The organism is Ruegeria sp. YTSC004 (genome assembly GCF_059609805.1).
In genome coordinates, this window is the sequence record NZ_JBXWMJ010000011.1 from 1 (window position 1) to 110,149 (window position 110,149).

124 protein-coding genes (1 of these 124 cut by a window edge) are annotated in these 110,149 nt (G+C 55.6%); 70 read left to right on the forward strand and 54 right to left on the reverse strand.

The annotated features are described in order from the left end of the window. Nucleotides 1–241: 241 nt before the first annotated feature. From AC2FFP_RS17830 to AC2FFP_RS17850, 5 genes are all read right to left on the reverse strand, one after another. Nucleotides 242–499, reverse strand: a complete 258-nt coding sequence (locus AC2FFP_RS17830) for a hypothetical protein (protein WP_496770925.1) — start codon at nt 497–499, stop codon at nt 242–244. A gap of 543 nt (nt 500–1,042) precedes the next feature. Then, a complete protein-coding gene (locus AC2FFP_RS17835) occupies nt 1,043–1,933 on the reverse strand; it encodes a DUF2950 family protein (protein WP_496881308.1) in 891 nt (296 codons plus the stop codon). A gap of 1 nt (nt 1,934) precedes the next feature. Then, nucleotides 1,935–3,236: a DUF3300 domain-containing protein gene (locus AC2FFP_RS17840; RefSeq protein ID WP_496881309.1), complete on the reverse strand. Its 1,302-nt coding sequence runs from the start codon at nt 3,234–3,236 to the stop codon at nt 1,935–1,937. A 199-nt stretch (nt 3,237–3,435) separates the two neighbouring features. After that, nucleotides 3,436–5,619, reverse strand: coding sequence for an esterase-like activity of phytase family protein (locus tag AC2FFP_RS17845; RefSeq protein WP_496881310.1), 2,184 nt, complete (start codon nt 5,617–5,619; stop codon nt 3,436–3,438). A gap of 128 nt (nt 5,620–5,747) precedes the next feature. Beyond that, the gene (locus tag AC2FFP_RS17850; RefSeq protein WP_496845085.1) at nt 5,748–7,223 is read right to left on the reverse strand and encodes an NAD-dependent succinate-semialdehyde dehydrogenase; all 1,476 of its coding nucleotides are present in this window, start codon (nt 7,221–7,223) and stop codon (nt 5,748–5,750) included. A 283-nt stretch (nt 7,224–7,506) separates the two neighbouring features. Between AC2FFP_RS17850 and AC2FFP_RS17855 the strand changes: the two genes are divergently transcribed. The 7 genes from AC2FFP_RS17855 to AC2FFP_RS17885 all read left to right on the forward strand — a co-directional run bounded on the left by AC2FFP_RS17855 (nt 7,507) and on the right by AC2FFP_RS17885 (nt 15,230). Then, nucleotides 7,507–8,586 carry a hypothetical protein gene (locus AC2FFP_RS17855; RefSeq protein WP_496881311.1) on the forward strand — a complete coding sequence of 360 codons (1,080 nt, stop codon included), beginning with the start codon at nt 7,507–7,509 and terminating at the stop codon, nt 8,584–8,586. A 409-nt stretch (nt 8,587–8,995) separates the two neighbouring features. Further along, nucleotides 8,996–10,114, forward strand: coding sequence for a hypothetical protein (locus AC2FFP_RS17860; RefSeq protein WP_496845084.1), 1,119 nt, complete (start codon nt 8,996–8,998; stop codon nt 10,112–10,114). 53 nt (nt 10,115–10,167) lie between these two features. Further along, entirely contained in the window at nt 10,168–12,102 is a 1,935-nt protein-coding gene (locus tag AC2FFP_RS17865; protein ID WP_496845083.1) for an AAA family ATPase, read from the forward strand. After that, nucleotides 12,095–12,967 (forward strand): hypothetical protein, encoded by an 873-nt coding sequence (locus AC2FFP_RS17870; protein WP_496769594.1) that lies wholly within the window; start codon nt 12,095–12,097, stop codon nt 12,965–12,967. The genes AC2FFP_RS17865 and AC2FFP_RS17870 overlap by 8 nt, the downstream gene beginning before the upstream one ends. Nucleotides 12,968–12,969: 2 nt before the next feature. Beyond that, a complete protein-coding gene (locus AC2FFP_RS17875) occupies nt 12,970–14,307 on the forward strand; it encodes a DUF6638 family protein (RefSeq protein WP_496881312.1) in 1,338 nt (445 codons plus the stop codon). Then, on the forward strand, nt 14,308–14,574 hold the full coding sequence (locus AC2FFP_RS17880) for a hypothetical protein (RefSeq protein ID WP_496845081.1): 267 nt from the start codon (nt 14,308–14,310) through the stop codon (nt 14,572–14,574). Between the two features lie 11 nt (nt 14,575–14,585). Next, the gene (locus tag AC2FFP_RS17885) at nt 14,586–15,230 is read left to right on the forward strand and encodes a DUF1523 family protein (RefSeq protein ID WP_496845080.1); all 645 of its coding nucleotides are present in this window, start codon (nt 14,586–14,588) and stop codon (nt 15,228–15,230) included. Between the two features lie 62 nt (nt 15,231–15,292). On the opposite strand, the gene AC2FFP_RS17890 is transcribed toward AC2FFP_RS17885, so the two are convergent. The 6 genes from AC2FFP_RS17890 to AC2FFP_RS17915 form a co-directional block, all read right to left on the reverse strand. Further along, the gene (locus AC2FFP_RS17890; RefSeq protein WP_496779905.1) at nt 15,293–16,387 is read right to left on the reverse strand and encodes a flagellar basal body P-ring protein FlgI; all 1,095 of its coding nucleotides are present in this window, start codon (nt 16,385–16,387) and stop codon (nt 15,293–15,295) included. Then, nucleotides 16,384–17,391, reverse strand: a complete 1,008-nt coding sequence (locus AC2FFP_RS17895; RefSeq protein WP_496881313.1) for a flagellin — start codon at nt 17,389–17,391, stop codon at nt 16,384–16,386. Before AC2FFP_RS17895 ends, AC2FFP_RS17890 begins: the two co-directional genes overlap by 4 nt. A gap of 2 nt (nt 17,392–17,393) precedes the next feature. Then, on the reverse strand, nt 17,394–18,845 hold the full coding sequence (gene flgK / locus AC2FFP_RS17900; RefSeq protein WP_496881314.1) for a flagellar hook-associated protein FlgK: 1,452 nt from the start codon (nt 18,843–18,845) through the stop codon (nt 17,394–17,396). 34 nt (nt 18,846–18,879) lie between these two features. Continuing rightward, nucleotides 18,880–20,175: a flagellar hook protein FlgE gene (locus AC2FFP_RS17905; protein ID WP_496769609.1), complete on the reverse strand. Its 1,296-nt coding sequence runs from the start codon at nt 20,173–20,175 to the stop codon at nt 18,880–18,882. A 98-nt stretch (nt 20,176–20,273) separates the two neighbouring features. Then, nucleotides 20,274–21,110: a flagellar motor protein MotB gene (locus AC2FFP_RS17910; protein WP_496881315.1), complete on the reverse strand. Its 837-nt coding sequence runs from the start codon at nt 21,108–21,110 to the stop codon at nt 20,274–20,276. A gap of 84 nt (nt 21,111–21,194) precedes the next feature. Beyond that, nucleotides 21,195–22,514 carry a FliI/YscN family ATPase gene (locus AC2FFP_RS17915; RefSeq protein WP_496881341.1) on the reverse strand — a complete coding sequence of 440 codons (1,320 nt, stop codon included), beginning with the start codon at nt 22,512–22,514 and terminating at the stop codon, nt 21,195–21,197. A 104-nt stretch (nt 22,515–22,618) separates the two neighbouring features. Between AC2FFP_RS17915 and AC2FFP_RS17920 the strand changes: the two genes are divergently transcribed. The 9 genes from AC2FFP_RS17920 to AC2FFP_RS17960 are packed head-to-tail and all read left to right on the forward strand — an operon-like array spanning nt 22,619 to nt 27,187. Further along, on the forward strand, nt 22,619–23,005 hold the full coding sequence (locus tag AC2FFP_RS17920) for a FlgB family protein (protein ID WP_496881342.1): 387 nt from the start codon (nt 22,619–22,621) through the stop codon (nt 23,003–23,005). Nucleotides 23,006–23,017: 12 nt separating this feature from the next. After that, a complete protein-coding gene (gene flgC / locus AC2FFP_RS17925; protein ID WP_496769614.1) occupies nt 23,018–23,404 on the forward strand; it encodes a flagellar basal body rod protein FlgC in 387 nt (128 codons plus the stop codon). A gap of 11 nt (nt 23,405–23,415) precedes the next feature. Further along, the gene (gene fliE, locus AC2FFP_RS17930; protein WP_113789169.1) at nt 23,416–23,706 is read left to right on the forward strand and encodes a flagellar hook-basal body complex protein FliE; all 291 of its coding nucleotides are present in this window, start codon (nt 23,416–23,418) and stop codon (nt 23,704–23,706) included. 4 nt (nt 23,707–23,710) lie between these two features. Beyond that, the gene (locus AC2FFP_RS17935; protein WP_496769616.1) at nt 23,711–23,983 is read left to right on the forward strand and encodes a flagellar biosynthetic protein FliQ; all 273 of its coding nucleotides are present in this window, start codon (nt 23,711–23,713) and stop codon (nt 23,981–23,983) included. Then, complete coding sequence (locus AC2FFP_RS17940) at nt 23,983–24,693, forward strand: flagellar hook-basal body complex protein (RefSeq protein WP_496881316.1); 711 nt, start codon at nt 23,983–23,985, stop codon at nt 24,691–24,693. Before AC2FFP_RS17935 ends, AC2FFP_RS17940 begins: the two co-directional genes overlap by 1 nt. A 21-nt stretch (nt 24,694–24,714) precedes the next feature. Further along, complete coding sequence (gene flgG, locus AC2FFP_RS17945) at nt 24,715–25,500, forward strand: flagellar basal-body rod protein FlgG (protein WP_496769620.1); 786 nt, start codon at nt 24,715–24,717, stop codon at nt 25,498–25,500. Continuing rightward, the gene (flgA, locus tag AC2FFP_RS17950; protein ID WP_496769622.1) at nt 25,500–25,916 is read left to right on the forward strand and encodes a flagellar basal body P-ring formation chaperone FlgA; all 417 of its coding nucleotides are present in this window, start codon (nt 25,500–25,502) and stop codon (nt 25,914–25,916) included. The genes flgG and flgA overlap by 1 nt, the downstream gene beginning before the upstream one ends. Further along, nucleotides 25,916–26,647 carry a flagellar basal body L-ring protein FlgH gene (gene flgH, locus AC2FFP_RS17955; RefSeq protein ID WP_496769625.1) on the forward strand — a complete coding sequence of 244 codons (732 nt, stop codon included), beginning with the start codon at nt 25,916–25,918 and terminating at the stop codon, nt 26,645–26,647. The genes flgA and flgH overlap by 1 nt, the downstream gene beginning before the upstream one ends. A gap of 12 nt (nt 26,648–26,659) precedes the next feature. Continuing rightward, nucleotides 26,660–27,187, forward strand: coding sequence for a flagellar basal body-associated protein FliL (locus AC2FFP_RS17960; RefSeq protein ID WP_496845073.1), 528 nt, complete (start codon nt 26,660–26,662; stop codon nt 27,185–27,187). 18 nt (nt 27,188–27,205) lie between these two features. Here AC2FFP_RS17960 and AC2FFP_RS17965 read toward each other — a convergent pair whose 3' ends face one another. The 8 genes from AC2FFP_RS17965 to AC2FFP_RS18000 all read right to left on the reverse strand — a co-directional run bounded on the left by AC2FFP_RS17965 (nt 27,206) and on the right by AC2FFP_RS18000 (nt 34,242). Further along, nucleotides 27,206–27,568 (reverse strand): hypothetical protein, encoded by a 363-nt coding sequence (locus AC2FFP_RS17965; RefSeq protein WP_496779921.1) that lies wholly within the window; start codon nt 27,566–27,568, stop codon nt 27,206–27,208. After that, nucleotides 27,568–28,653 carry a flagellar type III secretion system protein FlhB gene (flhB, locus tag AC2FFP_RS17970; protein ID WP_496779923.1) on the reverse strand — a complete coding sequence of 362 codons (1,086 nt, stop codon included), beginning with the start codon at nt 28,651–28,653 and terminating at the stop codon, nt 27,568–27,570. Before flhB ends, AC2FFP_RS17965 begins: the two co-directional genes overlap by 1 nt. Further along, entirely contained in the window at nt 28,650–29,423 is a 774-nt protein-coding gene (locus AC2FFP_RS17975) for a flagellar biosynthetic protein FliR (RefSeq protein WP_496779925.1), read from the reverse strand. The genes flhB and AC2FFP_RS17975 overlap by 4 nt, the downstream gene beginning before the upstream one ends. After that, nucleotides 29,420–31,507, reverse strand: a complete 2,088-nt coding sequence (gene flhA, locus AC2FFP_RS17980; protein ID WP_496726689.1) for a flagellar biosynthesis protein FlhA — start codon at nt 31,505–31,507, stop codon at nt 29,420–29,422. Before flhA ends, AC2FFP_RS17975 begins: the two co-directional genes overlap by 4 nt. 9 nt (nt 31,508–31,516) lie before the next feature. Continuing rightward, nucleotides 31,517–32,206, reverse strand: coding sequence for a lytic transglycosylase domain-containing protein (locus AC2FFP_RS17985; protein ID WP_496769637.1), 690 nt, complete (start codon nt 32,204–32,206; stop codon nt 31,517–31,519). Between the two features lie 73 nt (nt 32,207–32,279). Further along, nucleotides 32,280–32,708: an Lrp/AsnC family transcriptional regulator gene (locus AC2FFP_RS17990; protein WP_109311283.1), complete on the reverse strand. Its 429-nt coding sequence runs from the start codon at nt 32,706–32,708 to the stop codon at nt 32,280–32,282. Nucleotides 32,709–32,742: 34 nt separating this feature from the next. Further along, a complete protein-coding gene (locus AC2FFP_RS17995; protein WP_496881317.1) occupies nt 32,743–33,975 on the reverse strand; it encodes an MFS transporter in 1,233 nt (410 codons plus the stop codon). A gap of 3 nt (nt 33,976–33,978) precedes the next feature. Beyond that, nucleotides 33,979–34,242 carry a metal-sensing transcriptional repressor gene (locus AC2FFP_RS18000; RefSeq protein ID WP_496881318.1) on the reverse strand — a complete coding sequence of 88 codons (264 nt, stop codon included), beginning with the start codon at nt 34,240–34,242 and terminating at the stop codon, nt 33,979–33,981. Nucleotides 34,243–34,376: 134 nt separating this feature from the next. Between AC2FFP_RS18000 and AC2FFP_RS18005 the strand changes: the two genes are divergently transcribed. The 7 genes from AC2FFP_RS18005 (at nt 34,377) to AC2FFP_RS18035 (ending at nt 39,160) form a co-directional block, all read left to right on the forward strand. Beyond that, nucleotides 34,377–34,991 (forward strand): ribonuclease D, encoded by a 615-nt coding sequence (locus AC2FFP_RS18005; RefSeq protein WP_496881319.1) that lies wholly within the window; start codon nt 34,377–34,379, stop codon nt 34,989–34,991. After that, a complete protein-coding gene (locus AC2FFP_RS18010) occupies nt 34,988–35,950 on the forward strand; it encodes a KpsF/GutQ family sugar-phosphate isomerase (RefSeq protein ID WP_109311279.1) in 963 nt (320 codons plus the stop codon). The genes AC2FFP_RS18005 and AC2FFP_RS18010 overlap by 4 nt, the downstream gene beginning before the upstream one ends. 15 nt (nt 35,951–35,965) lie before the next feature. Beyond that, nucleotides 35,966–36,565, forward strand: coding sequence for an LPS export ABC transporter periplasmic protein LptC (gene lptC / locus AC2FFP_RS18015; RefSeq protein ID WP_058272998.1), 600 nt, complete (start codon nt 35,966–35,968; stop codon nt 36,563–36,565). 3 nt (nt 36,566–36,568) lie between these two features. Beyond that, nucleotides 36,569–37,060, forward strand: a complete 492-nt coding sequence (locus tag AC2FFP_RS18020) for an LptA/OstA family protein (protein WP_058272997.1) — start codon at nt 36,569–36,571, stop codon at nt 37,058–37,060. After that, complete coding sequence (gene lptB, locus AC2FFP_RS18025; RefSeq protein WP_058272996.1) at nt 37,060–37,818, forward strand: LPS export ABC transporter ATP-binding protein; 759 nt, start codon at nt 37,060–37,062, stop codon at nt 37,816–37,818. Before AC2FFP_RS18020 ends, lptB begins: the two co-directional genes overlap by 1 nt. Before the next feature lie 253 nt (nt 37,819–38,071). Continuing rightward, nucleotides 38,072–38,635 carry a ribosome hibernation-promoting factor, HPF/YfiA family gene (hpf, locus tag AC2FFP_RS18030; RefSeq protein ID WP_058273067.1) on the forward strand — a complete coding sequence of 188 codons (564 nt, stop codon included), beginning with the start codon at nt 38,072–38,074 and terminating at the stop codon, nt 38,633–38,635. Nucleotides 38,636–38,695: 60 nt separating this feature from the next. Then, nucleotides 38,696–39,160: a PTS sugar transporter subunit IIA gene (locus AC2FFP_RS18035; protein WP_058273066.1), complete on the forward strand. Its 465-nt coding sequence runs from the start codon at nt 38,696–38,698 to the stop codon at nt 39,158–39,160. Between the two features lie 61 nt (nt 39,161–39,221). On the opposite strand, the gene dalA is transcribed toward AC2FFP_RS18035, so the two are convergent. Next, complete coding sequence (gene dalA / locus AC2FFP_RS18040) at nt 39,222–39,737, reverse strand: divisome-associated lipoprotein DalA (RefSeq protein WP_058276578.1); 516 nt, start codon at nt 39,735–39,737, stop codon at nt 39,222–39,224. A 169-nt stretch (nt 39,738–39,906) separates the two neighbouring features. On the opposite strand from dalA, the gene AC2FFP_RS18045 reads away from it, so the two are divergent. Then, nucleotides 39,907–40,506 (forward strand): L,D-transpeptidase, encoded by a 600-nt coding sequence (locus tag AC2FFP_RS18045; RefSeq protein ID WP_496736884.1) that lies wholly within the window; start codon nt 39,907–39,909, stop codon nt 40,504–40,506. 140 nt (nt 40,507–40,646) lie between these two features. Then, nucleotides 40,647–40,829 carry a hypothetical protein gene (locus AC2FFP_RS18050; protein WP_496726682.1) on the forward strand — a complete coding sequence of 61 codons (183 nt, stop codon included), beginning with the start codon at nt 40,647–40,649 and terminating at the stop codon, nt 40,827–40,829. Between the two features lie 76 nt (nt 40,830–40,905). Here AC2FFP_RS18050 and hemH read toward each other — a convergent pair whose 3' ends face one another. Together hemH and AC2FFP_RS18060 are read right to left on the reverse strand one after the other, a co-directional pair. Next, entirely contained in the window at nt 40,906–41,955 is a 1,050-nt protein-coding gene (hemH, locus tag AC2FFP_RS18055) for a ferrochelatase (RefSeq protein ID WP_496769646.1), read from the reverse strand. A gap of 57 nt (nt 41,956–42,012) precedes the next feature. Beyond that, entirely contained in the window at nt 42,013–42,843 is an 831-nt protein-coding gene (locus AC2FFP_RS18060) for a methyltransferase domain-containing protein (protein WP_496769648.1), read from the reverse strand. Between the two features lie 16 nt (nt 42,844–42,859). On the opposite strand from AC2FFP_RS18060, the gene AC2FFP_RS18065 reads away from it, so the two are divergent. The 5 genes from AC2FFP_RS18065 (at nt 42,860) to AC2FFP_RS18085 (ending at nt 46,000) form a co-directional block, all read left to right on the forward strand. Continuing rightward, entirely contained in the window at nt 42,860–43,588 is a 729-nt protein-coding gene (locus AC2FFP_RS18065; RefSeq protein WP_496769650.1) for a ComF family protein, read from the forward strand. A 37-nt stretch (nt 43,589–43,625) separates the two neighbouring features. Then, nucleotides 43,626–43,883 (forward strand): glutaredoxin 3, encoded by a 258-nt coding sequence (gene grxC / locus AC2FFP_RS18070; RefSeq protein WP_108861637.1) that lies wholly within the window; start codon nt 43,626–43,628, stop codon nt 43,881–43,883. Beyond that, nucleotides 43,883–44,713 carry a carbon-nitrogen hydrolase family protein gene (locus AC2FFP_RS18075; protein WP_496881320.1) on the forward strand — a complete coding sequence of 277 codons (831 nt, stop codon included), beginning with the start codon at nt 43,883–43,885 and terminating at the stop codon, nt 44,711–44,713. The genes grxC and AC2FFP_RS18075 overlap by 1 nt, the downstream gene beginning before the upstream one ends. 14 nt (nt 44,714–44,727) lie before the next feature. After that, on the forward strand, nt 44,728–45,168 hold the full coding sequence (locus AC2FFP_RS18080) for a MarR family winged helix-turn-helix transcriptional regulator (RefSeq protein ID WP_496726678.1): 441 nt from the start codon (nt 44,728–44,730) through the stop codon (nt 45,166–45,168). Between the two features lie 382 nt (nt 45,169–45,550). Next, nucleotides 45,551–46,000, forward strand: coding sequence for a hypothetical protein (locus AC2FFP_RS18085; RefSeq protein WP_496881321.1), 450 nt, complete (start codon nt 45,551–45,553; stop codon nt 45,998–46,000). 72 nt (nt 46,001–46,072) lie between these two features. On the opposite strand, the gene ubiG is transcribed toward AC2FFP_RS18085, so the two are convergent. Continuing rightward, nucleotides 46,073–46,819 carry a bifunctional 2-polyprenyl-6-hydroxyphenol methylase/3-demethylubiquinol 3-O-methyltransferase UbiG gene (ubiG, locus tag AC2FFP_RS18090; protein WP_496769658.1) on the reverse strand — a complete coding sequence of 249 codons (747 nt, stop codon included), beginning with the start codon at nt 46,817–46,819 and terminating at the stop codon, nt 46,073–46,075. A 48-nt stretch (nt 46,820–46,867) separates the two neighbouring features. Between ubiG and pip the strand changes: the two genes are divergently transcribed. The 8 genes from pip to infB all read left to right on the forward strand — a co-directional run bounded on the left by pip (nt 46,868) and on the right by infB (nt 55,354). Further along, a complete protein-coding gene (gene pip, locus AC2FFP_RS18095; RefSeq protein WP_496769661.1) occupies nt 46,868–47,845 on the forward strand; it encodes a prolyl aminopeptidase in 978 nt (325 codons plus the stop codon). Beyond that, nucleotides 47,842–48,663: an ABC transporter substrate-binding protein gene (locus tag AC2FFP_RS18100; protein WP_472722370.1), complete on the forward strand. Its 822-nt coding sequence runs from the start codon at nt 47,842–47,844 to the stop codon at nt 48,661–48,663. Before pip ends, AC2FFP_RS18100 begins: the two co-directional genes overlap by 4 nt. Nucleotides 48,664–48,795: 132 nt before the next feature. Further along, a complete protein-coding gene (locus AC2FFP_RS18105) occupies nt 48,796–49,674 on the forward strand; it encodes a hypothetical protein (protein WP_496845068.1) in 879 nt (292 codons plus the stop codon). Nucleotides 49,675–49,683: 9 nt separating this feature from the next. After that, entirely contained in the window at nt 49,684–49,854 is a 171-nt protein-coding gene (locus AC2FFP_RS18110) for a hypothetical protein (RefSeq protein WP_496726673.1), read from the forward strand. A 164-nt stretch (nt 49,855–50,018) separates the two neighbouring features. Continuing rightward, nucleotides 50,019–50,609, forward strand: coding sequence for a ribosome maturation factor RimP (gene rimP / locus AC2FFP_RS18115; protein WP_058276577.1), 591 nt, complete (start codon nt 50,019–50,021; stop codon nt 50,607–50,609). After that, entirely contained in the window at nt 50,609–52,216 is a 1,608-nt protein-coding gene (nusA, locus tag AC2FFP_RS18120) for a transcription termination factor NusA (protein ID WP_496881322.1), read from the forward strand. The genes rimP and nusA overlap by 1 nt, the downstream gene beginning before the upstream one ends. 22 nt (nt 52,217–52,238) lie before the next feature. After that, nucleotides 52,239–52,862, forward strand: a complete 624-nt coding sequence (locus AC2FFP_RS18125) for an RNA-binding protein (RefSeq protein ID WP_496769665.1) — start codon at nt 52,239–52,241, stop codon at nt 52,860–52,862. Nucleotides 52,863–52,870: 8 nt separating this feature from the next. After that, complete coding sequence (infB, locus tag AC2FFP_RS18130) at nt 52,871–55,354, forward strand: translation initiation factor IF-2 (RefSeq protein WP_058272980.1); 2,484 nt, start codon at nt 52,871–52,873, stop codon at nt 55,352–55,354. A 221-nt stretch (nt 55,355–55,575) separates the two neighbouring features. Here infB and AC2FFP_RS18135 read toward each other — a convergent pair whose 3' ends face one another. The 6 genes from AC2FFP_RS18135 to AC2FFP_RS18160 all read right to left on the reverse strand — a co-directional run bounded on the left by AC2FFP_RS18135 (nt 55,576) and on the right by AC2FFP_RS18160 (nt 61,790). Further along, nucleotides 55,576–56,910 carry a tetratricopeptide repeat protein gene (locus AC2FFP_RS18135; RefSeq protein ID WP_496881323.1) on the reverse strand — a complete coding sequence of 445 codons (1,335 nt, stop codon included), beginning with the start codon at nt 56,908–56,910 and terminating at the stop codon, nt 55,576–55,578. 206 nt (nt 56,911–57,116) lie between these two features. Then, entirely contained in the window at nt 57,117–57,944 is an 828-nt protein-coding gene (locus AC2FFP_RS18140; protein ID WP_496769669.1) for an alpha/beta hydrolase, read from the reverse strand. A 3-nt stretch (nt 57,945–57,947) separates the two neighbouring features. Continuing rightward, nucleotides 57,948–58,844, reverse strand: coding sequence for a tryptophan 2,3-dioxygenase (locus tag AC2FFP_RS18145; protein WP_496769672.1), 897 nt, complete (start codon nt 58,842–58,844; stop codon nt 57,948–57,950). A gap of 45 nt (nt 58,845–58,889) precedes the next feature. After that, nucleotides 58,890–59,918, reverse strand: coding sequence for an L-threonine 3-dehydrogenase (tdh, locus tag AC2FFP_RS18150; RefSeq protein WP_496769693.1), 1,029 nt, complete (start codon nt 59,916–59,918; stop codon nt 58,890–58,892). A 14-nt stretch (nt 59,919–59,932) separates the two neighbouring features. Then, nucleotides 59,933–61,117 carry a glycine C-acetyltransferase gene (locus tag AC2FFP_RS18155; RefSeq protein WP_496881324.1) on the reverse strand — a complete coding sequence of 395 codons (1,185 nt, stop codon included), beginning with the start codon at nt 61,115–61,117 and terminating at the stop codon, nt 59,933–59,935. Nucleotides 61,118–61,226: 109 nt separating this feature from the next. Continuing rightward, complete coding sequence (locus AC2FFP_RS18160; protein ID WP_496769675.1) at nt 61,227–61,790, reverse strand: helix-turn-helix domain-containing protein; 564 nt, start codon at nt 61,788–61,790, stop codon at nt 61,227–61,229. Between the two features lie 118 nt (nt 61,791–61,908). On the opposite strand from AC2FFP_RS18160, the gene AC2FFP_RS18165 reads away from it, so the two are divergent. Further along, a complete protein-coding gene (locus AC2FFP_RS18165) occupies nt 61,909–63,084 on the forward strand; it encodes an acetyl-CoA C-acyltransferase family protein (protein WP_496769677.1) in 1,176 nt (391 codons plus the stop codon). A 96-nt stretch (nt 63,085–63,180) separates the two neighbouring features. Here the strand turns inward: AC2FFP_RS18165 and ubiB are convergent, their stop codons facing one another. Together ubiB and ubiE are read right to left on the reverse strand one after the other, a co-directional pair. Further along, a complete protein-coding gene (gene ubiB / locus AC2FFP_RS18170) occupies nt 63,181–64,710 on the reverse strand; it encodes a 2-polyprenylphenol 6-hydroxylase (protein ID WP_496769679.1) in 1,530 nt (509 codons plus the stop codon). Then, on the reverse strand, nt 64,710–65,462 hold the full coding sequence (gene ubiE, locus AC2FFP_RS18175) for a bifunctional demethylmenaquinone methyltransferase/2-methoxy-6-polyprenyl-1,4-benzoquinol methylase UbiE (RefSeq protein WP_058272973.1): 753 nt from the start codon (nt 65,460–65,462) through the stop codon (nt 64,710–64,712). The genes ubiB and ubiE overlap by 1 nt, the downstream gene beginning before the upstream one ends. 86 nt (nt 65,463–65,548) lie before the next feature. Between ubiE and mutM the strand changes: the two genes are divergently transcribed. The 6 genes from mutM to recF all read left to right on the forward strand — a co-directional run bounded on the left by mutM (nt 65,549) and on the right by recF (nt 72,172). Beyond that, entirely contained in the window at nt 65,549–66,400 is an 852-nt protein-coding gene (gene mutM, locus AC2FFP_RS18180) for a bifunctional DNA-formamidopyrimidine glycosylase/DNA-(apurinic or apyrimidinic site) lyase (RefSeq protein ID WP_496769682.1), read from the forward strand. Nucleotides 66,401–66,466: 66 nt separating this feature from the next. Next, on the forward strand, nt 66,467–67,243 hold the full coding sequence (acuK, locus tag AC2FFP_RS18185; protein ID WP_496726661.1) for an acryloyl-CoA hydratase: 777 nt from the start codon (nt 66,467–66,469) through the stop codon (nt 67,241–67,243). Nucleotides 67,244–67,475: 232 nt separating this feature from the next. Then, a complete protein-coding gene (gene rpsT, locus AC2FFP_RS18190; protein ID WP_496726660.1) occupies nt 67,476–67,739 on the forward strand; it encodes a 30S ribosomal protein S20 in 264 nt (87 codons plus the stop codon). A gap of 540 nt (nt 67,740–68,279) precedes the next feature. Continuing rightward, nucleotides 68,280–69,665: a chromosomal replication initiator protein DnaA gene (dnaA, locus tag AC2FFP_RS18195; RefSeq protein WP_496881325.1), complete on the forward strand. Its 1,386-nt coding sequence runs from the start codon at nt 68,280–68,282 to the stop codon at nt 69,663–69,665. Between the two features lie 228 nt (nt 69,666–69,893). Continuing rightward, a complete protein-coding gene (gene dnaN, locus AC2FFP_RS18200; RefSeq protein WP_496769684.1) occupies nt 69,894–71,015 on the forward strand; it encodes a DNA polymerase III subunit beta in 1,122 nt (373 codons plus the stop codon). A 59-nt stretch (nt 71,016–71,074) separates the two neighbouring features. Beyond that, the gene (gene recF / locus AC2FFP_RS18205; protein WP_496881326.1) at nt 71,075–72,172 is read left to right on the forward strand and encodes a DNA replication/repair protein RecF; all 1,098 of its coding nucleotides are present in this window, start codon (nt 71,075–71,077) and stop codon (nt 72,170–72,172) included. Here recF and AC2FFP_RS18210 read toward each other — a convergent pair. Beyond that, nucleotides 72,169–72,735: a carboxymuconolactone decarboxylase family protein gene (locus tag AC2FFP_RS18210; protein WP_108861618.1), complete on the reverse strand. Its 567-nt coding sequence runs from the start codon at nt 72,733–72,735 to the stop codon at nt 72,169–72,171. The two genes, recF and AC2FFP_RS18210, sit on opposite strands and share 4 nt — an antisense overlap. 99 nt (nt 72,736–72,834) lie before the next feature. On the opposite strand from AC2FFP_RS18210, the gene AC2FFP_RS18215 reads away from it, so the two are divergent. Next, nucleotides 72,835–73,407 carry a TetR/AcrR family transcriptional regulator gene (locus tag AC2FFP_RS18215; RefSeq protein ID WP_496769686.1) on the forward strand — a complete coding sequence of 191 codons (573 nt, stop codon included), beginning with the start codon at nt 72,835–72,837 and terminating at the stop codon, nt 73,405–73,407. 125 nt (nt 73,408–73,532) lie between these two features. Then, the gene (gene gyrB / locus AC2FFP_RS18220) at nt 73,533–75,950 is read left to right on the forward strand and encodes a DNA topoisomerase (ATP-hydrolyzing) subunit B (protein ID WP_496724219.1); all 2,418 of its coding nucleotides are present in this window, start codon (nt 73,533–73,535) and stop codon (nt 75,948–75,950) included. 484 nt (nt 75,951–76,434) lie between these two features. Here gyrB and AC2FFP_RS18225 read toward each other — a convergent pair whose 3' ends face one another. The 3 genes from AC2FFP_RS18225 to AC2FFP_RS18235 are packed head-to-tail and all read right to left on the reverse strand — an operon-like array spanning nt 76,435 to nt 78,438. Next, nucleotides 76,435–77,487 carry an adenylate/guanylate cyclase domain-containing protein gene (locus AC2FFP_RS18225; RefSeq protein WP_496724173.1) on the reverse strand — a complete coding sequence of 351 codons (1,053 nt, stop codon included), beginning with the start codon at nt 77,485–77,487 and terminating at the stop codon, nt 76,435–76,437. Then, on the reverse strand, nt 77,484–77,873 hold the full coding sequence (locus tag AC2FFP_RS18230; RefSeq protein ID WP_496768961.1) for a DUF1987 domain-containing protein: 390 nt from the start codon (nt 77,871–77,873) through the stop codon (nt 77,484–77,486). The genes AC2FFP_RS18225 and AC2FFP_RS18230 overlap by 4 nt, the downstream gene beginning before the upstream one ends. A gap of 10 nt (nt 77,874–77,883) precedes the next feature. Beyond that, nucleotides 77,884–78,438 (reverse strand): SiaB family protein kinase, encoded by a 555-nt coding sequence (locus AC2FFP_RS18235; RefSeq protein WP_496768963.1) that lies wholly within the window; start codon nt 78,436–78,438, stop codon nt 77,884–77,886. A gap of 120 nt (nt 78,439–78,558) precedes the next feature. Between AC2FFP_RS18235 and AC2FFP_RS18240 the strand changes: the two genes are divergently transcribed. Further along, nucleotides 78,559–78,936, forward strand: a complete 378-nt coding sequence (locus AC2FFP_RS18240; protein ID WP_496768965.1) for a hypothetical protein — start codon at nt 78,559–78,561, stop codon at nt 78,934–78,936. Between the two features lie 25 nt (nt 78,937–78,961). Further along, nucleotides 78,962–80,428 carry a SpoIIE family protein phosphatase gene (locus AC2FFP_RS18245; RefSeq protein WP_496768967.1) on the forward strand — a complete coding sequence of 489 codons (1,467 nt, stop codon included), beginning with the start codon at nt 78,962–78,964 and terminating at the stop codon, nt 80,426–80,428. Nucleotides 80,429–80,927: 499 nt separating this feature from the next. Here AC2FFP_RS18245 and AC2FFP_RS18250 read toward each other — a convergent pair whose 3' ends face one another. Then, complete coding sequence (locus tag AC2FFP_RS18250; RefSeq protein WP_496845061.1) at nt 80,928–81,077, reverse strand: hypothetical protein; 150 nt, start codon at nt 81,075–81,077, stop codon at nt 80,928–80,930. Between the two features lie 144 nt (nt 81,078–81,221). Further along, a complete protein-coding gene (locus AC2FFP_RS18255) occupies nt 81,222–81,524 on the reverse strand; it encodes a hypothetical protein (RefSeq protein WP_496769848.1) in 303 nt (100 codons plus the stop codon). A 40-nt stretch (nt 81,525–81,564) separates the two neighbouring features. Between AC2FFP_RS18255 and AC2FFP_RS18260 the strand changes: the two genes are divergently transcribed. Next, nucleotides 81,565–81,690, forward strand: coding sequence for a hypothetical protein (locus tag AC2FFP_RS18260; protein ID WP_496845059.1), 126 nt, complete (start codon nt 81,565–81,567; stop codon nt 81,688–81,690). A 29-nt stretch (nt 81,691–81,719) separates the two neighbouring features. On the opposite strand, the gene AC2FFP_RS18265 is transcribed toward AC2FFP_RS18260, so the two are convergent. The 6 genes from AC2FFP_RS18265 to AC2FFP_RS18290 form a co-directional block, all read right to left on the reverse strand. Further along, nucleotides 81,720–82,031: a hypothetical protein gene (locus tag AC2FFP_RS18265; protein WP_496769850.1), complete on the reverse strand. Its 312-nt coding sequence runs from the start codon at nt 82,029–82,031 to the stop codon at nt 81,720–81,722. Continuing rightward, nucleotides 82,028–82,183 carry a hypothetical protein gene (locus tag AC2FFP_RS18270; RefSeq protein WP_496769854.1) on the reverse strand — a complete coding sequence of 52 codons (156 nt, stop codon included), beginning with the start codon at nt 82,181–82,183 and terminating at the stop codon, nt 82,028–82,030. The genes AC2FFP_RS18265 and AC2FFP_RS18270 overlap by 4 nt, the downstream gene beginning before the upstream one ends. Then, complete coding sequence (locus AC2FFP_RS18275) at nt 82,176–82,340, reverse strand: hypothetical protein (RefSeq protein ID WP_170334772.1); 165 nt, start codon at nt 82,338–82,340, stop codon at nt 82,176–82,178. Before AC2FFP_RS18275 ends, AC2FFP_RS18270 begins: the two co-directional genes overlap by 8 nt. A 416-nt stretch (nt 82,341–82,756) precedes the next feature. Next, nucleotides 82,757–83,392: a hypothetical protein gene (locus AC2FFP_RS18280; RefSeq protein ID WP_496769855.1), complete on the reverse strand. Its 636-nt coding sequence runs from the start codon at nt 83,390–83,392 to the stop codon at nt 82,757–82,759. Between the two features lie 3 nt (nt 83,393–83,395). Then, on the reverse strand, nt 83,396–83,596 hold the full coding sequence (locus tag AC2FFP_RS18285; RefSeq protein WP_496769857.1) for a hypothetical protein: 201 nt from the start codon (nt 83,594–83,596) through the stop codon (nt 83,396–83,398). Then, the gene (locus tag AC2FFP_RS18290) at nt 83,575–84,081 is read right to left on the reverse strand and encodes a hypothetical protein (protein WP_496769859.1); all 507 of its coding nucleotides are present in this window, start codon (nt 84,079–84,081) and stop codon (nt 83,575–83,577) included. Before AC2FFP_RS18290 ends, AC2FFP_RS18285 begins: the two co-directional genes overlap by 22 nt. Nucleotides 84,082–84,658: 577 nt before the next feature. Here AC2FFP_RS18290 and AC2FFP_RS18295 point away from each other — a divergent pair. The 3 genes from AC2FFP_RS18295 (at nt 84,659) to AC2FFP_RS18305 (ending at nt 87,133) form a co-directional block, all read left to right on the forward strand. After that, the gene (locus tag AC2FFP_RS18295; protein ID WP_496881327.1) at nt 84,659–85,633 is read left to right on the forward strand and encodes an adenylate/guanylate cyclase domain-containing protein; all 975 of its coding nucleotides are present in this window, start codon (nt 84,659–84,661) and stop codon (nt 85,631–85,633) included. A 264-nt stretch (nt 85,634–85,897) separates the two neighbouring features. Then, a complete protein-coding gene (locus AC2FFP_RS18300; protein ID WP_496769862.1) occupies nt 85,898–86,215 on the forward strand; it encodes a hypothetical protein in 318 nt (105 codons plus the stop codon). A 276-nt stretch (nt 86,216–86,491) separates the two neighbouring features. After that, entirely contained in the window at nt 86,492–87,133 is a 642-nt protein-coding gene (locus AC2FFP_RS18305) for an adenylate/guanylate cyclase domain-containing protein (protein WP_496780721.1), read from the forward strand. A gap of 204 nt (nt 87,134–87,337) precedes the next feature. Here AC2FFP_RS18305 and AC2FFP_RS18310 read toward each other — a convergent pair whose 3' ends face one another. The 4 genes from AC2FFP_RS18310 to AC2FFP_RS18325 all read right to left on the reverse strand — a co-directional run bounded on the left by AC2FFP_RS18310 (nt 87,338) and on the right by AC2FFP_RS18325 (nt 89,968). Continuing rightward, nucleotides 87,338–87,979, reverse strand: a complete 642-nt coding sequence (locus AC2FFP_RS18310) for a cysteine hydrolase family protein (RefSeq protein ID WP_496881343.1) — start codon at nt 87,977–87,979, stop codon at nt 87,338–87,340. Between the two features lie 255 nt (nt 87,980–88,234). Next, nucleotides 88,235–89,092, reverse strand: a complete 858-nt coding sequence (locus AC2FFP_RS18315; protein WP_496780720.1) for a DUF302 domain-containing protein — start codon at nt 89,090–89,092, stop codon at nt 88,235–88,237. A gap of 16 nt (nt 89,093–89,108) precedes the next feature. Beyond that, nucleotides 89,109–89,483: a DUF4345 domain-containing protein gene (locus AC2FFP_RS18320; RefSeq protein WP_496769868.1), complete on the reverse strand. Its 375-nt coding sequence runs from the start codon at nt 89,481–89,483 to the stop codon at nt 89,109–89,111. Nucleotides 89,484–89,668: 185 nt separating this feature from the next. Further along, entirely contained in the window at nt 89,669–89,968 is a 300-nt protein-coding gene (locus AC2FFP_RS18325) for a hypothetical protein (protein WP_117870867.1), read from the reverse strand. A gap of 572 nt (nt 89,969–90,540) precedes the next feature. On the opposite strand from AC2FFP_RS18325, the gene AC2FFP_RS18330 reads away from it, so the two are divergent. The 4 genes from AC2FFP_RS18330 (at nt 90,541) to AC2FFP_RS18345 (ending at nt 93,201) form a co-directional block, all read left to right on the forward strand. After that, nucleotides 90,541–91,056 carry a DUF805 domain-containing protein gene (locus AC2FFP_RS18330; protein ID WP_496769870.1) on the forward strand — a complete coding sequence of 172 codons (516 nt, stop codon included), beginning with the start codon at nt 90,541–90,543 and terminating at the stop codon, nt 91,054–91,056. Between the two features lie 74 nt (nt 91,057–91,130). After that, nucleotides 91,131–91,901, forward strand: coding sequence for a hypothetical protein (locus AC2FFP_RS18335; protein ID WP_496769872.1), 771 nt, complete (start codon nt 91,131–91,133; stop codon nt 91,899–91,901). Nucleotides 91,902–91,988: 87 nt separating this feature from the next. Beyond that, the gene (locus AC2FFP_RS18340; protein WP_496881328.1) at nt 91,989–92,180 is read left to right on the forward strand and encodes a hypothetical protein; all 192 of its coding nucleotides are present in this window, start codon (nt 91,989–91,991) and stop codon (nt 92,178–92,180) included. A gap of 250 nt (nt 92,181–92,430) precedes the next feature. Beyond that, nucleotides 92,431–93,201: a lysophospholipid acyltransferase family protein gene (locus AC2FFP_RS18345; protein WP_058282256.1), complete on the forward strand. Its 771-nt coding sequence runs from the start codon at nt 92,431–92,433 to the stop codon at nt 93,199–93,201. A 329-nt stretch (nt 93,202–93,530) separates the two neighbouring features. Here the strand turns inward: AC2FFP_RS18345 and AC2FFP_RS18350 are convergent, their stop codons facing one another. Next, entirely contained in the window at nt 93,531–93,899 is a 369-nt protein-coding gene (locus AC2FFP_RS18350) for a hypothetical protein (protein WP_298855186.1), read from the reverse strand. Between the two features lie 452 nt (nt 93,900–94,351). On the opposite strand from AC2FFP_RS18350, the gene AC2FFP_RS18355 reads away from it, so the two are divergent. From AC2FFP_RS18355 to AC2FFP_RS18375, 5 genes are all read left to right on the forward strand, one after another. Beyond that, entirely contained in the window at nt 94,352–95,116 is a 765-nt protein-coding gene (locus AC2FFP_RS18355; RefSeq protein ID WP_496881329.1) for a TetR/AcrR family transcriptional regulator, read from the forward strand. A 122-nt stretch (nt 95,117–95,238) separates the two neighbouring features. Next, nucleotides 95,239–96,345: an alkene reductase gene (locus AC2FFP_RS18360; RefSeq protein ID WP_496780717.1), complete on the forward strand. Its 1,107-nt coding sequence runs from the start codon at nt 95,239–95,241 to the stop codon at nt 96,343–96,345. A 340-nt stretch (nt 96,346–96,685) separates the two neighbouring features. Continuing rightward, entirely contained in the window at nt 96,686–98,575 is a 1,890-nt protein-coding gene (locus AC2FFP_RS18365; protein ID WP_496881330.1) for an SLC13 family permease, read from the forward strand. 254 nt (nt 98,576–98,829) lie between these two features. After that, complete coding sequence (locus AC2FFP_RS18370; RefSeq protein ID WP_496769877.1) at nt 98,830–99,195, forward strand: alpha/beta fold hydrolase; 366 nt, start codon at nt 98,830–98,832, stop codon at nt 99,193–99,195. 39 nt (nt 99,196–99,234) lie between these two features. After that, nucleotides 99,235–99,558 (forward strand): alpha/beta hydrolase family protein, encoded by a 324-nt coding sequence (locus AC2FFP_RS18375; RefSeq protein WP_496881331.1) that lies wholly within the window; start codon nt 99,235–99,237, stop codon nt 99,556–99,558. Between the two features lie 386 nt (nt 99,559–99,944). On the opposite strand, the gene AC2FFP_RS18380 is transcribed toward AC2FFP_RS18375, so the two are convergent. Then, nucleotides 99,945–100,832, reverse strand: a complete 888-nt coding sequence (locus AC2FFP_RS18380) for a LysR family transcriptional regulator (protein WP_496769880.1) — start codon at nt 100,830–100,832, stop codon at nt 99,945–99,947. 104 nt (nt 100,833–100,936) lie between these two features. Between AC2FFP_RS18380 and AC2FFP_RS18385 the strand changes: the two genes are divergently transcribed. The 8 genes from AC2FFP_RS18385 to AC2FFP_RS18420 all read left to right on the forward strand — a co-directional run bounded on the left by AC2FFP_RS18385 (nt 100,937) and on the right by AC2FFP_RS18420 (nt 106,139). Continuing rightward, nucleotides 100,937–101,227, forward strand: coding sequence for a putative quinol monooxygenase (locus AC2FFP_RS18385; RefSeq protein WP_496769882.1), 291 nt, complete (start codon nt 100,937–100,939; stop codon nt 101,225–101,227). 26 nt (nt 101,228–101,253) lie between these two features. Continuing rightward, complete coding sequence (locus AC2FFP_RS18390) at nt 101,254–102,267, forward strand: zinc-binding alcohol dehydrogenase family protein (protein ID WP_496881332.1); 1,014 nt, start codon at nt 101,254–101,256, stop codon at nt 102,265–102,267. Further along, nucleotides 102,268–102,648: a VOC family protein gene (locus tag AC2FFP_RS18395; RefSeq protein ID WP_496727397.1), complete on the forward strand. Its 381-nt coding sequence runs from the start codon at nt 102,268–102,270 to the stop codon at nt 102,646–102,648. A gap of 136 nt (nt 102,649–102,784) precedes the next feature. Then, on the forward strand, nt 102,785–103,168 hold the full coding sequence (locus AC2FFP_RS18400; protein WP_496845052.1) for a nuclear transport factor 2 family protein: 384 nt from the start codon (nt 102,785–102,787) through the stop codon (nt 103,166–103,168). 136 nt (nt 103,169–103,304) lie between these two features. Further along, nucleotides 103,305–103,808 carry an aggregation factor core gene (locus AC2FFP_RS18405; RefSeq protein WP_496769889.1) on the forward strand — a complete coding sequence of 168 codons (504 nt, stop codon included), beginning with the start codon at nt 103,305–103,307 and terminating at the stop codon, nt 103,806–103,808. Nucleotides 103,809–103,821: 13 nt separating this feature from the next. Further along, nucleotides 103,822–104,274, forward strand: coding sequence for a TspO/MBR family protein (locus tag AC2FFP_RS18410; protein WP_496769891.1), 453 nt, complete (start codon nt 103,822–103,824; stop codon nt 104,272–104,274). Between the two features lie 11 nt (nt 104,275–104,285). Continuing rightward, complete coding sequence (locus AC2FFP_RS18415; protein WP_496769893.1) at nt 104,286–104,840, forward strand: CIA30 family protein; 555 nt, start codon at nt 104,286–104,288, stop codon at nt 104,838–104,840. Nucleotides 104,841–104,966: 126 nt separating this feature from the next. Further along, the gene (locus tag AC2FFP_RS18420; protein ID WP_496769895.1) at nt 104,967–106,139 is read left to right on the forward strand and encodes an adenylate/guanylate cyclase domain-containing protein; all 1,173 of its coding nucleotides are present in this window, start codon (nt 104,967–104,969) and stop codon (nt 106,137–106,139) included. A gap of 216 nt (nt 106,140–106,355) precedes the next feature. Here the strand turns inward: AC2FFP_RS18420 and AC2FFP_RS18425 are convergent, their stop codons facing one another. The 5 genes from AC2FFP_RS18425 to AC2FFP_RS18445 form a co-directional block, all read right to left on the reverse strand. Further along, nucleotides 106,356–106,805, reverse strand: coding sequence for a MarR family winged helix-turn-helix transcriptional regulator (locus tag AC2FFP_RS18425; protein WP_496769897.1), 450 nt, complete (start codon nt 106,803–106,805; stop codon nt 106,356–106,358). Continuing rightward, the gene (locus tag AC2FFP_RS18430; RefSeq protein WP_496845051.1) at nt 106,795–107,895 is read right to left on the reverse strand and encodes an Acg family FMN-binding oxidoreductase; all 1,101 of its coding nucleotides are present in this window, start codon (nt 107,893–107,895) and stop codon (nt 106,795–106,797) included. The genes AC2FFP_RS18425 and AC2FFP_RS18430 overlap by 11 nt, the downstream gene beginning before the upstream one ends. A 215-nt stretch (nt 107,896–108,110) precedes the next feature. Further along, a complete protein-coding gene (locus AC2FFP_RS18435) occupies nt 108,111–108,788 on the reverse strand; it encodes a GntR family transcriptional regulator (protein ID WP_496845050.1) in 678 nt (225 codons plus the stop codon). Further along, complete coding sequence (locus AC2FFP_RS18440; protein ID WP_496845049.1) at nt 108,785–109,816, reverse strand: Gfo/Idh/MocA family protein; 1,032 nt, start codon at nt 109,814–109,816, stop codon at nt 108,785–108,787. The genes AC2FFP_RS18435 and AC2FFP_RS18440 overlap by 4 nt, the downstream gene beginning before the upstream one ends. Then, nucleotides 109,813–110,149, reverse strand: partial view of an isocitrate/isopropylmalate dehydrogenase family protein gene (locus tag AC2FFP_RS18445; protein WP_496845048.1) — the 3' end only. It continues 752 nt past the right edge of the window; only the last 337 of its 1,089 coding nucleotides appear in the window; the start codon falls outside the window, past its right edge; it ends in the stop codon at nt 109,813–109,815. The genes AC2FFP_RS18440 and AC2FFP_RS18445 overlap by 4 nt, the downstream gene beginning before the upstream one ends.

Consider the following 110,149-nt stretch of genomic DNA (forward strand, 5'->3'; position numbering starts at 1 on the left):
GCGGTCATTGATGAATTCATACACGATCAAATAGCGTGGGCAACTGTGATGAAAAAGAACGAAGATCGCCTCGACCTTAGGGCCGAGGGCAATGACTTGCTGCGGCACATAGTGAGAAAAGACGCGGGACTCGGTTCGTGATCTAACGATGGCCGCAACGGGCCAAACTGCTTCGGTCGTCTCAACGGCCACCTGAGCCAAAGTGCGCGGCGGAGTTATGGAATGCTTCCGCCGCACATACTCACCAATAATAGTGGTGGGGCTTGCGCCCATCGGGCCAGACTAGGTCGTCAGGATCAGCGCCTTTCAGGATGCCGAACGCAAGAGCCTTGGTTTTGCGTCTCGTTGGACGCGTGTGACAGGTGATGTCGTGATAGCGTGGCCAATTGCCAAGCCACCGGACATCATCAAGGTCTTTTCCGAGACGACGGCTCAGACCTAGGCGTGAGTACCCGTTCCCAAGCACGGTACGGGGACGTTTGCGTTTGTAATGGGCCATGTCATTGGCCTTTCATGCAGTTTCTGAACTACATGGCACCCTCCATCGGTTGGCTCGTTGGTTTTGGGCTGGGCTCGGATAGACGGCCGAAAACGCAGCCGGTCTGAATATCGGACTGGGCGAACAAGATCAATGGGGCGGAAAAAAGCCGCTCAATGTGGTGTTAGGTGATTGGGCCGGTAGGCTGTGGACGGACGGACCACTCAACCAGAGATCGCTTCACATAACACCCGTACTGCGACGTTCGTGGATTGTTACGTCGCTGCAATTCATGCGGTGGTCGCGAAACCTGCCATTCGATATCCGATCGAAGAAGACCGCTCTGCGGACTTTTCAGTCTTTGACTCGAAACGTGTTAAGGCAGAAGAATGGATCAAACCGTAAGATGGGCAATTTGCTGGCCGTTACAATGTGTGTTGCAAGAGCGATCCAGGCTGAACTTGTTCGGGTACACGTAACCATCGAACTGAAGCTTGTTACACGATCCGCAAATAGTGGCCTCAGCAAAGCATCAGAGCTTAATCGCCACTATCAATCCAAACATTACTCGACCGGTGACCAATTAGTGTCTGGATCATAGGCAGTAATTTCAGCAGCAATACTGAGTGTTTCCGGGCCAAAATCTGCCTCGTAGACTATGCCGTTTTCGCCAACCAGAAAGGAATGGACACCAGTTTCTCCGTAGTCTGCCGGTATTGCCAGCAAGGCATGTCCTGCAACGAAGTGATCCCCGGCGAAATAAGGGTAGGCACCCCCGGGAGCGTTAGGGCCCTGCTCTTGCAGGATTGTGTAATAATAGCCAAGAAACGGCTCGGCTTCATAGTCAGCCTGACCGTCACTCCACCCCGAAGCTGCGGCGCGGGCAAGCGCCGCACCGACAAAGCTGTCTTTTCCAGGCCAGAAGAGACCGATTTGCTCTTCGGGATCAGAAATGATCGTCTGAGCGAATTCCATAACGCCATTCCCATTATGGTCCACAAGCCGGAAAGCTGCCTGCAGATCAACATAGGCCTCAAGCAATTCGATCACTTCCAACTCATTCAAGCCTATTTCACGAGCTGAAAGTTCCTCGATCCCAGCTTCCAGGTCAAAGCGCCAACCATCATCTTTTCGCAAAATTGGGATAGGAAAAGGCCAACCGTCTTCACCCAGAAGAAGTACAACGCCATCGTCCTCAGGCCGGAAACGATACCCCTCGGCATACATGCCAAGCATTTCCTGCCTTCTTTCTTGATCTTCCGCCGGATCACCCGTTCCAACCAGATCCTCGGCTTCAGGCCCGAAAATTTCGATCAGCTTGCTCTGATCATTAGCCTTCAACGCATCAACAAAAGCATCCAGTGCGGTTTGCGGCGTATCAAATCTGGCTCCTTCAGAGAGAGCCGGGCTTGTGGTCGCGGCAAGCAACAAAATTGAAAATACTGATCTACGCATCTTACCGTCTCCGCTTGCCTTTAGCGGCGTGTCCACGATTGGACGCGCTTTGAGTTCTGCTGCCGGACGCCTTTTTCTTCATCGCTTGCCCTTTGGATGCCGCGGGCTTGCGCTGCGTCGATGCGGCTTTCTTCGCCTGCGGCTTTTTGGCGGTCTGCGGTCTTTGCGCGACTGGCTTTTTCGCCGCATCTGGACGTTTGGTACGATCAATGGCCTGTTGCTTTGCAGCGGCCTTATCCCGATTTGCGTTGCTCCGGTTCGCTAATGCCCCGCCTGCTACAGCCCCCGCACCGGCACCGACCGCAGCTGCTGCCGCCCCGCGGTCCCGGCTAATATCTGCAGCACCAGATTCTCGGCTCAACTTTGCACGCAGCTCATCCGTGCGACCGTCAGGACGGCTAACCGGCAAGTCGCCGCGGCCACCTTCAGGTCTTTTATGGTCCGCTATTTTGTTCCGGGCCTCCTGTTGCCGGTCAGGATCGGGGTTCCATCCGATATCCGTTCGGTCACCTAAATCTATATCATTGCCGATATTGACGTTGCCATCGACGTCTATGTCGATGTTTGGATTTCTGTAAATCGGACCACCGCCCCAGCCACCGCAATTTCGGCACCCCCAATAGTCATACCAATCATCGTCGTCGTCAAAAATTTCGTCGATCAGGGCAACGGCGCCAAACGTTAGTAGTGCTGCGCCCACAACATCCCCGGTTGACGGGCCAGAATAAACCGTCTCGGGATTGTATTGTGGGACGTATACCGTTTCGGGTTCTGTCGGTGTAATTACTACTGTGTCGTCGTCAGACACTTCGACAGTTTGCTCGGGACCTGAAACAAGAGCGCCGCTGTCAATTGCCTGATCCCGCATGACCTGCACCGCATCCATCACATCATCGGACTGGGCCAACATGGCTGTGCCGACTGTCTCGGTCCAGTCGATATGGGTGGCCATCTGACCAACAACTTCGGGAAACGCCGTCGCCAATACGCTGACAGAAGGATCCCATCCCATTGCTTCGATTTCCGGCTCAAGTTCAACGGGGTCGCGGTCGGCGTTATCCAGCAAATACCGCTCAGCCTTAACAATTTCCAATGGCTGGGTGGCCGCGACAAATATCTGTATGAGTAACGTGTCGGGATAAAGAGCAACCGGGGCGACCAATGTCTGCAACTCAGCATCAGTTAGCAGGCTGGACGAGGTTGCCGAGGTATCATCTTTTCCCGCCACATCTTCGGACGACTCTTGCGCTAACGCGAAAGTAGATACGCAAATACCGAATGCAATTAATAGAAACCTAAACATATTGCGATCCTTCGATTTCTTGAAGGATCACCTAAGACTGCGATTCTGGCAACCGGTCAGTCAAATAGACGGTTTTGGAATAATAATGTCCCCCAAACCAAGTTTGAGCGAGCGTTCGCTTTGGGCTCATAGCTGACGTCTGAAAACAAATGACCCCGCACAATTTCGTGCGGGGCTTCTCTGCATTTTCCTGTTGAGTTTAGTTCCCGCCAGTCACCGACCCAATCGACCAGAACATCGTCTCGCCCGAGGCATCGTCGACGCCGTCATTGTCGGTCATCACAAACGCCTCGCCCGAGGGCAGGATGGCCAGGCCTTCGATCTTGTCCAGAACGTAACCACCGGTCGAGGTCAGATCAGGCAGCAGGTCGCGGACCTCTTGCTTGCTGACCACGGGCAGGGGACCGCCTAACGGGGCCGGGGTCATCTCTAACAGCGGGATACGGTAGACCTTTTTGGTCACGGCGCGGTGGTCATGCTGATTGTCGCGTTCGATGACGTAGACGTGGTCGCCAAAGGCCACGATTTCCGACAGACCGACCCAGCCCTCTTCCGGGTCCGCCTTGAGATAGTGCACCGCGCCCCATTCCTTGGTCTCAAGGTTGTAGGCCACCAGTTTCACGTGGTTTTCAGGGTCGTCCTTCCATTCGCGCTGAACGGCCATCCACAGGGTGTTGCCAACGCGGGTGATGCCTTCAAACCCAAAGCGCTTTTCGACGGCCATGAGCTCAGGTGGCAGGCCGATCTCGCCTTTGCGATCCTTGATCAGGCCATCAGCGGACACGTGGTAAATCGCATGCGGGATAACACGGTCGGTACGCCCTTCGGAGGCGACGTAGAACCCGCCTTTACCGTCCAGCGTGATGCCCTCCAGATCCAGCTTCTGTGCCGGGTTGCCGTCCTGACGGTGGATGCGGATCACGTCCACGATGCGGGCGGGCTGCTGGCTGGGGTCGATCTTAAAGATCGAAGGCTGGAAGCCATAAAAGCTGTCGTTGACCGCGTAGATTATGCCGTCCTCATCAGCTACCAGACCGGACAGCGCGCCCCAGCCGATCAGCTCATCCGTGCCTGCGGACGTCAGATGCGGATAGGTGGCCGGGGCGTCCTGATATTCGTAGATCATCACGTGTGCACGCGGGCCACCGTCTTCGATCAGGTCCTTTTCATTAGCCGAGATCAGCAGGTTACGTTTCGGGATCGCAACATAGCCTTCGGGACCAACGCCTGAAGGCAGCAGCTGTTTCAGAACCGGGTTGGCCGGATCGGTGGCGTCATAGGCACCCACGACCGAGGCGCGCTCGGCTCCTACAAAGATCATTGGTGTGTCACCGAAGGTCGCTGCGGTCACACTTTCAGGCTCAACACCTTTGGCGTCCGAGCGTTTGTCAGGGTAGTGGCCGATCTGGATGATGGCTTTCTCGAAATCGGTGCCGTTTTCATATACGACTGTGCCGTCCTTGTGGAAGATCGTCCAGCCCCGCGAGCCGCCTTTGTAGTCACCTTCGTTGGCGGTTGCGAAATGGTTGTCGTCGATCCATTTCACCGCATCCGGCTCGCGCAGGCGATCCTTTTGGCTTTCGGTGAAGATCAGCGCGCCGCGCTCATCCGTGGCGTCGATACCATCCAGATCCACGCTGCCTGCCGAGAAATGGCTGATCACGTTGCCATCCTTGTCGACAACCGCGATGTGGTTGTTTTCCTGCAGGGTGATGACGGTTTCACCCAGGGTGTTGATGTCGACAAACTCAGGCTCGGGATCAGTGGGGGCAACCTCGGCCAGACCTGCCAGCGAAGCCATCTTCATGCCCGCGCATTCCAGTGCGCCGTCTTTCAGCGGCACCAGCGCCAGTGTCCCGGCGGGCAGCTGCGGGATGACCCCGTCGTTCAAGTCTTCGTCACGCTCATTCTCGATGGCTACGGAAACAAAGCTGCCATCCGGGGCAATCGCGACACTGTCGGGCTGACCACCCAAATCACAGGCGCCGGTTTCGGTCTTGCCCGCAATATCGACCGAGATCAGTTTGCCCGACGGGGCGGTGTAGCTTACCGATGTGTTCACGCCCACAAAAGCCGTCGTGCCAACGACCCCAACCGAGGTCGGTTCACCGCCCACCTCCATTGCGCCCAGAGGCGCCGGGTTCGAAGGGTCGGTGATGTCGACCATGCCAATCATGCCCAGCGGGCTGTCCGTATAGACCAGCGTCATGCCATCAGCAGTCGCTGCGATGATCTCGGGCGAGGTTTCGCGGGTGGTATCCGCGCCCTCGGCCATGTTCTTGACGACGGGGAAAGATGCAATTCGGTTGAAATTCATTTCTGCCACAGCCTGACCGGCGGTCAGGGCAAGGGCAGATGTCAGGCAGACACAGCGCAACGACATCGGGTGGTATCCTCTCTCACTTGGATGAGAGGGGGATGAACGGAAGGCATTGCAGGGATGTGACGGTTTGTTTGCACTTTTGTGACAAACGTAGTGGCCCCGGCGCTGTGCTCCGGGGCCTTTTCAGATCAGACCGACAGGCAGACGTACTTCATTTCAAGATAATCTTCCATGCCGTGATGGCTGCCTTCGCGGCCCAGGCCGGATTGTTTGACACCTCCAAACGGGCCAAGCTCGGTCGAGATGATACCGGTGTTCACGCCGACGATGCCGTATTCCAGCGCCTCGGCCACTTTGTATACGCGGCTCAGGTCCTTGGCATAGAAGTAGGACGCCAGACCAAAGATGGTGTCATTGGCCATCGCGATCACATCGTCTTCGTCCTCGAACTTGAACAGCGGTGCCAGCGGGCCAAAGGTCTCGTCCTGCGCGACCATCATGTCCTGAGTCACGCCAGTCACAATCGTCGGCTGGAAGAAGGTGCCACCCAGATCATGCGGTAGACCGCCGGTCAGAACCGCGCCGCCCTTGTCGGTGACGTCCTTGATGTGCTCTTCAACCTTGACCACTGCTTCGGCGTTGATCAGCGGGCCGGTGGTTGTGCCTTCGGCCAGGCCGTCGCCGATCTTCAGTGCTTCGACCGCCGCTTTCAGCTTGGCCGCGAATTCGTCGTAAACACCGGCCTGCACATAGATGCGGTTAGCGCAGACGCAGGTCTGGCCGTTGTTGCGGAATTTGCACATCATCGCGCCTTCGACGGCCGCATCCAGATCGGCATCGTCAAACACGATGAACGGCGCGTTGCCGCCTAGTTCCATCGAGCATTTCATCACCTGATCAGCGGCCTGTTTCAGCAGGATACGACCCACTTCGGTCGAGCCGGTGAAGGTCAGCTTGCGCACGCCGGGATTTTCGCAGAATTCCTTCCCAATCTCGCTGGCGCTGGAGGACGGCAGAACGTTGAACACGCCTGCCGGGATACCAGCCTGTTCGGCCAGAACGCCCATGACCAATGCAGACAGCGGTGTTTCCTTGGCCGGGCGCGCAACAAATGCGCAACCTGCTGCCAGCGCCGGAGCTGCCTTGCGGGTGATCATCGCATTGGGGAAGTTCCAGGGCGTGATCGAGGCCGCAACACCGATCGGCTGTTTCAGCACCATGATCCGCTTGTCGCGCTGGTGACCGGGGATCGTCTCGCCATAAACGCGCTTTGCCTCTTCGCCGAAGAACTCGATGAAGGACGCGCCATAGCCTATCTCGCCAACGGCCTCGGCCAGCGGCTTGCCTTGCTCGGCGGTCAGGATCTTGCCCAGATCTTCGGCGTTTTCCATCATCAGGTCGTACCAACGACGCAGAATCACGGCGCGTTCCTTGCCGGTCAGCTTGGCCCATTCCTTTTGCGCGGCCTCAGCTTGTGCGATCGCGCCGGCGACCTGCGCGCGGCTCAGGTCTGCGACTTCGGCTAAGACGTCGCCGCGCGCCGGGTTGGTCACGGCAAAGGTGCCATTGTCCCCGTCGACCCACTGACCGCCGATATAGGCTTTGGTTACAAGCAGATCGGGGTTTTTCAGGATTGATTTCAGGTCGGTTGTCGCGTCCAGCATGGGTCAGCCTCCGGCAATAAAAATTTGTTAGCACTCAAACATGTGCCTCCCGGATTGTCTATGGCCACCCGTGGGGTCAGATCAATCCAGTTTTCGTTTGGTAAACGTGACGTTTTTTGCCTACCGGGGCGCATTCATGCGATCTGAGGCCAAAGTGTCAACCCGCCTATCTTTTTTTGGCGGAGTTTGCCAAAGTTCCACAGGATTGGATGCCCAAGGGGATGTAAATGATCGTAACATCTCCTATCTTGTTGGGTGCATAATTTAAAAAGGAATAGGACAGATGTCGAACCAGCAGTTTGATGCGTTGATTGAGGAAACGCAGCAAAAAGTGCGCGAAAGCCAGTCTCAGATCGAAGGGCTGACATCCCGGATTGAAGCCGCGCGCTCTAAGATCGGCTCTGCCGAGGCCGACATCGACATCGAAAACGCCACGCTTGAGGATGTGCACGCCCATACCGAGGTGATGAACGCCAATATCGCTGAGCTGATCATGGGTCTGGACGACGTCACCAGCGCCTTTTCCAAGGATTTCGACGAGATGCGCTCGAAATCCGGGTGGGAGACGTTTGTCGGCATCTTCTCGAAAGGAAAATCCGAGTCGATGCGGCAGGAACGCATGCGCACGGCCAATATCGACGACAAGTTGCAGGACCTGATCGCCAAATCCGACGTAATCGTTCAATTGCTGCAAGGGCAGCTATCCTTGTTGGAAGAACAGCGGGTGAAGGTCGAGGAAAACCTGACCGGTACGCTGGACGACCGCGAGGCTACTGTTGCTGAACTAGAGGCGCTGCGGGCTGAGATTCAGGATATGGATCCGACGATCATCACTCTGGAAAACAAGATCAGTGTCGAACAGGACGCGGCCGCGCGGACCCAATTGGAAACCGAACTGGCCGAGCTGAACAAGCAATACAATGCCAAGGTTCAGGAAGAGCAGGTCAAGCTGGCCAAGTCACAAACGCTGGAGCGCTACATCGAAAAGGGCAAGACCTGGGTCGACTCCCTACAGAACCAGGCGGCGACGCAGATGGTGCTGATCAACAAACTGCAGACAGACACGCAACAACGCGTTGTGCTGTATGACGCCCTGACCAAATCGCTGAAAACCGCGCAACAGCAGGACGTGGCCCACCGCATCAACGAGATCGGCGTGCAGACCGACCAAGAGGCGCAAACCGCCATGGCCGCCATCGGCACCGCGACCAACCAGAAAATGGCCGATATGCTTGAGGCGCATGAGGACCATATGGTCTTTGCCCGTGATGTGCTGGAGAAAAAGGCTAAGGCAGATGAACGCTTTGCCCGCCGGTTCGCCTCGATTGCGGAGAAGCACGATAAGAATCTGTATGGGGGCTGAGGTAGTTGTTTACCAAAACCGTTCGCAACAAGATCGCCCGCATAGTTGGGTACTCATCGCTTTTTCTGTGCCTGTTAGGGATTTTCTTGGGGACCAACGCGGTTCTTGTCATTGGAATTTGGGGTTGCGCGTTCGCGTTTTGCATCGTGTCGCCAATACCGAGTGGCTCAGATGCAAGAGAGATTGGCGAAGAGCACAAAATTAGTTTCGCCAATGCAATTGCGGTCAAAGCCGTTTGGGGTTCAATGTTGAGGAAATATGGCTTTTCCATTGTTTGTTTGGCCATCGGCACCTTTGCGCTGCTCCGTTGGGGCGTACCGTGGATTGGAATTCTGGGAATCTATGCGACTGCATTTCTGAGCTTTTTCAAATCAGCCATAGTCGAAGTTGAGCAATCGCAAGTCAGCACATGACAGACCCCACCCAAGACCATGTCGGCCTGACCGACACCTTCGCCTCGCGCCGCTATTTCCGCAAATTTGAGGTGATCACCGTGCACCTCCTGCGCGTGGCCGCGACGATGGAGGCTGAGGGCGCGATCAGCAAGCAAGAGGTGCGGATCGTATCGCGCTACCTCTCGGGGCTGCTCTACACTTTTCGCGCGCTCAGCATGAAATACCTGCTGGTCGGGCGCGATACGGGCCGGTTCTTTGGCAGCCTGGCTATGGACAAGCGCGACAGCGGCTTTCCGGTGGCGGCCGAGCTGCTGACCATGGCCAATGACGCGCAGCAGGCGCAGGTGCATCTGGCGAATATGCCCTCGGAAGACGACCTGAAAACCGACATGGTGCGGACGATCATTGGCAATCAAGAAATCCCCACCAAACTGCAATTCGCCCTGTCGCAAAGGCTCTATTACGAGGAATTGCTGAAGGGTCAGCTGTTCTGGGCCCGCAACGATCCCGAATGCCACTGGATCGGGAATGAGGGCGAACGGCGCAAGTTCATGATCCACTGGGCGGTCTATGACAGCCAAATCAACCTTCCGGTCATCTACCTGATGCAACTTGAGGACAGCGGCAAAACCGCCCTGCCTAAAGACCAGCGCCGCTGGCCTGTAGTGCAGGCGCATCTGATGGCGCAAAGCTTAGGCGGTCTGAAACTGGTGACCATTGCCAAAGGCTTCGATCAGGATTTCGACGACCTGCACCCCAAACATCTGCGCCGCATCCACGTGGGTCCGATGTATTCCTCAGCCTATACCGAGCAAACCGGCCCGTTGCGGCAAGTGCTTGAGGACGCACAGGCACCGCAAGGTCAGGACTGGGCACTGGCCTGGACCACCGAAGAGCTGCAAAGCGAAGAGGTGATCGAAGAACGTGCCGGGTGGTTTTCCACCGTCGAGCGCGAGGTCTTCGCGCTGGACCCGTTCGGCGGGCAGGGGGCCGAAACCGGGGCCACACGCACACAGCGATCAATCATCCTGCCCCAACGCCCGTTTCAGGTGCTGGCCGAGCGCAACCCGCCGGGATTTGGTGATGTGCGCAAATTCGTGGTCAGCAAGAGCGGGCAGGTGCTGCGCTATTAGTTTGGCCTCCGGCGGGAGTATTTTTGAAAAGATGAAGCAAGGGCGGTTTTGAAATGAGTTTGACGTCAGATCAGATGGAATTGCGCGAGGACGATATTCGCAAGCATTATCCGGCAGCGACCGCCTTGCTGAATGGGTTCGAACACGCGCCTCGGATAGCCAAAGCGGTTGAGGTGGCGACCGAACGGTCTCCGGGCGTTTCCACTGGAGGGCGGTTCCGCTCCACAACGCCGGGGCTGGTGACACGCCGAACCGTGCGCGCAGCCGGGGTGCATCTGGTCGAACGGATCGAGGCCTCGGATGATGGCGATGCGCTAGTTTCACCACCGCAGGCGACCACGCAGCAGGCCATCCGCCGCGCCATTGCCATCGCCTTGGCTGTGGCTGAGACCTATGCGGAACAGACGTCGCTGGCTGATCTGAAACGCGCGAATCTTGCCGGAGACCTGCCCGCCGCGCGCAAGACCGAATTCTCGGAACTGCTGACGGCCGAGGCGCTGATCACCTCGCACACCTTCGGCAATGCGCTGGCGTACTTGATGTCCTCGCATCTTGGAGAGACCACTGTCGATATCGGTGAGGTCGAAGAGGTCCTGACCGACAACGGCCAACTCGCCCTGCACGGCGCGCTGTGGGAACTGGACCAGACCCTCGCCAAACATGCCCCCGACGATGCTCATCTGATTGCCGCCACCAGCGCCTATGCCGAGCAACTGATGGAAAAGGCCGCGCTGCGCGCGCAGTCAGCAGGCCATCTGGCCCCGTTCCAGAATGCCGCATGGCACATCGAGGCTGATGATCTGACGATCCGGGGGTTCGAACCGGCCTCCAAGGCCAAATCCACCACCCTCACCATGACGTTCAAGAAACCGAACGAGGTGGTCGGCAACCATATCGCTAAATATCAGGCGATGAAGCTGGCCAAGATGGTGATGGCCTATGACTTCGACCGCCGCCTGAACCCGTTTGCGGAACTCGGCGGGTTCATCTTCACCTTCATGGGCGACGGCAAACCGGGCACTGGCAAGACCACCCTGATCCAGATGATGGCCGGGCTGATCAACGACTATTGCCAGAACGCGGGCTATCCGTTCCGCTATCAAAACCTAAGCACCGATAATATCGACAGTTATCAGGGCAAGTCTGGCCAGAACGCCAAGGCCTTTATCAACACGATCATCGACCCCTCGGTCATCGGCTTTGGTACCATCGACGACATCGACCAATTGGCGGGCAAGCGCGGCGACCGGCAGTCGTCAGCCGGGCAGCTGGAAATCACCGCCGTGCTGATGGAGAGCTTTGCAGGTGCCAACACCGTCGTGCGCGGCAACTGCACCTTTGGTATGTTCTCGAACTACCCCGAGAATGTGGATGACGCTCTGCGCCAGCGGGCGGGCGCTCGGTTCCTGGTGGATGGTCCGCAAACGCGCGAGGATTACATCGACATCCTGCACCTGCTGATGGGCCGCAACCACGACATCCCGTTGGGCGAACACGAGGCCTATGCCGCGCAGGAAATCAAGAAGGCTGTCGCTGCCAGTTTCGAAAGTCATTCCCGCCCGCACGAAGAGGCTCTGCTGCAGGTCTATGACCGGGTCTCCGGCGATATCGGCCAGATGGATACGATTGCCAAGATGGGCACCTATCTCAAGGCAATCCAGCAGGCGGATGAGCGCTTTACCGGCCGCGCGATCAAGAACATCACCGACGCGGTCAAGGTCCGCGCGATGGATTTCGAACTGCCCGACGAATGGATGGAAAACCCCGACCTGTTCCTGTTCCGCGACTACGACACCAAAAAGGCGATGATCGAAGAGCTGCGCCAGCCGATCACGGTTGAGATGGTGATACAAGAGATCAACCGCTACGCCGACAGTGAGTTCCGCTATGCCGACAAGAGCGACGAGGTAGCCATCGAAAACGCCGTTCGCGAGATGGGCCGGATGGAAGAGGCCAAGCGGCGGTATTTGGAGGGGAAGAATGCGTAGCGTTATCGCGGCAACCATTACCCTACTCTGCTTACCGCAAAAATTCGAAAAATGGACTTTAGAAAAGAGGTTTAGGTATTCTCAGCGGTTATGGAGAAACTTAGACTCAACCATAAAATTTGCTATTTGGATAACAGCTAGCTTTCTTGTGCTGATTTTTCTTTTTTCCTTCGCGTCGGGTTGCCCAGAGGGGGCAGAGTGCTCCGGGTCAAAGTACTCTTATTTTTGGTCGGCCAGACCCAATGAGGTCGGTGACACGCTTGCTGGCGTAGCTGGTTCATTGGCCTTCTTTTGGTTGATTGTGACAGTAATGCTGCAGGGAAAAGAACTGGCCGCCCAAAGGAAAGAACTGCGTTTGTCGCGTCAGGAGTCAGCAAAGATGGCGGATGCACTTCAGGAGCAGGCTGGAGTGTTTCGGGACGAGCTGAAGCAACGTCAGTTCCTGCAGAAGAAAGAAGAGTTGGATGAGCTTCTTAAGGCGTTAATAAATAAATCAAAAATGGCTCGGAAGGAGAAGTATGTCTGGCACTTCCATGACCAGCCCAATTCGTTGATCAAAAGGAAGCGTTCTCTTTTGATCGTCCCGGATGATGAACCTATTGATCAAGTCGTAAGGAGAATATCTTTATATGTTAAAGGGACTTACCACATTTTGGATGAGGTTGCTTTTCAAGGTAAATTCTTGGAGAAGCCAAAGTATCCCGAACGGTTGTACGACCTCTTGGAGGTGTTGGAGAAAATAATACTTTTAAAGCGAGAGTTGTCGGCGGCCCAAAGAACCAGATTTTCGGAGCTTGAGGTCGAAGCGTTTTATGCCTCTTTGAGAGATATTCACGGCAACGACAGTTTTTGGGAGAGCGCATAACTGTGATCCGCCTCATCGAAAAAGGCCTGATGTTCGGCAACCTCGTCCACATCTCCAGCCCGGCTCTGGTCGAGCGGTATAACCGCGCGTTGCAGCATCTGGCGGGCAAGACCACGGCGCTGACGGATTTCCATGTCGATATCTCCGGCTATTCGCCGGAGGTGGGGATTGAGCTGGAGGATGAGCTCTACCTCAACCCCAACGGGGTCAACCGGCAGTTCATCCTCCTGACAACCGAGCAGAAACGCGCGCCGCTGCTGAACGTCAAATTCTCAACCTCGCGCGATATCCTGCGCGAATTCATCGAGATGAACGAGGCGCAACTGTTTGCCCTGACCGCCACCGATGCGGTGGCCGGAGAGCTGGTGAACTCGGTCATCAAACTCACCACCCCGCGCGATCTGCTAAACCTGCGCAAGATTGAGGTTGAGGCTGACACCGCTGGCGGCACCCTGCGCAAGGCACAGCAACTAGCGGGCATGGTCGAACGGTTCAAAACCGAAGAGGATGCCTGGTTCGACGATGTTCTGATCGCCAAGATGATCGAAACGGCCAAAGAAACCGGCGACGTCACCCGCAACCCCGTCCGCCTACGTCATACCGCGTTCGAGCAGCGCAATTTCTGGACAGCGCATTTCGACGGGCTCTACCTGTTCCCGGATCTGGATCACCCGGCGGTGATCTGTATGGGCGCCAGACCCGACGATATGCCGATCAAATACGTTTTTGACCCATCTCAGGGGAACCAGATTGCCAAGTTCCTCGGGCTAAACGGCTTGGTCGAAACGATCATCGAGGCGCGCGGTGTCAATTCCGCCGCAATCCTGCAGCAAAAAATGGACTTCCTGACCGTGGATGCCGCTGCAGATGCTGGCGTTGACCTGACAGGGTTGGACCGTGGCGATATGCGACGACTGGCTCGAAACCACTCGGACCGTCTGCCCGACGCCTATCACGGTCTGGCGCAGCTGTTGCGCTGGGCAAAGGATGGCGGGCCGTGGCCGCGCATCACCTCGGATCACCCGGCCTATTTCTATACGCTACGGGCGACCAACACACCGAACCGTGATCTGGTGAACATGTTGCTGGCGGAACTGGCCCCGTTGGACCCGCGTCAGGTGTTCATTTGCCATAAGGAGCTGTTCTACCGCACCTATGCGACTTGGCCCGAGGCCAAAAAAGCCTATGTTGCCGACTTCCTTGCGCGCGAGTATCAGGTGGATAAGGCTGGCGCCCGGGCCGCACTATTCGGCCACGAACCGGACATGAGCGGCAATGACCGGATCAGCGAAGACATCATCGCACGCGTCGGCCCCTGGGGCGCAGTAGGGAGAAGTTAAATGTTCGTCGCACTGCGCTTTTTGATCCCGTTGCTGGTCGTTCTGACGGTCATTTACGTGGGCGTATCAATCTATTCCCGTCGGGTGCGACGTGGCAAACTGATCGCCCATTGGGAGAAAAAGGGTCTGACCGGCGACCGCGATGCCTTTGTCCAGCGCGGGCTAAAAAAATACGACGGATCGTTTCGACGCAAACTGATCCTTGGGGTTTACGTGGTGCCGCTGGGCCTGATCGCAATCCTGATTTATGTTACGAATTTCATGTGAGGGTTTCGCTGATGCGTTACGTCAAATGGGCTATCATCATCATGTTCTGGGGCACGATTGCGGCGGTGTTGAATTACACCCTGCCGCAGCACGATGTGGTTCGGATTTCGGATACCTATGAGAAACGGATCGACCCCGGTGAGAACAGCATCTTCTGGTCGGTTCATGACGTCGGCAGTGATGCGACAACACCAAACCGCGATGTGTTTTTCATTCAGACCCGCAAGACCAACGGCAAGGTCATGGTTTATCGGAACGAAGACACCGGCTGGGGCTGGCCACCTTATTTCAAACTAAACTCGTCGAACCTGCAGGCCGAAGCAGCAGACTTGAAATCAACAGCCGAAGCGCCTCGCTGGGTGGTTGTTCGCCACTACGGTTGGCGCAGTGAGTTCCTGTCAATTTTCCCGAATGCAGTAAAGATTTGGTCAGTAGACAGCCAAGGCGTTCGGATCATTCCCTGGTTCAATATCATTTTTCTGACCGTTTTCTTCGCGATTGTTTGGGCCCTTTGGGTCCGCTGGCGCCGGTTTCGCGAGGCGCGGGTCGATCCCGTGATCGAGAATATGGAAGATGGCCTTTATGCCGCCGGCGACGCCATAGAAGAGCAGGGCAGCAGGTTCAGAAAATGGCTAAACAGCTGGAAATCCAAATAGGTTTTGGCGGGGCCATTTGGCCCCTCCGTCAGCCTTGGCGGTGACCTGTTGGGCTGAGTTCCTCAGCGTACGATAAATTCGGCGTGCAACGCTCCGGCGGCTTTGATCGTCTTCAGAATGTCGATCATGTCCCGGGGCGACACCCCTAGCGCGTTCAGGCCTGCCACGACTTCGGACAGGGTTGCCGCTTCGGGTATTTCAGCCAGCCCGGTGCCTTCCTCTTCTTCTATTCCAGCGATTGTTCTAGGCACCACAACGGTTTCACCGCGCGCGAAGGGGTTGGGTTGAACCGCAATCGGCGCCTCTTCAACCGTGAGTGTAAGATTGCCCTGCGAGACCGCCACGCGGGATATCCGCACTTCCTGCCCCATCACTATCGTGCCCGAACGCTGATCGACCGCGACGCGGGCCTTGGTTTCGGGTTCGACCAGAATGTTCTCGATTCGCCCAAGAGCGTGGGCAGTCGAAATTGCCCGCGTTGCCGCTATGTTCAGCTCAACTGTCCCGGAATCCCGCATGATGGCCACTGCACTGTTGAATTCGGAATTAATGGCAAGCTCGATCCTGCCTGCCGTAGTAAAATCAGGCTCTCGCAAAGCAAGGCGCATCTGGGTAAGCGCCGATAGTTCGAAATCGATTTCACGTTCCACCCTTGCCCCAGAGGGGATCACGCCGGATGTGGGAACGCCCTGCACCACCGAGGCAGCCTCTCCCTCAGCCGACACGCCGCCTGCCAAAACGGTGCCTTGCGCAACAGCGTAAATCTGCCCGTCGGCGGCGTTCAATGGGGTCATTATCAACGTTCCACCCAACAGGCTTTTGGAATCTCCGATGGCAGAGACCGTCACGTCGATTTGCCCGCCAACACGTGAGAAAGGCGGCAGGCTTGCTGTCACCAGAACGGCGGCCACATTTTTGGGGCGAAAATCCTCACCGTTGACGTTGACGCCCAACCTTTCGAGAATGTTGGACATGATCTCTTCGGTAAAGGGTGAATTTCTTAGCCCGTCACCGGTTCCATTCAGCCCTACAACCAGACCGTAACCGACCAGATCGTTTCCGCGGACTCCGTCGAAGTCCACCAAATCTTTCAGTCGGATAGCGCCGGCGGAGGCCAGGCCAGGAAGCAACATCAGAAGAAAAACAAGAACTCTCATCTCAGGAAATTCACTAGTGACAGGTTCGCGTTGCGAACGGTGACCGAATACAGGCTTTCCAGTTGGAACTGCACGGTTTGCAACTGAGTGGCGGTTTCATAGGGATCCGCCGCGATCAATGTGCTTCGGCTGCTTTGTAGGCTAGTCCGCGCCGCGTTATTTCGTGTTTGCGCCTGTTCGAATCGGGCCTCGGTCGCGCCGACATCGGCGCGCAGCCCCACCAACTGATCCTTGGCGTTGACCAGATCGACGCCCAATTGTTTGAACAAGGCCGTTCTTTGTTGCATCGGGACATTCAGACCGCTGTCCGCGACCACGGCTGCGACCGCGATGTCGCGAAGTGCAGCTTTGATGGCTGGGTCGGTCGCTGTCACAGGAATTGAAACGCTTTCATTCTCGGATATCTGCATGGGGGCCAGTTTTGTGCCGGATCCCTGATAAATTACCGCATCGAACCCGGTAGGATCGTTGAACCAATCCTCTGCCCTCTGCCGGATGTCCGCGACAGTAGCTGCGCCCGTCAACTCGGCCTCTAGCGCGGTGATCAGCGTGTCAGCGGACGGAAGCGGAGAGACATCCGTTGCGGTGCCCGAGTAAAGGCTGCGCCCTCCGGCGCGGGTGTTCAACGCGGACACGATTGCGTCCAGTTCGTTTCTGGCCTGAGCCGACGCGTTTTCGTGGGTCACCGCCTGATTCGAGGTGCCAAAGGACAGAAGTGAGGCGGTAATCCCCTCAACAGCGCCGGCAACTGTGTTCAGGCTCAGCTGCATCGCATCCGTGAACAACCCGGCTTCGGCGGTCGATACTTTGAACGCATCCAGTCTGGACAGGCTGCGATCCAGATCCAGCAGATGAGAGTAATCACCGTCCAGATGGCCAGGCAAGTCCTGAACCCGTCCGGATGACAATTCGTAGGACAGTGTTTCGATCTGGTTTTTGATCTCGGTCGACCGGGTTCTCAGCGTCAAACCACGCGCCAGATCACCAATGGATGTCAAATTCATCGTCATAACCTCAGCAAAGTGTCCATCATCTCATCCAGGGTCGAGATGAGCCGCGCATTCGCGGCGTATGTCTTTTCGATCTGCATCAGGTTTTGCAGTTCGGTGTCGGTATCCACGCCACGTTCAGCTTCGATCTTGGCCATTTCCAGTTGCGAGTGCTTGGCGAATGTCATGCGCCCCTCGGCGGCATGGGCGTTTGCCCCAGCCTTAGACAGCAGTGCCTCGGCAATTTCCGCAGCTCGCATGTTGCCGGTGCCATATAACCCCCCGGCAACAGGACGGGCATCGTTCAGGACCGCGCTAAAGGCCCTCAGCTGCGTTGCATCGCCTGGATCCCCCGGAGTGGCGGCGCCGAGGCCCGTCCGCAATTTCCAGCTGTCACCACCAGCATCGGGGTCCAACGCCACGTTCAAGCGTATGCGCGAAGCCAATCCGATTGCCGCAGTTGCGTCGTAGCGATTGCCATCATCGGTGAACACGCCGGGATCAGTTGCCGCGACGGTCGGATCAAGACCGGCGGTCTCGAACCGTTCGATCAGGTCTTGGGCGGCGGTGTCCAAGTGTACTTGAGCCTCAACCGCCAGTTCATCGCGAATCTCGAACTGAGCCGCCAGCGCACCGCCCCTAAGCTGCGCACTATTGCCGCCGGTACGCACAGGCTGCCCGTTCATTTCAAGACCTGACAAAAGGCTGTTGGCAAATGTCATGTGCGGCTTGGTTTCGCCGGTAGTCGTAAAACTGAATTCTGCTGCCTGCCCCTCTAAAAGGATCAGGCCGCCGTCTGAATATAGCGACACACGGTCGTTATCCCGCGCTACGACTTTGACCGGCATCAGCTCGTTCACTTGATCAATCAATACTTGACGCTGATCGAGCAAGGCATTGATATCGCTGCCGGAGTTCTTGATGCTGGGGATCTTATTGTTCAGCTTTTCGATATCCTGCAAGGACTGGTTCAGGCGGTTGACCTGCTTGCCGATGGTCCTGTCTGCGTCCGACCGCGCCTGACGTAAACCTTCGGATGCCGCGTTAAGGCTGTCCGCCAAATCCCGGGCAGCGCGGGCCGCCTGATCCAGCCGCACTTTGGAATCGGGCAAGCTGGCGGCCGTTGTCATATCGTTCTCAAATTCGGTCAACCGAGAGGCAAAGGATTTGGGGTCATCAACCGAACCCACAGCCTTATCAAAACGGGTGTAGAACTCTGAGATTGCGCTGGCACCGGCAAGACTTGCGTCGGAATCGCGCCGGTTGGCGATCAGGGCCGGGTCCTGATGGCGCGTCACACCGACGGTGCGCACGCCGTTGCCTGAGATCGGACTTGTTGCCAATTCCAGCGAGCGACGCGCATAGCCCGGTGTCAGGGCGTTGGCGATATTGCCCGAGACAACTGCGGCCCCGCGGCTTGCGGCGGTCAGACCGCCCAACGCGTTGTTCAATGCTGTCGTGATGTTCATCGGACAGGTCCTTTCCCTAGCTCAAAGCCCCGGATCAACGTTTGATGTTTGTGGTTTCCTGCAGCATCTCGTCGACGGTCTGGATCACTTTGGCGCTTGACGAAAATGCCCGTTGCGTCTGGATCATTGATGTCAGTTCAGTTGCAACATCTGTCGTCGATTCTTCGCGCGCAAAGGACACCAGATCGCCCGTTGGCCCATCGCCCGCGTTCCAAAGGAAGAACGTTCCGCTGTCGTGGGATGGGGCATAGGTCTGATTATCCAACGCCGTTAGCCCATTCGGGTTGGGAACATCGACAAGCGGAATCTGGTACACGCGCCGGCTAACACCGCTGTCGTATTGCGCGTAGACATACCCGTTTTCATCCACTTTCACGCCTGTCATCGTTGCAACGGGGGCACCGTCGCGCGTGATCGATACGGGGGCAAATGTATCCGACAGCTGGGTAATTCCATCTTTGTCGCCAATCTGACCGATATTAATCTCCATCGGCCCGCCATCCACGTTCACCACAAAACTGCCATTTGCCGGATCGTAAGCACCACCCGAAATGGTGGTCACGCTGGCCAGCGTGCCGCCTGCGGTTCGGCTGTCGGTGAAGGTCAGGCGGTACTCTCCGATCACCGCACCGCCAGATGCGGTATCGCGCAGTGTCATCGTCCATTCATTGCTGGAGCCCGTACCGGGCACGGTCGGGACCAATTCAATATTCACGGATTCCGATTTTCCGAGGTTGTCAAAATACTCAACAGACAAAGGCTGTGCGTCACCCGGTGCGCCGGCATCCGTCGCCGTAGCCGGAAGGTTCATGCGAAGGTTCATGCTTGTGGTCGGTGAACCGGTTAGTTGGTTGACGCTGAGTTTGACGGGTTCCAGCGCAGCTGCCGTATCCCTTGGCACATTAGGGATCGATCCGTCCGGGCCAGCGGGCCAACCCAACAAAACAAGCCCCGATTGCGTCACCAGATGACCCTGCTCATTGGTGCGGAACGAGCCAGTTGTGGTCAGAAGCATCTCATTCGAGTTTGACGCCACCTGAGAGCTGGGTCGCACGGGCAGCAGGCCACGGCCGCGCACTGCCAAATCGGTTGAATTGTTCGTTGTGACCAGCGATCCACGCTGGTCGATCATGCGTTGACTCGTGGTTCTGACGCCGCCTGCCGAATAGCTTCCACCCTGACCGGAGGTGACCATCGAGTGAAAGTCGGTCTCAACCCGTTTGTAGCCAAAGGTGGACGAGTTGGCGATATTGTCAGAGATGGTCGCCAGCCGGTTCGCGTTGGCCTTCAAAGCGGCCACACCGGCATTCAGCGAAGAGGAAATTGTCATTGGCACGCCCTTCTGTTGCGTCAAAACGTGATGCAACAGCTAACGTGCTGGCCCTTAACAGCACGCTAACAGGTAAAATGCGTTCTATCCTTTTGGGTCTAGGGCGTGCGCAGAAAAATGATCTCGATCCGGTTGTTGCGAACCGCCATTGGGTTTTTTGCCGTCAACTCGCGGTCCGCGTGGCCCGTGACCCGATCCAGCCTTTCGACGGACAAACCCTTGCCTTGCAGCATCTGACGCGCTGCCTGCGCGCGGGCCGTCGACAGATCCCAGGCCGGGTTTTGCGCCAGGACAACCGGCGACGCACGCACATGTCCTTCGACGGCGACTGCATTCTGCACCAGGTCCGAAGACCGCGCCACCAGCAACGCCAGTGCGCGCATCATGGCGGTGGGCTTATCGGTCCCCGATTCGAACAGCGGCTGATCCTCGGTATCGAACAGTTCGACAACCAAACCTTCATCTGTGACCCGCGTGACGATGTGTTTCAGGACCTTGTCCGAGACCAGGCTTTCACCGGTGCGCCCCAAAAGCTTGGCTTCAAGCGTCGAGAAATCCTCAAGGTTTTCCTTGCCGCCCTCGGCGTTCACGCCAACCGAACCACGCGCCTGCCGCGCAACGGTTGGGCTTTTCTGGCTGGCACCCGAGCCGTCCATCACCATGGTTTTTTCCGAGAACATATTGTTGCCACCAAAGGCCCCGTCCCCGCCGCCTGACACCGGGTTCACGGGGATTGTCGGAGAAAAGTAATCCGCCAGTCCTTTGCGTTGTTTTTCCGTCGTTGCATTCAGCAGCCACATCAACATGAAGAACGCCATCATGGCCGTGACAAAGTCGGCATATGCGACTTTCCACGCGCCACCGTGGTGACCATCGCCACCGGACACACGTTTCTTCTTGATGATGATTGGCGCCGCATTGGATTGCGCACCCATCTCCACCACCTTTTTATCACCCGATACCGAGGTATCAGCGCAGGTCTTAAGGCAGGCTTAACGTTTAAAACTGTCGAGATATCTCTACTGAGCCAAAACGGTTCCTGCCCTACGCAGGATCAGCTGCAGGTGGTTGAAGCTGTTCTGGATGTCTTCCGTTTCGGGTTTGGCAAAAAAGCCGTCCAGGTCATCATGAACACGCACCGCTTGATCGAGAAGTGGGTCCGCGCCCTCGGAGTAAAGCCCGGCCCTGATCATAACTTCGGATTGCTCATAGCTGCCAACCAGTCGGCGGGTTTGGGATATCAACAGGTTCTCTTCCGCCGTGGCCGCACTCGGCAGGCTGCGCGAGACCGAGCGGCTCAGGTCAATGGCCGGAAACCGGCCGCGTTCGGCGATCTCACGGCTCAGGACAATGTGGCCGTCCAGAACGCCACGCAGGATATCGGCAATGGGTTCATCCATATCAGATCCTGCAACCAGAACGCTGAACACTGCTGTGATGTCGCCCTGCTCTTCCGTGCCTGTCCCGGCCCGCTCGCACAGGGCGGCAATTAAAGGGGTTACAGAAGGGGGAAATCCGCGCAGCGAAGGCCGTTCGCCCATAGCCACGGCAATCTCACGATGCGCCTCGGCAAACCGAGTGACCGAATCCGCCAGAAACAGCACGTTCAGACCCTGATTGCGCAGGTATTCTGCCACCGACATCGCGGACCAGGCACATCGGCGGCGGGCCAAGGCGGACTGATCAGACGTTGCGGCCACAACGACTGACCGCTTCATTACCTCGGAACCCAGTGCATGTTCGACAAACTCGTTGACCTCGCGCCCACGCTCACCCACCAGCGCGACGACGACTGCATCCGCCTGCATAGATCGCGCCAGAGTTGCCAGCAAAGTGGACTTTCCCACGCCCGAACCTGCAAACAAACCAACGCGCTGTCCCTGAACCAATGGCAGCATGGTGTTCAGCATAGCAAGACCAGTTTCCATTCGGCCACCCAGAGGTTTGCGATCGACTGCCGCTGGCGGGGATCGCATGATGTCGTACGTTTGGATGCCCTGCAGCAGCGGTTTTCCGTCCAGCGGCTGACCGAACGGGTCAATCACCCGTCCCAACCAGTACATACCCGGCGCAAAGGCGGGTGTTTGCAGCAGAATCACCCTGTCGCCAAGGCAGACCCCGTCTGGTGCCATGGCGGGCAGCACGTGGATCATACCCGATTCGACACGTAGAACTTCGCCTGCCAGATCCGGCCCATTGCGTCGGCGTAAAGTCACATGATCCCCGATCCGGGCATGGGTTTCGAGGCCCTCAACCTCTATGACCCCGCGCGCGACACTGGCCACTCGTCCCATATGGTGCATGGCAGTAAGGCGGTCGAATTCGCATTTCAAAAGCATCGGGTCAAGATCGGACATCGTGGGTTCTCCAACGGTTTCTGAAAACGGTTTTTAAAGGAATCGGGGTTAAGCCTTGATTGAAATTGATCGAGGGAGAAGCCCCGATGTTCTATGACCTGAACGTCTTTAAGACCGCGTACGCAATGGCAACCCATGCCGGGCAACGGCAATCCGTCATTGCACGAAACATGGCCAATGCGGATACGCCAGGCTACCAGCCCCGCGATATCGAGGATTTTCAGAAAGCCTTCGAAAGCTCGGGTCGTGAGGTCGCCATGGCTGCGACGCGGGCGGGTCACCTCAACGGTATTGGCGGCCCAAAACCTTGGGCTGAGATTGAAGCCTCGCCTTCGGGTGACCCAAATGGCAATGGCGTTTCTGTCGAGGAAGAGATGCTAAAAGGCGTTGAGGTCAAGCGTCAGCATGACCGTGCCCTGGCGATCTACAAATCTTCAATGAACATTCTGCGCAGCAGCGTCGGCCGGGCATAAGGGGGCCATAGGATGAGTGACTTTTCCCATTCTCTGACGGCCTCTGCCAGCGCCTTGCGCGCACAGGCCGCGCGTTTGCGCCATGTGTCCGAAAACATCTCGAACGCGGATACGCCGGGTTATCGGCGCAAGACGGTTCCGTTTGAGGCCGTGAACAAAGGCGGCAACGAAATGGTGCAGGCTGGGCGGGTCAAGCTGGACCGCCGCGCGCTGTTTCGCATTTACGACCCAAGTCATCCGATGGCCGATGACACGGGTCACTATCGTGGCTCGAACGTCGATCTGATGATCGAGATCGCCGACGCCCGCGAGGCGCAACGCAGTTACGAAGCCAACCTAAAGATGTTCGATCAGACTCGTCAGATGTCGTCGAGCCTGATGGACCTTCTTAGAAAATAAAGGACACCAAAATGGATATCCGAGCAATCAATGCGGCCCAGAGTTATGCGGGCGCGCGCCCCGCAACGCAAGCTGACCCAGACCATGCCGGAATGGCCCAGGGGCTGCGGGCAGGGTTTCAGGACTTTGCCGCGACGCTGAAACAGTCCGAGCAGATGTCGCAGGCCGCAATGACCGGGCAGGCCGATCCGCATGCATTGGTGCAGGCGCTGGCGCAGACCGAACTGGCGGTGGAAACAGCTGTGATCGTGCGCAACAAGGTGGTCGAGGCTTACCAGGAAATCCTGCGGATGCCGGTCTGACGCAATGCTCAGCGAAGGTCTGTTCTATGACATCGTACGTCAGGCGCTTTGGGTCGCGGTCATCACCTCGGTTCCGATCCTGGCGGTGGCGCTGGTTTCGGGCCTGATCGTTGGCCTGTTCCAGGCGCTGACCTCGGTGCAGGAGATGACGCTGACCTTCGTGCCCAAGCTGATCGCCATCGTCATCGTGTTCTGGATCTCAATGGGCTTCATGACCCAGACGCTGGTCACGTTCTTCGCAGGAACACTGATCCCTTTAATCGCAGAAGGTCGCTGATGGATACCGCCTATGTCACCCTGTCCCGGCAATCGGGTCTGATGAACGAAATGCGCCTGGTGGCGAACAATATCGCCAATGCCAACACCACCGGCTACCGCGCGCAAGGTTTGGTTTTCTCGGAATTCGTACGCGATATGTCCGGAAACCCGTCCCTGTCCATGAGCCGCGCCGAAGTGCGCAATACGTCGCTGCAGCAAGGCGTGCTGACCGAAACCGGAGGGCAGTTCGACTTCGCCATCGAAGGGGATGGGTTCTTTATGGTTGAATCCCCCGCGGGCAACCGTCTGACCCGAGCTGGTGCGTTCTCATCCAACGCGGACGGAGATCTGGTGACAATGGACGGGCACCGTGTGCTGGATAGCAATGGCGCGCCCGTTTTTATCCCGCCGGACGCGGCAACCATTGATGTCGGCAGCGACGGTACGCTGAGTTTCGACGGGCAATTGCTGGGACAAATCGGTGTTTACCGCGTTGCCGATCCCAAAACACTGGTGCGCGAAGGCAGCACGCAGTTTCGGGCCGAGGGCGATATTGAACCAGTCGAAGAACCTGTGGTCGTTCACCGTTTTCTCGAAGGATCGAATGTGAATGCCATCGCCCAGGTCTCGCGCATGGTCGAGATCCAGCGCGCCTATGAATTGGGGCAGAGCTTTCTGGAGGCCGAAGACGAACGTGTGCGCGGTGCGCTCAAGGCGCTGATGCGCTGATTTGTACAAGGAGAATTTGACATGCGGGCTTTAAAAATCGCGGCGACGGGAATGACGGCGCAACAGATGCGAGTCGAGACGATCTCGAACAACCTTGCGAATATGAACACCACGGGTTTCAACGCAAGGCGCGCCGAATTCGCCGATCTGCACTATCAGCAGATGGCACGAGCAGGCGCGGTCAATGCCAATGACGGTACGGTTTTGCCAACAGGTATCCAGTTAGGTCTTGGGGTTCGCCCGGCGGCGGTGACCGTGCAGCTATCGCAGGGTGCTTTGTCAGCCACCGGAAGCGATCTGGACATCGCCATCGAAGGGCGCGGTTATCTGGAAGTGACGCTGCCCAACGGCCAGTCCGGCTATACCCGCGATGGCAGCCTGAAACGATCAGCCGAGGGGCTGATCGTAACATCGGACGGGTTTGCCGTAGCGCCCGAGATCACCATTCCCGACGATGCGCGGTCGATCTCGATTAACCCCGCGGGTGAAGTTTACGCCTATTTCGATGACGCGCCAGAGGGGCAACTGCTGGGAGAGTTCACTTTGGCCAGTTTTTCCAACGCCAAGGGGCTCGAGGCGATTGGCAGCAACCTGTTCAAAGAAACCGAAGCTTCGGGCGCGCCCGTGGTTGGCGCACCCGGAGAGGATGGGATGGGCACGCTGCGGCAGGGCTATCTCGAGGACAGTTCGGTCGATGCGGTGCGCGAGGTTACCGAACTGATTGAGGCACAGCGAGGATATGAAATGAATGCCAAGGTCATATCCGCCGTCGATCAGATGATGGGCGCAACGACGCAGGTGCGGTGATGCGGGCTCTGAGTTTTGTTCTGGCCTTGACGGCTCCGATCCCGGCAATGGCTGAAATTGTGGTGTCGAAACGCACCATTCGGGCCAAGGAAATCATTTCAGCCACTGACCTGGAAACCAAGGATCAGATGGTTCCAAACGCGGTGAGCAATGTGGACTTTCTTGTTGGGCAAGAGGCGCGCGTCGCCCTCTACCCCGGGCGTCCTATTCGTGAGGGCGATTTCGGTCCGCCTGCAATTGTGGATCGAAACGATCTTGTCGTTCTTGTTTTTGACCGCCGCCCCCTGTCCATCACCGCCGAGGGTCGCGCGTTGGGCCGTGGCGCGGTCGGGGATCGAATCCGGGTCATGAACCTGTCGTCACGCACAACCGTAACCGGACGTATCCGGTCGAACGGCCAGATCGAGGTAAAATGATGTCAGTACTTCCTAAAACTCTGTTGGTTGCCGTTCTCACCTTGTCGGGCTGTGGCCGTGTGGATCACCTTGGCAAACCACCAAGCTTTACGTCCAATGATGAGTCGCCGGAACATGTGGCGATGCTTTGGCCCGGCTTGCCTTTGCATACGCAGCCGGCGCGCAGTGTCGACAAATCCTCGCTTTGGAGCGGTGGTCAGCAGTCTCTGCTGGGAGATCAGCGCGCGATCAAGAAAGGGGACATCATGACGGTCGTGATCGAGCTGGACGAAAAGGCCGAGATATCGAATGACACCAACCGATCCCGTAGCGGCTCGGAAAGTCTTGAGGTGCCGGGGCTGTTTGGCTTACCGCAACGCGCGGCCGAGCACCTGCCAAATGGCGCATCCCTGGACGAAGCCGTGTCGATCGATTCCTCGTCGACCAGCAAAGGCAAAGGATCAGTGAAGCGAAAAGAAAAGCTGACATTGCGGGTGGCCGCGACCGTGATTGATGTTTTGCCAAACGGTGTGCTTTCGATCTCGGGCTCGCAGGAATTGCGCGTCAACTTTGAACTGCGTGAGCTTTTGGTCGCGGGCTATGTGCGCCCTCAGGATATCTCGCGTCAGAATGAGATTACCTACGACAAGATCGCGTCGGCGCGTGTGTCTTACGGTGGTCGCGGTCAGATCACTGACGTTCAGCAGCCCCGTTACGGGCAGCAAATTCTGGATTCCATTCTACCATTCTGAGGGGAGGGAGTGATGAAAATACTGATCCCGGTCGTCCTTCTTTTCGCGGGCTTGGGTGGTGGCATTGCGGCAGGCGTGTTTCTGGCCCCTTCGGACAAAAAGGCAGAAGGTGCCAAAGATATGAACGTCGAGTCAAAACAAGACAAGACTAAGAAGAAAGACCCGAAAGCCACGGCAAAAAAATCCGGCAAAGCGGACAAAAAGGACGGTTTGGGTTCTTATGAGTATCTGAAGCTGACCAAGCAATTCGTGGTTCCGATCGTGGAATCGGATCGGATTGCTGCACTTGTCACCATGTCGCTAAGCCTTGAGGTCACACCTGGAATGGCCGAGCCGTTCTATGCCTCGGAACCCAAACTGCGTGACCGCTTTTTACAGGTACTGTTCGACCACGCCAATACCGGTGGTTTTGACGGGAACTTCACCCGCTCGGATAACCTGGGGGTCTTACGCGAGGCGTTGCTGGATGAGGCGCGCAAGGATTTAGGGGACGATGTTTCAAAGGTTCTGATCATGAGTGTGAACCGTCAGGATACGTGACGGGTCGACCGGCCCTGGTTAGATCACGGGCAAGTCCTTATTGGGTTTTTTGCATAAATTGGAAACCGCCTGCTTGCGCCCGAATGCGACGCGCAGATTCGTAAGGGCTGTCAGCTTTTGTGCTCGTAACCGCGCAAGCTGCATGTTGAGCTGTCTGCGTGCCGCCGATTCCCACCCGTTCCAAAGAACATCCGTTCCGGTAATACGGTAACCTTCCGCAGACGCTGTCTCTTGCCGGGTTTGTTGGACTTGGGCGTCAAGTCGGGCCAATTGTTGTTGTACCCGTGCCTCGGCCTCGAGCAACGGGCGCAGGGATTGGAATTCTCGCTGAAACGCGGCTTCGGTCACTTTTGCCAGATCCTGCAGCTGCTTGCGTTTCATCAGATCTGCTCCTTCGCCCGTTTGCGCATTGCCTCAGCAAACCGGATCGCGGCGGCAACGGGGCGGTAATGTTCTTCCGAGATCTGCTGCCCGATCTCGACCGTGGCATGCAATGCACGTGCTGTTGGCGGATCCGGGTGGATTGGGACGCCGGCCTGCCCGGCGGCCTCGCGAATGGCGGCTGCAACTGAATCCACGCCCTTGGCCACGCAAACAGGTGCCGATCCGGCGGTCCGGGACCATTTCAGCGCGACGGCAAAATGGGTTGGGTTCACGATCACGACATCGGCTTTTGGCACCTCGGCCATCATTTGATTGGTTGCGATATCCTGGGCGCGCTGACGACGTTGCTGTTTTACATGCGGGTCGCCTTCGGCATCTTTTGTCTCATCCTGGATTTCCTTGCGCGACATCCGGTTCTTGCGCATGTGTTCGGCGTATTGCCAGATGTAGTCGACCACACCGATGGTCAGAGCCACCGCAATGACGATGAACATGAACCGAAACAGCAGATTCATCATAAGCATCACTGAAGACTGGGCTTGAGTCGCGCTTGCGGACAGAATCTCGCTGAGGTTGGCCCGCAGGAAAAGCGCCAGGCATGTGCAGTAAATCACCAGTTTTGCAAAGCTCTTGGCAAATTCGAACAAGCCGCTGCGCCCGAATTTGTTCTTGGCATTGGACGGTATCGAAATGCGCGACATCTTGGGTTTCAGCTTGGTGGGCGCAAAAACCAGCGCACGTTGTGAAATCAGGCTGAGCAGGACGGCGGCGGCGGGCAGGCCAAACAGGATCGAAACAGACAATGCAGCCGTCTGCAGCATCCCCCCGACGGGGCTGGACGCCGAACCTGTTGTCAGCAGTTGGCCAAAATCATCTGCCTGATCAATCAACACGACAAACAACGTTCCTATGTTGCGCACCGCGAATTGCCCCGCAGCAAGCATAGCAACCAGCAAACCGACATAGGCCGCCACAACGTTCAGGTCGTTGGACTTGGCGATTTCCCCTTTTTCGCGCGCTTTCTGCAGCTTTTGCGGTGTCGCCTCAAAGGACTTGTCACTGTCGTCGTCCTGACCGCTCATCTTTTGACCCCAAGCGGGTTCACAATGAAGGCGAACAAGGCATCGGACCACACTGACAAGATCAAAGGGATGCCAGCAAACAGCAGAAACAAACCCGCGAAGGTGATCGCGGGGGCACCGACAAAGGCCACCATCAACTGAGGCATCGCCCGGTTTATGACCCCAAGCGCAAGGTTATAGATCAGCGACGCGATGACGAAGGGCATGGCCAGGCTGAACGCTAGACCAAAACTGCGCGCGATGTGTTTCACGCCCCATTGCGACATATCCGGTGCCAGCGGAGCAACGCCCATTGGAAACAGCGTGTAGCTGTGGATCAGAAATTGCGCGATGCGGATGTGCAGGCCTAGCAGAACCGCCAATGTCAGACCTGCGAGTGTCAACAGATATCCCATTGCAGGAACAGGATCGACAGCGGCCCCGCCCAGAATCTGCGACAGAGATGCCGATTGTGCCGCGATGGACCCCGCAGTTTGCAAGGCCAGCACGAACAGGCGCAGTCCAATGCCCAGTGCCAGCCCGACAAGTGTTTCGGAGCCAATCATCCGCGCCAAAGGCAATAACCCTTGCCCGTGGTCAGGCGCTGGAACGGCGGGCGTCACGATCAGTGTAAATGCCGCGGCGATCCCCAGCTTGACGCGGGTTGGAATGCTGCGTTCCCCGAAGGCGGGTAACAGCGATACCAGCGCCGACACGCGCAGGAAGACGGCAAAGAGGTGCCACAGACCATCTGCCAGTTCCGGCAGCAACGCTGGAGGCACAGCGATCATGCGGGTATCGTTCCGACCAATGCGGGTCTGGCCTCGAGCCCGATTTCCTCAAAGGACAGGACCGGATTCGACACCCCCCGCGCCTGCATGATCGTGCGCAGCAATCGACGTCGGCGGGTTGAGGTTACGACTGCCGGGAACACCCCGTGATCGGCGGATTGCGAGACGGTTTCGACGACACCATCTGCCAGTTTGTTGAACAGGTTCGGCGGCAGGGCGACATCCAATCCAGCGTTGGGCGCGTCGATCTGGTACGAGGCAAACGTGTCTTCCCATTCAGGCGCAAGCTGGATCAGCGGAATGGAACCGTCCCCCCGCTTCATGTCGGCAACCAACTGGAATCCCAATCTTTGCCTGACCAACTCGCAAATCCCTTCGGGTTGCGTCGTGGTCAAGCGCGCCTCGGCCACAGTTTCAAGGATCAGGGCCATGTTACGGATCGAGACTTTTTCCTCCAGCAGCAGGCGCAAAACAGAATGTAACGTGTCGATTGGCACCTTGTCCGGGATCAGCTCGTCCAGCAGCTTGCGGTTCGCTTCGGCCCGAACCGGATCGCTAAGCCGTGTCATCTCGGACAGCAGGCGGCGCAGGCATTTCAAAGTCAGCAGCCGCGCGAAGTTCTGTTTGATGATCTCAAGCAGATGTGTCGCCAAAATCTCGGGGGGAGAAACGATGGTCGCGCCGCTCAGCGCCGCGGCTTCCTGATCCTTTGGTAGAATCCAGCGCGCCGGAGCGCCATAAACAGGTTCGGTCACATCATTGCCTTCAGGCAGCATGTCATGGCCGTCCTGCACCAGCGCCAGTACCAGATCAGGGTTGAGAACACCGCGTGCCTGTTCGACCCCCTGTACCTTGATCACATAGGTTCCCAGTGGAAGTTCCGCCCGGTCGGTCAGGCGGATGTCAGGCAGGATCAGTCCAAAGCCTGAGGCGACATATGTGCGCATATTGGCAATTCGTGCGTCCAGCCCGGTGCCAGGGTTGAGAACCATGCTGACAAGATCAGGGGCGAATTCCAGGTGGACGTCGTCCAGATCCAGAATGTCCCCGATGGCCTGCGAGACCGGGGTCTCATCCTGCGTCGAGGGCGCATGTTCCGCGTCGGCCTCGGCCTTCTGTTTGCGGTGCACCGAATAGGCCGCATAGCCCAGAACGCCTGCGCCAAGGATGAAGGGCAAAAAGGGCAGGCCGGGCACCAACGCAAATAACACCATCAGCATCGCCACTGTGCCCAGCGCCGCAGGGTGGCGCCCCAGTTGGGAGAAGATCGCGCTGTCGGTCGCACCCTGGGTTCCGCCCCGCGCTAGCAAAAGTGCCGAAGCGATCGAGATGATCACGGCGGGAATTTGCGAGACCAGTCCGTCGCCAACAGTCAGAATGGCATAGGTCTCAAACGCGGCAGAGATGGGCATTCCCTGCACGATCACGCCCATAATCAGGCCCATCACAAGGTTCAGAAGCGTGATCAACAGCCCGGCAACCGCATCACCTTTGACGAATTTCGAGGCCCCGTCGAGCGAGCCGAAGAACGTGGTTTCCTGTTGTTCACGTTCGCGGCGCTCTTTCGCTTGTTGATGATCAATGGCCCCGGCGGACATGTCGCTGTCGATGGCCAGCTGTTTGCCGGGCATTCCGTCCAGAGCAAATCGCGCGCCGACTTCGGCCATGCGGGCCGCGCCCTTGGTGATGACCATAAAATTCACGATCAGCAGCACACCAAACACGACAAGGCCCAGAAAGATGCTGCCGCCCATGACGAAGTTCGCAAAGCCTTCGATCACATCTCCGGCTGCGTTAGGGCCGGTATGCCCCTGACCGATGATCAGCTTGGTCGAGGACACGTTCAGCGACAGTCGCAGCATCAGCGAGGCCAGCAGGATGGTTGGGAATGACGAAAAATCCAGCGGGCGTTCGATGAACAACGTCAGTGTGAAGATCAGAATCGCCAGCGCGAATGAGGCGGACAGGCCAACATCCAGAACCCATGCGGGCATAGGCAGGATCATCATTACGATGACAGTCATCAACGCCAGCGCCAGCAGCACGGTCGGAGAGAAAAGCGAACGGGCGTCGATCTTGGGCACACAAAGCTCCTAGTTGAACTGTATGAAGGCCGTCGCGGCACCAGCCACCGGTACTAGCGATCCCATCGCGCCAGTGTTGGCAGGCTCTGCCCGACGTGGAATTAATGGATCGGCAGCCCCGGTAAACGGATCGCGCGTCGCAAATGCGTTTGGAGTTTGCTGATCCAACTGAGCCAGAACGGTTTGAAAACGCGCCACATAGGCGTTCGCCAAAGCGGGTGTGCGCGAGTGATAGGCCCCGGCGGCAGCTTTCCACGAGCCCAGCTCGGCATATAGATCTTTCAGAAACCGCGCGGCATATGTGGCGTTTTCATCTGGGTCGAACATGGCGTCGATCGAGCGGAACGCCTTGCCGTGCCAACGGTAATTGATCTGGAAGCACCCGATATCAAAGCTGCGTTTGCCTGCTTTGAAGATGTCGAACACATATGATTTTGCCTCGAACTCTGAGGTGAACCAAATGCCCTTTCCTTCAACATTGATCGTCCAGGGCCAGGGTTGCAGTGCCCCGTCAGCTGTGCGGCCCGTTTCAACGCGGACAATGGCGCGCATGACATCTTGTGGCACACCTTCGGACCGGGCGGCGCGCTGGGCGGCGTGGTCGCAGATGCGGGCTGTTCGGGTGTTGGGCATGGCAAAACCCTGCGGCGCAGCCAACAGCGTCACCAAGGTCAGTCCTAAGATCGTTCGATATGGCATTCTGCCGGTCCGGGATTCTGATCAGTCCGGGCCAAGCTAGCTGTGTCAGGGTTTACAGAGGGTTATCGGCCGCTCAGTTTCGGTCGATCCGGCGGCCGAACACGACACTGGTGTTGGTTCGCAAAACCCCGGGGATCTTTGCCAATTCGTCGACCAGAATGTCCAGATCCTCGATCCTGGGGGCTTCGGCGGACAGCAGCAGGTCGAATTCCCCATTGATCGACAGGCAGAGTTTGACCTCGGGATAAGTTTCCAGCCGCTTGATAATACGTTTGGTCTCTTTTTGCTGAACCTCAAGCAAGACAACGACCTGAACGCGCGGGGCGTCTTCGGGCTCGCTCAGAACCACCGAATACCCGGCAATCACGCCGCGTTCTTCCATCCGTTGGATGCGTTCATGCACGGTGGTCCGGGCCACACCGAGTTTCGCCGCGATCTTAGTCGTAGATTCGCGGGCGTTGTGCTGCAGGGCTGTGATGATGCGGCGGTCAAGCTGATCCATAGGGCCAAGGTGTAGTGCAAATACCTTGGGATGCTCAAGGTTTGTCAGCGTGTTCGCCCGACGTGATTTTCTGCCTGGAGCGCGGCCAGATCAGAAGCGCAACACCAAGCCCCAAAAGGGCCGCCACAGTCATCCAGATCAATGTCTGTTCGGTTCCTTTGGTGGTCATCAGCCACCCGGCCATCGGGTACAGTACCAGCCAGCAGGCATGGGACAGGGTGAACTGCGCGGCGAAAACTGCTGGTCGGTCTTCCGGGCGGGCCGTGCGTGTCAGCAGACGGCCGGAGGGTGTCAGAGTGGCTGAATAGCCAAAGCCAGCACCTGCCCATAACACTGCGAGCCCCCACAAAGTCATCTGGGTCGAGGCGAACAACCCCGCTGCAACGGCCATCGTAAGTGTCCCGAATGCTGCACCAGCCAGCATAACGCTGCGATCCTCGTAGTTGTTCAGAAGAGACGGCAGGATGAAGGCCGCCACCATCGAGCCGCCCCCATACCCGGCCAATGCTACGGCCACAGCGCTTTCCGACAGCCCAAGATCAGCGCGCACGATGACGACAGTGTTGACGATGACCATCGCGCTGAGTGACGCGGCAGTCCACGTCAGCGCCAGCAAGCCGCGCAACCGTGTCGTACCAAGGTATAGGCGAATGCCCCGGGTTGTACGGTCGTAAACCCCCCTCCGTTTCGTCGGTTTGGGCGAAGGCAGGGCGACCGACACGACAAGGATTGCCGAGGCAACGAACCCAAAGCTCGTGCCCCAGAACAGGCTGTCAAAGCTCATGATCAACAACAGCGCTGCAGCCAGAGCGGGACTGAGCAGACTTTCGAGGTCATAGGCCAGCCGAGACAGCGACAGAGCTTTGGTATAGTCCTGCTCATCTGTCAGAACATCCGGGATCGTGGCTTGAAAAGCAGGGGTGAAACCGGCAGAGGCCGATTGCAGCAGGAAGATCAGCACATAGATCTGCCAGATCTCGGTCACGAACGGCAAACAAAGCGCAACGGCGGCACGCACCAGATCTAGCACCACCAACATTTTGCGTCGATCCAGTCGTTCCGCAAACGCAGCGGCGAGCGGGGCGACAACCACGTAGGCCACCATTTTGATGGTCAGGGCGGTTCCCAGAACCATACCCGCCGCGTCACCGGCCAGATCAAAGGCGAGCAACCCCAAGGCAACCGTCGCCAGCCCGGTTCCCATCAACGCAACCACCTGAGCCGCCAGTAAATGGCAATAGACGCGGTTCTTCAGGATGCTCAGCATCGGTCAGAGGTACTTTGTGATGGTTTTGAAGCCATCTACGTCCGGGTCTTTGGTTGCGGTCGTTGGTGATAGGCAGTGATCAATATGATCGTGGATCAAGGCCCGTTTGGCGTTGGTAATCGCCTTTTCAACCGCAAAAAGTTGCTGTGCGATGTCGGTGCAGGGCTCTTGATCTTCAAGCATGGATATTACCCGGGCCAGATGCCCGTGTGCGCGTTTCAGACGCGCATGGATCTGCGGGTGCGATTCGTGTTTGTACTGTGCCATGCAATAACCCTATCCCCCCCATAGGGATATGGTCAACGTAACCTGCGGGTCCCTGCCGCACTGTCATGGATAGCGTTGAGTTTAGAGACCAAACCTCCTATCTCGGGGGCGATACCGGACAAAGGACAAGCCCCGTGGCAAACCATCTTTACAAAAACGACCTGCCGGACGGGTTGGATATGGGCCCTGTTGTGGCCATTGACTGCGAGACTATGGGGCTAAACCCGCATCGGGACCGGCTGTGCGTGATCCAGATGTCGGGCGGCGACGGAGACAGCCATATTGTTCAGGTCGAAATAGGCCAGACCGAGGCCCCGAACCTTTGTTCGATGCTGGAAAACCCTGACGTGCTAAAGCTTTTCCACTTTGGCCGTTTCGACATTGCTGCGATGTACCACGCATTTGGCGCGTTGGCCGCTCCGGTCTATTGTACCAAAATCGCCAGTCGGCTGGTGCGCACCTATACGGATCGACACGGGCTGAAGAACCTGTGTCAGGAGTTGATCGGTGTCGATATCTCGAAACAGCAGCAGATGAGCGACTGGGGGGCTGAGACCCTGACAAATGCGCAGCTGGATTATGCGGCTTCGGACGTGCTGTACCTGCATCAACTGCGCGAGGCGTTGGACGGGCGCTTGGCCCGCGAAGGCCGCACCGAAATGGCGCAGGCCTGTTTTGACTTCCTGCCGATGCGTGCGAAACTGGACCTCGCCGGTTGGCCCGAAACGGATATTTTTGCGCACTCATGACCGATACCGAAGCATTCCTGAGAACCGCACGTCAGGTCATCACCGACGAGGCCCGCGCGCTGGACGTGCTTGGCGAAAGCCTGAATGAAGATTTTGCCGAAGCCGTGCAGATGATCCTACAGGCTCCGGGCCGCATCATCATCAGCGGTATCGGCAAATCGGGTCATATTGGCCACAAGATTGCCGCCACGCTGGCCAGCACCGGCACGCCCGCCTATTTCGTGCACCCGGCCGAGGCCAGCCATGGCGATCTGGGCATGGTGTCAAAAGGCGATGTGGTTCTGGCGATTTCCAATTCGGGCGAAGCGCCGGAGCTGGTCAATCTGCTGGCCTTTACCCGCCGCTTTGGCATTCCCTTGATTGGTTTGTCCAGCAAACCGGAAAGCACGCTGATGAAGCAGGCGGATGTGCATTTGTTGATCCCGTCGCTGGGCGAGGCTTGCGGTTTTGGCATGGTGCCCTCGATCTCGACCACTTTGACGTTGGCGATGGGCGACGCCTTGGCCATTGCGTTGATGAAGTACCGTGATTTCAAGCCTGAGGACTTCCGCGCCTTCCACCCTGGCGGCAAGCTGGGGGCGCAGCTTTCAACCGTGCGGGATTTGATGCACGCTGATCTGCCAGTTGTGTCTGAGGGTACCCCAATGAGCGAGGCGCTGCTGGTCATGAGCCAGAAAAGCTTTGGCGTTGTCGGCGTGACGGATGAGACGGGCCGCCTGATTGGCATCGTGACTGACGGCGACTTGCGTCGGAACATGGACGGCCTTCTGGACAAGACCACCAAAGAGGTCATGACCACCAATCCGCTGACCATTTCCCCGAACGCAATGGCGGAAGAGGCGGTGGCGATCATGAACGACCGCAAGATCACTTCGCTGTTCGTGGTCGACCCCGAGACACAAGGCCCAGCCGAGGGGCTGTTGCATATCCACGACTGCCTGCGCGTCGGATTGGGCTAAGCGGAGGGTAGTGCGGTGGACGGACACTCACGCAGGGTACAGTTCTTCAAGGTGGTGCTGCCGTTGGTGGCTATCGCTATGCTGTCGACTGTGTTCCTGCTGTCGCGCAGCATCGAAACCAATGTGTCCGTGCCCTTCAACCAGCAGGATATCGATGAACGTTTGGCGGATCAGGTGGTGACGCAGCCCAACTACCAAGGAACGACCCGCAAAGGCGAAGACGTTCAGATCGAGGCAAGCCGGGCAACGCAGGGTACTGAGGGCGAAGCGCCAACAGCGGCCGAATTTCGGGGCCGCTTTGGCCTGCTGAATGGCGGCGTAATCACTTTGGATTCCAACTCTGGCATGATCCGTCCGGACAAGAATACGGCTACCTTTGTCGGGGATGTGGTTATAACAACAACGGACGGCATCGTCGTCACAACGGATCTGTTGAACACCGCGCTGGACGAAATTCAGGGCGACACGCCCGGTCAGGTCGACGGAACCGGTATTATTGGTGATTTTACTGCGGGCAGAATGACTTTTGGGACTGAAAAAAAAGATGGACCGGTCCATATTATTTTTACAGATGGCGTGAAGTTGGTGTATGAGCCTCAAAAAGCAGAAAGATAACCTGTGTTCTATTTTCGATTAGCCCTTGTAAGCGCTGCTCTGGTAACTGGTGCGATCTCTGCGACAGCGCAGGAAACTCAGGTTGCTTTCGGTTCGGCCAATGCCGACCCAAGCCTGCCGGTCGAGGTAACCTCGGAAAAGCTGAACGTAAATCAGGAAGACGGCTCGGCCGAGTTTCTGGGGAACGTGATCGTCATTCAGGGCGAAATGCGCCTGACGGCGGAACGCGTGCTAGTCATTTATAACGAAGACCGTTCAGGCATCGAACGGATGGAAGCGACCGAAGATGTGATTCTGGTCAGCCCTCCGGATGCGGCCGAAGGCGACTGGGCGGAATACACCATCGATTCAGGTGAGATCGTCATGAAGGGCAACGTTCTACTGTTGCAGGGTCCAAGCACGATCAGCGGCGACCAGATGAACGCCAACCTGACCACCGGCAAAGCGACGATGACCGGCAACGTGAAGACCATCCTGCAGCAGGGGGCCAACTGATGGCTCAGCCAAACCTGACGGTAGCCGAAGGCGCGTCTGGCCTGAAAATCGAAAAACTTCGCAAGTCGTACCGAAAAAAGACGGTGATACGCGACGTTTCCATGACCTTGGGTCGATCCGAGGTGGTGGCGCTGTTGGGTCCGAACGGGTCAGGCAAGACCACCACATTCTACTCGGTCGCGGGACTTGTGTTTCCTGAGGCCGGCACTGTTACGATTGACGGTCAGGTTGTCACAACGCTGCCTATGTATCGCCGTGCGCGACTTGGGATCGGATATCTGCCGCAAGAGATGTCGATTTTCCGTGGCATGAGTGTCGAGGACAATATCGCCGCCGTTCTGGATATTACCGTCAACCATGCTCACCGCCGAAAGGAGCGGCTGGAAGAACTGTTGTCCGATTTCTCGATCGAACACCTGCGCCGCGCACCCGCGCTGGCCTTGTCGGGCGGTGAACGCCGCAGGGTCGAGATCGCGCGCTGTTTGGCAGCAGACCCGAAATATCTGTTGTTGGATGAACCCTTTGCAGGTGTCGACCCGATCAGCGTCGGGGATATTCGCCATCTGGTTGCGGACCTGAAAAAGCGTGGAATCGGCGTGTTGATCACCGATCACAACGTGCGCGAAACACTAGAGATCGTGGATCGTGCCTACATCCTGCATGACGGTCAGGTCCTGATGTCCGGCACACCCGACGAAGTGGTGGAAAACGAAAACGTGCGCCGGGTCTACCTGGGCGAAAACTTCCGTATTTCATAAGCTTGCGCAGATTTTCGCCAGGCGCATGGCGGAAATCACGTATATACACGCCTGTTTTGATTGACTCTCCCGCCGTCTCTTGCCTCAATTGGACTATGGCATTTCTTCGGTTCCCGACTGGATCACGACGTCCCTTCCTGGAAGGGGGGCCGGTGCGGTTACCGCAGGATTTGCCGATGTCCCCCACCCGATAAAAACAAGCGCGTCGCATTACGTGACGTCAGAAATGGGTGTGAATTGTGAAGGAGATCACATGCGTTACCAAATCAGCGGAAAACAGATCGACATCGGTGCGGCCCTGCAGACTCATGTGCAGACCGAACTGGGCGAGGTCGTGGGCAAATATGCCCAACGTCCGACAGATGCCAACGTCGTCTTTTCCCGTTCAGCGCATGAATATGTATGCGAAACCACAGTGCATCTTTCCACTGGTCTGACCGCTCAGGCCAAGGCACACGCAACCGAGATTTACGCGGCGTTTGAGGGATGCTGCGACAAGATGGAAACGCAACTGCGTCGTTATAAGCGCCGACTGAAAGACCACCACAAGGATCGGTCCGAGCCTGTTGAACTCTTCGGAGCGTCGTCTTATATCCTCGCCTCTGACGAATCGGAGACGGCTGACGAGCCCGATACTCTGCAGCCCATGATCGTGGCTGAGATGGAAACCAAGATCCCATCGCTGAGTGTTGGAGAGGCGGTCATGCAGATGGAACTTGCCGGTGCGCCGGTGTTGGTGTTCCGGAACGAAAACAAGGACGGATTGAATGTCGTGTACCGTCGCGAAGATGGTAATATCGGCTGGATTGATCCGTAACAGGCAAGACTAGCAAGGCACGCCCCTGCAATTGCAGGGGCCCCGCCGTGGAGCGTGATGATGGAGCTTTCGAGCATATTAAAGCCCGAAGCAGTACGTGTGTTGTCCGCCGCTTCTAGTAAGAAGCGGTTGTTTCAGGAAATTGGAGATGTTGCCGCCGGAACTTTGCATCTGGATGCGCAGACTGTCGTCGATTGCTTGTTGGAGCGCGAAAGCCTTGGACCGACCGGGGTTGGACACGGTGTCGCCTTGCCACACGCTCGGCTGACAGATCTGGACTCTGTTTCGGGTGTGTTTGTAATGCTTGAAAAACCGATTGATTTTGGATCGGTCGACCGGCAGCCGGTGGACATCGCTTTTGCACTGTTTGCGCCGGAAGAGGCGGGTGTCGATCACCTTAAGGCGCTTGCGCTGGTGTCACGTACACTGCGTGATACGTCTGTTTGCACAAAGCTGCGGGCCAACCCTGATCCGGTCAAGCTTTACGCGATTCTGACCGAAGCGCAGTCCATGCAGGCCGCCTGACCTTGCTGAAATAAAAAAGCCCCCGAAAGGTGGGGGCTTTTTTCTTCGAGGCGGCTTTTGGTTACCCGCCTGCTCCCATTTCCAGCGTCCACCAGATTTTCCCGCCACTTTCCTGATGCCAAGAAAAGCCCATTTGTGAGGCTTTCGGGTCCATGATCACGGCTCGGGGGCCAGGTTCCTGCATCCAGGCGGCCAAGGTTTCGGTTTCGGTCTCATAGGTTTCCGAAATCGCCTCACCCAGGAAAGTTCCGTAATAACCAACGCGTTGCGCGCGATCTATGGGCGACGATCCGTCCGAACCGAAGTGCCATGGGCGGTTCTGGCGCGCCATGTCCTTAGAGTGGGTCGCGGCCGCGGCATTCAGCTGCGAGTTCAGCTGCACCGCCTGTAAACCCTGAGCCTGGCGCAAGGCATTTACCGAATCCAGCATACGGAACTGGAGCTTTTCGGGGTTGCCGCGGATTTTGTAGACCGACGGCAGTGGACGGCCATCCGATCCGTAAGTTGGGGTGCTGCTTGGGGTACATGCAGCCAGCGCAACAAAGCAAAGAAACAGTAATGTGATAATACGCGTCATGATCGACCTGATTATTGTGTCGACATACGGCATAGCGCGCCATGCAGCCTTCGGCAAACCTGCAATGGCTGATTCTTGCATGTTTCTGCCGGTTTGATTTGCGATTGACGCATTCTGGCAATAAAATACGTGAAAATTTCAGGACAACTTTCGCAAAGGACCGGTCACTATGGTCAAGAAACCCATTCATTCATCTAGCCGCCGAGCATTTCTGGCCGGCGCTTCGGCCTTGTTGGCATCGCCGGCGATTGCCCAGTACGTTCCTGGTGACCCACTGCGCCCAGCCCCCGAGGCCGAGCCAGACGTGCGTCGCAATGTCTCGGGGTTCCGCGCCCTGGATTGGCAGCCTTATTTCTCGAATACGAGAAATGGGGCCATTCTGGTCGATACGGTGTCCCGAGCGCTGCATTATTGGTCAGATGATCAATCTGTATACAAACTCTACCCCTCATCCGTTCCGCTGACCGAAGAATTGACCCGCCGGGGCCGCACCAGCGTCATCCGCAAAGTTGAGGGTCCCAGTTGGTCGCCGACACCTTCTATGAAGAAACGAAATCCCGAATGGCCGGACCATATTCCACCGGGCCCTGATAACCCATTGGGAACACATGCTTTATACCTGAGTTGGAAATACTACCGGATTCACGGAACGCATGACACGCGCAAAATCGGTCGCCGGTCGTCGAACGGATGCATCGGCCTGTTCAACGAAGATATCGCTGAACTGTTCTCGATGGCGAAGGTCGGCACGCAAGTGTTGCTAATATGACGACATTTTCGCGCACGAACCCGCTTGTGGCTCAAGTTGCAATTGCATTCCAGCCATATAGCTGATTAGAAAAAAACCACGAGGTAAGTCTTAGGTGTGCGGATCCGATTGATGGAGCCGTGCAAACTCTGGAGGTTAATATGAAAAAACTCGTTCTCGCCGCTGCATTTACTGCTGCTGCTTCGACCGCTTATGCCGGTAACCTGGAAGAGCCGGTTGTTGAAGCACCGGTTGTTGTAGAGGAAACTCAGGGTTCGTCGCAGGGTATCATCCTGCCGCTGGTCCTGCTGGTCGTAGTTGCCGCAGCTGTTGCAGCAAGCTAATTTGACGAGCTAAATCTAGAGAAAAGGCGGTGGAGTGATCCACCGCCTTTTTTCATATTTATTTAGTGGGAATCGGTCAGTCGAGCCAGCCCTTTAGATTGTCTTCGATTACCTTGCCCAGTGCGCCAATGTGCGAATCATCGTCATTGAGGCAGGGGATATAGGTAAAGGTCTGACCGCCAGCCTCTTCAAAGCTTTCCTTGATCTCTTCGTTGATCTCTTCAAGCGTCTCGATGCAATCGGCGGAAAACGCGGGCGCTATCACGGCGATGTTCTTCTTTCCCTGCCGCGCCAGATCAGCCACGTGATCCACGGTATAGGGTTTCAGCCATTCCTCGGGACCGAATCGCGATTGGAAGGTTGAGACCAGCTGATCGTCCGACCAGCCCAGCCGTTCCTTCAGCAATCGGCTCGTTTTCGCGCATTGGCAATGATAGGGGTCGCCCTGCTGCAAATAGCGCTCTGGCATGCCGTGATAAGAACAAACCAAGATATCCGGTTTGGTCTCCAGCGCGGAATAGGCTTTTTCCACTGACCCGGCCAAAGCGTCGATATAAGCAGGCTCGTCGAAGTAGGCTGAAACGGTGCGAGACGCAGGTTGCCAGGCTTCGTCCATCAGCGCGCGGAAGAACTGATCATTGGCTGTTGCAGTCGTCGCGCCCGCATATTGCGGGTAGAGCGGGAAGAATAGGATGCGGTCGCAGCCTGCGGCAACCATCTCACGCACTTTGGATTTGGTCGAAGGGTTACCATAGCGCATGCAGAAATCGACCATCACCTGATCGCCATAACGTTCCTGCATTGCGTCTCGCAACTTGGCTGTCTGGTCCTTGGTGATCGTCATAAGCGGGCTTTCGCCCTTGTCGTGGTTCCAGATCGACTTGTAGGCCTCACCCGAGCTGAACGGGCGCTTGGACAGGATGATGCCTTGCAGAATCGGCTGCCACTTCCACTTGGGATAGTCGATTACGCGCTGGTCCGACAAAAACTCATTCAGATACCGGCGCATCGGCCAATAGCTGTAGTCATCCGGCGTACCGAGATTGGCCAGCAGAATGCCGACGCGGCCCATTTTGACCTTTGGATGGTCTGCGGCGGCATGATCGGGGCGAGTGGCGTCAAACATCTGTTGCTTCCTGAGATTTCTCTGTACTGGCCTGAGATAACCGGAAAAGCCCGGTCGTCAATTGGACAGTTTACCTTCTTTTGTGCCCAGCGCATCCGCAAGCCGGGCTTTGGCTGATCCGGGGCGCAATGGTTTCTGTTGGCTGTCATCGGGAGACCAGCCGGTCAGGCAGATCAATTCATAGGTGGCGGCCAACCGCCCCCCGGGCGTTGAGAAGTTGTCGGCATAGACCTGCTGTGCGCGCGTAAAAACCTGTCGCTTGGTGGGTTGTTTCATGCGCCCGGACAGGCTGTTGGTCTCACCCATGGCGCGCAGGTCATGCATCAGGTGCAGTATGTCGCGGTATTCCGCCGTCAGGCGCGCGGTGTCGGCGACCGGCAGCGCAAACCCCGCCCGTTGCAGCAACCCGCCAAGATCGCGCAGCTCGGCCATCGGGACGATACGGGGGCTGAGGCCTCCGGTCACTTCGATTTCGGCCTGTCCCAGTGCGGCGCGCAGCTCGTGCAGTGTTTCACCGCCCAGACACACAACCAACAGCAACCCGTCGGGGCGCAGAGCACGGCGACATTGGATCAGTTGCCCAACAGGATCATTGGCCCAATGCAGCGCCATGGCGTGGATGACCAAATCATGCGCACCGGGGGTCAGATCCAGAACCTCATCATCCGCAACGATCCGCGTCCCGGGCAGCACGTCCTGCCAGATATGAGCAAATGGCGTCACGATCGCCGGGGCCGTAAAGGTTTTGTTAACCATGGAGAGCCGATCCTGCACTTCGTCCACAGCGGCACGATGCAGGAACAGGGCCTCATCCTTCGCGCGGGCGCGGTGCTGGGTAAGGACCTGGCGATCAAACAAAGAGGGTGTATTGGACTCAGGCAGTTTCATAGGGCGCAATTATCGCATGTGGCACAGGATTCAAACCGCTGTCGCGCTGATCTATCCGCCGCGCTGTCTGGGATGCGGGGACCTGACCGAATCGGATTTCGGGCTGTGTGGGCCCTGCTGGCGCGAGACGCTCTTTATCGGTGGAGTTGTTTGCGAAAGCTGCGGGGTGCCGCTACCGGGGGTTTCAGACGGTCACCGGATTGAGTGCGACGATTGCTTGGCTGCGCCGCGCCCCTGGCAAGATGGGCGTTCGGCCCTTTTGTACGATGGCAAAGCGCGGTCGCTGGTGCTGGCCTTGAAACATGGTGACAGGCCCGAACTGGCGCGCCCCGCCGCACGCTGGCTGGCGCGGGCCGGGCAAGAGATGTTCCGCGAAGGGATGCTGCTTGCGCCGGTGCCTTTACACTGGTCCCGGTTGTTGAAACGCCGGTACAACCAGTCCGCCCTACTGGCGCAGCACCTTGGGAAAGAGGCAGGGCTTGAGGTGTGCCCGGACCTTTTGCTTCGCCACCGAAAGACGCCTGTTCTGGATGGCAAAACAGCGGCAGAGCGGGCTGAAGTCCTTAAAAGCGCGATCATCGCCCATCCAAAGCGGCAAGACCGCTTGCGGGGCCGCGATATCCTGCTGGTGGATGATGTGATGACGTCCGGCGCAACACTGGCGGCTTGCGCGCGTGTCTGCCTTGCATCCGGAGCAAATCATATTTCCGTGTTGACCCTAGCGCGCGTTGCCAAGGATGCCTAATTCGCCCAAGATTATGCGAAACGCGAAGGTACGGAATATGAAACCGGTAGAAATCTACACCTCGCCGCTCTGCGGCTTTTGTCACGCGGCCAAACGCTTGCTGAAACAGAAAGGCGTCGAATTCAAGGAAGTCGACGTGCTGATGCACCCCAAGCGCAAGCCCGAGATGATCCAGCGCGCCGGTGGCAAACGAACCGTGCCACAAATCTTTATCGGTGCGCAGCACGTGGGCGGCTGTGACGAACTGTATGAGTTGGAGCGTCAGGGCAAGCTGGATCGCCTGCTCGCAGCTTGATGAAGACCGCGCTGCTGCAAATCACCTCGTCGGACGATCCGGTCGAAAACCTGGACAGGGTGCGCGCCATGATGGCCGAGGCTGCGGCACAAGGCGCGCGGTTCATCCTGACGCCTGAGGTGACGAACTGCGTGTCCACCAGCACAACGCGGCAGCGCGAGGTTCTGCAGCACGAAGAAGACGACCAGACGTTGGCGGGCCTGCGGGATCAGGCCGCCGCGCTGGGTGTCTGGCTGATGATCGGGTCTTTAGCGATCAAGACCCATGACGCGGACGGGCGGTTTGCCAACCGATCCTTCATGATTGACCCGCAGGGGCAGATCGTGGCGCGGTATGACAAGATTCACATGTTTGACGTGCAGGTTACCGAAACCGAGACCTTCCGCGAATCGAAAAACTACCGGCCCGGCGACAAGGCGGTGATTGCCGACACCGATTTTGGCAAGGTTGGCATGACGGTGTGTTACGACATCCGGTTCCCGGCGCTTTACGCGGCGCTGGCGCAGGCGGGTGCACGTATCCTGACGGTTCCGGCGGCGTTTTCGCCGGTGACCGGGGCTGCGCACTGGGAATCGCTGCTGCGTGCGCGGGCGATCGAGACCGGCTGTTGGGTGCTGGCCCCGGGGCAAACCGGCGAACATCCGAAAACCCGAGGAAAAACGCGCCATACCTATGGCCACAGCATGGTAATTGCCCCTTGGGGAGAGGTTGTCATCGACGCAGGGACCGATCCGGGCATTCACATTTTCGATTTGCGTGATAGTTCTGTGTCTGAGGCGCGCCGACGGGTGCCCTCACTTACTCACACCCGTCGCTTTGACGGACCCTGATCCAGAACCGGACCATGACTGACGAACACAATGCCCTTGCGGTCACGCTGTTCAGCGAAATCCTGACCGCCGATCAGCTGTTGCGCAACCGGCTTAGCCGAGTGCTGCCCAAGGGCATGGAGATTTCGCATTTCTCGGTGCTGAACCATCTGGTGTTCGTCGGAGATGAGCGCAGCCCGGCCCAACTGGCGGACACATTCCACGTGACCCGAGGGGCGATGACCAACACTTTGGCCAAGCTGGAATGGGCCGGATACATCCACATCCGCCCCGACTGGGACGACGCCCGCCGCAAGATGGTGGCGATCAGCCCGGCTGGCCGGAGAGCGCGCGATCAGGCGATTGCGTCGATCGCCCCACTGATCAACCGCGTGGTCGGAGAACTGGGGCTGGAGCGGGTCCGCAGCACGCTGCCCGTGCTGCGGGATTTGAGGTTGCAGTTGGAGGGGGAGTAGGAAGGTCATGCGTTGGTTTAGGAAGCGACGGAAATCCAGTGTGCTTTCAGAGAACGTGACTTCGCCAACCTCCGCTAACGAAGATCAACAAAATCGATCTCACCTGAAGACTTCAAAACCGAGTGGCGCAATCTGGGTTAGCGATGTTTACCAAAGACATGAGCTCAGCATTGGTTTTGTCACTGAACCAATGTGAAACAAGATCACTTCGATCAAGTTTCGCGACGAAGATGTCGAAATCGCTAAGAAACATAGTGACGGAAATAAGAAGAATGCCCGTGGCGAGCATGTCGACTCAGAAGCAGTGCCGAATGAACTCTATTGGAACCTAAGCGAGGCACCACCGAGCACTATACTTCCGGTGTTCAGTGCAGGGCACCCAATGTTACGTGCGGATGTTGCGGAGATTTTTGAGCACTATGATTTGGGCCAGGCACGCCTGCAAAAAACGCAACTTTTTGGTAATGATACAGAGGCCCCGCCTGATGGTGTGGCATATGCTCTAATTTTCAAGAATCAAGGTCATGCAATCGATATTGCAAAGAGCGATGTTGTGCATGTGTGGCCTGGGCGCGAGGTGTTTAAGCCTAAGCCTAAGCCTAAGCCTAAGCCTAAGCCTAAGCCTAAGCCTAAGCCTAAGCCTAAGCCTAAGCCTAAGCCTGATGCCTCACTTGCTGATTGCCTTGTGCCGGATACCAGATCGGTAAATGGTCCAGCAGTCTGGATTGATCCCAATATGTTCAGGTATTTTTTCCTTAGTGACGCACTTGGCAGCGAGCTAACAGCTGCTGGTTTTGGCCCTGCTTTTGGACTGACCCGTTTAGAGTTTTAAGAAATCGTAGGATGGGTGCTTGTACCCATCGCGTCTGTATTGTCGTTGGAATAATGGCTGCAAGCACCCATCCTACCCCGGTTTCACACTCGCCGTCACATAATTCACGCTCAGATCTCGGTCCGAGATCGACCAGCTCCACAGGATCGGGTTGAATACGAACCCTTTGCGATCCACCGGTTCCAGTCCAGCCTGACGCAGCAGGTCGAACAACTCATCCGGGGTGATGAACTTGTTCCACTCATGCGTGCCGCGCGGCAGCCAGCGCATGACGACCTCGGCCCCGAAAATGGCCATCGCATAAGATTTCGGGTTGCGGTTGATCGTGGAACAGATCAGCAAACCGCCGGGTTTCAGCAAGTCTTGCGATGCGGTCAGAAAACCAAGGGGGTCGGCCACATGCTCAACCACCTCCATGTTCAGCACCACGTCGAACTGTTCGCCTGCAGCGGCCATGTCCTCGGCAGTGGTGTGGCGGTAGTCGATCTCAAGCCCGGATTGTTCCGCGTGGATGCGCGCGACGGGCAGGTTGCCTTCGGCGGCATCCGCTCCGACCACTTCGGCCCCAAGGCGGGCCATCGGTTCGCTCAGCAGCCCGCCGCCGCAGCCGATATCCAGCAAACGCAGGCCCTCGAACGGCTTTGCGGCCTTCAAATCGCGATCGAATTCGCCCGCGATCTGCTGTGTGATATAATCCAGCCGACAGGGATTCAGCATGTGCAAAGGTTTGAATTTTCCGTGAGGATCCCACCATTCTGCGGCCATCGCTTCGAATTTTGCGATCTCAGAAGGGTCAACCGTGTTCGGATGCGCTTGCATTCCTGTCTCCGTATGCTCTTTTACGCTTAAGGACTATATAGGGCCATAATGGACAAGTACCCGGACCAAAAGCGCGCAGTTCAATATCTGTACCCGCCGATCGATCCTTTCGATCAGCGTATGGTCGATGTAGGCGACGGACACCGTATCTATATGGAACAATGCGGCAATCCCAACGGCATTCCGGTGGTGATTCTGCACGGAGGCCCGGGCGGTGGCTGCAGCCCCGCGATGCGGCGCTATTTTGATCCGGACGTCTATCGGGTGATTCTGTTTGATCAGCGTGGATGTGGACGGTCACGCCCGCATGCCTCGGTCACGGATAACACCACATGGCATCTGGTGGACGATATCGAACGTCTGCGAACTCTGCTGGATATCGACGACTGGATTGTCTTTGGCGGCAGCTGGGGGGCAACGCTTGCGCTGGTCTATGCGCAGTCCCACCCGGATCGGGTCAATCGCCTGGTGCTGCGCGGTGTGTTCCTAGCGACGCAGGCCGAGTTGGATTGGTTTTACGGCGGCGGCGCGGGAAAGTTTTGGCCCGAGCAATGGGCGAAGTTCACCGCTCTTCTTTCCGACAATGAGCTGAGTGACACCATAGGCGCATTTAACAAGCGCCTGTTCTCGGGGGATCGCGCGACCGAGATCCTGTATGCCCGGGCCTGGTCCAGTTGGGAAAATGCGCTGGCCTCAATCCATTCACATGGCGCAACCGGGGAAAGCCCCGGAGAATACGCGCGCGCCTTTGCGCGGCTTGAGAATCACTATTTCATCAACCGCGCGTTCCTTGAACGGGACGGGCAGATTCTGGACCAGATGGACAGAATCGCACATATCCCCGGCCATATCGTGCAGGGTCGGTATGACATGATCTGTCCGCCTCAGGCCGCGTGGAACCTTGCCCAGCAGTGGCCCAATGGCGAGCTGAAGATGGTGCGTCAGGCCGGGCATGCGCTGTCCGAACCCGGAATTAGCGCGGAATTGGTTCGCATCATGGACCGCGTGGCGGAGGGCGCATTATGACACGCATCGACCGTCGCGCTTTGTTTGCGTCTGGTGCTGCTGCCGCCTTGTTGGCGGCGACGGGCGCTTCGCTGGCGGATACGCCCAAAGTGGGTGGTACGCTGCGCCTTGCCGTGCCCCGCGATGACAGTTTGGAGCAGGTGGCCCGTGGGGCCGTGTTCGACACCCTGACCGAGATTGCACCTGACGGCACCCTGCGCGGAGAGCTTGCGACCGGTTGGCAAACTGATTCCCAAGCCCGCATCTGGAGCTTTGATCTGCGCGAGAACGCTCGTTTTCACGATGGTGCAGTCCTTGATGTAAGGGATGTGATGGCGGTTCTGGGCGATGTCGGGCAGGTCGACGCCTTGTCAGATAATCGCGTGCGTCTGGAGTTGGCTCAGGCCAACCCGGGTCTACCCTTCCTTTTGGCCGACAGCAGGTTCGTTATTACGCGCAACGGGCAAGGTGTCACGCCCTTGCAGGCGGCGAACGGCACCGGATGCTACCGAGTTGAACGGGCGGAGGATGATCGTCATTTCCTTGGGCGCCGTGTGGCGGGCCACTACAAGGATGGATTGGCTGGCTGGGCCGAAACCCTGGAAGTTATCGTGATTCCCGACGCTCGCGTGCGTACCGAGGCGTTGCGAGACGGCTTTGTGGATATCGCGGCACTGCCGCAGGGCGAAGGGTTCAGCCCGCACCGCGGATTGCGCTTTTTTCCAAGCGAATCCGATATGGCGCTGGCTGTAGCAGGGCATGTCGGCATGCCCCGTCAGATCGGAACGGATCGCCCCCTGGATGATGGCCGCGTTGCCGAGCGTTGGTGGTTGATTTAAACGCCGAAAATTCGCCTGACTTCTACTTTGTGCAAAATTTTGCTATTGTACGCGCTGTATTAGCTTAGTTGTTTCGAAAATGGGAGAATTCCCATGAGGGTTGAAAGCTTAAAGAATATATCAATATCCATTTTGTCCGTAGCATTGGCGGTTGTTGCGGTGTTTGCCCTGAAATCAGGTAAAGACGTTACCGTAAAAGTCAGCAAAAACGGGACGATAGAGCTGGATGCCCGCGAAGGGCAGTCGCTGACTCAGTTGCTGGACAAGGGTTTTGAGGCCGTAGAGGCGAACCCCGAAGATAGTGCAGAGACGACAGCGCGGAAACTGTCCGATATGCGGGCTCTGACCCGCACGCTGAAGTCGCATGGTTACTATGCGTTGAACGATTCGGATCTGGTTCACGAGATTAGAGGGCTGGAAAAGGAGGATCCCCTGTCGGCCGGGCTGCGCGACGTGCTGTATGATCTGGAAGGTCCGTTTTCGCTGCCCGGAACACTGCGTGGGGCGGACTCAAGGATGTGGCAGGCCATCGCTGATCTGTACGAGGGTATAAAGTCGGAACCGCGTGGTGACAGCCAGCTATTTGCGACGCTTTACACCAACTTCATTCAGCAAGAGACCGTGTTCAGCCCCTTCAAGCACGAGGTAACGGCCGAGGGTGTGTTATTGCATGACGCAAACGGAAACGAAAAACCGATGGTGTACACCTGCCCTGACAGTTTTTTGAAACCGGGGATTACCGTCCTGATCAAACCGACCGGCGGGTCATCCAATATCATGCGTCAGTTCACGGTGCGGCAAGATCCTGTTTTTCATGCCTGTGCCGCGCGGACACCGTTCGAGTTTTTGTCGGGTTCGGAAATGAAGCTGGGGCTGAACCGGGTGGCCTTTGATCAACTCTTCCCACCGCGGACGGCGAATGCCGAGCAGTTTCAGGGCAGGGGCACTCTTTCGGTGATTATCTACCCACGCAACACGCAGCCTGCGCTTTTTGCATCTTCGGCGGAATAGGAGCTTTCCATGAATAAACTTGCTGTTCTCGCTGCCACTATTGCACTTGTGACCGTCGCTCTGTCAGGCGTGGCACATGCCCAGGGACGTCAATGCCTGTTTGACGGCGAAGTCTACGAAGACGGGGACCGCGTTGGTCCTTACCTGTGTGAAAATGGCGAGTGGATTCTGTCAGACTGATATTGTGATTGCCCATCCGGGCGCTTGGGCTTGCAATCTTGCAGTCGCTTGGCTATATGGCCGTTAACAGCGGCGCGTCGGGCTTCGGTCCGGGGCTCCACCGGAAAAGATCGACGGGCCGCGCGCCCGTTTTTTTGTGCCCGACTGACAGGGTAGAGTACCAGATGACAAATGACCTGATAGCCAAAGCAGCCATCGACCGGCGACTGGCCGAGATCATCACCCCCGTGATCGAGGATCTGGGGTATGAACTTGTGCGTATTCGCCTGATGAGCGGCAAACAAACCACGCTGCAGATCATGGCTGACAAGCCTGATGGCGGTATCGAAGTGGATGATTGCGCCGAGATTTCGAACGCGGTCAGCGCCACGTTGGATGTCGAGGATCCGATCCTTGACGCCTATGCGCTGGAAGTGTCCAGCCCAGGCATCGACCGCCCCTTGACCCGTCTTAAGGATTTTGAGGCGTTCGAAGGATATGAGGCCAAGATCGAAACCGCCGAACTGATCGACGGGCGCCGCCGTTTTAAGGGTGAGCTGGCCGGGATCGAGGGAGATGAGGTCTTGATCAATCTCGCCGAGGGGGACGAGACGATCACCATCGGACTGCAATTCGACTGGCTAAGCGATGCCAAGCTGGTCCTGACCGATGACCTGATCAAGGAAATGCTGCGCCAGCGCAAAGACGCCGGTGCCCTGAACGAAAACGCTTTCGACGAGATTGAGACCGAAGGGTCCGAAGAGGAGACGAACTGATGGCAATCACCTCAGCCAACCAGCTGGAGCTGCTGCAGACCGCCGAGGCCGTGGCCCGCGAAAAGATGATCGACCCCGGTCTGGTTGTCGAAGCGATGGAAGAATCGCTCGCCCGCGCCGCCAAGAGCCGTTACGGCGCCGAGATGGACATCCGCGTCAGCATCGATCGCAAGACCGGTAAAGCAACATTCACCCGCGTCCGCACAGTGGTCGAGGATGAAGAGCTGGAAAACTATCAGGCTGAGATGACCGTCGAGCAGGCCAAGCAGTATATGGAAACGCCTTCGGTTGGTGATGTCTTCGTTGAAGAAGTGCCGCCGGTTGAAATGGGCCGTATCGCGGCACAATCCGCAAAGCAGGTGATCCTGCAGAAGGTGCGCGAAGCCGAGCGTGACCGTCAGTACGAAGATTTCAAGGATCGCGCAGGCACTATCATCAACGGTGCGGTCAAGCGCGAAGAGTTTGGCAATGTCATCGTCGATCTGGGCGGTGCTGAGGCCGTTCTACGCCGCAATGACAAGATCGGTCGCGAAAGCTATCGTCCGAATGACCGTGTGCGTGCCTATATCAAGGAAGTGCGTCGCGAAGTTCGTGGCCACCAGATCTTCCTGACGCGCACCGCGCCGGAATTCATGGCCGAGCTGTTCAAGATGGAAGTGCCGGAAATCTATGACGGCATCATCGAGGTCAAAGCTGTTGCCCGTGACCCCGGTTCGCGCGCCAAGATCGCCGTGATTTCCTATGACGGTTCGATCGATCCTGTTGGTGCTTGCGTTGGTATGCGCGGCAGCCGCGTGCAGGCCGTTGTAAACGAGCTGCAGGGTGAAAAGATCGACATCATCCCGTGGAACGAAGATCAACCGACCTTCCTGGTGAACGCGCTGCAGCCTGCTGAGGTTTCCAAGGTGGTTCTGGATGAAGAAGCCGGCAAAATCGAGGTTGTGGTTCCCGAGGAACAGCTTTCGCTGGCCATCGGTCGCCGCGGTCAGAACGTGCGTCTGGCCAGCCAGCTGACCAATCTGGATATCGACATCATGACCGAGGCCGAAGAATCGGCGCGTCGTCAGAAAGAATTCGAAGCCCGCACCCAGCTGTTCATGGACAGCCTGGATCTGGATGAGTTCTTTGCCCAGTTGCTGGTCTCCGAAGGCTTCACCAACCTCGAAGAGGTAGCCTATGTGGAGATCGAAGAACTGCTGGTGATCGACGGCGTTGACGAAGGCACCGCGCAAGAGCTGCAAACACGGGCGCGCGAATATCTGGAAGCACAGGCCAAGGCTGCGTTGGAAAGTGCCCGCGCGTTGGGTGCCGAAGACAGTCTCATTGAATTCGAAGGCCTGACACCCCAGATGGTTGAGGCGCTGGCCAAGGACGATGTGAAGAACCTGGAAGACTTCGCCACCTGCGCTGACTGGGAACTGGCCGGTGGTTGGACCACGGTCGACGGCCAGCGAATCAAAGATGACGGTGTTCTGGAACCTTTCGGAGTAACGCTGGAAGAGGCGCAGGATCTGGTCATGACAGCTCGGATCATGCTGGGCTGGGTCGATCCTGCTGACTTGGAGCAGGCCGAAGAAGAAGTTACCGAAGAGGGGGCCGAGGCCTGATCTCAGGCTTCGGGTGGCGCAAATGGGTCGCGGTGGCGTCCATAAGGATCGGTCCGAAGGACCTGAACGCAAGTGCATCGCCACGGGCGAGGTTCAACCTAAATATGGGTTGATCCGCTTTGTGACGGGGCCGGATGGTCAGGTCTTTCCGGATGTCGCGGCGAAACTACCGGGGCGCGGTGTCTATGTCGCGGCGGATCGAAGCGCGTTGGACAAGGCCGTGGGCAAAAAGTTGTTTGCACGTGGTTTCAAGGCACAAGTCAGCGTGCCTAACGATCTCGCGGATGAAGTTGAACGTCAGATTGCGCGCCGTGTGATCGAGTTGGTGAGCCTTGCGCGTAAATCCGGTGATGCGATCGCCGGTTACGAAAAGGTCAAGACGTGGCTGGACCGGGAAGAGGCCCAGATACTGATACAAGCCTCTGATGGATCGGGGCGCGGCAAGTCGAAACTGAGCACGCCGCACTTCGGAACATACATCGGCTGGCTGACGGCGGACGAGTTGGGACAGGCATTTGGGCGCCAAACCGTGATTCATGCGGCGCTCGCCTCTGGCGGACTCGCCAAACGTGTTGTAGAGGAAGCGCAGCGCCTGCGTGGCTTGCGCGAAACGGATGACGGCGGCAGGGGCCGCGCGGAAGGGTAAGAAGCTTTATGAGCGATAATGACGGCAAAAAGACATTGGGTCTTCGTGGCGGGGCACGCCCCGGAAATGTGAAACAAAGTTTCAGCCACGGACGTACCAAGAATGTCGTGGTGGAGACCAAACGCAAGCGCGTGGTGGTTCCCAAGCCGGGTGCCGGCAAGCCAGGTGGCGGAGCAACGCCCTCGGGTGATCCGTCGCGCCGCCCTGCCGGGATTTCCGATGCGGAGATGGCCCGCCGGATGAAGGCGCTGCAGGCCGCGAAGGCCCGCGAGGTCGAAGAAGCCGCCGCCCGCGAGGCAGCTGAAAAAGCGCGTGAAGAAGAACGCGCCCGTCGTCGTGCGGAGCAAGAGGCTAAGGAACGCGAACAGCGTGAGGCCGAAGAACGTGCACGTGCCAAGGCCGAAGAAGAAGATCGCAAGCGCAAAGAGGCTGAAATAGCGGCCCAACGCGCAGCTGCTCCGGCTGCACCGGCAGAGCCCAAGGCGGCTGCTCCGCGCAGCCCGGCCAACAAGCCTGCACCGGCTGCAACGCCGCGGAAAAACGATCGCGAGCGTGAACAGCGCGGCAATCGTGGCAAAGGCCGTGATGACAACCGCCGGTCCGGCAAGCTGACACTGGGTCAGGCAACGGGCGGCGAAGGTAATCGGCACCGCTCTATGGCGGCGATGAAGCGCAAGCAGGAGCGGGCGCGCCAGAAAGCCATGGGTGGTACGGTCGAGCGCGAAAAGGTAATCCGCGACGTACAGCTGCCCGAGGCGATCACGGTGTCCGAGCTGGCCAACCGTATGGCCGAGCGTGTGGCAGACGTTGTCAAATCGCTGATGAACATGGGCATGATGGTCACGCAGAACCAGACCATTGACGCCGATACAGCCGAGCTGATCATCGAAGAATTCGGTCACAAAGTGACCCGTGTCTCTGATTCGGATGTCGAGGACGTCATCAAAGAGGTCGAAGACGACGACAAAGATCTGAAATCGCGCCCACCGGTCATCACCATCATGGGTCACGTTGACCACGGCAAAACCTCGCTGCTGGATGCGATCCGCGATGCGCGGGTTGTGGCAGGCGAGGCGGGTGGCATCACCCAGCACATCGGTGCCTATCAGGTGACAACCGATAGCGGCACCACGCTGTCCTTCCTGGATACGCCGGGCCACGCGGCCTTTACCTCGATGCGCTCGCGCGGTGCTCAGGTCACGGATATCGTGGTTCTGGTTGTTGCCGCCGATGACGCGGTGATGCCGCAGACGGTCGAAGCGATCAACCACGCGAAAGCGGCCGGAGTGCCGATGATCGTGGCGATCAACAAGGTCGACAAGCCAGGCGCGAACCCGGACAAGGTGCGCACCGATCTGCTGCAGCACGAAGTCATCGTCGAGAAAATGTCGGGTGAAGTTCAGGACGTTGAAGTCTCTGCCATCACCGGTCAGGGTCTGGATGAACTGCTAGAAGCCATCGCGCTGCAATCCGAGATTCTGGAGCTGAAAGCCAACCCGAATCGCGCCGCCCAAGGTGCCGTGATCGAGGCGCAGCTGGACGTGGGTCGCGGCCCGGTCGCCACTGTTCTGGTTCAGAACGGCACGCTGCGTCAGGGCGATATCTTCGTCGTGGGTGAGCAATACGGTAAAGTCCGTGCGCTGATTAATGACAAGGGTGAACGCGTCAAGGAAGCTGGCCCCTCGGTTCCTGTCGAGGTACTGGGTCTGAACGGCACGCCTGAAGCGGGCGACGTTCTGAACGTGACCGAGACCGAAGCACAGGCTCGCGAGATCGCGGAATACCGCGAACAGGCCGCCAAGGACAAACGTGCGGCCGCTGGCGCCGCAACGACCCTTGAGCAGCTGATGCAGAAAGCCAAGGAAGACGAGAACGTCAACGAACTGCCAATTCTGATGAAAGCAGACGTTCAGGGCTCGGCTGAGGCCATCGTTCAGGCGATGGAAAAAATCGGCAACGACGAGGTGCGCGTGCGCGTGCTGCACTCGGGCGTAGGTGCGATTACCGAAACCGATGTCGGCCTGGCCGAAGCATCCGGTGCGCCGATCCTGGGCTTCAACGTGCGTGCCAATGCGTCGGCGCGGAACACCGCGAACCAGAAGGGCGTGGAAATCCGCTACTACTCGGTAATCTATGACCTTGTGGACGACGTGAAAGCCGCCGCATCCGGCCTGCTGAGCGCCGAGATTCGCGAAAAGTTCATCGGTTACGCCGAGATCCGCGAAGTCTTCAAGGTTACAGGCGTCGGCAAAGTTGCTGGCTGTCTGGTCACCGAAGGCGTGGCGCGTCGTTCCGCAGGTGTCCGCCTGCTGCGCGACAACGTGGTGATCCACGAAGGCACGCTGAAGACGCTGAAACGCTTCAAGGACGAAGTGGCCGAGGTCCAGTCGGGTCAGGAATGCGGTATGGCGTTCGAGAACTACGACGATATCCGTGCAGGCGACGTGATTGAAATCTTCGAACGCGAAGAGGTTACGCGTACGCTGGATTGATTTTGCTATGCGCTGAAACAGTTAGCGGCGACCCAAAGGGTCGCCGTTTTTCTATGTTTTGCCTAAGGCTTTCCGAATCCAGTCAGAAACACGCATCATTTAATCCTGCTCTATCCTCAAGAGTACAATAACTGCACGTCCGCTTTGCGGGCAAAGCGGCCCTTTATCACAAGTCTGCGAATGACGCTTTGTCACTTTTCGGCGAAGCGCGATAGCGTGCGCTAACGTAACTGTAGCCCCCCGATACTCTCCCATTTGCAGGCGGCATCCTTCAAGCAGGCGTGTACCGCAGCTTTGGTTTGCGGATCGTAAACATCGGTCCTGTCACCCGCAAAGTGACCTGCATTCTTCATTAATTCTTGAATATCCCAGATCACACTGTTGTCGGCTACCGCCAAGGCTTCATCCCATATAACCTGCGCTTCAACCAACCTGCCTTTTTCCTCATAGATGGCGGCAAGGCGAAACAGCGCTTCAATGAACGGTGGGGAAGTTGCATGGCCTGCATCGTAGTTTTCTGGCCGCGCCAAACGGATAGCTTCCTTGTAGCTCGCCTCTGCTTCCTCCAAACGATCTAACTGTTCGAGAATCTCGCCTTTCGTAGTCCAAGGCATATGCCTTTGCGGCCTATAGGCGATCAGCCGGTCCACTGAAGTTAAGGCGCCCATCCAATCCTCCACTTCCATTTGAGCGTCCACTTTTAGTCGCAACCCATCGCTGTAAACAGAAGAGAAGTTTGAATTGTTCCCAATCAACACGTCAGCCGCACATTCGTTTCCGGCGGCCCTTAATTCAGATATTTGCGCTCTGAATCCCTCACCTAATTGCTCGTAGAGTTCCGGGCCTTGTGTCACATACGACAGCTCCTCTAACGCTGCCTCGTATTGCTCAATCTGCATGTTCTGTCTTGCGCGCAACAGCATCAGGTACTCGGGACGATCAGTTGATTGTATCAACAAGTCCAGCGCATTCAGCGCCCCCGCTTGCGGTCCATCCGCATAGTTGGCCAAATGGTTTACGAAAGCCATATTCGGGTTGTTGGGACTCTTGCCTTGTTCTCTTTTTAGGATCTTGTCCAGTGCCGAAGGGTCACGCCCCCCAACCTTCCAGATCACCCACGTCATATACCCAAGTCTCCGGCTTGGTGCGCAATAAAGAGGGTCTAATACCAGAGCCTGCCGGTAGTCAGAAATCGCGGATTCCAAATTCCCAGCCGGCATGCTCAGTCGTCCTCGCCAATACCAAGCCCAAGCCGAGTTCGGATTGAGCTCTAGAGCTTTGTTGATATCCGACATGGAACCCGCGTAATCACCCATAATCCCTTTGAGCCACGCTTGGTCCCGCCAAGTATGATCAATGTGATCGTCAGTTGGGTATTTCGAAATCGCCTTGTCGTGCGCAGCCAGCGCCTCGGCGCAGATTTCGACCTGCTTGTCCGTATGGCGGGCGCTCTTGCAAGCAGCCAGCGTGGAATCGACGCGCTCAAACACCATAGTTTTGAATGGTTTGTAGACGATCAACCCAACTCCAGACGCAGCCACAATAATGGCGAGCAACCGAATTCTATTACGCAAAATCATTTTGTATGGGCATCAGTTTTTTATTAGAAATGCAGCCTTTTGTGTACTGATGCGCGGAATGTATGGCTGAATTAAGGCAATTTGTTTGAAGCGTCTCGCCATCGGACGTTTGTCCAAAGTGCAGCATCGGTTAAAATGCGCTCGAACAAGACGTTCATGGCGTCGCAGCAAATGGCCCTTGCCTATTTCGACCCCGCTAAAAACGTCCCCGGATGCATGATAATATCGAAATGCTGCATCCCCTTTTTCAGGTCGAAACTGACCGAATGTCCGGCTTTGCGCAGCAATTCAGCATAATCTCGGCTCTGGCGGACAAATTCGGGCGTGTCTCGTTCGGCCACGGCCACGTGGTAGCGCGGGCCGGGGGCGGGCAGGTGCAGGATGGGGGACAGATCATGTATCTCGACCGGAGTCAGTTGCAGCGGATCGTTTACGGACGTCAGGCTGATCGGTTCCAGATCATAGACGCCGCTGATCAGAATAACATCGCGCACGCGCAATCCCGCGCGGGCCAACGCATCCGCCGAGGTCGCCATGACCATGGCCACCAGATGCGCGCCTGCACTGTGTCCCGATAGGGTGATCCGCGACGGATCAAAGCCCAAATTGAACGCGTTCTCTGCCAGCCAAAGCAGGGCATCGCGGCATTCGTTGACCATCTGATCCAGCCGCGCATCCGGGGCCAACGTGTAATTCAACGTGGCAAAGGATTGCTCGGCCTCAATCAGTGCGGGGGCCATCATCGCTGATTCGCGCTGGCTGAGCGCTTGCCAATATCCGCCGTGAACAAAGACGTGCAACGGCGCACCTGCTCCTTTCGCGGGAAAGAAATCCAGCACTTGCGCCGGCGATTCGCCATAGGCGACGTTTTCCTTCACGTCCATCCTCGCCCGGTGCTGCGCGCTGAGTGCGGTATAGCTGTCTAGATAGGGTGTCAGATCGCCACCGATCATCGAACTGGGGGAGTACTCACGCTCCAACTCGTCCTTAGGGAACCCTCGATACAGCATCGCCTACTCCTGCCCCGCATACATCAATTCGGTGCGCACATCGTAGAGATCGTGGAAGAAGCGTAAATCCAGGGCTTTGCGCAGAAAGGACACGCCGCTGGATCCACCCGTGCCGGGTTGGTTGCCGATGACACGTTCCACAGCTGTGACGTGGTCAAAACGCCAGCGTTGGAACAGGGATTCGACGTCCATCAGCTTTTCGGCTAGCGCGTAAAGGTCCCAATACTTGTCCGTATCGCGGAACACCTGCCCCCAAATCTTAACCACGCGGTTGTCGCCGGAATATGGCTGCGCATAGTCCCGATTCAGTAAATCATCGGGCACATCGAAACCCTGACGGGACAACATATGCAGCACCTCGTCATACAAGGACGGCTTCGTCAGTGCGGCGTCTAGCATCGCCATCACTTCGGGATCATGTGCGTGAACCTTCAGCGTCGAGGCATCCTTGTTGCCCAGAATGAATTCGATCTGACGATAGCCGTAGCTTTGGAAACCCGAAGAACTGCCCAACGCCTCGCGGAAGGTCATATAGTCGGCCGGCGTCATGGTCAGCAACGTCTCCCAAGCCGAGATCAGTTGGCGCTGAATCGCCTTGACCCGGTCGAGATTCTTCATCGCGGGGCCGAATTCGTCCTGTTGCAGGAACCGGCGTACCTCGACCAGTTGGTGGTGCATCAGTTTCAACCACAACTCGCTGACCTGATGGATGATGATGAACAGCATTTCATCTGGCTGCGCAGGGTCCTGAAACGTTTTTTGCAGATTCAACAAGGTCTTGAGCTGCAGGAAGTCGCCATAGCTCTTGCGATGGGTTTCCGCGAAATCGGTGACCAGAGTGTCCTCGATCCCGCGTTCCAGATACCGGTCCTTGTCGCCCATTTGCTCCTCCAAACGCATGATTTCACCCCTGTTTAGGGACTGATCTCGCGCAATTCCAGAGCGTTAAGTCCAGTCCAGAACCACTTTGCCGGATTGGCCGGATTTCATCGCGTCAAAACCTGCGGCGAAATCGTCGACCTTCATCTGGTGCGTAATGACCCGGCTGACGTCCAGACCGTTCTGCAACATGGCGATCATCTTGTACCATGTTTCGAACATTTCACGCCCATAAACACCTTTGATGGTGATGGCCTTGAAGACGATACGGCTCCAATCAACTGGGGATTTTCCGGGGGGAATGCCCAGCAAGGCGATTTTGCCGCCCATCACCAGTGCCTCGACCATCTGGTCCAGTGCGGCTTGCGAACCGGACATCTCCAAGCCAACGTCAAACCCCTGCTGCATACCAAGCTCGGTTATGACGTCTTGCAGGTCTTCCTTGCTGACATCCACGGACCGCACGGTGGGCACGACGTGTTCGGCCAGCTTTAGACGATCCGGGTTGATATCGGTGATCACCACATGCCGCGCGCCTGCATGCCGCGCAACGGCCGCAGCCATGATGCCGATAGGGCCTGCGCCTGTGATCAGAACATCTTCGCCCAGCAGGTCGAAGCTGAGCGCAGTGTGAACCGCGTTGCCCAGCGGGTCGAGGATGGCTCCGATCTCATCCGGAACATCCTCGGGCAAGGGCACCACGTTGAAGGCAGGAAGTTTCAGATATTGGGCAAAGGCCCCCTGTTCATTCACACCAATGCCCCGCGTGCCGGGGTCCAGATGGAACTTTCCCGCGCGGCTCTGTCGGCTGTCGGTGGTGATCAGATGTCCTTCGCCAGAACAGCGCTGGCCGATCTCCAGACCGGTGACATTACGCCCGATTTCGACGATCTCACCCGCGAATTCGTGGCCGGTGATCATCGGGATCGGCACCGTGGCCGCAGCCCAGTCATCCCAGTTCCAGATATGGATATCTGTCCCGCAAATGCCGGTCTTGTTGATGCGGATCAGAACCTCATCCGCGTCGATTTCGGGCACCGGGGCCTGCACTATCCACAGACCTTCCTCAGGTTTGGATTTCTCCAAAGCTTTCATTGTGTTGGGGCGCATCAGATCACTCCCAATTCTTTGCCGACCTTGCCAAAGGCGGCCAGCGCAAGGTCTAATTCGTCCCTTGTTAGAGCCGCATTCATCTGTGTTCTGATCCGTGCCTGACCACGTGGGACCACTGGGAAAAAGAAGCCCGATACATAGACGCCTTCGTCGAACAGGCGCGACGCCATATCTTGCGCCAGTTGCGCCTCGCCCAACATGACTGGGATGATGGGGTGTTCGCCGGGCAGGAGGTCAAAGCCCAGATTTTCCAATCCTGCACGCCAGTATTTCGCGTTGCCGAACAGTTGCGCGCGCAGCACGTCGCCCTCTTCGACCAGGCGGATTGCTTCCAATCCGGCGGCGACGATGGAGGGTGGCAGCGAGTTTGAGAACAGATAGGGCCGCGCCCGCTGCCGTAGTAGGTCGATCACTGGCTGCGGCCCGGCGATGTAACCGCCGATAGCTCCCCCAAGTGCCTTGCCCAAGGTTCCCGTCAGAACGTCCACGTCGACACCGAAGTGATCCGGCGTGCCCGTCCCGTTTGGCCCCATGAAGCCGGTGGCGTGGCAGTCATCCACCATGACGATGGCATCGTATTTGTCCGCCAGCTCGCAAATTTTTGGCAGGTTGGCCAGATAGCCATCCATTGAGAACACGCCATCGGTCGCGATCATGATATGTCGCGCGCCATCCTCGCGCGCCTGTTTCAACCAAGCTTCAAGATCGTTCATGTCATTGTTCATGTACCGATAGCGCTTCGCCTTGCACAACCGCACACCGTCGATGATCGAGGCGTGGTTCAAACTGTCCGAGATGATGGCGTCTTCAGGCCCTAACAAAGGCTCAAACAGGCCGCCATTGGCATCGAAACAAGCGGCAAACAGGATCGAATCGTCCTTGTTCAGGAACTTGGCCAGCTTCTGTTCCAACTCACGGTGAATGTCCTGCGTACCGCAGATGAAGCGGACCGAAGCCATGCCGAACCCCTTGGGTTCCATCGCGCCTTTGGCGGCCTCGATCAAAGCAGGATGATCGGCCAGACCTAGATAATTGTTGGCGCACAGGTTGATGACCTTCCGGTCGCCCACCGTAATCTCACCGCCCTGAGGCGAGGTGATCATTCGTTCGCGCTTATACAGACCCTCAGATTCGATCTGCGCAAGGGTGTCCGTAATATGGGACAAGAATGCATCTGCCATGGCGGTCTCCGTTTATCTGAGTCGCATATCTAACATAGCGGACATAATTCCCAAATAGGGGAATTACAGTATACGGGAAAAATTTCCGTGAATACGGATTTTGCAGGTGTCAGGCGTTTTTAACGATCAGGAAAACCCGCGCTGCCCCGTTAGCAACAATCGAATGCACGACATCCGCCGCATAGCGTGCGGTATCACCCTTCTGTAGATCACTGACAGCCGTACCGGAGGTCACACGAACGGCACCTTCCAGCACGGTCAACTGTTCTCTGGCTCCACGGGCGTGGGGCTGGCTGTTTAGTGCGCCGCCTTTGTCAAACTCAATATCGTAGACCTCGTGACCACCTGCTTCCTCGGGCGGTGAAAGAATGCGAATCCGACAGTTTTGGCCCATGTTGTCGATGCTGGGCACCTCGGATTTCCTGAGGACTTCGATCTGGTTCGCGCTGTTCGCTTCCTCCAGAAGACCCGCGAAATCCACCTGTAATGCGCGGGTCAGGTTCCACAAGGTCGAGATCGTCGGGCTGCTTTCGCCGCGCTCGATCTGGCTGACCATGGATCGGGAGACGCCGCTGAGGTTTGCCACGGCTTCAAGCGACAAGCCCTTGGCACGGCGGGCCTCTTTCAGGCGTGCGGGCAGGCGTGTCAGGATATCATCTGGGTTTTCCGTCATGACGGAATCTCATGCGCGTTTGTCCGTCATATGTCAATTCTGCTTGTGACGGTACGTTCCATAGGACAGCCTGATGCCGCAGATGCATAATTCCGTCAAATTCCGGAGGAGTAGAGACATGAAAGACATCGTGATTCTTGATGGTGCCCGCACCGCGATTGGTACGTTTGGCGGGGCGCTGGCATCAACCGCGCCGATTGATCTTGCGACCGTGGTGACGGAAGCGGCGATGGAACGTTCAGGGGTCGAACCGACCCAGATCGGCAGCGTTGTTTTTGGCCACGTGATCAACACCGAGCCACGCGATATGTACTTGTCGCGCGCCGCTGCAAAACAAGCGGGCATTCCGAACGAAACACCTGCGATGAATGTGAACCGCCTGTGCGGGTCGGGAGCGCAGGCGATTGTGTCCGCTGTGCAGTCTCTGATGTTGGGTGATGCAGAATTTGCCGTGGCTGGAGGTGCCGAAAGCATGTCGCGCAGCCCCTACATCGTTCCTCAGGCGCGCTGGGGTGCGAAAATGGGGGATGTTAAATCGCTCGATATGATGCTGGGTGCCCTGAATTGTCCCTTTGGCACCGGTCATATGGGTGTGACAGCCGAGAACGTGGCGGATGAACATCAGATCACGCGTGAGCAAATGGACGAATTTGCCCTAGCCAGCCAGGCGCGGGCTGCGACTGCGATTGGGGCTGGCTATTTTGAAAGCCAAATCGCGCCGGTTCAGGTCAAAGTCAAACGCGACATGGTCGATTTCACGGTCGACGAACACCCCAAGCAGACCTCGGCCGAGGCGCTGGCAGGACTGCGCCCGGCGTTCAAGAAGGACGGTCGGGTGACGGCTGGAAACGCGTCCGGCATCAACGACGGTGCCGCCGCGATGGTTCTGGCTACGGCTGAAGCAGCTGAGAAAGCGGGTCTGAAACCCAAGGCGCGCATTCTGGGATACGGTCACGCTGGTGTCCGTCCCGAGGTTATGGGGATCGGACCGGTTCCGGCTGTACAGAACCTGTTGGCGCGTACGGGCCTGTCGATCGAGGATTTCGATGTGATCGAAAGCAACGAGGCCTTCGCGTCGCAAGCCTTGGCCGTAAACAAAGAACTGGGGCTGGATGCAGCCAAGGTGAATCCGAACGGGGGGGCGATTGCTTTGGGGCACCCGGTGGGCGCTACAGGCGCGATCATCACCCTTAAGGCGTTGTACGAGCTGGAACGCATCGGCGGATCGAAGGGCCTGGTCACGATGTGCATTGGTGGCGGACAGGGTATCGCCATTGCCTTCGAGCGGATCTGATCCGGATCGGGCAGAGGGGGGGGCTGTCTGCCCCCCATCGCGCTTGCGCGATTCGCCCCGAGGATATTTTGGCCAGATGAAGCTGACGGATATGCCTTAGGTGAAGGCTGTCAGGATCAGGACAATTGCGGCGCCAGCAGCGGCGCCGATGGTTGCTGGAAGAATGGCCGCCGATAGGCCTTTGTTTTTAGTGTCGTCCTTTTGCGTCTGCGCGATCAGCGCATTTTCCACCAAAGCGGGCAGGCGCGGGCCAAAGCGGGCCAGCACCATGGCGGTTTTGCCAAAATCCCGTAGTGCTGCGCGGGGACCGATGGATTGCTTGATGTAATCTTCGACAACCGGGCGCGCGACTTCCCAGATGTTGATGCGCGAGTCCAGTGACCGCGCCACGCCTTCGACGACCACCATTGTCCGTTGCAGCAGGATCAGTTCCGTGCGGGTTTCCATGCCGAACCGTTCTGTCACCTCGAACAGGTAATTCAGTAGGCGTCCCATCGAAATATGAGTGGCATCCATGCCAAAGATAGGCTCTCCGACCGCGCGCAGGGCGCGGGCAAACTCGTCGACGTCCCTGTCGGCAGGGACATAGCCAGCTTCGAAATGCACTTCGGCCACGCGCTTGTAGTCGCGGCGAATAAAGCCAAAGAGAATCTCGGCATAAACCCGGCGGGTATATTCGTCGATATGACCCATGATGCCATAGTCGTAGGCAATGATGTCCCCATTTGCCGCGACCTTCAGGTTGCCCTGATGCATGTCAGCGTGGAAAAAACCGTCACGCAGCGCGTGCAACAGGAACAGGCGCAGCACACGTTCCGCCAGATCGCCGCGGTCGTGCCCCGCAGCATCCAGCGCGATGTTGTCGCCCAGCGGAACGCCGTCGGCCCAGCTGAGCGTCATCACCCGGCGGGCAGACAGGGACCAGACGACCGGGGGCAGCCAGAAGCCTGTGTCGTTCTTGGTGTTGGCCGCATATTCCGACGCGGCTGCGCTTTCCAGCCGCAGGTCGAGCTCACCGCGGACCACGCCGTCGAAATGTTCGATCACCTCCATCGGACGCAGGCGGCGTGCACCGGGGGCGAATAGCTGCACGATGCGTGCGGCGAAATAAAATGCGTCTACATCCTTGCGGAAGGCGCGTTCGATGTTTGGGCGCAGAACTTTGACGGCGACGTCTTCACCGGTGCTAACCAGCTTGGCCTTGTGGACCTGAGCAATCGAGGCCGCGGCGATGGGTTCACTGAACTCGCTGAACACTTCGGAAACCGGCTGGCCCAGTTCCTTTTCAACCTCAGCCATGGCTTCGGCTTTAGAGAACGGGGGCAGCTTGTCCTGCAGCACGCGCAATTGTTCGGCCAACTCATCCCCGACCACATCGGGACGGGTCGACAGTACCTGACCAAACTTGATGTATGCCGGTCCAAGCGCCGTCAGCGCCCTTGTGGCGGGGGGCATGTCAGGATCGCCTTTGTAACCCAACCATTGGAACGGTTTTCCCAAAGCATGCGCCAGAAACCGGATTGCGCGCGGAGCCTCGAACGCGTCCAGCACAACGTTCATGGCGCCTGTGCGCTCAAGAGTGGCGCCTGTGCGGATCAGGCGAATGATGTTGTGTGGTCCGCGCATCAGATTTTCCAGCCGGAATGCAGCGCGGCGATGCCCATGCTCAGGTTGCGGTACTTGGCATTTTCAAATCCGGCCGCGCGGACCATGCCCAGAAATGTTTCCTGATCCGGGAAATTGCGGATCGATTCGACCAGATATTGATAGCTGTCGTAATCATTGGCGATCAGCTTGCCCATGCGCGGGATGACGTTGAAACTGTAAAGGTCATAGAGCTTTTGCAGCCCGTCATTGGGCAATTGGCTGAACTCCAACACCATCAGGCGGCCGCCGGGTTTGAGAACGCGAAACGCCTCGTTCAGGGCCTCTTGGGGGCGGGTCACGTTCCGGATGCCGAAAGAAATCGTGTAGACGTCAAATGTGTTGTCGTCGAAGGGCAGAGCCATGGCATCACCAACCACCCAATTCAGGCTGTCTGCCATCTGGTCGGCCTCGGCACGTTGGCGGCCTTCGACCAGCATGGGTTCGGTTAGATCCAGAACGGTGGCATGGCCATAGCCTGCGCGTTTCAGGAATCGAAACGAGATGTCACCGGTGCCGCCCGCCACGTCGAGCAGGCGCTGGCCTGGGCGCGGAGCAAGCCAGTCCATCATCGCGTCTTTCCAGACCCGGTGAATGCCCATCGACATGACATCGTTCATCACGTCATATTTCGAGGCGACCGAGTTGAACACGCCCTGCACACGCCCGGCCTTTTCAGCCTCACGCACGGTTTCGAACCCAAAATGAGTGGTCTTGTCGCTGTTGTCGGACATTTGCCTTGCCGTTTTTCGAATTTCGCCTCTGTTATAGGGCTCTGGAACCGGGGCACAATGCGGCCCTTTGGAATAGGAGCCGTGTAATGCCGGAATTGCCTGAGGTCGAGACAGTAAGACGCGGCCTGAGCCCAGCGATGGAAGGCGTGGCGATCGACCGGGCAGATGTGAATCGTCCTGATCTGCGCTGGCCTTTCCCTGAGCGGATGGCCGAGCGGTTGACGGGGCAGACGGTTCAGCGATTGCGTCGACGGTCGAAATACATTCTTGCCGATCTCAGCAGCGGTGAAACCCTGCTGATTCATTTGGGCATGTCAGGCCGGATGACCGTATCTGGCGATCCGCTGGGGCAATTCGCGCATGAACATCCGGTGATCCAAAAACATGACCATGTGGTCTTTCACATGGCCAATGGCGCACGTGTCACGTTCAACGATCCGCGCCGGTTTGGTGCGATGGACCTGTTGCAGACAGCAACTGCGGACGATCACAAGCTGCTGTCTGTCCTCGGGCCGGAACCTTTGGGTAATGATTTTCACGAACAACATCTGATCGATGCGTTTCGGGGAAAGAACACTCCGATCAAATCTGCACTTTTGGATCAGGGAATCGTTGCCGGACTGGGTAATATCTATGTTTGCGAGGCGCTTTATCGCGGTCGTGTGTCGCCACGTCGCAAAGCCGGTCAAATTTCTGCGACCCGAGTCGCTGCACTTGTTCCAATCATCCGGAAGGTATTGCAGGACGCCATCGAAGCAGGTGGATCTTCCCTGCGCGATTTCCGCCAAGCCGATGGAGAACTTGGATATTTTCAGCACAGCTTTGACGTCTATGGGCGCGAGGGCGAACCCTGCCGGACCGAAGGTTGTGGTACCCCGATCAAGAGAATCACCCAGTCCGGTCGCTCATCCTTCTATTGTACGCAATGCCAAAGATAGCTTGATCCAGCGAATTCGCGTGGTAAGGAATCGTACCTGAACGGAACAACCGGAAACTCTCATCTCATGGCTTTTGAGACGATCATCGTCGAAATCGAAGACCACGTCGCCCTTATCAAGCTCGACAGGCCCGATGCGCTGAATGCGCTGAACTCACAGCTGGCGCAAGAATTGTGCACCGCATTGGAAGATGCGGATAGCAACGACAAAGTGCGCTGCATCGTCATCACCGGGTCGGACAAGGCGTTCGCGGCAGGCGCGGACATCAAGGAGATGTCCGAGATGAGCTTTGTCGATGTCTACAGCTCGAACCTGTTTGGTGCTCTGAACGACCGCGTGTGCGCGATCCGTAAGCCAATCATTGCAGCCGTTGCCGGATATGCGTTGGGCGGAGGGTGCGAACTGGCGATGCTGTGCGATTTCATCATCGCAGCGGACACTGCCAAATTCGGCCAGCCCGAGATCAATCTTGGCGTCATTGCCGGGCTTGGGGGCAGCCAGCGCCTGACGCGGTTTGTCGGCAAGTCCAAATCCATGGACATGAACCTGACCGGCCGTTTCATGGACGCAGAAGAAGCCGAACGCGCTGGTCTTGTCAGTCGTGTTGTTCCCGCCAAGAAACTGATGGATGAGGCGATGGGCGCAGCCCAGAAGATCGCCGAAAAATCGCAGTTGACCGCAATGGCAGCCAAGGAATCGGTAAACCGCAGCTATGAGCTGCCGCTGAGCGAAGGCATGCTGTTCGAACGCCGTGTGTTCCATTCGATGTTCGCGACCGAGGATCAGAAGGAAGGCATGGCCGCGTTCCTGGAAAAACGCGCCGCGCAATTCCGCGACAAGTAATCGGTGCCCTGATCAAATCGAAACCGGCGGGCCTTTGCCCGCCTTTTTCATACCAGCTATCCGCATCAAAAGAATCGGCTTGGCAAACCCGGCCAACTTGGATAGTAACCGCCGCTATACATGCGCGTGCGGCCCGCTTGGCCCGACTCACACTCGTGATTTCTGATCCGGTGCGGATATTCCGTGGCGCGCAACCCTAGACAACGTACCGAACCAAAGGTCAGAGACACACATGGCTAATTCGCCCCAAGCAAAAAAACGCGCTCGTCAGAACGAGAGCCGTTTCGCAATCAACAAAGCACGTCGTTCGCGCATCCGCACCTTCCTGCGTAAGGTAGAAGAAGCGATCGCATCCGGTGACAAGGACGCTGCAACCGCAGCACTGCGCGCAGCTCAGCCTGAACTGATGCGCGGCGTCACAAAAGGCGTTTTCCACAAGAACACCGCGTCGCGTAAAATGTCGCGTCTGTCGGCTCGTGTAAAAGCGCTGGGCTAAGATCTGGGTTGACCTCGGGTCAACCAAACAAGGTGAAATGATAGAAAATGCGCCGCGTCCTGCGGCGCTTTTTTTTTGCTGTTGCCGGAAAGCCGCGCCTTCACAAACCCGAGAGATTCTTTCGGCGAAAGATACGAGTCAATATCAGAGTTTCGTTGCCGGATGCCTTGGCCTCTTGCTACCACTGTTACAGCGATTCACTCGCTTGGGGGGACAGGCTGTTCCAACGACTAGACTGACGGGCATCAGGACGGTCAGGAACGAATGTTGGCAACTGGTTTGCTAATCTGCTGCGGTCCTTGGGTCACCAGGGAACCAAGCCCTGTCGAATATGAGATTGCGTTGCGCAACCCTGTTTTTAAGGCGTTCCGGGTATGGAGCGCCGGAAAATAGGGATGTGCGGACTTTCCAAAACACACCCGCCAAACTTCTGCGGTTTGGCGTTGGTTACCCTTTTGCGTGTGAAAGCTTAATCCGGGCAACCGGAAAATAGCAATAAGGCCGACAGGCCAATAAAGAATGGGATGCGTGAGGCGCTTAATGACACAAGAGAAATGGGGACTACTACGTAACAAGTTGCTCAAGGCCATCGGAAAAAACAACTACACGACCTGGATCGAACCTCTTGAATTCCAAGAGCTGCAGGACGGTGTAGCGGTGTTTTCCGTGCCGACAAATTTCATGGGCAACTATGTCAGTCAGAACTTTGCGGATCTCATATTGTATGAGATGAACACCGCAGGGGAAACGGTTCAACGACTGACCTTTCGCGTCGCTGCCAACTCACCGGCGCGCCCTAAGGCAGAGGCCGAATCCGAGCCGACAGTTGTGCGGGTTGCACCTGTTGCGCCGCAGATGGAAGCCGCGAATGGGGCATTTGAGTCCTTGCAGGCCGCGCCGCTGGATTCCCGCTTTACCTTCGACAGTTTTGTCGTTGGCAAACCCAACGAACTGGCCCATGCCGCGGCGCGTCGTGTGTCTGAAGGTGGTCCTGTGACCTTCAACCCGCTGGTTCTTTACGGTGGCGTTGGTCTGGGTAAGACGCACCTGATGCACGCTATTGCATGGGAGCTGAAAACAAAGCACCCCGAGTTGAACGTGCTCTATTTGTCGGCGGAACAGTTCATGTACCGCTTTGTGCAGGCCTTGCGCGAACGCCGGATGATGGACTTCAAACATCTGTTCCGGTCGGTTGACGTGTTGATGGTGGACGATGTGCAGTTTATCGCCGGCAAAGATTCGACACAGGAAGAGTTTTTTCACACATTCAATGCGCTGGTAGACCAGAACAAGCAGATCATCATCTCGGCCGACCGCGCCCCGGGTGAGATCAAAGACCTTGAGGATCGGGTGAAATCGCGTCTGCAATGTGGTCTGGTGGTCGATTTGCACCCAACCGACTATGAGCTGCGACTGGGCATCCTGCAAAACAAGGTGCAGCAATACAGCAGCACATATCCCGACCTGACAATTGCCGATGGCGTCCTGGAGTTCCTGGCGCACCGGATCTCAACCAATGTTCGCGTGCTGGAAGGCGCTCTGACCCGTCTGTTCGCTTTTGCCTCGTTGGTGGGGCGCGAGATCGACATGGAGCTGACGCAGGACTGCCTGGCCGATGTGCTGCGCGCATCCGAGCGCAAGATCACTGTCGAAGAGATTCAGCGTAAAGTGTCAGACTATTACAACATCCGCCTGTCCGACATCATTGGGCCTAAACGCCTGCGGTCTTATGCCCGCCCGCGTCAGGTTGCGATGTATCTGTGCAAGCGACTGACCAGCCGGTCGCTGCCGGAAATCGGCCGCCGGTTCGGAGGACGTGACCACACGACTGTCATGCACGGCGTAAAACGCATCGAAGAGCTGAAAACCACAGACGGCCAGATTGCCGAAGATGTGGAAATGCTGCGGCGCGCGCTGGAAGCCTGAGCTCCTACCCATATCACGTTAGAAACGCCCCGGACCCTCACGCCCGGGGCGTTTTCTTGTGCGCTATTTTCCACGGATGGAAATGAACTGTGCCTGCTGGGCCACGCGGCCCTTGACGCTTTGGGCAATCCGACCGAGAAATCCATAAAAAATCCTTGTGCCTCAGGGCGGAACCGCTAACGTGCCAGTCCCGCCTATTTCGGCACGCAAGTCAGAGGAATTAAGGGTATGAAGATCAGCATCGAACGCGGCACCCTTCTCAAGGCCGTTTCCCAGGCCCAATCTGTTGTCGAACGCCGCAACACCATTCCCATACTTGCCAACGTTTTGATCGAAGCCGAAGGCGATCAGGCGATGTTCCGGGCGACCGATCTGGATATCGAAGTTGTCGACAAGGCGCCTGCGCAGGTCGAAAAAGCCGGGGCTACAACGGTCGCCGCAACGACTTTGCATGAGATCGTGCGCAAGCTTCCGGATGGCGCGTTGGTGACACTGACCGCCGACAGCGCCGCAGGTCGTCTGACGGTTGAAGCAGGCCGGTCGAATTTCTCATTGGCGACGCTGCCGAAGGAAGATTTCCCGGTGATGGCGTCCTCGGAATACCAGTCGAACTTTACGGCCTCGGCAGCCTTGCTGCGCCGGTTGTTCGATAAGTCGAAATTTGCCATCTCGACCGAAGAGACGCGTTACTATCTGAACGGCGTTTATATGCATGTGGCCGACGGATCCGATGGCGGCAAGGTGCTGCGCTGTGTGGCCACCGATGGCCACCGACTGGCGCGCATCGATGCGGATCTGCCCGATGGCGCTGCAGACATGCCCGGTGTGATCGTACCGCGCAAAACCGTGGGCGAACTGCGCAAGCTTCTGGACGACGATGAGATGGATATCGCTGTGTCGGTCAGCGAAACGAAGGTGCGATTTGCAACCCCGGATATCACGCTGACCTCAAAAGTGATCGACGGCACGTTCCCGGATTACACACGCGTTATTCCGCAGGGCAATACACGCCAGCTGGAAGTTGACGCGGCCGAGTTCGCACAGGCTGTGGACCGGGTTGCGACAGTTTCGTCCGAACGGTCTCGTGCCGTAAAGCTGCAGCTGGATACCGATAAGCTGGTGCTGTCGGTCAACGCGCCAGACAGCGGCGCGGCCGAGGAAGAACTGGCAGTCGCTTATGGTGATGAGCGCCTGGAGATCGGGTTCAACGCAAAATACCTGCTGGAAATCGCTTCGCAGGTGGATCGTGAGAACGCCGTTTTCCTGTTCAATTCAGCCGCCGACCCGACCCTGATGCGCGAGGGCGGTGACCAGAGCGCCGTGTACGTCGTCATGCCGATGCGCGTCTGATCGCACGGACGTGCGATGCCTCCGGCGGGAGTATTTTTGAAAAGATGAAGGGAGGGGTCATGGGTTTGGCCCTGACCGAGCTTACCGTCTCGCATTTTCGGTCCCACAAGCTGGCGCGACTGTCTTTGGATGGTCGGCCTGTTGCGATTCACGGGCCGAACGGGGCGGGCAAGACCAACATCCTGGAAGCGGTGTCCCTGTTTTCCCCCGGTCGCGGAATGCGGCGGGCCAGCGCGGCCGAAATGACCCGACGCCCCGAGGCGCTGGGTTGGAAACTGTCCGGGTTGCTGCAGGCGCAGGGGCGACATCACGAGATTGAAACCTGGTCTGAGGGCGGTGTCGCGCGGCAGGTTCGCATTGATGGCAAGGCGTCTAGCCAGATTGATCTGGGCAAGCTGGCGCGGATTGTCTGGTTGATCCCGTCAATGGACCGGATTTGGATCGAGGGGGCCGAAGGACGTCGGCGTTTTCTGGACCGGATCGCGCTGAGTTTCGACCCAGCCCATGCTGAGGCGTCTTTGACTTACGAAAAATCCATGCGCGAACGGAATCGCCTGCTGAAAGAGCAGGTGCGGGACGCGCATTGGTATGCCGCACTTGAAGGGCAGATGGCGGAGACTGGTCACCGCGTCCACGCGGCGCGACTTTCAGCGCTTGATCATCTGCGCGCGGCGCAGGATCAGGCGGAAACCGCGTTTCCATCGGCGGACTTGGAGTTGGTTCAGACTGAAGGTGCGATGCCGAAAACGGAAGCGGATCTGCGCGAAGCACTAAGTGAAAGCCGGTTCCGGGATCTGGCGGCTGGACGTACCCTGGTGGGACCACATCGGTCAGACGTGTACGGGGTGTTCGCTGCCAAGGGCGTTCCGGCCAAGGATTGCTCGACCGGTGAGCAGAAGGCATTATTGGTCTCATTGATCCTGTCGAACGCACGGGCCTTGGCGAGTATGATTGGCGCGCCCCCGATCGTGTTGTTGGACGAGGTGGCGGCGCATCTGGACGCGGATCGGCGCGCGGCGCTGTATGATGAGATTTGTGCGCTGGGCGCTCAGGCCTGGATGACGGGCACCGGGCCTGAGCTGTTTGCGGAACTGGGCGACCGAGCCCAATCATTGATCGTGAGTGATGGCTTTGAGGGCTCGGTCGTGTCCGCTTAGGCCGGCTCGCCGACCTTACGTTCCCACAGGAAGCCGCGCATGACTTCGTCAACCGGGGTTTTTGCCATGTGGTTCACGTAGTTCGACATGGTTTTTTGCGCCAGGCCGAGAACCACATCCAAAACTGCGCGGTGCGAGTAGCCCGCATCAAAGAACGCCTGCAGCTGTGCTTCGGTCGGGTTGCCGCGGGTTTCCATCATTTGCAGGGTGAAGGTGCGCAGTGCTTCAAGCTTGGCCGACGGCAGCGGGGTTTCATTGCGCAGGGCTTCGGTGATCTCGTCCGAAACCTTCATCATCTTGGCGATGCCGGTATGTGCGGGTACGCAATAGTGGCATTCGTTTTCCACGTTGATGGTCTGCCATACGACGGTTTTTTCGTCGTTGTCGAAATCGGTCTGCATGAACAGGCCGTGCAGAACTTGATAGCCTTCAAGATGCTGGGGGCTTTCGGCCATGACCTTGTGCAGGCCGGGCAGGCGACCAAAAGCGGCCTGCGATTTCTCCAGCAACGGTTTGGACCCTTCGGGGGCGGATTCGAGATCATGTGACGGGAAATTGGCCATGTCGGAACTCCTTTTCTGGCGCGTTCAGGCAGAAATAGTCTTTCTTGAGTGATCACTCAAGTATATATTTGAGCAACCGTTCAAGAATTGGTGAAGATGATGCCTCGCAAACCCGAATATGACCGTGATGACCTGATTGCCCGGGCCAGGGATATCTTCTGGCGTCAGGGTTGGGCTGGCACATCCCTGAAAGACCTTGAACGCGAGTTGAAGTTGAAACCCGGCAGTTTCTATGCGGCATTTGGGTCCAAGGATGCTTTGTATGGGCTGGCACTGCAACGCTACGCACAAGAGGGTGTCGCGCGACTGAAGGCTCTGGCTGACCGGTTAGGACCATTGGAAGCTTTGAAGGCGCAGCCGCGTTTGGTGATCGAGGCCAGCGGAGCGCCAGCAAAAGCCTGCATGTTAGCTAAGACCTATGCTGAATTGCAGGCCAAGGATCACGAACTGGCGGGGCAGGCGGGTATCCTCATGTCCGAGATGAAGGCCTGTTTTGCGGACCTGTTCCGTCAGGCGCAAGAGGCCGAGGATATCGCCCTAAGCCACGATCCGAACCGACTGGCGACGCGCTATCAATCTGACCTTTTGGGGCTGCGGTTGTCGGCCGAGCGCAGTGATGTCGACGCCCATGAAATCGCAGCGGATATAGCGGCCGATATCGACCGTTTATAGGGATTCGGCAGTCAGCTGCCGAAAGAAACGAAATCACGCAAGACCGACACAAAATGTTGGGGTAGCGCGTGACAATCCCCCCCAGAAAACGTATAAGTTACCAAAATAATATAGGTACTGACGGCATGTCCGAAGACGCACAGGCACCCCAGGAATACGGTGCAGATTCCATTAAAGTTCTCAAAGGGTTAGAGGCAGTTCGAAAGCGCCCCGGTATGTATATCGGCGACACGGACGATGGCTCGGGCCTGCACCATATGGTGTACGAGGTCGTGGACAATGGAATTGACGAAGCTTTGGCCGGTCACGCTGACCATGTAACCGTCAAAATTCACGCCGACTCCAGTGTATCTGTCAGCGATAACGGCCGCGGAATTCCCGTCGATATTCACCCCGAAGAAGGTGTTTCTGCCGCCGAAGTGATCATGACCCAGCTGCATGCCGGCGGCAAGTTCGACAGCAATTCCTACAAGGTTTCGGGCGGCCTGCATGGCGTTGGCGTTTCGGTTGTGAACGCGTTGTCGAACTGGCTGGAATTGCGCGTCTGGCGTAACGGCAAAGAACACGTCGCACGGTTCGAGGGCGGTGAGACGGTTGAACACCTGAAAGTTGTCGCTGACTGCGGTGACCGGACCGGAACCGAGGTGCGGTTTCTGGCGTCGTTGGATACGTTCTCAAACCTGGAATATTCATTCGAGACGCTGGAAAAGCGTCTGCGCGAACTGGCCTTCCTGAACTCGGGTGTACGGATCATTCTGATTGATGAACGCCCGGCAGAGCGGTTGGAGACCGAGCTGTTTTACGAAGGCGGCGTCAAGGAATTTGTCAAATACCTGGACCGCTCCAAGACGTCCGCGATGCCCGAACCGATCTATATCAAGGGTGAGCGTGACGATATCGGTGTCGAAATCGCCATGTGGTGGAACGACAGCTATCACGAGACAGTCCTGCCCTTCACCAACAACATCCCACAGCGCGATGGCGGAACCCATATTGCCGGTTTCCGCGGTGCGCTGACCCGGACCATCAACAACTACGCCCAGACCAGCGGGATCGCGAAAAAGGAAAAGGTCAGCTTTACCGGCGACGATGCGCGCGAGGGTCTGACCTGTGTGCTGTCGGTCAAAGTCCCCGACCCTAAATTCTCGTCCCAGACCAAGGACAAGCTGGTGTCATCCGAAGTGCGCCCTGCAGTCGAAGGTCTGATGAACGAAAAGCTGGCTGAATGGTTCGAAGAAAATCCGAACGTGGCCAAGATTATCGTTGGCAAAATTATCGAGGCCGCTCTGGCACGTGAAGCTGCCCGCAAGGCGCGCGAGCTGACCCGCCGCAAAACGGCGATGGATGTGAATTTTCTGGCCGGTAAGCTCAAGGATTGTTCGGAAAAGGACCCGACCAAAACCGAAGTCTTCCTGGTTGAGGGTGATTCCGCGGGCGGATCAGCGCAAACGGGCCGCGATCGGCAAACTCAGGCAATTTTGCCTCTCAAGGGTAAAATCCTGAACGTTGAACGTGCACGGTTTGACCGGATGTTGTCATCTCAGGAAATCGGCAACCTCGTCATGGCGCTGGGTACCGGGATCGGGCGAGACGAGTTCAATATCGAAAAACTGCGCTATCATAAAATCGTCATCATGACCGATGCGGACGTCGACGGTGCGCATATCCGGACATTGCTGTTGACGTTTTTTTACCGGCAGATGCCTGAGCTGATTGAGGGCGGTTATCTCTACATCGCCCAACCGCCGCTTTACAAAGTGGCGCGCGGTAAATCCGAAGTGTACCTGAAGGATCAGGCGGCGATGGATGAATACCTGGTCAACCAAGGTGTCGAAGGGGCAGTTCTGAAGCTCGGTTCTGGCGAAGAGATCTTGGGTCAGGATCTGACGCGCATTGTCGACGAAGCGCGTCAGTTGAAGCGCGTTTTGGACGCCTTCCCAACCCATTATCCACGCCACATCCTGGAACAGGCCGCCGTTGCAGGTGCCTTCGTGCCAGGCGCGGTCGATGCGGATTTGCAGGGCGTTGCAGACAAGGTCGCCGCGCGTCTCGACCTCATCGCGCTGGAATACGAACGCGGCTGGCAGGGCCGGATCACACAGGATCACGGAATTCGTCTTGCCCGTATTTTGCGCGGCGTGGAAGAGGTGCGTACCTTGGACGGTCCGATGCTGCGCTCGGGCGAGGCGCGCAAGACCGGCAGCTTCACGCAAAGTCTGCAAGAGATCTACAACACCCCGGCTACGCTGGTCCGTCGCGACCGGTCACAGGCAATTCACGGCCCGTTGGATCTGCTGCGCGCCATTCTGGAAGAAGGTGAAAAGGGCTTGTCGCTGCAGCGCTACAAGGGTCTGGGTGAGATGAACCCGGATCAGCTCTGGGAAACGACGCTGGACCCGGACGCACGTACGCTTTTGCAGGTGCGGGTGGACGACATGGTCGAAGCGGATGATCTGTTCACCAAACTGATGGGCGACGTGGTGGAACCACGCCGCGAGTTCATCCAGCAAAATGCCCTGAGCGTGGAGAACCTGGATTTCTAGGATTTTGTAGGTTTGCGCATAGCACTTCGCACACCCCATAAGTTTGCGTAGTTCGCCCATAGTTTTGCGCTGTGCGTTTGTCTGCATTAGCGACGAATTCAATTAGTATATGGCATAGTCGTTGCGGTAATGGCCCTTTGCATTGCTCAATCCCGCAAAGGGCCTCCCTAAGGAACCTGGGATTCTCGCGAAGGTCTGCGATGCGCAGAAAGCGGGCTTTGCAAAGTTTGGCGAACAGCTCTCTTCTGAATTCAAGGGTAGGTCTTTATTCTGCGGTCGCAGATCGCATTGCAGCCGTCCGCTGCAAGAGCAATCTTTTGGGTTGGGTGAGCTCACAGTCCGCGGGCGAAGCTACCTTTGAGGCAGGTTACATCTAATTCAGATGTATGAACAAAACTGACCTTGTCCACGGCATGGAACAATTCTTGAGAATTCGTGGGAATTTTCTGAGACACGTTCAAACACTGGCTGCGAGACCTCAGTGTTAGTTTTTGCGGAGTGATGCAAGAGCCGTTTTAAGTATCTCTAAGCTTGCGGCGCGTTCTTCTGGTGTCATCGAGCTCGGGTCCAACACCATTTGAAAATTCGGGTTTTCATATACTACTTTTTCTGCGCGCGGTCTCGATTTCTTTTGACCCAAGACACGGTATGTCATGACAGGTTGAGCCACGCCTTTGACTTGGATAGCTCCAACTTCTTCGGTCTCTATTTCGTGGTTCACGTGCGCCCAGGTTTCGTACGAGATGTAAATCTCTCCTTCCTCGGCCTGATGCTCCAACCTTGATGCCACGTTCACAGAGCCGCCGATAATGGTGTAATCCATTCGGTCGTCACTTCCAAAATTCCCAACCGTACAAAAGCCTGTATTGATACCTATACGGCATTGTAAATGTTGCCTTATTCCATGACGAATCCATTTTGCCCGCAACTCTGTCAACTTGTCTCGCATTGCAATTGCCATTCTCACACATGCCAAAGCATCTTCCCGCACCCCTTTAGTCTCCGGGTCTCCAAAGAAAACAAGGATTGCGTCCCCGATAAACTTATCTATCGTCGCACCGTGGTTCAGAGCGACTTCCGCCATTTCGGTCAGGTAGCTGTTCAGGAGTTCTGTTAAATCTTCCGACTCCATCTGATCCGTAAGCTCTGTGAAGCCGGCGACGTCCGAGAAAAACACTGTCAGCTTTTTTCGCTTACTCGCGAGTTTAACTTCTTGGCGACCGGAAAAGATCGAGTTGTAGACTTGAGGCGATAAGTATTTGGCAAGCTTTCCTGACAATGCCTCCAGCTCTTGGTTCTTTTGGGCAACCTCTTCGGCGGCGATGCGCTGTTTTTCGGCTAATGCATTCAGTTCCCGCTCGTTACGATCACTCAATCGCATCATGCGCCGCGTGGTTCTGAGCAGCTTTCTGTATTCTCCGACAAGGTTTTCAATTGATTTGCGTGTTTCATCATTCGGAAACTGTCCACTGTTTATAGCTGCTTCCGCGACTTCCAAAGCCTCATTCTCGCGAACAAAGAGATCGTCGATAGTCATCGATCCGACAACTTTTCCAGTGTGAACTTGGCATGTTTCAGGTCTTCCCCAAACTCCTCCCCAAGTTCTTCCATGGTCGCGTCTTCGGGGTCGTGAAACCAATAGACGTCAACTCTATTCCCCGCCTCAGCAGCGGAATCCAAAAGCTCCATGATCATCATGATGGCCTTGGCGCTGGACGAATTGAAATAGATGAGTTCAAAGTCAAAACGACATTTGGACATTAAACCATCCGACAACCAACTTTTCAAAGCATCAAACAACGGGTTGTAAAACGTCGTAACATCCTCAGGGTAGGATTCCCCAATCAGTTTGAGGTGGCCAACGTCAAAATCGAACGCCACGGCCGGGGTGCGGTTTGTTGCTGGGATATCAATTTTCTGCATTCGTACCCTCTTAAATCGTCGCTTTGAGTGCGAAGAATGCGTGCTGATCGTCAATCCGCATAAAATCAAACTCGATTGGCCTTGACGCTCGACGCGCAATTTCAATTAACCCGATACCTGCATTATTGCTGACGGCGTCAGTTTCTGACCGGAGTTGGCCTTTGTACGCAGCCCTAAGCTCCTCACGATTCATGGCGCGTAGTTCGGAAAGTCGTTTTCGCATGTTGTCTACGTCACTCAAAAGGATCAGATTGCCCGCATGAACGACATAGCCGTTGGCCTCATTTCCTATGGTCACGATGCCGTAACTTATATCCAGTACCTCGGTCTCACCGTCGGCTGATAGCCGTTCGACTGAATATCTGATGATGTTCTGCATTTGCTCTACGAAAACAGCGAAAACGCTTCGGAGAGTTTTTGTGTCAGCATCTTCAGACACTAATTTCTGCTTTAACGCATCGCCAACACCACTGAGGATACCTTCGGTTACATAACCACTGTATGCAAAGACAACACCTTGTCGGCGCAGGTTGGCGCGTAGATCATAGACTTCGCTTGCAAGCATCTGTTCCCCTTGGTCATGCTTGGGTGGCACCAAGTTCAATTCAGGTCTTAATATCATAAGATACACATTTATGCATTTTCAGTGTATCAATTGTGCAGTGTTGTTAGTGGGGAGGTTTATATGATTAGGCTATTGTGTGTGGTTGCCGTAGTAATATCGTCCGACCCGGCTACAGCCGCCGACATTCCAACAGAGATCAAGGCAAAGCTCCAATCCGCCATGATTTCGCATGTCGATGGGGTAATGGTCGACGGTTCTTACACGTATCTGGATACGACCACCAACGCGTTTGAAACCGTTTACCCTGCGAATGTTCATCCCATGGTTCTTCTTGCGGGAAGTGACTATTTCGTCTGCTCTGAAATGATAACCGAAGATGGCGATACCGTGACGGCGGACTTTCTTGTGCGTGAAGTTTCCGGGGATTACAAAGTTGTACAGATGATCGTCAACAATCGTGGCGCTCTTCAGGCCGCGATGAAGAACATCGGGAACTAGATGCCGGACACTATAGAGGCATTTAGTGCGTAAACTCTGGACATCTTTGAAGCGCCGAATATTTCTGAAGCATATTCTGGCGACGCTCCTGCTCGGAGGCGTGTTAAATGCCATTGTGCTTCTTTTTTACTATGAATTCAAAAAGCAAGCTCAAACGGATCAGGTTGCCGCGGAAGTTGCAACGATTGCCAATCGGATCGCGCGTCCGTTGGCTGAATTGGTTGAAGCAGGAAGTCTTGTGCAAGCAACGAGCCTGCTGGCTGTCTATTCGGGTTTTCCTTACGTTATTTGCGCCGAACAGAGGTTAGAGCAAAGCTCAGAAACCTTGGTTTCCTGGCCTGCTATAGGATGCGACAAGATAAAAAAACCTGGTTTAGACATCGTCGTTTCTGTTCCGACGGCCGCAGGGCCGACAACGATGTTGGCCCGAATTGATCAGGCGATCTTGAACGATGAGTTAAGGACAGAAGTGGGGGTTGTGGTCCTTCTTGGAGTTCTCGGGGGATTTGCGCTCATCTTAGCAGGCGCTGCTGCATTTCTTTGGCTCATCAACAGACCTCTCGGCCAAATGTTGAAAGCCATTGAAAAGTTCGAGCGATACGATGACCCTCAAATTGTCCCATACGAGTCAGAAGATGAGATTGGCAAGGTTGTTCAAAGCTATAACTCAATGCTGGATCGCGAGGTTGAACGTGTCAATGAAATCCGCGAGGCGCACCACCAGATCGTCGCAAGCGTAAACTATGCCACGCGAATTCAGCAGGGTTTGCTGCCCACGACAAGCCAGTGCAAGGCCGCCTTTGCTGATTTCGCTGTCATATGGGAACCACGCGATTTGGTTGGTGGGGACATCTACTGGATCAAAACGGATGGCCCAATTACGACGCTCGCCGTAATTGACTGTACTGGACATGGCGTTCCCGGAGGCTTCATGACCATGTTGGCAATCGCTACACTCGAGCGGCTCTACTTCGAAAATGAAACGCTTAGCCCGTCACTGGCGCTGTCCAAGTTGAGCGACTTGACGCGTGCACTTTTAAATCAGGATACTGCAAACGGGACTTCTAACGACGGCATGGACGCTGCGATATGCCAGATCGATTCAGCAAAAGGGGTTGCGACGTTTGCAGGCGCGCACATGTCTCTTTTGGTCAAATCCAAGACTGGAATTGACCGAATCCGAGGCGATAAGCTGAGCATTGGGTATGTGGATACTCCAATTGGTCCAAAATTCTTGGAACACGAAGTTCAAATGGATCAAATAGCAGATTTTTTTATTTCAACTGATGGGTTGATTGATCAATTAGGTGGAGAAAAACGTTTGGCTTTTGGCTTCCAGAAAGTTGTATCTGTATTCGAACAGGAAGAGTGGTCGTGTTCGGAAGATCTATTGTCGGCTATTCACGGCGCTTACCAAGATCATAGTACGAATGAAGAACGTTTGGATGACTTAACCATGATCGCTTTTCGCACTGCCCGAAAAACAGATTAAGGTGCGTTTGTGAGATGCAACGCCCTCTGCTTATCCGTAAACGTTGATGTCTACTCCTGTACTACCTAAGGCTTTGTTAGGCTTTAATAAAACTGAGGTGACGTCGGTTTTTCCTCGCTGAACAGACCCTACAATAGACTGACCATTCTACAGGGCGCTTCGGAGACATAGGTGCGGCCGCGGGATCGTCGAGATCGTCATACTGAACCTGAATGGCCGCTTTTTGAGTTTCCCATGAATTACTTTGCGACTGCAAAGAACGGCAGTGCCCGTCCCGCGTGTTACTGTGGCATGTCTGGTTTGGGCTGGTTGCGGTCAACCATGCTCATCGTAGAGACTGGTGGTTCATGGTTCCGCAGAGCAGTGTTGGGGAAATGCTTATCCGGGGCGCTTTGGTTCCTAGCAGGAGAGGCGCTTAGAAGAAGCGCGCACTACTACAACGACAGTCGCCATAGACTTCAGATGTCAAAAATTGGGTAATGACGGCAGGTAAGCTGTACTAGCGGTCTGGGTCTGTATCGAGTTTGCCCCAGAAATCGTCAACCAGATCTGAGAAGCCATCATTCGAGGCCGCCTTGGGCAGTAGATCAGCTCCTCGCCGGCGTTCGACCTCGGCCATTAGTTCTTCTTCTGTTACTGTCTCAACCACATCACATCGAAGAGCTTCAATCTCGTCCGCTGTCCACGACTCAAATTTGTCAGTGTAGAAGCCTAGGGAATACGGCTCGTCATCAGAAATCTGCTTGATCACAGCATTCCAATCTTCGCTCTGGTTCGATTCCTTTTCGACCCTCTATTCAGGTTCGCGAATGGACTCACGGATCAACGGCGGCAGCTTTGCCTGAGCGCTTTCCATATCCACTCCGGTTGTTAGCAGCCACATGTCCACGATCTTGCGAACAAGCGACCAAACAGTTTGATTTCGTGGGTGGTCTTCAATTCTGCCGCCAAGGCCTTTTTCCTGAATGCCCAGCTGTTCAGCGGCCCGTTCGTTCATTCGAATATTGTAATCAGACACTTCCGCGAGTTCTGAATCGTTCTCAGCCACAGCTCGGGCGACCTCTTGATCACCAACATAGACAACCACCTTCAACATCCCGCTACCCCTTCCTTCGCCGGTTGATCACTCGGTCCAGGTGGCCGTAGTCCAGATCTCGCATGATCCTTTGCACTTGCTCTGGATCGACTTCGCGATCTTTTCCAGCGGTGTGGACGATGTGTCTGACGTAGATCGCCAACGCGACAATGATCACGGCGGATAAGATCAAGCTGAAATGCTCGGGCCCCATCACTAAGTCTTCTTCCTTGGGTCTTCGTTCCCGAGGTCGTCGAACACGTTGCCGCTACCATCTGTGATCTCAACATCATCGTCGTCAGTCACTAGATCCCAGGTGTTCTCTTTGACCCATTCATCCCGCCATTTGGGCGCGTCGGCCGGACGCTGTGCAAAATCGGCGATTTGCTCGAAAATCATTTTGCGCAATGCAAGCCAGACCTCCGGACCCTCTTTGCGACGAGCTTGCAACTCTGCGATCAAGTCACTTAGAGGAACATCCTTTAACGGGCGCCCGAAGGTCTCTTCTTCTGAAAAATCATCTGTCATCGCTCAACATCCTCGACACTGATCGTCAAGACTAAGATCTTGTTTGGTTTTACAGTGATCTGTTTTCCTTCAATCTCTCGAAGTTGGCCGTTCACCAAAGTCTCGCAGATTACGAAAATTGGGATTTCCTCTTCTGCAGTCTCGTCACTCATCTGGCTTACCCTTCGGATCAGGCACCTTTCGCGACCGGATCTCATCCGAGGTAATCGGCTTGGTAAGTTTTGCTCGACCGGCCGCAATTTCAGCCTCCCGAAGCCTAAGCAAACGCAAGGTTTGTTCATCCAGCTCAACGTCGTCATCATCACCCATCAGACTTCTCCCGAGTACAGTAACAGTGAGAACAGAGCACTTGAGACCTGTCGGCTGTCCGAACGATGTCACCAACGAGGCCCCACTCTTCACACGTCACACCGCATCGAAATTCCATCCAGTCAGCGTACTCCTGGATGAGATCGTGGTATCGACTGAAACCGATGAAAATCTGGCCATCCTGGCCTTTCTTAATATCCAAGATCTGAATAGTTCCAGGGTCCAGTGCCCTGAAATCCTGACTGAAGGAAAGCTTGTGGAGTGCTTGCGAAATCATGGCGAGCCAGCCCTTTCCGACAGCAGGAACAAGAGATGCGCAATCCGGAGAAACGAGGTCTGGATAGTTTTCCACAATGTCTAGCCTAAGGCTGTCGGGCCAGGATTCTTCGGCGCCCTCAAATCGCCGCCGCAGAGCATCATTGTAGCACCAGATGCAAAGCGTCGTCACAAACATCAAGGATGTTCTGGCGTTGGGCAGAATTAGAACAACCTTCACAGGTTTGCTCAATCTGATCGACACGCCATTGAATCTCTTCACTCGCAGCCTGGTTGCAGCCCGGGCGCTCATAGACGCGCAAGCCTCCCCATTTCTGTTTGATCTGAACGATGGACGGGTGTTCATCACCAAACAGGTCGGGCTGCTCGTCGATCAACCTCTTCACTTTCTCAAGTGCAAGCGTAAGCTGCTCCGCCCACCCGGCACGATACTCACCAAGCTGCTTGAAGACGCTTCCATGAATATCATTCCAGCCGACAATACTGCTCATCACTGACCGCCGGGCCCGCGCCTCTTTGAGATCGTGTGAAACCTCCGCCATAGCAGTCATCATACGGTCGACCACTTCGCGGTCATCACACTCGACATGTGGAACCTCGGTCGACCATGTAACGTCAGAGACGTGCGGAGCTGGGTAGTTGTGCGCCATCACCAAACGCATCTCCTCGGCGTACCAGGCGTCAAATGAGCGGAGATCATCTGGCGCTCCATGGTCCTCGATCACACCTCGGACCTTTTCCCGGAATTCCTTCCAGCTCTTTTCGACATCATCCATCAGTCACATTCTCCAGAACTTGGTCTTGTTGAGATGGAAGACCCCTCCCGGGATATGGCAAATGGCAATCGGCGGGACATGACCGGTGGCCCGCGAGCCCGTATTCATGAGCTTCCGGGCGTAGTCCTCATCATCGTAGTCTTCCATAATCTTATTGAAGTTCACTTGTTGTTCGGCGGTCATCACCAGTTCTGCTTCACGCACGCGGGGCACCGATTACGGTCATCCGTTCGGTCGATCTGACCGAAATATCCACAAATTGAGCAGGTCAACCTGTCCCGAACGGGCTTCTTTCGAACGCCAAAGAACCTCTTCCTTTCGGGGTGGCGCTTGCTCGCGACATCATGCGCGCACCAGCAGCAAAGTGTCGTGTACCAGCCGTCCAGAAGTTGGGTCTCAGCAGCGTTTGAGCATCGTTCACAGGTACGAATTGCTCGTGCAATTGTGGCGGTGATCATCGACTGAATTTGTCGATCATCACACCGGTGGTAGATGCGGAGCTCGCCGAGGTTCTCTTTGATCTGGAGGATGAAGGGGTAGGTGGCATCCTTCTGATCACAGTATTCTTTAACCTCTGTGAACAGCGCCGTGACCAAGCCTGACCAGCCTTCGGGTGTGCGACCGAGGCTCTCCTCGACCGATTGCTTGATATCGTTGAAGTCAATTGTGTTAGTAACATCGTCCGCCATGTCGGACTCCTCCAGGGGATGGTAGGAGGCGTCGGAATCGAACCGAATCGTGCACTCTAATCTGGAGCAATTACAAGGATATAAGCCTCGCCCGCATACCAATGCTGCCTCCCACGGATTTTGCGTGGGTTATCGACCTCAGGCCGATATTCGATGGCAGTGGATGCGTGTGAACGTCATGACCGCAAGCTGAACCAGTTCGCATAACCATGTCAAGACAGAGCGTGCTGCACTTAGAAATTCACCGCGTAGTTCTGGGAACCTTCTAGCTTAGCGTGTGCCAAAAAGACTGAAGTATCCTTTTTTGCGGGTCAGTGCAGCGCCGAGTAGCTCTCCGACAGCGAAACGATTCGATACCCTGTGATCCGGACTCGAACTCAGATACTCCGTCGATAGTTCGCTCTGAACCGACGTGCGTCTTTTGATCTGCGTCTTATGCGCTCCGTTTTAGAGAAATACAAAAGTCTTGATCTGACCAAACCTCAGCGGCAGCATTGACCTGCATCTTTCGAAAATGGAGATCCCGGTTGCAAGACCTTGTAAGTCTCATTCCATTTAGCGTCTCGAGTCATTTGTGATGATACGTTCCTCACCTGAACTGCTGGCAGTTTCGAGGCGTTGGTATGAAATACTCAGAACCAAAAAGAATACTGACGAGTTGCAGGATTTTCTGTCGAAGGCAGATGAACTACGGTTTGTTGGGACAGGCGAAGGAGAGTTTTGGAGCGGGCAAGCAGTTCGCGATGGGGTTAGCGGCTTTTTCGCGGAGATCCCCGCTCCCGTCGTTTTCGAAGAAGTTGAAGCTGAGGCCTCCGAAAACGGAGAGACGGGATGGTCATCCTTCGTCCACAAGATTCAGTTTGTCGGCTTTGATGAAGCCGTCTTTTACCGCACCGTTCTGATTTTTGTCCTGGAGGGAGCAGCCTGGAAGATCATCAATCGCCACGCTTCAGTGCCAACTCCAAATATTGAACTCGTGGGTAAAGAGCAGCTGGCCATCCAAAAACTTGTTGATGCTGCGCGCGAAGATGGACCCGAGCTGATCCAAACCGAAGGTTTGGCTTCAGTACTTTTCACTGATGTAGAAGGCAGTACAACGTTGGCGGAGGCGTTGGGCGATCAGCGCTGGTCGGTGCTGATCGAAAATCACTTCCAAGTCTTGGCGGCGATCATTGAAAAGTATCATGGCCAGTTCGTGAAATCCCTTGGAGACGGAACGTTGTCCGTCTTTCCGTCCGCGAAGGAAGCGCTAACGGCCGCTGTCAAGATTCAGAAGGCCATTGCACCGGCTTCCGAGGAGCCGTCTTTCGGTGTGCGGATTGGAATTCACACTGGCGATGTCGTGCAATCTCGTGGAGATTTTTTTGGCACTGTGGTCAACAAAGCTTCACGCATAACCACGGTTGGTGCGGCAGGCGAGATACTCGTTTCAGATGCGACTCGCGCCATGGTCGGAGGACGAACCGATTTCTCATTTTCTGAAATAGAACCCAGACTCCTGAAAGGTCTACGCGGTCACCACGTCTTGTATCGGTTGGAGTGGCAAGATTGAGTATTTCGGTTGCCTCAATGCCGACAGATCACACAGATACCCCGCAAAGCTCAGTCGCAAAAGTCTTGCGGTACGCGCCACAGCTCACATCGCCAGCAATTCCTGATGAATTGCGGCCATTGCCCCGGTGTCGCGTGTGCAATACGCCACAAGATCAGCATATACCTTAGGGCTGCAAGCGCAGTGGGAGAATTGAATTTGATGTGTACTTGAACTGAATTAGACTAGTAACAAACTGTTCAGACATCTCATCGTGAGGTCATCATGGCAGCTCCATTAATCCAAGACTGGGAACTCACAGCCGCCATAAAGGACTTAGCCGATTGGCTGGTTCAACAGGGCTTGGAGAATGCGCCGGTTGAAACCTGGTTGGAAGCATTCTGCAAACGTCTTGTTTCGGCAGGGATTCCGCTTCTGAGAGCAAACATTACTGTGCGCGCTCATCATCCCGAGATTGGGACAGTCGCTTTCCGCTGGCACAGGGATGGCGGTCATGAGCGAGAGAACTTTGTCCGAAGAACGGATGCGCCTGAGGAATACGTTCTAAGCCCGATTTACTATCTTTTGGCAAACAACGTTTAAGAGATCAGACAAGATCTGACAGTCGAAGAACCCGCGCTCAACTTTCCGATCTTCGACGAACTTCGCGAGCGCGGTGCAACTGACTACTTCGCTGTTAAACGGTTTTTCCTTATTCAGGACAATACTACGCCAGTCGATCCAATGCAGGCCTATGAAGGTGCTATAATCTCGTTGACAACCGACGCGAGCGGGGGATTCACAAGCGAGCAACTTGATGGTTTGCGTCAACTGATATCTCCACTTTGCCTGACGCTGAAATGTGGGGCGAACCGACTGATGGCTGAAGACATTACAGCCGCATATCTGGGCAAGGACGCCAGCAGGCGCGTTCTTTCCGGGGACATCACCCGAGGTTCATCGGAAACTATTTCAGCGGTGATTTGGTATTTTGACTTGCAAGGATTTACCAAATTGTCAGAGGCGCTTCCGGGGGACTCAATCATAGAATTGCTAAACGACTACTTCGCGGAAGGTGTTGACGTAGTCGAACGCAATGGCGGTAACGTTTTGAAATTCATGGGAGATGGAATGCTTGCCATCTTCGATATCAATCAAGTTCCGGACGCTCGCCGCGTCGTAATTCACGCGGCAGCGGAGTTGCGAGATACCTTTGAGGAACTCAACCAACGACGGCAAGCGGATGGTTTGCCAATGACCGGCTTCACTCTTTCGTTGCACGCAGGCGATGTTCTTTACGGCAACATCGGCGGTAGATCTCGCTTAGATTTCACAGTGGTCGGCCCAGCGGTAAACACAACTTCGCGCATTTTAGGCATGTGCAGCGCGCTTGATCAGAACATTGTGGTTTCCGATAAGGTGGCAGGCGACTTGGTGGGCTCCATTCCAAGTCTTGTTTCCCTGGGGCAATACAGATTGCGCGGTGTTGCTGAAAGACAGGAGCTGTTCACGATAGACTAGATAAAGCTCAATCCAAAAGTTCTGGCCCATTAGGCCAGGCGCGTAAACAACCGCTAGCGCCGCGCGGGCTTACTCTTGCGACGATCCTACGGTTAAAATCTTCCCATTACTCCAAACCAGAGCCTCATAACAAACCTCGGCTCCTGCGCTTCCGCACCCAAAAAAACTATGCACCCCAACTGGCACTAACGTTTCGATTGCAATTTAGAGCGACGTAATCGCATTGATCACTGCTTCTCGGCTCTGAACAGCGCCAGTTTGTAGATATTCCATAGCTTTGAGAGCAGCTTCATGGGCTTGGACAGATGACCCGCCAACGCAATCTTCTACTACGCGGCAGAAGTAGTCTGATTGGTGGCCATCGACGAATGTGTAGTGCACACAAACATCTGTCAGCCCGCCGCACAACAAAAGTGTGTCTACCTTTAAACCTCGTAGCAGGATTTCGAAATCGGTTCCGAAAAATGCAGAATACCGTCGCTTCGGGACGATGTAGTCACCTTTGCGATATCCCATCTCATCTTTTGCAACCTCCGTTCTTGGATCGCCTTCGAGACAGTGTATGTCTTCGTCACCATCCAGTTCACGGCCGAAGTCTATCCTATCGGGACGATGGACTTCTTGGATGAAAATGACTGGCACATTGTAATCATGTGCGGCATCAACCAAATCAGGCGCAGCGATCATGCGCTCTTTGTAGCCCGGCATGTTGTCGATGGAGCGTACTTCGCTGTTATCAATAAACGTGCTCTTTTGAATGTCGATTACGATTAGGGCAGGTCTACCCTCGATCAGTTTCCTAGCTTGTTTGGTTTTAGTTGTCGTGTTCGACCTCCAATTTGCCAGGTCGTCCTGAAGAAATGCCCTTGTTGGGCCGGGTCGTCCCAGCGGGCAGATCAATTTTGACTAAATGTGCAACTGAGTATGGTCAAGACCGTGCTGCGTTGTTTTGGAATGAAAACTATATGCTCGCGCCCAGGGCAACATTGCCCGCAAACTGCCGTTAGGGGTTAAGTGTTGCGATGGTCTGTACCCAGCTCAGAATGGGCAGCCAAATACGGAATATAGCAATTCAGAAAAATTGTGACTTCCAACCAGCGGCTACTCAATTGCAGTGCGAAATGTTGCGGTAAGCCGTTTGTTCAAACCGTGATGAGGCTCGGCTGAGGAACCGTAGTGCAACTCTGCCAAGGCAGCGATGTCATTGAAAATGACTACGGAGCCGCCTTCTTCATTCGCGTAAACCAATAGTTTTTGGCAAAAGGCATCCAAACCAATTGCCGGAAAGCCCGCCATAGCCACGCCACCGGGTGCTGGTCCGCCGAACAGTAAGAGAACTGCATCCGGCAGTTCCACCCCCAGATGGGACGCTTCGGTCGCAAAATCGATTTCCCCAAACCAGACAGTATCGTCCTGCCCCATCACGGCTGCCCTGAGACGTTCGACTGCCTCTGGTACGCTGAGCTGAGATCGCAGTTCGATGACCCCATAGTCGGTAAACAACCCGTTGGTCGGCGCTGGTGTTGCATCCAAGTTGTTTAGAACTTCGAGCATCTTGCTATGAAATGTATTTAACGCTTGTGTGTCATTCAGACCATGCCGCACTTTGAGAAACTGAGAGTCTGTATAGGCGATCTGCGGGCGATCATCCTGATCGAAGGAAAGAACGCGAAAAGGAAGGTCCAGACCTGCTCGTACGTTCTCTTCCAGAATGGGCGTGTTTATCTCTGGATCAGAGAAAATGAGTACACGTGATGCTGGCATTGCTACGCCTTCAGCTTTGGCCAAGCGCGCGTGATCTATCGATGCGATTGGAGTAGCTCCCGCTTCGTCAACGGCAGTCTCAAGCGCTAAGAAGTTTTCGTCCACCGCGGTCTGGACAGATGTCGATTGTGCAAAAGCGGATGTCGCAACCGAAAAAGTTGCAATCATCGAGAGAACAAAGCCAAACCTCACCATTTTACCACTTCCTTTTTTATCGTATTTTTGTCAGGGAAACCGCCGCCAGAGCCGCAAAAGCTATCTCGGCCGCAAGGTAAAAGAGAAGTATCCCGTTCGGAACTCCATCGATAAAAATGCTTAGTATGCGTCCAACGGCCAGTCCCGACATAAACAAAAATAGAACCCACAGCGCGGGGCGTTGTAATTCTGGTTTCGAAGCGGCCGCCAACCAAAACAAAGCGTTTGCCAGATAAAGACCCATAATCGCTCGGAACACGTGGGTTTGGTTCGTCCCTTCCACAGGAAAACCCAGCAAAACTGGGATCGAACTGCCGGGCATTAGACCGTATGATAACGCAATTGGCACGAGGCCGACGGCAGCAAGCAGAAGGACAAATCTAGCACTCATGGAGGACTCCTTCTTGTAGAGGTTTCGCTTTGTTTACAAAACTCCTGATCGGTTTATTGAGGCATCCGATGATCCGAAACGGATGCCCACGCTACGCTTTGAAAGGCGTATCCGACAGGCCAAGTCGAGCTTTCTGAAGAGCGAACCGGTACTGCGCAACCGTATTCAGCTGCGCACCAAACAGATCACAATGCGCCTTCGTCGCCCAGGAACTCGATACCAGCTGTCGCGCCATCACTGTAAGCAATGCAATTCCAAGGAGCACGATCCTCGCCAACGCCGACTGTGACCTGTGTTCCCGCCTCGCTAAACGCGGATGAGAGCACCACGACTTGCGAATTGTTTGTCGTATTGGCTACATCTCGCAAACACGCCTGCTGAGCCGGCGTGAGCTCGGCGGACGCGCTTGATGTACTCGTATCGTCGCAGGCCGCAAGCAGTGTGAAACAAGTTGCGCCCGCAATCATCACCATCTTGTTAGACATTTTCTTCTCCCTCTGGTTCCCTTGAAATTAGTGAAATTGGATGCGCTTGTTTGAAGCTCTCGCGCCTGTGCAGCCAATTGAACATACCTTGATCCTGTGACTACCTTTCCCAAAACTTGCCGTGGGGGGCGCCGTGGGGGGCTTGGTCGGCGGGACGATATTTTGTTGACTATCGGGGCCGCCAATAACGTGCGAAGGCTGAATGACGCCACTAGCAAACGCTAGAGCGAATTCAGGAGAGAGGGCGAGTTCGTTAAGTCTAAGCATCGCGTCCTCCCAGCGCTCAATCATTATAAAGTGCCTTCCGACCGCTAGCACTCACTCCAGCAGTCGGAAGGGCTCGGCACAGCGAGCAGCAACGACAACAACGGAGGTAAAATAAAGTTGTGTCGAATTCGCATGTTTGAATCTAATTTTTAATAAATCAATATTTTTTCCGCGCGTAAATTTCTCTACGCTCTCGTACGATAGGCCTCTGCGTTCAAGCAAAAAAGTAAGTGGGAGCTGCGAGTGTGTTCCCCTGAGCAGCGAAGCGATTTGAGGCCGCACAGAAACAATGAAGGGATTGAAAGATGGGATTTGGTGAAGCCGTTAAGACGTGTTTCTCGAAATACTTCCAGTTCTCCGGTCGGGCTATACGCTCAGAATACTGGTGGTTCTTCTTGTTTGTGGTTCTCGTGAGTGCTGGTTTAGCTGTGCTGGATACGATCATATTCGGGACCAACCCAGAAACTGGGCAAGGATCTCGGGTCCTGTCCTCTGTTTTCCAGCTGGCTGTTCTCATACCTATGCTGGCCGCCGGTTGGCGAAGGCTGCATGATACAGGACGACCTGGCTGGTATTTGCTGCTGCCGATGGCGCTCAGCATTACAACGCTATTTGTTATGCTGGGTGGGGTGGCGTTCTTTTCGGTATTGGAGCAAGGGACCGAAAATCCCGATGCATTGCGAGGACCTGCGGCCGTCCTGGGTGTGACCGGTATCGTTGTTGTCTCAATCCTTCAATTGGTTCTGTCCATTCTGATGATCTGGTGGCTGACACGACCTCCCCAAGAAGGCGCAAACGAATACGGCGAACCTGTTTCCTGATCTGGCTGTCCGGGCAATTGGCTGGAACTTCTGCTGAACGACAGTGCGAACCGTAACTCAATGGAGAGAAAAAAATGAGCTGCAAAACCATTTCCATTGGAATGCTACTGATGGCAGTGGCGACCACAGCATCAGCGGAGTGGTCTTTCAGCTCCGGGCCCAACCCCAATGCGTTTATTCAGACAGGAAACATGACGCTGGAACTTCAGTGTGACCGTATTCGCTTTGCTCCGGCTGGATTCGAGGACAGCCAGGACATTGCGGACAAGCAGGGGCTTTCCATTCGTTTCTTGAAGAACGGCACCACCGAAGTTGGAGCATTTCAGGTTGGCGCAGAAAACGCTGCCGTGCAGATCGTCGACAACTATCCCGTCGAGGTCAGTTTCAATAGTCAGCCGGACTATGGTTTTGTTCTGGACCAGCTTGCGGCTAATGCATCGGTTAATCTGTCGATGATTGATCAAGATGTCAGCTACGGAATTTTTGACTTGAAAGGTTCCAGCGCAGCAATTCGGTCCCTTCGTTCTGCGTGCAACTCGGATGTTAGCCAAGAGGCCTCATACGAAGCACCCGAAGGCATCGTCTATTGTGGTGGCGGAGCGATAGAGCGCGTGATCGAACCCGTAATTTTGGACAATCCAGAGGGGGAGTGGGACGCGCGAGTAACGGTTAACGGCGAGCCGATCAGAGCCATGACGGCCTACAGTTACTTCGGAAACTCTGAGCCGCCCGCCGGATTTGTCGTCGCCCTCCTTGGGGAGGACAGGTCCGAGTTTCTGATTTTTAGCGAAGGCTCGGCAAACTGGCTGGAATACGGGGACTACAGGTATGATCAGTGCAATTGATATCTCCTTCCAACCAGCTGCCAAAGTAGTGCGTCAGATGAAATGTTTGGCTTCCGGTATGGTGCTGGTTTCGGGTCTAGGAAGCGTGTGGCATTTCAATTCTCGGGTGGTGATGTCGCCCATGCTCATGCGCATCTGATACCGCTTCTCGACAAGTACGATGTCATCTCGCGACGCTACATCGAGCAAGAAGTAATCACCTTCAAACCAATCCCGAATCCGGGGAACAACGAGCTCCGAACCTTTGCCAAACTAATTGCGGATGCTCTCGACCGATGATGTAACTTTGGGCTCTTACCGATATTCTATGCCAAGGCCGGTCAGTTGTTACTCAAGTCAGACTGAAGCACCAAGATACATTCCGCTACGTCGTCTTTTCTCATTGATCTGGTACTGACTTCGACAGATAGAGAGGTGTGCGGTGGCTGTCTTCCTTCGCAAGTGGCGCATGTCAAAGCGCTGCCGGAGGACCTCCGGTGGCATTTATTCATGGCTTACGCACCAGCCACAGGCCCTATCAGAGGACGTCATGCCCTTTTCACCTGACGGTCAAGACCGCGCTACTCGCGCCATTGACCCATTGCCAATACGCCTTATCAAGCGCGCTATACTGGTTCTTGTCGGCCTGTTTTATTTCCTCTTCGTGGCCTTTGCCCCTCTTCTTTGCGTTCGGCGCAGAGGGTTTCGGGGTTGGTATTGGCGCCTGGTGAAACGGTCATGTTCCCGCCTGCTGTGGCTCCTCAGCATCCGCGTCGAGATGCGTCCTGAGGAAAAGAATGCCCTCGCCGCCGACACCAACAGCATCATCGTGGTTAACCACCGTAGCCATCTCGATGGCTTCAGTCTCATGCATGTGGTGCCCGACACCAAATGGTTCACTTTCGCGGCGAAATCAGAGTTCTGGAACAGCAAACTCCTGCGTACTGGTTTTGATGGAGCGGGTCTCGTCCCTATCAACCGGGATTCCGGTTCAACGGCCATGGATACGCTGACAAAGGCTGTCAGGGAAATGCCTGCCCGTTGTTCCATTGTGCTATTCCCAGAAGGCACCCGGGCCAAAACAGAATCGCTAGGGGACTTTAAGGCGGGTGCTGTATTAGTCGCCCGAGAAACCGGTCGCACGATCACCCCCATTGTCATCCACGACAGCGATAGTCTACTTCCACGCGGCAAACATTTACCGCGCAGCGGGACGATCCGTGTGGAGGCTTTGCCAACATTTACGTGCGATCCTACCGCTAGTGTGGATGAGGATCTGGCGCGATTGCGCAGGCAGATGATGGCTGTATTTGAGCGGTGAAGTCTGTTTGACAGAAATATGCAGAAACCGAGTTTTTTGAGTTTCCGCTACGCGTAGCGGCAGATAACAGATTTGCAGAGCAGTTGTACTTGTTGGTGGGATTTTCTCCAACGGGTATCGATATTCGAAGACCTAGTTAGTACCCGTATTTCAGTATGCTCTTGGCCATTCGTATTTATGGATGGGCTGCTTGGTATTGTCTCTGAATTCTCAGAAGAGAATGGACAATTAAGTGCCCTGATCTCGCGATTCTTGCCGGAGGCAGAAAAAGCAGGGGAGACACGAATTTGCCAGATGCTGTACGACGTATGAGTGACCAAAAGCTAACACTAAGCTGCCATCAGACCACCAGCATCGCCTGCGATACCGACTATGCAATCATCGCCGATCTGAATGCGATTTGCCGGGCTTTCCCCTCCGAGTTCCAGTTTGGGTGAGGTTAACCAGAACGCGCATTGCCACGGGGTCATTTCACGTGGCAGGGCTTTCAACACTTTTTCCATCAAAGGAAGCGGGGTTCCATCCTGAGCAAACTGGAAAGATGGATAGGCGTTGGCTCCTTTGTAAGGTAAAGAAAGTACCTTCCCGGTTCGTGTCCAGATGTCGGCTATCCGCGTGATCTGCCAGGAGCCCTTCTGCCATTGTGCGTGCACGCCTACATCGTCCAGCAACGGATACTCACGCGCAAAATCATCCATCCGGATGTCATTGACCGCGCAACAATGCCCCTCGAAATTATGCAAATACATCTACTTACTCACTGAACTCACTAACAACTCATGAAACGATACTGCCAAAAAACCGTTCTAACCAAAGTTAAGAAGTTCACATTGGGCAAATTAAACTTCAGCTAACCTCGTTTTTTTGCCTAACGCGCTGAAATTATTGTTGGTTTGCTTACGATGACCCGCCGTTCTAATGCTCGTAAAACCAGTTCTGAATTCTTGGCTTTGTTACTCATTGGAGTATTAATCCTCACAAGCTGAGGGCATTGGCCATGAATCTACCGAACCAATCTCTGGTTTGTTAGTGATCAACATCAACGCGTTGGACAAAGCCGCCAGTCATTCTGTCCAGTGTTGGAAACTAGTACCGAGCGCGGGCTCTCTTTTCTACGATCAAGATCCTCGTCGTCTGACACTCCGGCAAAATGACAAACAGTCCTGATCCTAAGATTAGCGTGACACCAAGCGGGATGGGGAGGTTTTGTATTTCTACCGACCTAAATTCCTTTCTCTGGTCACAATACGGACTGACCATTCCAAAAATTTCCTACCGCCACCTTGAATTTCTGGACCAATCATTCCAAATCATGCGCATGAGCAAAAAAACTCTCCCAAATGGCGACATCAAATCATCCGCAGGTCCAGGTAGACCTCGTGCCTTTGACGAAGCTGAGGCATTGGAAAAAGCCTTGTGTGTATTTTGGCACAAGGGCTACGAGACCGCGTCCCTGGACGATCTGACCAAGGCCATGGGTTTGAGTCGGTCTAGCTTCTATGGTGCGTTCGGCAACAAGCAGGCTTTGTTTCACAAAGCCCTCAGCCACTATTCAAGGCGTGGTTTGAAAGAGCTGCGTGACGTTGCTGATGCAGGCGGAGATGACCCTGTTGGTGCGATAATGGAAGCTTTGGCGAACCCGCAAGGCGGCCGTGATGGCTGCATGCTTATCAACTGCCTGACGGAACTTGCTCCTCATAATGATGAAGTGGCGGCTCTCGGGCGGCAGCATTTGGAGAATATTGACGAGATTATTGCGAGAGCGCTTGAGCCTTCGGATCCGGGACAGGCCCTCAACAAGGCACGCGCCTTTGCGTCCCTTGCAATCGGAACACTAGCCTTGCGCAAGGCGGGCGTTCCCGCTGAGCAGATATCGCAAACCCTGAAACAAGCCCGGTTGGTGATTTCGCCATAAGGCCTCCCGCCGCCATAAAGAAATGAAACCTAAAACAAACTCAATCATGAGACAGTGACCCTAATATTGGACTGATTGGTCCAATAATATCTGAACGAAGTTTACCAAAGAAGGAAGCAGCAATGGCTGATGAAAAACTGTTCTCCGGCATCAAAGCTGGTGCAATCGAGCTGAAAAACCGCGTTGTCATGGCGCCACTGACCCGCAACCGGGCAAGGGCAGAAGATGACAGCGTTCATGAATTGCAGGCCGAATACTACGCCCAGCGGGCGGGTGCTGGTCTGATCATCACAGAAGCTTCTCAAATCTCGCCTCAAGGCAAAGGCTATGCCTGGACGCCCGGCATTTATTCCGAAACACAGATAGAAGGCTGGAAAAAAGTGACTGAGGCCGTCCATGCAAAGGGTGGCAAGATCGTGATCCAGCTTTGGCATGTGGGTCGGATTTCCCATACCAGCTTGCAACAGGACGGTGGCGCCCCTGTTGCACCATCCGCAATTGGAGCTAAGGCCAAGACGTTTGATGGTGAGCAGTTTGTTGAAACATCTGAACCGCGGGCTCTGGCCATCGAAGAAATTGCTGGCATCGTTGCGGACTACCGGAGGGCCGCGGAAAACGCCAAAGAGGCCGGTTTCGACGGTGTCGAGGTCCACGCAGCCAACGGATACCTTATTGATCAATTCCTGCGGGACGAATCCAATAAGCGTGAAGACGAATACGGCGGTCCTGTCGAGAATAGAGCACGGTTCCTGAAAGAGGTCATGGACGTGGTTGTCGATGTCTGGGGCGCCGACCGCGTTGGTGTCCGCCTCAGCCCATTCTCGGACGCCAACAACATCTCCGACAGCGACCCACAGGCGACATTCACCCATGCGGTCAAATTGCTGAATGGTTATGGGCTGGCCTATCTCCATCTCGTGGAGGGACAGACCGGCGGCCCGCGCGATATTCCGGAAGGTGGCGATCTGAAGGCGCTCTATGAATTGTTTGACGGTGCGAAAATGGGCAACAACGCTTATGACCGCGAAATGGCGATTGAATCGGTTAAGACCGGTGCCGTCGATCTGGTGGCTTTCGGCCGACCGTTCATTTCCAACCCGGATCTTGTCAGTCGGCTGGAGAAAGACACCTCGCTGAATGAGCTGGATGCAACTACCCTCTACGGCGGTAATGAAAAAGGATACACCGACTACCCGGCACTGGAGGAGAAAGCGGTTGCCGCAGAGTGATGCATCACTCTTAACTCCTTGGTGACAGGCAATACCAAATAGAGTGAGCGCGCCGGTTTGGACGCGCTCACTTCGCGGGTACGGCAATATCCTTTCTTGAAGCGGGGTTCTGTCACAAGTCTATGAATGGACTGCTTCCCTCCGATTGCAGTGATTAAGAGAGGCTTTTGAGTTTATCTTCAGCGTCTCTTTGAGTTGGCGAAATCCAGGTTTCAGCAGATACCTCGTCCGAGAAAACGAGCTGCGTAAGTCGGCCTGAGGGATTTTGGCCTTATCTGCTGCGCAGAGTTGGTCCTTCGTATTTGCTGGTAGTCAGGTAACGTTAGGTTGGGAGTACGATATGGAATTACCAACACTGACGTACGAAATGATAGCCGTACTGAGTCTATTGTCTTTTACGGTCTTACTTTTTGTTACCGAGATTATACGGATCGATGTCGCAGCAATTCTTGTAATGGTACTGCTTGGCGCACTGAGCTATCTACCGGGGCTAGGTAATCTAGCCGATGTATCCAAGCTCTTTGAAGGTTTTTCCTCGAACGCCGTGATGTCCATCATCGCAGTTATGGTAATTGGGGCTGGGCTTGATAAGACTGGACTTATGTCAAAGGTCGCTGCCTTGATCCTCAAAAATGGTGGTACGACAGAGGCCCAGATAATTCCCATAATATCAACAACGGTTGGTGTCATCAGTTCTTTCATGCAGAACGTGGGAGCTGCTGCGCTTTTTCTGCCTGTTGTGAGCCGCATCTCAGCACGTACGGAAATCCCGATGAGTAGGTTGCTTATGCCCATGGGGTTTTGCGCGATTCTGGGTGGTACGATCACATTGGTCGGGTCGTCGCCCCTCATCCTGTTGAATGACCTGATTGTTTCGGCAAATTCATCCCTTCCGGCTAATCAACAAATGGAGACATTTGGGTTGTTTTCAGTCACGCCTATCGGTGTGATGCTGGTGCTGACAGGGGTGCTTTATTTTGTGCTCTTTGGTCGTTGGGTCCTCCCAACGCAGCGGGAGCGTGGAGAAGACGCAAGCTCAGCTAGGTCCATGCAGACTTATGTCGAAAACACCTATGGGCTTAGGGCTGATATGTTCGAGATTCGTGTTCCTGAAGGCTCGATCTTGATAGGACAAACGCTCGCGGATGTCATGGTCGCCCATAACATTTACATTCTCGGCACATCCTATCGCGGCCACAAGGTCATCGCGCCGATGGCGGATACCAAGATCGAAGCCCCTGCGCGGCTCGCAGTGCTTGGCCTGCGTCGGGTGGTTGAGCATCAGTTTGCTGAGCCTTACGGATTAGAGATACTACCCCAACTAGATGTCTTTGCGGATGATTTCGCCGCGACTCAATCGGGGGTGGCAGAGGTTGTTATTCCCCCCGGTTCTTCAGTGATCGGCCAGACTCCGATTGATTTGCGTCTCCGTCAGACACATGGGCTATCTTTGTTGGCCATTCAGCGAGGCGAAGAAACACTGAGCCATGTGGAAACTGAAGATCATGCTGCAACGCATATCGGGCAAGTCCCTTTGCAGGCCGGTGATACGTGTGTGGTGCACGTGCAGTGGGACCGTCTGACACGACTGATGTCGGACAGGGATTTTGTCGTCGTAACTTCGGACTTTCCCCAGGAAGAGTTACGACCACACAAGGTCGGTTGGGCGCTCGCCTTCTTCCTTATAGCGTTGAGCTTAATTCTGTTCTCTGATCTGCGTTTGTCGCTGTGCCTATTAATTGGCGCTGTTGGCATGGTTTTGAGCCGGGTGTTATCGATTGATGAAGCCTACGAGTCGATCAGTTGGAGCACAGTCTTTCTACTGGCTTCGCTGATCCCGTTGGGCCAAGCAGTTCAGAACACTGGCACTGCGGATTGGATTGCCGCGCATGTGTTGGCCCTCCTGAAGGGTTGGCCGATCTGGTCGTTGCAAGCAGGGATCGCCGTTTTGGCGACTGCGTTCACGCTGGTCATGTCCAATGTAGGCGCAACTGTCCTCCTGGTGCCGCTAGCAGTTTCTATTGCCGTATCCGCGGGTGGCAATCCGGCTGTGTTTGCTCTCACCGTGGCAATTTCAACGTCCAACTCATTTTTGATCCCAACACACCAAGTGAACGCGTTGATCATGGGCCCGGCAGGCTACCGGGTGGTCGATTTCGTTCGCTCGGGTGGAATCATGACTCTACTTTTCTTGGTTGTCTCAATGACCGGACTTGCGCTCTTCTTCTGATGCGCTTCTTGGCGATCCGCATTGATGAACTCTGCTTCAGCTGAGAAGAACTGGTAAGATGAGGTCTTTGAGACCAATCCTTTTGTTGGAGCAGCAGATCCGAGATCTATGCAAATGGACCTTCGCTGCGAGCAAGAGAAGAAGGGCGGCGAACAAATGCAAACCTGACGTCGACATACGCTGGTACTGGACCGTTTTTGTTTCATCGATCACTGTTGCTTGGCCAATATCGTCGGCATATTGGAGAGTTCACAATGAAGTTCCTTCGAACACCTGATCATCGGTTTGACGGGTTGCCAGATTTCGCATTCGGCCCGAACTATCTTGATGTGGAAGATACCGAAGGCGGTCGTCTCCGAATGCACTATTGGGACGAGGGACCGGCACAGGCACAGACAGTATTGTTGATGCATGGAGAACCAACCTGGTGCTTCCTGTATCGGCGCATGATTTTGTTGTTCAAAGATGCGGGCCATCGAGTTCTGGCTCCTGATTTGATTGGGTTTGGACGGTCGGACAAGCCAAGTGAGCGATCCGACTTCACCTACCAACGCCATGTAGACTGGATGTCCGAGTGGTTGCGGAAAGTTGACCTAACGGGCATCACATTGATTTGCTAGGAGTGGGGAGGACTCATCGGCTTGCGGCTGGTTGCGAGTATGCCCGAGCGGTTCTCTCGGGTAGTTGTTGCAAACACGGCCTTGCCCACCGGTGACACGCCCTTGGGCGAGGCATTTCTTTCATGGCGGGAATACTCGCAATCCGTTCCTGAATTTAATTCGGGACGCATTGTATTCGGTGGCACAACATCCAAGATTTCCGACGAAGAGGTCGCAGCCTACAACGCACCGTTCCCGGATGCGCGCTATCTGGCATGCGCTCGACAGTTTCCAATGTTGGTGCCCGACAAACCCGACAACCCTGCTTCAGAAGCCAACCGAGCCGCATGGAAAACCCTCAAGACCCTCAACACTCCGTTCTGACCGTTTTTGGAGAAGATGACAGGGTCATGGCAGGAGTAGACAAAGTGTTCCAAAAGTCGATCCCAGGAGCCGCCGGTCGAAACCATACCGTGCTACCAAAAGCCGGGCATTTCATCCAAGAAGATGCTGGCACAGACTTGGTACACGTGACTCTGAAATTCATTGAGCAGTCTTAGCGGCTATCAGTTGGTGCAACCCGCCGGAATGTTCGCCTCTAAAAGATATTCGCCTTTGCAGCAGTTTCCGGCCAAAAGGGCGGTTACTGAAGGTTATCCTGAGCTACGGCTTAGATATTCCTCTTCGATTCAATTGATTCACTAACAGCTAGGACAGGCGTGAACAGCGCAGCCAATCGCAGAAGCGATTTAGTGTCTTCCCCTGCGGCCTTAACTCACACCAAATTTGCGACGCAAATGCTCAGCTAAGGCCGTTATGCGACGTGGTTGGGCTCGGCTAGGCGGAAACATCATTTGCAAAGGTTTCGGCGGTGGGAGGAAGTCGCGCAAGACAGAGACAAGTCTGCCAGATCGAACATCGTCGCCGACATCAAGCTCCGACTTCAATACGACTCCATGGCCTGTAATCGCCCAATCGCGGATGAGTGATCCATCATTGACTATTCGATTTCCTTTTACCGATACGCGCTGGGCACTTGGTCCTGATCCAAACTCCCAAACGTTGTCGATCATGTCGCCAAACCTCATGACCAAGCAGTTGTGGTTTAATAGATCTTCTGGTTTTTCAGGCGTTCCGAATGAGGCCAGGTAACTTGGGGACGCACATACGAAACGTTGGTAGCTTCCTAGATTTCGCAACCTGAGCGAGCTGTCTGTGATGTTGCCGAAGCGAACGGCGAGGTCGAAACCCTGGCCCACAAGGTCGACATAGCCGTCCGAGAGGGACAGTTCGATTGAGACAGCAGGGTTCTCTTCGGTGAATTCGGCAATAACCTCGGAAACAAAGCTACGTCCCAAGTCAATGGGCGCGCTTATGCGAATTGGGCCAGACAGAGTTTCGGCGCCGCGCCGAACAAGTGTATCCAGGTCCGCAACCTCACTGAGTATGCTTCTTGCTCCGTCAGCTAGTGTCCGGCCTTCTTCGGTAAGGCTAATGGAACGGGTGGTGCGGTTGAACAAAACCACTCCGTAATGTGCCTCGAGAGCCGCGAGCCGCTCGGACACTGTCGTGCTCGACATCCCTGTCTCGCGCGCCGCGGCCACAAGACTGCCTTTCTCGGCTATGGTCAGAAACAAGCGAAGATTGTCTAAATGCATTAAACGGAATTTCCGGATTATATGTTCGATTATACCCCGTTTATCCCGAAAGTACTGCGGCGTAAATCTAACGCATCGCGCCAATACACAAGGGACCTATTCTAATGGCCAAGTTGACAATCGTCGCCAACATCAAAGCCAACCCCGACAAGATCGACCTCGTAAAGGGTGAGCTGATCAAGCTCATCGATATAACCTGTGCCGAAGAGGGTTGCATTAACTATGACCTGCACCAGGACAACGACAACCCGGCTCATTTCGTGTTCTACGAAAACTGGGAAAGCCGAGAGCTTTGGCAAACCCACATGGGTGCTCCGCACCTTGCGGCGTACCTGGAAGCAACAGAGGGCGCCGTTGCAGAGTTCACGTTGAATGAGATGACAATCATCAGTTGATACAGAACCGGACAAAGGAGCACGTTATGAAAGCCGTGGGATACCGTGAGACAGGGTCGATTGAGCGGGCGGATGCCTTAATCGACTTCGATACCGACAGACCGACGCCGAAGGGGCACGACTTGTTGGTCAAGGTGCAGGCCGTGTCAGTGAACCCAGTCGATACGAAAATTCGTCAAAAACGAGCGCCTGCAGGTGCAGCACCAGATATTCTGGGGTGGGACGCAGTAGGGATCGTCGAAGCAGTTGGCGAAGCGGTTGAGACTTTTAGTCCGGGACATACAGTTTGGTATGCCGGGGCGATAAACAGACCGGGAACCAATGCTGAGTTTCATCTGGTTGATGAACGTATTGTCGGAGCCGCGCCAAAATCCATACCTGCAAAAGCAGCTGCGGCGATGCCGCTAACGACGCTTACTGCCTTTGAGATGTTGTTCGACCGCTTGCGAGTCCAAGATGCCGTTTTCGGCGGGACCAATACGTTACTGGTTATTGGTGGCGCAGGCGGTGTCGGGTCAATTACCATTCAATTGGCGCGGGCTCTCACTGACTTGACGGTGATTGCCACTGCGTCCCGACCCGAGACACAAGACTGGGTTCGAGAGCTTGGCGCACATCATGTCATCAACCATGCGGAACCTTTTGGCACACAACTCGGGGTTCTCGGTATCGAAAGCGTGGATTTCATCTTTTCAACGAACCATTCCCAGGTTTACGCGGCTCAAGCCGGAGAGGTGATGACACCTCAAGGTCGCTTTGGGTTGATCGATGATCCTGAGACCTTTGACATCGCGCCATTCAAACCCAAATCGATCTCATTGCATTGGGAGTTCATGTACACTCGCTCGCTTTTTGGGACTGAAGATATAAACCGTCAAAGCGAAATTCTGAATCAGGTTGCCGGGTTGATAGACGATGGAAAGATCAGATCCACAGCAACCGATACACTTGGTACAATCAATGCTGCAAACTTAATGAAAGCGCATGCTATCCTCCAAAGTGGCAAGGCCAAAGGAAAGCTCGTGCTTGAGGGTTTTTAGATGAGAATTGAACGTCTAGATCACGTAAATATCGTGACGACAAAATTGCCTGAGATGGTTACTTGGTATGAAGAGGTCCTGGGTTTGAGACCTGGGGCCCGCCCTGATTTTCCGTTTTCCGGGGCTTGGTTGTATGCGGGTAATCACGCCGTGGTTCACCTTGTGGGTCGCGAAGGCACGCCAAATGTCGGCTCCGAAGTGAAGCTCAAGCTCGAGCATTTTGCGCTCTCAGCCACGGGGCTGAGCGCATTCGAAGAAAAACTGATCTCGGGTCAAATCCAGTACCGCAAAACTGACGTCCCAGGGGCTCGAATGGTCCAAATCCATGTGGCCGATCCTGATGGAAATCATATTCATATAGACTTCGAAGAAACCGAGTAAGTGGCTAGCCCTCGAAATAGTTGGAACGCAAAATCAAGCTCCTGCCGACTAGTGGTCGAGATCCTTGCCGGGTTGCTTCCAAGAATTACTCGGACCAACATTTTTGGGCGGTACAAACGTCGATTCGGAGATCAGCATGCCGGACCTCGAAACAAACAAGAAAAACGTCATCGCTTTCTACGAAATGATGTTCAACGAGTGTCGACCTGCCGAGGCCATAGCAACCTTTGTTGGTGAAACCTATACGCAGCACAACCCACATGTTGGCGACGGCAAGCAAGCCTTTGTCGAGTATTTCGAGCGCATGGCTGCCGAATACCCCGGAAAGCGAGTGGACATCAAACGCGCCTTTGCTGAAGACGACCACGTTGTTCTGCATTGCCACCAAATCTGGCCCGATGGTCTTGAGTACGCAGGGATCGATATTTTTCGCCTGGATGTTGAAGGTAAGGTTGTCGAGCACTGGGATGTTCTTCAGGAAATTCCAGCAATAAGCGCGAATGACAATGGCATGTTTTAACTTAACCGTTCTGACCACGGTGCATGTAACTTTGAAGACTCCTGTCGGCTGAACCACGATAGTCAAACGACGTAAGTCTGATCCAAGAAACCCGCCGAAGCGTATCTATCAAGAACCTTTTAGAAAGGAGATAATTATGCTTTCGAAGAGTATTCTTACCGCGACACTTGGATTGTTTGCAGCTACTTCGCTTCAAGCTGGCGTACAAATTCGTTTCATAGAAGGCGCACCCAAGGACCGTTTTGTTTTGACAAATGTCGGAGCGTGCGAAGTAGATGCCTCGACCCTCAAAATCGACTTGTCGCAATCTGCCGGACGTCTGATTTTCGACGTTACCGAAAAAGGCGCAGGTGTAGAGGTATTCCAACCTCTCGAATTCGTTGAGGGTGCAGATGCACTGCGTCAACTTCCTTCGGTTATGGACGGGCAAAATACAATTGAACTTGAGATCGCCTCCCTCGCAGCCGGAGACACTCTAGCCTTTACCATCGATGTAGATGACACCATCGGGCAACGCGAAATCACCGTAACAGGGTCGGAGATCGAAGGTGCTACGGTGTCTTATTCCGACGCGGATGAGACCTGGACTGCGACCTTCTCTTCGGACGCGCTTGTCCATGTGACGACCAAGGACTGTTGAAAGCTATCCTACAATGTCGAATTGGTTGATCCGCATAACATTTCTTGCGCTTGTGTTGGGAGGTGGCATCCTGATCGGTACACTGACTGCACCTGGCGATTGGTATGCGCAGCTTTCTAAACCTGCTTTCAATCCACCAAATTGGATATTTGGCCCGGTCTGGACGGTGCTTTATGTGTTGATCGCCATGGCGGGTTGGCGCCAGTTCGAAGCAGGCCGAAGCTCCACCAAAATGAAGTTGTGGTGGGCGCAGATGGGTCTGAACTTCTTGTGGTCCCCAACCTTTTTCGTATTGCAAATGCCGTGGGTGGCCCTTGTGGTCATTGTCGCGTTGCTGGCTGTCATCGTCGTGTTCATCGCTGAAGTCAGGCACATTGATCGAGTCTCTGCACTGGCCTTCCTGCCGTATTTAGCATGGGTCGCATTTGCCACGGCGCTTAACCTTTCCATTGCGATATTGAACTGAGGAAGAACAATATGCGTGGCAACTTCGTTGGGCTTGTTTCAGGTCTATTTATCATCGGATCTACTATGGCACAGGCTGATGGAAATCTTGCTGAGGACTTCTCCGAGGCTCCAAAGACGCGTTGGGACTACGTTGCCGACACTGTTATGGGAGGGGTCTCTTCAGGGCAGGTGCAGTTTCGTTCGGAAGGTGAAGTTGCATTCGCGCGGCTGACCGGAACCGTGAGTACAGAAAACAACGGTGGCTTCATCCAGTTTCGACGCAAGTTGCCTGATCGACCAGATGCGAGTGTTTCGGGCGTCAGGCTCTTGGTCCGGGGCAACGGCGAACAATACTTCGTTCACCTCAGGACACGTGGCACGGTGCTTCCATGGCAATACTATCAGGCCCAGTTCGCAACTTCTGAAGAATGGACCGAAGTCTCTTTACCTCTGTCTGACTTCAAGGCTTCAGGTGCTATGTTACGCGCTATTCCCGTTGCTGACGAAATCACTTCAGTTGGAGTTGTAGCCTTCGGGCGCGATCACGAAGTACTCGTAGATATCAGTAGGATTGGTTTCTATTGAAGTTCGCCCAAGCGAGGGGCTGCAATCTTCTGTTGCACCAATCAGATTGGGCGGCTCAATAAATACAAGCGACTATGCAATTTCAATAGTCTTTGCTCATCTTTTTCAAGCGACTAACTTGGTTCCATGGAACAAGTCGCTCGACTAACCGAATGGATGATTACAGAAGGTCGTCGCTCCGGCGATCCCGTAAAGGTGGTGTCACAGTTCTGTTCCTCCTTGATCGAGGCCGGAGTTCCGCTGTGGCGAACAAACATTGGCCAGCGCTTTGCCAACCCATTGCTTATTGCTTGGGGGGTAGTTTGGACGCCTGAAGGCACCGACAGCTACGACGTCACCCATGAGACGATGTTGACAGATGGTTATGTCGGGAGCTCATTCGAGTATATTCTTGCGAACAGAAAGCCACTTCACAAAAGTCTCCGGCAACTGGACTTAGAAACAGAGCATTCATCCTATCTGGAATTTGCAGAGCAGGGCGGCACTGACTACTATGCTACTTTGCTCTATTACGGTGATGGATCGTTGCATGGTTGCACCTTTGTTACGCAGTCGCCGGGCGGATTCTCTCTGGAGCATCTAAGACTGATTGAAGCGGCATTACCGGGCCTTTCTTCCGCTCTTGAGCCCGTAACGATGCGCAAATCGTCTAAAGGTTTACTTCGAACTTATTTAGGAGATGGACCTTCCGAGGCAGTCTGGAGCGGCAATATAAAGCGCGGTGAGCGAACAACTCTGGATGCCGTGGTTATGTTTTCTGATCTGCGAGGCTTTACGGCACTTTCCGAGACCTCTCCGGAAGAAGAAATCTTTGACACGCTTACTGACTATTTTGATCTGGTGGTCAAAGCCGTAGAAGACAACGGTGGAGACGTTCTCAAGTTCATGGGCGACGGCATCCTATCAGTCTTTACTATTGAAACTCAAAATGACCACGCCGACCGATGCCGCATGGCAGCGTTCGCAGCCCAGAGCATATTGAGTGGTTTGACCTCTCTCAATTCACGACGAGACGGCATTCAAAAACCGCCTTTGGACATTGGTGTTGGAATTAACGTTGGGCAGGTCAGTTACGGTAATATCGGCAGCCCCGGCAGGCTTGACTTTACAGTTCTGGGCGGCGCGGTAAACGTCGCAAGCCGAATTGAAGGCTTAACAAAATCAATCGGTCGGAGAGTTTTGGCGACGTCAGCTGTTGCAAGTGCTTCACCAAACATGTTCGTCAGCTGTGGAGATCACGAAATACGTGGCCTTGCTCAGCCAATTGAGCTGTTCTTTCTCTCTGAACGTGCGCCTTAATATGGTTTGTGCTTCTGGTGGTTGTGGCATTGCCAAACGGGAATTGCATACACCATGCGTTGAAGCACATCGTTCATTATCAATTTCCACGTTCTAAGATTGTGACATTTGACTACACGCGCACCTTGCCGGAAGGATCACTGCTGCTTCCCACGGGCGGAGACTTTAAGATGTTTTGAGAATTTTACTGCTTGCTTGAGCTGACGCAGGTTGCGCCTAGTCCCGCTCACGGTCCAATGTTTCGCGAATGAGGGTCAGATTAGGTAAAGAACTGTGAAACGGTTCAGGCCCCAGTTCGAACAAAACTGGACCAAGAGCTTCTGACATCTGCTCCATACAAGCTTTCAATAACTCTACGCCTTCCGGTGTAGACCGAGCAATTTTCGAACGCTTATCATTGGGGTTGGATTCAAGGGTAATCAGGGCATGATTTTCAAGACTGGAGAGCATGTGCGTCATCGAAGTTTTGGGCACTTGAAACGCTTTCGAAAGTTGCAGTGGTGTCTCTCCCTCGGGGCGCCGGACCAGGTGGCCCAATATGCCAAATTGGGTTGCGGTCATTCTGCCAGGTAAGAACGCTTCAAGCTTGGTCGAGATCAACTGATTGATGATCCCGACCTCGGTGAAGAACCGGTAGACTTCGTTGGGCTCATCCTCAGGCTTCATTCAGAATTCGTGTCTCCAGCGGCCAGCGGGGTGTGGCAATTGGTTCAGGCCCATACCCCAAACGCAGCAACATTTGCACCGTGTGGCCCGGCGACGCAAGAAGCTCATGCGCCAGAGCGTATTCATCGGCCATCTCAGGATACTCCTGAAGGGCCTGACTGACCGGATGAACGCCCAGGCCCATTTCGGTTGTCTTCAGATAAAAACGCATCAATTGACGTCCGGCATCGAGTTGATCGCTTCGCGTATTTGTGGCTGTCGTAAGGATTGCGTATTGCGGCGTCGCGTCTAGCATGGCGAAGTAGCCTCGCATGTGTGACTGAGTGCCTGGGTGGTCAACGTTCATAAGGGTCTCATTATCCAACAAGCCGGTAAGTCGCAGCGTTTCCAGCATGGGATCACGTAATTCAATCCCGTCCGGGTTGGCGTTGATTTCTGCTTTCCCGATCCGCATGAGGTCGACGGACTCTTTCAAGGTCTGCGGTGTACGCATTTCGATTTCAAAAGCGCGTTTCGTTAGGTCTCGAACACGGGCCACTAGATCCTCATCGGAAATCAGAGTGGCATAGTTTTCAAGGACCGAGGTTTCCGCCTCGGACAGCCGCTGTTCAGTGTATGGTTCTTTGTTGGAATGCCGTTTGAGGATTTGATCTGATAGTGGATCGGATGTCCCGCCCGGCACGAACACTGCTTCTGCGATGGGTCCGTCATCCCCATCTGGCAGTAACTTGACCTTGGTATCGAACCCGAGAGCACCTGCTGCTAGAATCATCGTCTCAACAAATGCGCCGAGGCCAATATAGAGCTGGCGGTTGTAAGGATCGGTTTCAGGAAGCTCGCGATCAGGATCACGGTGGATGCGCACCTTGTCTTGTCCAACCAACTCGACCAGCCAAGGTTGCAAGTTGTGTGGATTGGGGGCGAGAATTGCGTAGGACAAAGCGGCTTTGCGTGGGTCGTCATACGGTTTTGGCGTCCACGGAGCCAGCGCGGCATGCGGCGTGCGTGTAGCGAGGAACGCAACCGCACCGCTTGCCGCCAGTATTGTGCCTCCGCCTAGAATCTTGAGAAAACGTCTTCGGTTTGGCATCTTGACTCTCCAATAGTACGATATCGAACTAATTTAATACGAATCCGTACTATATCAACCCCAATCGATGCAGTGATTGGTTGAGTGACTTGAAAAAAGTAAATCAAAACAGCCGAAGGCAACGGCGGACTGCCGTTGTAGACAAGTATTCGTAGCGCCTTTTATGCCGAAAATAGGCAGTTATTTTAGTTGATTAACGACCGGACACGAGAAGATCAGAGGCTGGTGAGCCGATGCTTTTCGAGTATCCCGCAAAGCATAGCCTGTGCTTGCAGCCTGTGTTCTCGATGACGTTCACGGGCGACATCCGGTCGACTTTCACTAATCGCTTGGAAAACAACCCGGTGATCTTCATTGGATTTGACAGGCAGGGGCCTGATGAACAATGTCGTTGCGCGCGCGCGACGTACCTGGTCGCTCATCATGGCGACAATCGCTTCGACACGTTTGTTGCCGCCCAACCGAACGAGCTCCTGGTGAAACAACTCGTCGGCCTCGGCCCAGGCTTCTAGGTCTTCGGCTTCGATGGCTTGGTCCATCTTTGCAATTGAGCCAGCAAGTACCGCCAGTTCATCTTCTGAATAACCCGCTTCGGCTGCGCGCTGTGCTGCGAGACTCTCAAGTTCCGTTAGTATGTCGTAAATTTCACGCATATCGTCTGATGAAACAGGCAGTATCCGCACGCCCTTTCGTGGCCGCATTTCTAGCAACCCCTTACTTTCCAACATCAGTGCAGCTTCCCGTATCGGGGTGCGGGACATGCCAAGGGTCTCGGCGAGTTCCGATTCCAGATGGTCAGTTCCGGCTGCAAGTTCGCCGGACAGGATCATCTTTCGCAAATCCCTAACAGCGCGTTGCGTATTGGAAAGAGTTTTTGCGTCCTGATCTTTCACGGCGTCTCCAGGTTGATCTTTCGTCCCTCCGCAGCCGAGAGATAGATGTTCTCTTCGATGCGGATCACGTCCAAATAGTCTCGAGCCGTGTTTTCCAACGGCGTGCCTCTTAGAAGGCCTGAAACGACGTGACTTTGCAAGGCGTGGACGCAGTCTCCTCCAAACCCATCATGATCGCTTGGAGGTAGAATCTGCTGTCGCTCCTGTTTTCCAAAAGCGCGGAGGTCAACTGAACCGTCGCCGTTAAGAACCAGTGATCCTTCCGTTCCTTCGATGAGGGCTTCTCCCATGGTCTGACGCAGATTTTCGGCACTGTGGTCAAGGCACCTGTTGCCATCGAACAGAGCTTTCAAACCGTTGGGGTGGTCAAACAGGATGTAACCTGCGTCCTCGCCCGCGATAACGGGGTTAACTTGGCGCAAGTCCGCATAAACTGCGCTGGGCGCATCGAATAGAAACCGGAACGTGTCTACCCAGTGAACCGCTGTTTCATGAACCAGGAAACGCGGCATGTCCTGAAAGTACGGCTGCCGGTCTAGGTAGGCTCGTGGTCCCTGTCCGTCGCCGGGTCGAAGCCGGAAAGTCGCTTGTAGAGGTGTTCCAATTCGACCCTCGGTCATCGCCACCTTGATCGCACGATACCAGGGCTGAAAGCGAAAATTTTCATGCACGACAATGGTTGCGCCTACTGTTTCAGCCTCGGAGACGATTTTCTTAGCTTCATCCAATGACATGCAGAAAGGTTTTTGGCAGATCAGCCACTTGATACCAAACCGCAGTGCCGTTCGGATGGCGTCGGCCTGTGCCACAGGTGGAAGGATGATGTCCACGAGATCTGGTTTTTCCGCCCCCAGCATTTTTGACAGATCATCGTAAGCGGCCAGTCCCGTTTCCTTCGCCTTGTTGATATCACGGTTGCAGGATGCAAACGGAACCGCTCCGGGCATTCGGGACCAGCTTTCGTAGTGGAACCTGCTGAAATACCCCGCACCCACACACGCGACCCTGATGGCTTGTTGAGTATTCATGCCCGCATTGCTTCCAATACCGATGCCGCGGCACCCTGCGTCCCGGCCGTTCCACCTAGGTCACGGGTCAGGTTCTGTCCGTTCGCCGTCACCTTTTCCACGGCTTCACGCAATCGTTCGCCGTCGCTGGACAGGTCTGGATGATCATGGGTGAACCCCAACCATTCAAGCATCATTGCTGCGGACAGGATCATCGCAAACGGGTTGGCAATACCCTGTCCCGCAATGTCCGGAGCGGAACCATGGCAGGGTTGGAATACAGCGTGGTTCAACCCGATATCCGCTGATGGCGCCAGTCCTAGACCACCCATGAGACCCGCACCAAGGTCAGAG

Excerpts from the sequence above, each read along its gene's own strand:
- AC2FFP_RS18215 (WP_496769686.1), top strand. The coding sequence starts at position 72,835 with ATGCCTCGCAAACCCGAATATGACCGTGATGACCTGATTGCCCGGGCC.
- AC2FFP_RS17995 (WP_496881317.1), bottom strand. The coding sequence starts at position 33,975 with ATGCTGAGCATCCTGAAGAACCGCGTCTATTGCCATTTACTGGCGGCT.
- lptB (WP_058272996.1), top strand. The coding sequence starts at position 37,060 with ATGGCTCAGCCAAACCTGACGGTAGCCGAAGGCGCGTCTGGCCTGAAA.
- AC2FFP_RS17840 (WP_496881309.1), bottom strand. The coding sequence starts at position 3,236 with ATGTTTAGGTTTCTATTAATTGCATTCGGTATTTGCGTATCTACTTTC.
- tdh (WP_496769693.1), bottom strand. The coding sequence starts at position 59,918 with ATGAAAGCTTTGGAGAAATCCAAACCTGAGGAAGGTCTGTGGATAGTG.
- AC2FFP_RS18290 (WP_496769859.1), bottom strand. The coding sequence starts at position 84,081 with ATGGCGGACGATGTTACTAACACAATTGACTTCAACGATATCAAGCAA.
- AC2FFP_RS18065 (WP_496769650.1), top strand. The coding sequence starts at position 42,860 with ATGTGGCACAGGATTCAAACCGCTGTCGCGCTGATCTATCCGCCGCGC.
- flgA (WP_496769622.1), top strand. The coding sequence starts at position 25,500 with ATGCGGGCTCTGAGTTTTGTTCTGGCCTTGACGGCTCCGATCCCGGCA.
- AC2FFP_RS18330 (WP_496769870.1), top strand. The coding sequence starts at position 90,541 with ATGGGATTTGGTGAAGCCGTTAAGACGTGTTTCTCGAAATACTTCCAG.
- AC2FFP_RS18395 (WP_496727397.1), top strand. The coding sequence starts at position 102,268 with ATGAGAATTGAACGTCTAGATCACGTAAATATCGTGACGACAAAATTG.
- pip (WP_496769661.1), top strand. The coding sequence starts at position 46,868 with ATGGACAAGTACCCGGACCAAAAGCGCGCAGTTCAATATCTGTACCCG.
- flhB (WP_496779923.1), bottom strand. The coding sequence starts at position 28,653 with ATGAGCGGTCAGGACGACGACAGTGACAAGTCCTTTGAGGCGACACCG.
- hemH (WP_496769646.1), bottom strand. The coding sequence starts at position 41,955 with ATGTTTGACGCCACTCGCCCCGATCATGCCGCCGCAGACCATCCAAAG.
- nusA (WP_496881322.1), top strand. The coding sequence starts at position 50,609 with ATGGCAATCACCTCAGCCAACCAGCTGGAGCTGCTGCAGACCGCCGAG.
- flgK (WP_496881314.1), bottom strand. The coding sequence starts at position 18,845 with ATGAACATCACGACAGCATTGAACAACGCGTTGGGCGGTCTGACCGCC.
- AC2FFP_RS18325 (WP_117870867.1), bottom strand. The coding sequence starts at position 89,968 with ATGTCTAACAAGATGGTGATGATTGCGGGCGCAACTTGTTTCACACTG.
- AC2FFP_RS18000 (WP_496881318.1), bottom strand. The coding sequence starts at position 34,242 with ATGGCACAGTACAAACACGAATCGCACCCGCAGATCCATGCGCGTCTG.
- AC2FFP_RS18235 (WP_496768963.1), bottom strand. The coding sequence starts at position 78,438 with ATGCTTGCAAGCGAAGTCTATGATCTACGCGCCAACCTGCGCCGACAA.
- AC2FFP_RS18035 (WP_058273066.1), top strand. The coding sequence starts at position 38,696 with ATGGAGCTTTCGAGCATATTAAAGCCCGAAGCAGTACGTGTGTTGTCC.
- AC2FFP_RS17865 (WP_496845083.1), top strand. The coding sequence starts at position 10,168 with ATGAGTTTGACGTCAGATCAGATGGAATTGCGCGAGGACGATATTCGC.
- AC2FFP_RS18100 (WP_472722370.1), top strand. The coding sequence starts at position 47,842 with ATGACACGCATCGACCGTCGCGCTTTGTTTGCGTCTGGTGCTGCTGCC.
- AC2FFP_RS18375 (WP_496881331.1), top strand. The coding sequence starts at position 99,235 with ATGCCCGAGCGGTTCTCTCGGGTAGTTGTTGCAAACACGGCCTTGCCC.
- acuK (WP_496726661.1), top strand. The coding sequence starts at position 66,467 with ATGGCTTTTGAGACGATCATCGTCGAAATCGAAGACCACGTCGCCCTT.
- AC2FFP_RS18440 (WP_496845049.1), bottom strand. The coding sequence starts at position 109,816 with ATGAATACTCAACAAGCCATCAGGGTCGCGTGTGTGGGTGCGGGGTAT.
- AC2FFP_RS17940 (WP_496881316.1), top strand. The coding sequence starts at position 23,983 with ATGGATACCGCCTATGTCACCCTGTCCCGGCAATCGGGTCTGATGAAC.
- AC2FFP_RS17910 (WP_496881315.1), bottom strand. The coding sequence starts at position 21,110 with ATGGGTGCGCAATCCAATGCGGCGCCAATCATCATCAAGAAGAAACGT.
- AC2FFP_RS18385 (WP_496769882.1), top strand. The coding sequence starts at position 100,937 with ATGGCCAAGTTGACAATCGTCGCCAACATCAAAGCCAACCCCGACAAG.
- AC2FFP_RS18360 (WP_496780717.1), top strand. The coding sequence starts at position 95,239 with ATGGCTGATGAAAAACTGTTCTCCGGCATCAAAGCTGGTGCAATCGAG.
- AC2FFP_RS18410 (WP_496769891.1), top strand. The coding sequence starts at position 103,822 with ATGTCGAATTGGTTGATCCGCATAACATTTCTTGCGCTTGTGTTGGGA.
- AC2FFP_RS18270 (WP_496769854.1), bottom strand. The coding sequence starts at position 82,183 with ATGAGTGACGAGACTGCAGAAGAGGAAATCCCAATTTTCGTAATCTGC.
- AC2FFP_RS18365 (WP_496881330.1), top strand. The coding sequence starts at position 96,686 with ATGGAATTACCAACACTGACGTACGAAATGATAGCCGTACTGAGTCTA.
- AC2FFP_RS18230 (WP_496768961.1), bottom strand. The coding sequence starts at position 77,873 with ATGCAGAAAATTGATATCCCAGCAACAAACCGCACCCCGGCCGTGGCG.
- AC2FFP_RS18240 (WP_496768965.1), top strand. The coding sequence starts at position 78,559 with ATGATTAGGCTATTGTGTGTGGTTGCCGTAGTAATATCGTCCGACCCG.
- AC2FFP_RS18255 (WP_496769848.1), bottom strand. The coding sequence starts at position 81,524 with ATGTTGAAGGTGGTTGTCTATGTTGGTGATCAAGAGGTCGCCCGAGCT.
- grxC (WP_108861637.1), top strand. The coding sequence starts at position 43,626 with ATGAAACCGGTAGAAATCTACACCTCGCCGCTCTGCGGCTTTTGTCAC.
- AC2FFP_RS17855 (WP_496881311.1), top strand. The coding sequence starts at position 7,507 with ATGTCGAACCAGCAGTTTGATGCGTTGATTGAGGAAACGCAGCAAAAA.
- AC2FFP_RS18415 (WP_496769893.1), top strand. The coding sequence starts at position 104,286 with ATGCGTGGCAACTTCGTTGGGCTTGTTTCAGGTCTATTTATCATCGGA.
- AC2FFP_RS18405 (WP_496769889.1), top strand. The coding sequence starts at position 103,305 with ATGCTTTCGAAGAGTATTCTTACCGCGACACTTGGATTGTTTGCAGCT.
- AC2FFP_RS17965 (WP_496779921.1), bottom strand. The coding sequence starts at position 27,568 with ATGAAACGCAAGCAGCTGCAGGATCTGGCAAAAGTGACCGAAGCCGCG.
- AC2FFP_RS17905 (WP_496769609.1), bottom strand. The coding sequence starts at position 20,175 with ATGACAATTTCCTCTTCGCTGAATGCCGGTGTGGCCGCTTTGAAGGCC.
- AC2FFP_RS18345 (WP_058282256.1), top strand. The coding sequence starts at position 92,431 with ATGCCCTTTTCACCTGACGGTCAAGACCGCGCTACTCGCGCCATTGAC.
- AC2FFP_RS18125 (WP_496769665.1), top strand. The coding sequence starts at position 52,239 with ATGGGTCGCGGTGGCGTCCATAAGGATCGGTCCGAAGGACCTGAACGC.
- AC2FFP_RS17850 (WP_496845085.1), bottom strand. The coding sequence starts at position 7,223 with ATGCTGGACGCGACAACCGACCTGAAATCAATCCTGAAAAACCCCGAT.
- AC2FFP_RS18155 (WP_496881324.1), bottom strand. The coding sequence starts at position 61,117 with ATGGCAGATGCATTCTTGTCCCATATTACGGACACCCTTGCGCAGATC.
- AC2FFP_RS18320 (WP_496769868.1), bottom strand. The coding sequence starts at position 89,483 with ATGAGTGCTAGATTTGTCCTTCTGCTTGCTGCCGTCGGCCTCGTGCCA.
- recF (WP_496881326.1), top strand. The coding sequence starts at position 71,075 with ATGGGTTTGGCCCTGACCGAGCTTACCGTCTCGCATTTTCGGTCCCAC.
- AC2FFP_RS18400 (WP_496845052.1), top strand. The coding sequence starts at position 102,785 with ATGCCGGACCTCGAAACAAACAAGAAAAACGTCATCGCTTTCTACGAA.
- ubiG (WP_496769658.1), bottom strand. The coding sequence starts at position 46,819 with ATGCAAGCGCATCCGAACACGGTTGACCCTTCTGAGATCGCAAAATTC.
- AC2FFP_RS18350 (WP_298855186.1), bottom strand. The coding sequence starts at position 93,899 with ATGGATGATTTTGCGCGTGAGTATCCGTTGCTGGACGATGTAGGCGTG.
- AC2FFP_RS18425 (WP_496769897.1), bottom strand. The coding sequence starts at position 106,805 with ATGAAGCCTGAGGATGAGCCCAACGAAGTCTACCGGTTCTTCACCGAG.
- AC2FFP_RS18315 (WP_496780720.1), bottom strand. The coding sequence starts at position 89,092 with ATGGTGAGGTTTGGCTTTGTTCTCTCGATGATTGCAACTTTTTCGGTT.
- AC2FFP_RS18390 (WP_496881332.1), top strand. The coding sequence starts at position 101,254 with ATGAAAGCCGTGGGATACCGTGAGACAGGGTCGATTGAGCGGGCGGAT.
- AC2FFP_RS18305 (WP_496780721.1), top strand. The coding sequence starts at position 86,492 with ATGGCTGAAGACATTACAGCCGCATATCTGGGCAAGGACGCCAGCAGG.
- AC2FFP_RS18160 (WP_496769675.1), bottom strand. The coding sequence starts at position 61,790 with ATGACGGAAAACCCAGATGATATCCTGACACGCCTGCCCGCACGCCTG.
- AC2FFP_RS17935 (WP_496769616.1), top strand. The coding sequence starts at position 23,711 with ATGCTCAGCGAAGGTCTGTTCTATGACATCGTACGTCAGGCGCTTTGG.
- AC2FFP_RS18045 (WP_496736884.1), top strand. The coding sequence starts at position 39,907 with ATGGTCAAGAAACCCATTCATTCATCTAGCCGCCGAGCATTTCTGGCC.
- flgH (WP_496769625.1), top strand. The coding sequence starts at position 25,916 with ATGTCAGTACTTCCTAAAACTCTGTTGGTTGCCGTTCTCACCTTGTCG.
- AC2FFP_RS17960 (WP_496845073.1), top strand. The coding sequence starts at position 26,660 with ATGAAAATACTGATCCCGGTCGTCCTTCTTTTCGCGGGCTTGGGTGGT.
- AC2FFP_RS17890 (WP_496779905.1), bottom strand. The coding sequence starts at position 16,387 with ATGAGAGTTCTTGTTTTTCTTCTGATGTTGCTTCCTGGCCTGGCCTCC.
- AC2FFP_RS17830 (WP_496770925.1), bottom strand. The coding sequence starts at position 499 with ATGGCCCATTACAAACGCAAACGTCCCCGTACCGTGCTTGGGAACGGG.
- AC2FFP_RS17895 (WP_496881313.1), bottom strand. The coding sequence starts at position 17,391 with ATGAATTTGACATCCATTGGTGATCTGGCGCGTGGTTTGACGCTGAGA.
- AC2FFP_RS18165 (WP_496769677.1), top strand. The coding sequence starts at position 61,909 with ATGAAAGACATCGTGATTCTTGATGGTGCCCGCACCGCGATTGGTACG.
- AC2FFP_RS17860 (WP_496845084.1), top strand. The coding sequence starts at position 8,996 with ATGACAGACCCCACCCAAGACCATGTCGGCCTGACCGACACCTTCGCC.
- AC2FFP_RS18060 (WP_496769648.1), bottom strand. The coding sequence starts at position 42,843 with ATGAAACTGCCTGAGTCCAATACACCCTCTTTGTTTGATCGCCAGGTC.
- AC2FFP_RS18295 (WP_496881327.1), top strand. The coding sequence starts at position 84,659 with ATGATACGTTCCTCACCTGAACTGCTGGCAGTTTCGAGGCGTTGGTAT.
- AC2FFP_RS18420 (WP_496769895.1), top strand. The coding sequence starts at position 104,967 with ATGGAACAAGTCGCTCGACTAACCGAATGGATGATTACAGAAGGTCGT.
- AC2FFP_RS18050 (WP_496726682.1), top strand. The coding sequence starts at position 40,647 with ATGAAAAAACTCGTTCTCGCCGCTGCATTTACTGCTGCTGCTTCGACC.
- AC2FFP_RS18225 (WP_496724173.1), bottom strand. The coding sequence starts at position 77,487 with ATGACTATCGACGATCTCTTTGTTCGCGAGAATGAGGCTTTGGAAGTC.
- AC2FFP_RS18080 (WP_496726678.1), top strand. The coding sequence starts at position 44,728 with ATGACTGACGAACACAATGCCCTTGCGGTCACGCTGTTCAGCGAAATC.
- rimP (WP_058276577.1), top strand. The coding sequence starts at position 50,019 with ATGACAAATGACCTGATAGCCAAAGCAGCCATCGACCGGCGACTGGCC.
- AC2FFP_RS18355 (WP_496881329.1), top strand. The coding sequence starts at position 94,352 with ATGACAAACAGTCCTGATCCTAAGATTAGCGTGACACCAAGCGGGATG.
- AC2FFP_RS18110 (WP_496726673.1), top strand. The coding sequence starts at position 49,684 with ATGAATAAACTTGCTGTTCTCGCTGCCACTATTGCACTTGTGACCGTC.
- AC2FFP_RS18300 (WP_496769862.1), top strand. The coding sequence starts at position 85,898 with ATGGCAGCTCCATTAATCCAAGACTGGGAACTCACAGCCGCCATAAAG.
- AC2FFP_RS18380 (WP_496769880.1), bottom strand. The coding sequence starts at position 100,832 with ATGCATTTAGACAATCTTCGCTTGTTTCTGACCATAGCCGAGAAAGGC.
- rpsT (WP_496726660.1), top strand. The coding sequence starts at position 67,476 with ATGGCTAATTCGCCCCAAGCAAAAAAACGCGCTCGTCAGAACGAGAGC.
- AC2FFP_RS17915 (WP_496881341.1), bottom strand. The coding sequence starts at position 22,514 with ATGCTTTTGAAATGCGAATTCGACCGCCTTACTGCCATGCACCATATG.
- AC2FFP_RS17990 (WP_109311283.1), bottom strand. The coding sequence starts at position 32,708 with ATGGATCAGCTTGACCGCCGCATCATCACAGCCCTGCAGCACAACGCC.
- AC2FFP_RS17845 (WP_496881310.1), bottom strand. The coding sequence starts at position 5,619 with ATGTCGTTGCGCTGTGTCTGCCTGACATCTGCCCTTGCCCTGACCGCC.
- dalA (WP_058276578.1), bottom strand. The coding sequence starts at position 39,737 with ATGACGCGTATTATCACATTACTGTTTCTTTGCTTTGTTGCGCTGGCT.
- AC2FFP_RS17985 (WP_496769637.1), bottom strand. The coding sequence starts at position 32,206 with ATGCCATATCGAACGATCTTAGGACTGACCTTGGTGACGCTGTTGGCT.
- fliE (WP_113789169.1), top strand. The coding sequence starts at position 23,416 with ATGGATATCCGAGCAATCAATGCGGCCCAGAGTTATGCGGGCGCGCGC.
- AC2FFP_RS18335 (WP_496769872.1), top strand. The coding sequence starts at position 91,131 with ATGAGCTGCAAAACCATTTCCATTGGAATGCTACTGATGGCAGTGGCG.
- flgG (WP_496769620.1), top strand. The coding sequence starts at position 24,715 with ATGCGGGCTTTAAAAATCGCGGCGACGGGAATGACGGCGCAACAGATG.
- AC2FFP_RS17885 (WP_496845080.1), top strand. The coding sequence starts at position 14,586 with ATGCGTTACGTCAAATGGGCTATCATCATCATGTTCTGGGGCACGATT.
- AC2FFP_RS17975 (WP_496779925.1), bottom strand. The coding sequence starts at position 29,423 with ATGATCGCTGTGCCTCCAGCGTTGCTGCCGGAACTGGCAGATGGTCTG.
- ubiB (WP_496769679.1), bottom strand. The coding sequence starts at position 64,710 with ATGCGCGGACCACACAACATCATTCGCCTGATCCGCACAGGCGCCACT.
- AC2FFP_RS17920 (WP_496881342.1), top strand. The coding sequence starts at position 22,619 with ATGTTCTATGACCTGAACGTCTTTAAGACCGCGTACGCAATGGCAACC.
- AC2FFP_RS18140 (WP_496769669.1), bottom strand. The coding sequence starts at position 57,944 with ATGCTGTATCGAGGGTTCCCTAAGGACGAGTTGGAGCGTGAGTACTCC.
- AC2FFP_RS18265 (WP_496769850.1), bottom strand. The coding sequence starts at position 82,031 with ATGACAGATGATTTTTCAGAAGAAGAGACCTTCGGGCGCCCGTTAAAG.
- mutM (WP_496769682.1), top strand. The coding sequence starts at position 65,549 with ATGCCGGAATTGCCTGAGGTCGAGACAGTAAGACGCGGCCTGAGCCCA.
- AC2FFP_RS18280 (WP_496769855.1), bottom strand. The coding sequence starts at position 83,392 with ATGGATGATGTCGAAAAGAGCTGGAAGGAATTCCGGGAAAAGGTCCGA.
- AC2FFP_RS18075 (WP_496881320.1), top strand. The coding sequence starts at position 43,883 with ATGAAGACCGCGCTGCTGCAAATCACCTCGTCGGACGATCCGGTCGAA.
- AC2FFP_RS18145 (WP_496769672.1), bottom strand. The coding sequence starts at position 58,844 with ATGCGTTTGGAGGAGCAAATGGGCGACAAGGACCGGTATCTGGAACGC.
- ubiE (WP_058272973.1), bottom strand. The coding sequence starts at position 65,462 with ATGTCCGACAACAGCGACAAGACCACTCATTTTGGGTTCGAAACCGTG.
- flgC (WP_496769614.1), top strand. The coding sequence starts at position 23,018 with ATGAGTGACTTTTCCCATTCTCTGACGGCCTCTGCCAGCGCCTTGCGC.
- AC2FFP_RS17835 (WP_496881308.1), bottom strand. The coding sequence starts at position 1,933 with ATGCGTAGATCAGTATTTTCAATTTTGTTGCTTGCCGCGACCACAAGC.
- AC2FFP_RS18275 (WP_170334772.1), bottom strand. The coding sequence starts at position 82,340 with ATGGGTGATGATGACGACGTTGAGCTGGATGAACAAACCTTGCGTTTG.
- AC2FFP_RS17870 (WP_496769594.1), top strand. The coding sequence starts at position 12,095 with ATGCGTAGCGTTATCGCGGCAACCATTACCCTACTCTGCTTACCGCAA.
- AC2FFP_RS18430 (WP_496845051.1), bottom strand. The coding sequence starts at position 107,895 with ATGCCAAACCGAAGACGTTTTCTCAAGATTCTAGGCGGAGGCACAATA.
- AC2FFP_RS18370 (WP_496769877.1), top strand. The coding sequence starts at position 98,830 with ATGAAGTTCCTTCGAACACCTGATCATCGGTTTGACGGGTTGCCAGAT.
- AC2FFP_RS18085 (WP_496881321.1), top strand. The coding sequence starts at position 45,551 with ATGTTACGTGCGGATGTTGCGGAGATTTTTGAGCACTATGATTTGGGC.
- AC2FFP_RS18010 (WP_109311279.1), top strand. The coding sequence starts at position 34,988 with ATGACCGATACCGAAGCATTCCTGAGAACCGCACGTCAGGTCATCACC.
- AC2FFP_RS17880 (WP_496845081.1), top strand. The coding sequence starts at position 14,308 with ATGTTCGTCGCACTGCGCTTTTTGATCCCGTTGCTGGTCGTTCTGACG.
- gyrB (WP_496724219.1), top strand. The coding sequence starts at position 73,533 with ATGTCCGAAGACGCACAGGCACCCCAGGAATACGGTGCAGATTCCATT.
- dnaA (WP_496881325.1), top strand. The coding sequence starts at position 68,280 with ATGACACAAGAGAAATGGGGACTACTACGTAACAAGTTGCTCAAGGCC.
- hpf (WP_058273067.1), top strand. The coding sequence starts at position 38,072 with ATGCGTTACCAAATCAGCGGAAAACAGATCGACATCGGTGCGGCCCTG.
- infB (WP_058272980.1), top strand. The coding sequence starts at position 52,871 with ATGAGCGATAATGACGGCAAAAAGACATTGGGTCTTCGTGGCGGGGCA.
- dnaN (WP_496769684.1), top strand. The coding sequence starts at position 69,894 with ATGAAGATCAGCATCGAACGCGGCACCCTTCTCAAGGCCGTTTCCCAG.
- AC2FFP_RS18210 (WP_108861618.1), bottom strand. The coding sequence starts at position 72,735 with ATGGCCAATTTCCCGTCACATGATCTCGAATCCGCCCCCGAAGGGTCC.